Raw genomic sequence first — 115,343 nt, 5'->3', positions numbered from 1 at the left:
GCCCCTGGGTGGACCGGCACCTCCACCCGAGACTGATCGACGCGCTCGACGACAACGCGACGGAAAAGGTGGAGGTCTTCTACGACCAGGCCGAGGTCGGTGGCGCCAAGTGGCCGCAGACCCTGTGTTCGGCGCTCCGCAGCGCCAAGGTCCTGGTCGCGGTGTACTCCCCGAAGTACTTCATCCGCGAGTGGTGCATGGCGGAGTGGCATTCCATGGCCGAACGCGAGGAGGTCGCGGGCACCGGCGGCCGGGGCTTGATCTTCCCGGTGATCTACAGCGACTCGGACAGCTTCCCGGAGTACGCGACCCAGCGGTGGATGTCCGACATGCGGAAGTGGCGTCAGCCGGACATCCAGTTCCAGGACAGCCTGGCCTACTTGGACTTCCGCGAAGCGGTGGACGCCCTGGCGGTGACGCTGCTCAACGGCATCGGGCTGTCCCCCGCCTGGCAGGAGTGGCCGGTGCGCCAGCCCGGCCCCGGTGTGCTGCCGACGATGAAGGTGCCGAGGTACTGATGCCCGGGACCGTGTTCACCTTCTACTCCTACAAGGGCGGCGTCGGCCGCAGCTTCGCCCTGGCCAACATCGCCGTCCTGTTGGCGCGGTGGGGCTTCCGCGTGTTGTGCGTGGACTGGGACCTGGAAGCGCCCGGGCTGCACGACTACTTCGAACCCCTGATCACCACACCGCCCACCGGTGGCGTGGTCGACCTGGTCGACGACTTCCGGACCGGCGCGGTCGTCGACCGCAGCGTCCAGGTGATCGGATCGCTGGACCTGCTCGCCGCGGGCGGTGACGATCCGAACTACGAGAGCAGGGTGCAGGCCATCGACTGGGGCCTGCTCTACGACGAGGGGTTCGGCGAGTACCTCGAGAAGTGCCGGGAACAGTGGATCGCGCGCTACGACTACGTGTTGCTCGACAGCCGGACCGGCGTGTCCGATGTCGGCAGCATCTGCACCGCTCAGCTCCCCGACCGGCTGGTGCTGCTGTTCACCGCCAACGCGCAGAGCATCCGCGGCGCCGTCAACGTCGTCGGATTGGCTGACGCGGCGCGTGAGCGGCTGCCGCTGGACCGCCCCCGGTTGACCGTCATCCCCGTGCTGTCGCGCTTCGACAGCCGCGACGAGTACGCGCAATCGGAGTACTGGCGCGGTGTGTGCCTGGACAAGACCAAGGGCCTGTACCACAACTGGCTCGAAGCCCGGGTCTCGGTCGCAGCGATGTCGCGCCACCTGACCATCCCGTACGTGTCCTATTGGGCGCTCGGCGAGCAGTTGGCGGTGGAGCAGGAAAAGACCCCGTCCACCGACCAGATCAGTTTCGCGCTGGAGACCGTGGCGGCCCTGATCGCGCACGACCTGGACCACACCCCGCTGCTCGCGGAGAACCGCGACGCCTTCGTCGCCGTGGTGCGCGACCGCAAACAGGAGTTCAGCCACGACATCCGGGTGAGCAGCTCGCACGTCGCCCGGCACGTGGCCAAGAGGTTGATCACCGAGTTGCGGTCCCTGGGGTTCGCGGCGGAGTGGTCCTCCTCCGGCGACCGGGACCTGCTGGCCCGTGCAGGCGACAGCGCACGGCACCTGTGCCTGGTCGTCGACCGCCAGCTGACCAGGTGGCAGGAAGCGGAGACGGAGCTGTTCCTCTACCGCACGGTCGGGCAAGACCGCCGCGTCGTCCCGATCCTCACCGAGGGCACGAGGGCCGGCGACCTGCCGGGGTTCGTGGCCAACCTGAGGCACCTGCGGATCGGTGCGTCGCTGAGCGCGGCGGCGGTCGCTCGCGCGCTGGCCGACCAGCTGCGCGGTGCCGTGGCCATCGTCGACAACGCACCGGAACTGGCGGAACTGCTCGAACAGGCCAAGCGGGCCAGGTTGAGCGCGCCGCGCTGGGAGTTGGTGGACGAACTGGTCCGCGAGCTGGTCACCGCCGCGGGTGCCGGGGACGGCGGCCGCACCCAGGAACTGGCCGCCGTGCTCGCCACGGCGATCGAGACACCGGCGGGCAGCAAGCACGACGTCCGGGAACCGGTGCCACCGCACACGGTGGAAGCCATCGAGTGGGGCATCGGGGCGTTGGCCGCCCGCGTGGTGAACCACGTTGAGAACAGCCACTAGGAGGGAAACCAATGTCAGAGCGCTTGGGGCACAAGGAAACCGCGGTACTACTGGTTCTGATGACCTTGGCGAGGCCGGTGTCCAACCCGGAGTTGAAGGACATCGTCGGGTACCCGCTCGACGGAAAGGAGCGCAGGCGGCTCAACGAGTTGGGCTTAGTGGACAGCGCCTTGGCGCCCAAGCGGTTCTTCGTCCACGAACTCACTGACAGCGGCTGGAAGTGGGCAGCTGACGAACTCGCCGCAGGCACCCCGCCTCCGCCTGCGGCCCGCAGCACGTTCGTCCCGGCCTTCTACCTCTTCATGGGGGCGGTGGACCGCTATTTGCGCCGGGAGAACGTCAGCCTGGGTGAGGTCTTCACGTCGGACGTCGAGTTGACACCCGAACAGATAGAGCAGCGGGTCCGGGCAGGCTACCTGAAGCTGGTGCGCGCGCCCGGCGGTTGGGTCAGCCTCGTCGACCTGCGGGCGGCGTTGGGTGCGGTGAACCGGGCGGACGTCGACTCGGTGCTCAAGGAGATGAGCCGGACCCAGCAGGCCAACCTGGTGCCGGAGTCCAACCGCAAGGCCCTCACCGACCGCCACCACGAGGCGGCGATCCGGGTCGGTGGCGAGGACAACCACCTGATCTCGATCGAGGCGTCATGATCGAGGGGCTCGCCGCGCTCGCCACCCTGCGGTTCGACTGGGCGGACACCCCCGACCACGTGTGGCGCGACTCCCCGTACCACGTGGACGGACCGCACGCCGACGTCGCCAGGGCGATCGACGGCGCCATCCGCGACGCCACCGCCAGCGCCGGGCCCAGCCCGATCGGACTGGTCCTGCAGGGGCAGAAGGGCGTCGGCAAGACGCACCTGCTCGGCACGGTCCGGCGCCAGACGCACGCGGCCAAGGGGTACTTCTTCCTCGACAACGTCTCCGCGGGCGACGCGTTCTGGGAGAACGCGGTCGAAGCGCTGCGGTTCGGGTTGTCGCAGGCCGACGAGTCCGGTGAGACGCAGTTGCACCGCTTCCTGCGCCAGGTGTGCGAACTGGGGGTGGTCGACCCGGCCTCGGCCAAAGTGATCCTGCGCGGCCACGGCCTGACCCGCAAGGACGTCGACGCGTTCGCCGCTGGGGTGCGCGCGCTCGACCGGCAGGTGGCCACGGAGTGCTCCGACGTCGCGCGGGCCCTGGTGCTCTACGCCGCCGAGCCGGACGCGATCAACGACATCGCCGAGGACTACCTGGACGGGGCCGAGGAATCCGAGCCGGGGGAGCGGCGTGCGTGGGGCATCCGGCGGCCCGCCAAGTCCCCACTGGCCGTCGTGCGCGACCTCACCCGGCTGCTCGCGATCACCGGTCCCGTGGTCATCTGCGTCGACCAGCTCGACACCCTGATCGCGCGCACCGAGAAGCTGACCGAGGCCGCCGACCACACCGGTGACGTCCTGCTCGCCCAGATCGCCGACGGGCTGATGCGGCTGCGCGAGGTGACCCGCAGGACCGTCACGGTGCTGGCGTGCCTGCCCGGCACCTGGACCCAGATCGCCACCAAAGCGGCCGACACCGTGCCCGACCGGTTCCGCGAGCTGCGAGTCCTGGGCCGCATCGTCGACGGCCGCATCGGACGCGACCTCGTGGCCAAGCGATTGGGCGTGGCCTACCAGGCGATGGGGTTCACCCCGCCGTACCCGACCTGGCCGGTCGCCGAGTCGACCTTCGCGGAGGGCTGGGAGCAGATCACCCCGCGCGAGCTTCTCAAGCGCATCGGCGCCCACATCGAGCTCTGCGTGCGCACCAACGAGGTCCGCGAGCTCACTTCCCTGCACGACGACGCGCCGAAGCCGGTGGCCGCGGTGCGCCCGGCGCCGAAGCTGGACCGGTTCGCCGAGCTGGACGCGGTGTTCGACGAGATCAAGGCCGAGATCGACCCGGAAGCGCTGTTCGACCACACGGTCGAGGACGAACTGGTGCCCCGACTGCTCTCCGCCGCTCTCCGCGCCTGGCTGACCGAGGTCGGCGACGACAACATGGCGTGGAACCGCCCCCGGGTCGGCAAGGGCAACGAGCTGCACGCCTGGCTCACCCGCACCCTCGACGAGGCCACCGACCTGCAGGAGCACTGGGGGTTCCGGGCGATCAACCACCCGCACCCGATCTCGGTGTTGCACCGCTTCCGCAAGGCCAAGACCGCCATGGGGCTGCGGCAGGGCGCCGACAACCGCCACCTCATCCTCATCCGCAACGACGTGTGGTCCAAGGGGCCGAAGACCAAGGCCGAGCTCGGCGCGTTCGAGGCGGCGGGCGGTCGCCGGATGGCGCTGTCGACCGACGACGCGCGCACGTTCTGGGCGCTGGACAGGTTGTTGACCCAGAACGTCGCCGGGCTGCACGAGTGGCTGGTGGACCGCAGGCCCGCGAGCCGGTCCGACCTCCTGTCCGACATCCTCCCCCAGCTTGGGGAGGGTGAGGGGACGCATCCGCCGCCGGGGGAGGTGGGGGTTGGTGTTGTTGTGGGCACTGGAGAGCCGGTTCGGGTGGAGCTGGCGGCGTTGCGTAAGCATGCTGTGGTGTTTGCGGGGTCCGGGTCGGGTAAGACCGTCCTGTTGCGACGGATTGTGGAAGAGTGTGCGCTCCAGGGGGTTTCGGCCATTGTGCTGGATCCGAACAATGACTTGGCGCGGTTGGGGGATGCGTGGCCGGAGGCTCCTGAGGCATGGGGTGCGGGGGACGCCGAGTTGGCGCGGCGGTATCTGGATGGGACTGATGTTGTGGTGTGGACGCCTGGGCGGGCCAATGGGCGGCCGTTGGCGTTTCAGCCGTTGCCGGACTTCGGTGGGGTTCTGGATGACGAGGACGAGTTCGGTGCCGCGGTTGAGGTCGCGGTGGCCAGCCTCGCGCCGCAGGTTCGGTTGACCGGGAGCACGGTCAAGGCCAACAAGGGGTTGGCGGTGTTGCGGCAGGCCGTGATCCACCACGCGCGGACGGGGTCGCGGAGCCTGCCGGGGTTGATCGAGGTGCTCGCCGATCTGCCGGAGGGGGTCAGCACGCTCAACGACGGGCACAAGATCGCGGCAGACCTGGCCGAGGCGTTGAAGGCGGCGATGGTGAACGACCCGTTGTTCGCGGGCGCGGGCACCGGGATCGACCCCGGGGAACTCCTCACGCCGGCCGAGGGCAAGCTGGCGCGGGTGTCGGTGATCAGCTTCATCGGCCTGCCAGCCGACGAGCAGCGGCAGAACTTCGTCAACCAGCTGCAGATGGAACTCTTCGCCTGGGCCAAGCGCAACCCGGCAGGCGACCGTCCACTTGGGGCGCTTTTCGTGATGGACGAGGCGCAGACGATGGCGGCGTCGGGCTCGCTCACCGCGAGCACCCGCAGCACCATCGTGTTGGCCTCGCAGGCGCGCAAGTACGGACTTGGCCTGCTGTTCGCCACCCAGGCGCCGAAGGGGGTGCACAACCAGGTGGTGGGCAACGCCACCACCCAGTTCTTCGGCCGCCTCAACAGCCCGGCCCAGATCGCCGCCGCGAACGAGATGGCCCGGGCGAAGGGCAGCCAGCTCGCCGACATCGCCCTGCTGGAGCGCGCCCAGTTCTACGTCTCCAGCGAGGCTTTCGGCTTCCAGCAGGTCACCACCCCGCTCTGCCTCACCCACCACCCGGCCAGCCCCTTGCAGCCCGAAGAGGTCATCGACCGCGCCCGGCGCTGACCAATCAACCCAGTTCCAGAGTGGTCACGCCGTAGATTTGGGACAGGGCCAGCTCGGGCGCGGGGCCGGTGTACATGCGGGCAGCCTCGAAGGTCGGTGTGAGACCGGCTTCATGTACTAGGCGTACCGCGGCGGGGTTCGCGTCTGGGACGTCGATTGCGACTGGGGTGCCTGCTGCGACGGAGTTGAGGAGGGCGGCGGCTGTGTCGGGGGTGTCGGCGTAGAGGGGGCCGATTCGGCTGGGGCCTTGGGCGTCTCGGCGGACCGCTAGGCCGGTGATGGTGTTGTCGCGGAGGGCGACTCGGGTGGTTCGGTCGGGTAGGGAGAGCCAGGTGGACAGGAAGGCGTCGCGTGGTTCGGGGAAGAAGCGACGATCGTACTCGGCGATCTGGGTGAACGGGAGGGATCTGGCGTCGACGAGCCGCACCTGGGAGTCCACAGTGGATGGTGTGCCTTCGAAGCGGACGTTGTTCCAGGCCCGGATGAAGCCCGACTTGCGGTAGTTGGGTTGCTGCGCCACGACGCCGTCGAGGCCGATCAGGCGGCCGGAGAGGCGCTGCGTCGCCGCCCGCCAGAGCTGGATGCCGTAGCCCTGGCCGCGCACGGCGGGGCGGGCGATGTAGAAACCGATGAACCCGAAACCGTTTCCGTACCGGATCGCCGACACGCACGCCACCGGTTCGCCGTCCAACCTGCCGATCAGGAAGCCGCTCGGGTCGGCGGGGGCGAACGCCTGGGGATCGGACCGGCCGGGGTTCCAGCCCTCGTCGTGCGCCCACGTGCTCATCAGGCGGATCTCGTCGACGCTGGCCGCGGTGATCTCGAAGCTCATCGGCACCTCCGGGCGCCACCCTGGCACACGCGCGGGGTCGCGCACCCGGCCAGTGCCGCGGATACCCCTGATAGCGCGGGATCCGCCACCCTGGTGAGGTACCGGACCTCGACGTGCCCGCTCGGGCGGCGGGTGGCAGGGTGTCGCCCGGACGCTGGTGTCGCCCGGAGGTTGAGGAGGACCGGTGGAGCTCGATCCGGAGCGGCTCGTCGGGGCCGCCGACGCGGTGCGGGCGGTGTTCGACGGGTTGCCGATCATGCTCGCCGGGTTGGACGGTCCGGAGTTGGTGATCGTGGCCGCCAACGCCGCCTACCGGGCCGCGATGGGGCGCGAGGAGCTCATCGGGCTCACCCCGTGGGAGGCCTTCCCCGACATCGCCGGGCAGCAGACCATCGAGATGGTCTACCGGGTCTACCGGACCGGCCGCCCGGAGTCCGGGGTCGAGTGGCGGGTGCAGTTCGACCGGCACGCCACCGGTGAGGGGGTCGTGGAGGTCTACTTCGACTTCACCACCGCGCCCCGCCTCGACGCCGACGGCACCGTCGTCGGGGTCGTGCTGTTCGCCCAGGACGTGACCGCGCGGGTCCGGCAGCGGCAGGCCGCCGAGCGCAAGGCCGAGGAGGCCGAGCGCCGCTACGCCGAGGCGCGTGAGGTCATGACCGCGCTCCAGCGCCAACTGCTCCCCTCAGGGCTGCCGGTGCTGCCGTCGTTCCGGATCGCGGGCAGCTACCTGCTCGCCGACGCGGCCGACGCCGCGGGCGGGGACTGGTTCGAGGCCGTGCCGATGACCGGCGGTCGGGTCGGGCTGGTGGTCGGCGACGTCGTGGGGCACGGGGTGGCGGCGTCCGCGGCGATGGGGCGGCTGCGCGCCGTCCTGCGCGACCGGCTCGAGGAGACCGGCGACGTCCACGCCGCGGTGGCCGCCGTCGACCGGATGGCCCGCCGCGCCAGGGACACCCACGCGGCCACGGTGTGCGTCGTGGTCGTCGACCCGGACGGCGAGTTCGAGTACTGCACCGCCGGGCACCCGCCGCCGCTGGTGGCGGGCGGCGGGCAGGCCAGGTACCTGCCGCTCACCGGGGGCGGCCCCCTGGGCACCGGCTCCACCTACGCCGTGGCCACCGGCCTGCTCGACGCGGGCGACGTCCTGCTCCTCTACAGCGACGGGCTCGTCGAACGCCCCGGCCGCGAGCCCGCCGCGTCCTCGGTCGAGCTCGCCCAGGTGCTGGCCGACGCCGTGGCCGACTCCGGCTACCACACGCCCGGCCTGTCGGCGGTGGAACGCGCGACCACGCTGACCCTGGAGATGATGGTCCGCACCACGGGCCACGCCGACGACATCACCCTGCTCGCCGCCCAGCGCGTCGCACCGGTCGACCCGCTGCGCCTCAGCCTGCCCGGCGACCTGGAGGTCGTGCGGGCGGTGCGCCGCGCGCTCGGCGCCTGGCTGGCCGCCATCGGCGCGGGCGAGCAGGACGTGGTCGCCCTGCAGCACGCCGTGGTGGAACTGGTCACCAACGCCGTCGAGCACAGCAGACCCGACCGCGCCGACGGCACGATCACCCTCGACGCCGCCCTGGGCGCCGACGGCGTCCTGCGGGTCAGCGTCACCGACGACGGCCGGTGGCTGCGCCGGTGCAGCACCACCGACCAGGACTTCCAACTCGACCACGGCCTCGGCCTGGCCATGGCGGGCGGCCTGGCCGACGAACTGCACATCGCCAGGTCCGCACACGGCACCACCGCGACCGTCCGCCGCGAACTGCACCGCCCCGCGCGGCTGCTCACCACCGGGGTCACCGGCCGCGCTCCTGCCGCCGATCCGGACCTGCTGCTGGTGCTCGACCAGCCGCAGACCGACGACAACCGCGTGGCGCTCGATGGGCCGCTGGATGTGGCGACTTGCGCTCAGTTGAGCGCCGAGCTGGACCGGTTGACGCTCGGCGGGAGCCATGAGTTGACGCTTGATCTCACTGGCGTGACTCATCTTGCGAGCGTCGCTGTGGCGGTTCTGCACCGGGCGGTGGCGCGGGGGGAGCGGAACTGTGCGAGGTTGCGGTTGTATGCGCCTGCGGGGTCGGTGGCGGATCATGTGTTGACGTTGGTGTCGTTGGAGCATGATCGGGTGGGGGAGTGAGGGTGCTTGTTGTGGGCGCTGTGAGCGTTGTCCACAACGGCTTGCGTTGTCCACAGGCTGCTGCTTGGTGCTGCCGGATTGTCGGTGCTGCTCGGTAGGCTGTGTATCGGGGGCTCTTGTGGCGGATGATCTTGTGGGAGTTGGTTGTGGTGGGTGGTTGTCCACAACGTCTTCTGTTGTCCACAGGGGGTTGGTCGGTGCTGCCGTGGTGTCGGTGTGCGGCGGTAGGCTGTGTATTTGGGGGCTTTCGGTCAGGTTGATCTTGACGTAGGCCGGGGTTGGGGGTGCGGGGCAAGGGATTTCGGCTTCCGCCTTCGGCTCCGGGGTCGGCCTCGTCGCCTGGCGGCGACCTCGGCGAACCGGGATCGGACGCCTCGTCGCCTAGCGGCGACATCGGGCCCGATCCGCGGCAATGCGGAAAGCTCGATGGGGCGAACTTGTTTTGCGCGGGGCCCCTACAACACCCGACGCAGAACCGCAAAGCAGGGGCCCAAAAGCAGGCCCTGCCGCTGACGACGCTACGGGTGTTGTCCCCCCACGCAAAACAAGTCCGCCCCATCGAGCCGGCCTGGCACCAGCGAGTCCGACTGTCCAGGTGCTGGGTTGGCAGGTCAGACGAGGGCGGGCTGGGATGGCACCGCTGCTTCCGAGTGTCCAGGCGTTGAGCAGGTGGGCTGAGGCGGACCTGACGGAAGGCCAGTTGGCACCGGCGGGTCCGAGTGTCCAGGGGCTGGCACTGTGGGTTAGGGCGGACCTGGCGGGGGGCGGGTTGGCGCCGCTGGGTCCGAGTGTTCAAGGGCTGAGCAGGTGGGTTGGGGCGGACCTGACGGGGGCTGGGTTGGCACCGGCCGTTCCGAGTGTCCGGGGGCTGGCCAGGTGGGTTGGGGTGGCACCAGCTGTTCCGGATGTCCAGTGGTTGGGCAGGGGCTGGTGGGCGCCAGCGGCTGGGCTGGTGCTCGGGTTATGGGTGTCCGGTGGCTGGCGCTGGCTGGTTCCGGCTGAGAGGTAACCAGCTGGGGTCCACAGTGGACCAAGAAAGGTTAGTCCGCCGCCGGGGGTGTTGCGGGGAGGGTGAACTGGACGCGGGTGCCGGGGGTGTGGGTGGGGTCGATCCAGATCGAGCCGCCGTGGAATTCTATGATTTTGCGGCACATTGCCAGGCCGATGCCGGTGCCGGGGTAGGTGTCTTTGGCGTGTAGGCGTTGGAAGATGACGAAGACGCGGTCGGCGTATTGGGGTTCTATGCCGATTCCGTTGTCCGTCACCGAGAACAGCCAGTGGTCGCCGTCGCGGGTGGCGGTGATGGTGATGGTGGGTGGGGTTTCGCGGCGGAACTTCAGGCCGTTGCCGATGAGGTTCTGGAAGACCGAGGTGAGGAGGGGTGCTTCGCCGTGGATGGTGGGGAGGGGGGTGATGGTGACGGTGGCCTCGGCGGCGGTGATGGCTTCGGCGAGGTTGCGGGTGGCTTGTTCGGCCAGGGCGTTGGCTGGGTGGTCGGCGTGCTTGCCGGTGTGGCGGCCGACTCGGCTGAAGGAGAGGAGGTCGTTGATCAGCACCTGCATCCGGCGGGCACCGTCCACGGCGAACTCGATGTACTGGCGGGCCTTGTCGTCGAGTTGTTCGGCGTAGCGGCGTTCCAGGAGTTGGCAGAAGCTGGCGACCTTGCGCAGCGGCTCCTGCAGGTCGTGCGAGGCGACGTAGGCGAACTGCTCCAGTTCGGCGTTCGACCGCTCGAGGTCGCGGCCCGCCGCCTGGGCTCTGTCCAGTTCGGACACGATCCGGCGGCGCATGGTGTCGACGTCGGCGCTGAGGGAGACGACCTCGCGGGGGCCGCGGACGGTGACCTCGTGGTCGAAGTCGCCGTCGGCCACCTGGCGGACCTGGTTGGTGAGCCTGCCCAGCGGGCGGACGACGGATCTGGTCATCAGCCACACGCCGACCAGGACGACCACCAGCAACCCGCCGAGGGCCACCACGCAGGTCGCGGCCAGGCGGGCGGCGGCGGTGTTCAACGCCGCGCGGGCGGCACTGCGCTCGGTCTCCAGATGCGACTGCACGTCGGTCAAAGCCGCGCGCACCGCGTCGAACTCGGACTTGCCCGTGCTCACCGTCGGCGGCGGGGCGCCCGCGCGGACGGCGGAGATGACCGGCTCGGCGTACCTCGCCCGCCAGGCCGACATCGCCCGGTCCAACTCGGCGAGGTCGCCCGCCAGCCACGGCAGGCCCGTGGGGTCGATGGTCGACCGGATCCGCGCCGCGCGGTCGCGGCCACCGTCGTAAGGCGACAGGAAGTCGTCTAGACCGCTGAGGGCGTAGCCGCGCACGCCGGTCTCCTGGTCCACCAGCGCCATGCCCAGCTGCTGGGTGTTCACCACGGTCGGACCGACGGTGTCCAGCAAGTGCGTCCGCGCCGCGGTCAGGTCCGCGATCGCCCACGCCACGCTCACCATCGCGCCGATCAGGACCGCGATCACCACCGCGGCCGAGACCAACCACCAGCGGCGCAGGGACCAGCGGGCGGACGTGGGGCGGGGGAGTGCTCCAGTGCTCATCGACACGCGCGCTTTCGCTCCGCGGACGGTCCGGCGCGCCAAGACACCCGGGCCGTCCCGCAAGGTGGTGGCGGCTGTTCGCTCAACCGTCCGCTTGGCGAAAGATCCTAAACCGCGGGCCCCGCCTGCGACCTCACAGGCCCAGTTGGCGCCTGACCTGCGCGCGCTGCTCGGCGGGCATCTCCGCCAGCCAGTCGTCGCGACTGCCGACCAGCAGGTTGTAGCGGTTGTCGGCGGTCAGCAGGGACCCCACCCAGTTGCCCCGCTCGGAGTTCCAGAACTTGGTCTCGGTGACCGCGAGCTCGCGCAGGTTCGCGTTCGTCGGCGGCTTCGCCAGCACGTCCGCGACCTCCTTCTCGTAGTGGTCGCCGATCTTCGCCGAGGCGATCTCGCCCACCCACAGCTTCAGCGCGCGCACCGGCGGTAGCGCCACCGTGGCGACGCTGATCTCGTTCTTCGCCGAGATCCGCTCCAGCACCTCGATCGCCTTGCGGCGCTGCCGGTGCGAGTACGGCTGCCCGGTGTCGTTCACCGGCAGCACCGCGGTGTGCGTGGCGCCGCCGCCCCCGAACACCCTGGCGTGGGCGTCGTCGATCTCCTGGTAGTCGGCGGCCACCGCGCGCAGACCATCCTGCACGTCCATGTACGCCTTGGCGGTCTTGGTGATCGCCTCGCGCACGTCGTCGCTGGCGAGCGCGATCGCGCTCGCGAAGAACGCCCCGATCGCCCCGTAGGCGTTCCCGCCGACCGTGGCCTGCGCGATCCGCAGGGCGGAGTTCACCTCGGTGGAGATCGACGCCACCGTGTCGGCGTGCGCGCGCACCTCGCCCAGGTTGATGTCGAACCCGCTCATCCCGCTCCTCCGCGCTCCCCCAGTGACACCGGTACCCCTGATTCTGTCGCACCGCGCCCGCCAGGTCCGCCGAACCCGGCAAATCGCACCGGCTCACCCGAACGGCCCACGCCGGTGCGCCTGGACCCCCTCGACCCGGTCATCCGACCTGTGGGCCACTTTCGAACAGCACGCGCAGCGGGTTGGCTCTGATTCAACAATCCGCCATGGACAGTACTTTGACAGGCCGGGTGAATCCCCCGGGAAGTTGCCGCCGAGTTGCCCGCCGGTTAAGTCGGTTTCCCCATGTCACGCCCACCTCCGCATTCCCGGGCCCGCGCCGAACCCCTCATCGTCCTACGGCCCGCTTGAGAAAGTGCTGAGAATCCCCACCCGCGGGCGGCGCGCCCGGATACGCTGGCAATCAGTCAGGGGCGATGTCGCGTGTCCATTTGGACCCGTCGCCGCGGGCCGCGCTGTTCTCCCGGGGGTGGGTGCGCTGGTCCACCCTGGCCTGTTTCTGTCATGAGGGGGACGCATTGTCACGTTCGCATTGTCTATCCGCTTGCTGTTCCGCCGCGCACGTGGGCGCCCGGGCGTGCGGCAGCTGCCGCGACCGGCTCGCCCGCGGCCTGCTCCAGGTCGCGAGCGCGCACCGGGAGCTGCTGCGGGTGCTGGCCACCTCGCCGCGGCACGGGGAGCGGGTGCGCGGCGGCGCCCACCCGGGGCTCCCGTTCAACACCGAGGCCGCCGACCTGCGCGCCGAGCAGCTCGGCGTCCTCGCCGCCTGGGTCGACCTGGTCGCGGCCGAGCGCGGCACCCGCGCGCCTGCGCGGCTGGTCGAGGCCCAGGTCGGGTTCCTGATCGCGCACCTGGACTGGCTGATGGCGCACGCCGCGGGCGCCGACTTCGCCGAGGAGCTGCTCGGCCTGGTCGCGGCCACCCGCCCGCGGGCGGGCCAGGACGTGGCGACCGTGCCCATCGGCGGCTGCGTCGAGCCGGGCTGCCGCGGCCAGCTGCGCGCGGTGGCCCGCTCGGCGATCACCTGCACCCGCGATCCCGCGCACTCGTGGGCGCCGCGCCGCTGGCCGGAGCTGCGGCGAGCGCTGACCGGGGTCTGAGGCCGTGGCGGTGCCGCGCGGGCTGAGCGCGCACGACGTCGCGCAGATCTGGTCGGTGCCCCTGGCCAGGGTGTACCGGCTGGCCAACGCGCACCGGTGGCGGCGCTACCGGGAGGGGCGGCTCACCTTCTACCACCCCGACGACGTCGCCACGACCATGGACGCGGTCCAACCGGAAGAAACCGAATCGGGGGGTTGACATGCCGGGGCCAGTGCCCGAAGAATACTCCACGAAGTTGGAGTGGTGTGCCAACTGGTCTTCTTCCCCGAAATGCCTCGGTTCTTTCCCGAGCTGATCCCGGGTGTCCACGCTTTTCCCGCCGGGTAGTGCCGTACCGCATTCCCGCGCTGAATTCCCTTCTCCTCGGCTGGCACCCGTGTGCCCCGAGAACCCCATTTCCCGCGAAAGGCGGCGACCATGCAGATCGGGGCGACCGCGGTGGTCACCGGAGGATCGCGCGGAATCGGCCGCTCGGTCGCGATCCGGCTGGCGCGCGACGGTTATGACATCGCTTTCTGCTACCGCGCTGACACCGGGGCCGCCGAGGAGGTGGCCGCCGCGGTCCGCGCCGAGGGCCGCCGGGTGCACCACGCCCGCTGCGACGTCACCGACGAGGCCGCCGTCGTCGCGTTCCTGGCCGGTGCCAAGGCCGAGCTCGGCCCGCCGAGCGCCCTGGTCAACTCGGCCGGGATCGTGCGCGACAACCCGATGGCCCTGATGTCCACCGCGGACTGGCGGGCGGTGCTCGACACCAACCTCACCGGCGCGTTCACCGTGTCGCGCGCGGTGGTGTTCGAGCTGATGAAGCAGCGGCGCGGCGCGATCGTCAGCATCTCCTCGATCGCGGGCGTCTACGGCAACGCCACCCAGTCCAACTACGCCGCGGCCAAGGCTGGCGTGCACGGCATGAGCCGGGCCCTGGCCAAGGAGGTCGGCGGGCACGGCGTGCGGGTCAACGTGGTCGCGCCCGGGTTCATCGAGACCGACATGACCGCGGGCCTGCCCGAGCGGCGCCGCGCCGACACCCTCGGCCGGGTCCCGCTCGGCCGCTTCGGCACCCCCGACGACGTGGCCGACCTGGTCTCGTTCCTGCTCTCCGACCGGGCCGCCTACATCACCGGCCAGGTCATCCAGGTCGACGGCGGGCTGGTGCTGTGACGGCGAACCAGGCGAAGCCGCTGTCGGCGGTGGACCGCGTCGAGGGCACCACCGCGTACAAAGTGGTCTCCGCGCGGGACCCGTACCTGTCCGGGCACTACCCCGGGTGGCCCGTCTACCCGGGTGTGTTCACCGTCGAGACCGTCCTGCAGGCCGCGCGGCTCGTCCTCGCGCCCCAGCGGGTCGAGCTCGCCGCCGTCGTCTCACTAGGACTTACCGCCCCGCTGCACCCCGGTGACCGGCTCACCGCCCACCTCGACATCACCGGCGACCGGGTGCGCGCCAAGTGCGTCCGCGACGACGGCACCCCCGCCGCGCGGATGACCCTGGAACTGCGGGGTGCCGGTGCTCGAACTGCCTGACATCGCCCGCGTGCTGCCGCACCGGCACCCGATCCTGCTCGTCGACCGGGTCCGCCACCTCGACCCCGACCGCCGCATCGTCGCCGAAAAGGCGATCAGCGGCGCGGAACCCTGCTACGCCGGGATTGACGAGCACGCGGGCCCTGATGACCACGCCTACCCGGCGACCCTGCTGATCGAGTCGTTCGGTCAGGCGGGCGCGCTGCTGTGGCTGCACAGCGCGCGCCTGCGGGGACTCGACCTGCCGGGACTACCGCTGTTCGGCGCGGCCAGGGACGTGCGGTTCACCGGCTCCGCCTACCCGGGCGACGTCGTCGAGCACACCGTCGAACTGGCGGGCACGAAGGGCGACACCGCTTTCCTCACCGGCGAGACGCGGGTGCGCGGCACCGTGATCGTCACTTTCGGCTCGATGCTCGCCGTGGCCAGGGGGCGCCCTGCCGCGCCCGAGCGGAACCTGAACCACCGCGCGGCTGCCGTCCGTCGCCTGCCGCGCCGCTGATGTGCTCCCGCAGTACCCGACACCCCAGGAGGACCCGATGACCCAGATCACCGCCACCCTCGACGAGCTGCGCGAGATCGCCGCCGACGTCCTGGAGGTCGAACCGGAGGAGGTCTCCGACGACGGCCTGTTCGCCGAGGAGCACGACACCGACTCGTTGCGCGCCATCGAGCTGCTGGCCCGGGTGGAGAAGCGCTACAAGGTCGACATCCCGCAGCAGGAGCTGCCGAACATGGTCAGCCTGCGCGCCCTGCACGACGTCGTCGCCAAGTACGCGGTCCGGGGCTGAGCGTGCGCCGGGTCGCCATCACCGGCCTGGGCCCGGTGTCGAGCATCGGCGTCGGCGCGCGGGCGTTCGCCGCCGCGCTGCGGGCCGGGCGCAGCGGCATCAGCGAGATCAGCGCGTTCGACGCCACCGGGTTCCTGCACCGCCGGGCCGGGGAGGTCACCGGGTTCGCCCCCGGTGACCTGCTCGAGCGCCTCGACCCAGCCCGGTGGGGGCGCACCAGCCTGTTCGCCGCGGCGTCGGCGAGGTTGGCGGTGCGCGACAGCGGGATCGACCCGGATCGGTTGACGGGGACGGCATCCGGCTCGGTGTTCGGCACGACCGGTGGCGAGTCCCGGGTGGTGGAGCTGCTGACCGAACAGGTGGTCGCCGCTGGGTTCCCCGCGTTGAACCCGGCCGAGGTCGCGGCCGTGCCCGCCGAGCGCATCAGCGCCGCGGTCAACGCCGAGCTCGGGCTGACGGGGGAGTGCCTGACGCTGTCCACCGCCTGCTCGGCGAGCAACTACGCGCTCGGCCACGCCTACGACCTGGTCGCCTGCGGGGAGCAGGACCACGTGGTGGCGGGCGGCGCCGACTCGGTCGCCCGCTGGGTGCACGCGGGCTTCTCCCGCCTCGGCGCGGTCACCGGCCTCGCCTGCGCACCTTTCGACCGCGACCGCTCCGGCATCCTCACCGGCGAGGGCGGCGCGGCCCTGTTCGTCGAGTCGCTGGACTCGGCGCGGGCCAGGGGCGCGCGGATCTACGCCGAGGTCCTCGGCTACGGCCTCAACTGCGACGCCGAGCACATGGTCGCGCCCAACGCCGAGAGCATCGCGGAGTGCATGCGGCTGGCCCACCGCAACGCCGGGATCAGCGCGTCCGATGTGGACTACATCTGCGCGCACGGGACGGGGACACCGGCCAACGACCTGGTGGAGGCCCGCGCGGTACACGCCGTGTTCGGCGCCGAGCCACCGCCGATCAGCTCCATCAAGTCGATGTTGGGGCACACGATGGGGGCGGCGAGCGGGTTCGGCGCGATCGCCGCGGTGCTGGGCATCGCCGAGGGTTTCATACCGCCGACGATCAACTTCCAGGAACCGGATCCAGCGCTGGGCGGTATTGATCCGGTGCCGAACGTGGCTCGGGCTGCGCGGTTGGACGTGGTGCAGAACAACGGGTTCGCCTTCGGCGGGAACAACGCGATCGCGGTCCTGGGGAGGGTCGCATGATCGCGACTGCGGAGCGTGGCCGAGGGGGCGGTGTGTCTCAGGTGGACTGTTCGCGCCAGGGTGAGGTGCTGGCCCACGAGCTGGGAGTGATCTCGGTGTTCGGTGGGAATGCGCGGCTGGTCAGCTCGGTCGGGTCGGTCCTGGACCGTACCGCGAGGGCGGCGAGCGGGTTCGGCGCGATCGCCGCGGTGCTGGGCATTGCCGGTGGGTTCATGCTGCGGCGGAACAACTTCCAAGAGCCCGATCCGGCGCTGGGCGGCATTGACCCGGTGCCGAACGTGGCTCGGGCTGCGCGGTTGGACGTGGTGCAGAACAACGGGCTCGCCTTTGGCGGGAACAACGCGATCGCGGTCCTGGGGAGGGTCGCATGATCGCGATTACCGGGGTGGGGGTGGTCGCGGGGGGTGGTGCGGTTGAGGTCGGGGGGATGTTCGACGAGGAGTTGCCGGGGCCGGTGGCGCATGTCATCCGGGATTTCGATGTGCGGGCGCAGCTGGGGCGGAAGGGGACCAGCGGTTATGACCGGACCACGGCGTTGGCTGTGGTTGGGTGTGGGCGCGCGTTGGAGTCGATCGGGTCTGCTGTGGATGGTCATGACCGGGCGCGGTTCGGTGTGGTGCTCGGCACGACCGCCGGTGGAGTTCGGGCTACCAGTGACTTCAGCCGGGCGACGATCGTGGAGGATCGGCCTTATCACGTGAACCCGGTGCTGTTCCCGGCTGCGGTGATGAACTCGGCCGCGGGGCACAGCGCGATCCGCTACGGGCTCAAAGGGGTCAACGCGACCATCGCGGCCGGGCAGTTGGCCGGGGTGCGGACCTTGCGCTACACCGGCATGACCCTGGCCAGGGGGTACGCCGACGCCGTGCTGGTTGGTGCGGCCGAGGAGTTCAGCCCGCACACCGCCTGGGCGGATCACCTCCGCTACGGCGGGCGGGGCGTGCTCCCGGGCGAAGGCGCGGTCGTGTTCGTCGCAGAACGGGCCGCGGATGTTCGGGCGGCGGGGCGGGTGCCGCTGGCGGAGGTGCTCGCGACCGCGGTGAGCACCTCGGGGGATCTCAGCGAGGTCCTTCGGCGGGCGCTCGCCAAAGCCGAGGTAAAGCCAAGCGAGGTCTGGGCTGTCGCTACCGGTGAGCGGGGCATTCCCGAGCGGGACCACGGGGAGGTCACCGCGGTGGCCGAGGTCTTCGGGGACGTGGAGCGGATCCGGGTCAAGGAGACGGTGGGGGAGTGCCACGCGGCTTCCGGGGCGTTCCAGGTGGCAGCACTGCTGGAGCGGTCCGCGATTGATTCCGATGTGGACGGTCGGCCGAGCGTGGTGACCGGGACGACGTCCGATGGTGCGGTGGGTGCTGTGGTGCTGAGGGGGTGGCGGCGTGCGGATCGTGGTGACGGGGTATGACATGGTCACTGGTCTGGGGGATCTGCGGTCGACCACCGCGGGGTTGTTCGCGGGCCGGACAGCGTTGGGGCCCCTGCGGTTCCACGACAAGACCGGTGTGACCCACGGCTACCAGATCCCCGACGAGGATCCTGAGCCGTCGCTGCGTGCTTCGCGGTGGCTGACCCGGTGCGTCGCGGGAGCGGCCGCCGCTGGGCTGCCGCCGGATGTGCGACGGGTCCATGTCGTGGTCGGCACCGGGTTGCGCGAGCTGCGCGCGGTCGAGCGGTGGGCCGTCGACGGCGCCGCGCTCGATCCGGCGGACCTGCACTTCGGCCGCGCCGTGCGGCGCGCACTGCCCACTGTGGAGGGTGTGCACACCGTCGCCAACGCCTGCTCGGCCTCCGGGCACGCGCTCGCGGTCGGCGCGGACATGCTGGTCACCGGTGAGGCCGACGCCGTGGTGGTCGCGGGCGCGGACGCCATGACCGACAGCATGTTGGCGATGATCGCCCGGATCTCGGACGACCCCACCACCGCCCTGCGGCCGTTCGACCGCGACCGCACCGGCGTCCTGCTCGGCGAGGGAGCCGCGGCGGTGGTGTTGAGACCCGACGCGCCGGACGCCCGTGCTCACCTGCTGTCCACCAGCCTCACCTGCGACGCCTTCCACGAGACCGGCCCGCACCTCCCCGGGATCGTCAACGCCATGCGCGACGCCCACACCCGGGCCGGGATCACCGCTGAGGACATCGACCTCGTCGTCGCGCACGGCACCGGAACCGCGCTCAACGACCCGACTGAGGCTGCTGCGCTCACCCAGGTTCTCGGCGATCGCCCATCGGTCACCGCGTTGAAGGGCGCCCTCGGCCACACGTCAGGAGCTGCCGCGCTGATGAACCTCATCGTGGCCATCGAGTCGATGCACGCCGGTCGGGTGCCCGCGGTCGCCGGGCTTATCAACTCCATCCCCGAAGCCGCCGGACTGCGCCTGGTGCGCGGTGAACCGGAGGCGGGTCGGTTCGAGTTGGCCCAGGTGAACGCCTTCGGGTTCGGCGGCGTGAACGCGGTATCGGTGGTGGGTCTGCCATGACCGCCTCGATCATCGGCCACGCACTGCACGTTCCCAGCGAGGGAGACTGTTCACCAGAGCAGGCACACACCTTGTTGGGACGCAAAGGTTTGCTTGGCAAGGATCCCGCCACGAGACTCGCTCTCTGCGCGGTCCACCGAGCGCTGGGGCTACCACTGGGCAAGCCGACCTTGCCGTTGCCCGGAGCTGTCACCACCGGTGTGGTCGTCAGTTCCAACCTGGGCAACATCGACACCGTGCGCTCGGCCGCTGCCCTCGTCCGGGCTGGGGAACGGCGGTCCATCAGCCCGATGGACATCCCCAACGCGTCTAGCAACGTCATCGCAGGGGCCATCGCGATCCGGTTCGGCTTCACCGGCCCCAACCTCACCCTCTGCTCCGGCCGCACCTCAGGGATCGACGCGCTTCGCCACGGATCACGCCTCATCGCGGCCGATCGCGCGGATCGAGTTGTGGTCGTGGGCGTTGAGCCTGATTGCGACTTGGTAGAGACCACAGCTGTCGCCGCCTGCGTGGTGCTTTCCCGCGAGCCTGGTGCCTTGGCGCTGGACCTGGGGACGACTCCTGCGGCGCTGACCCTGGAGGATGACCCGCTGGGGGAGATTTACGGCGCGCTGGGGGTTGTCCAGGCCGTTCGTGCAGCTGAGTGGTTGTCCGCGGGCAGCGGGCCTGATGCGCTGTTGACCTGCGGTGATAACGAGGACGGATACGCCTCGATCCGGGTGGTGGCGCGATGAGCGTCGGCGTTCGGTTGCTTGGCGGTGACGGACCGGTCGTGGTCGCCGCGCACGGGGTGGAGGACCGGTGGGACAGTTGGCGCGCGGTCGCCGAGCGGTTCCCGGGCCGGTTCTACGCGCTCGACCTGCCGTGGCGGGCGGGCAACGACTACCGCTGGACTTCCGACGGCGACGCCGGGGCGTGGTTGCGCCGGGCGCTGGACGAGGTTCCGGAGCCGGTGGAGGTCCTGATTGGACATTCATTCGGTGCCAACGCGGTCCTGCAGCACTTGGCTGAGGTAGCGGCCGTTCCCGCGCTGTTGCTCGTCCCGTTCTACCCGACCGCGGCGGAGCCGTACGAGCGCGCGTACGCCGACTTCCGCGCGATCATGGCCGAGGGCTTGCGACTGCGGTTGGGATCGCGGGTGGTCGAGGACGAGCTCGTCGACGCCATGGTCGACCAGACCGCACGACGGGCGGGCGAGCACGGTCTCGGTGCGCTGTTCGACCAGTTCCGCCGCACCGCGAAGTTGCCGCTCGCCGAGGTGCGCACCCCGACCATGGTGCTGACCTGCTCGGGAGACCGGGCGCTGCCGCCCGACCGGGCTCATGCCTTGGCCGCCGCGATGCTCGCGGCCGAGGTCCGCCTGGTGCCGGGCGGGACGCACTTCCAGCACCTCGACCGCCCCGAGCGGGTGGCCGCCGCGTTGACCGAGTTCACCGACCGCGAAGGGAGCGATGCCGCGTGACCACCGGAGTCCAGACGCCGACGAGCACCGTGGGCCGACCGCGCTACGAGGGTGCGAACATCCGCACCTGGATCGGGTTCAAGCACTTCGGCTACCTGCTGGAGGAGGCCGTCCTCGACCACTTCCGCGGCTTGGGCCTCGGCCCGGCCGCGCTGTTCCACCGGCACGGGGTGGGCTTGGAGTTCGTCGAGACCTCGATCCAGCTCCCGGCGACCCTCGACGTCGACGACGTCGTCACCACCGTGCTGACCCCGGTGGACGGTGTGGGGCCCGCGCTGCGGTTCACCGCCAAGATGACCGTGGACCGGGGCGGCCGCACGGAGACCGTCCTCACCGGACGAATCGCTGTCGTCCTGACTTCCGCGGGCGTCGCGGGTGATCCGCTGCCCATGGGATTGGATCGCCATCTCGTGTCCGCTGTGGACTCGCTCGGCAAGCAAGAGGGGGTTGCGGAGCTCCCCCTGTCCGACAATGCTTTTCTCTGGAGTTGGCGGATCCCGTACTACGACTGCCACCTGTCTGATCGGCTGCAACACGGGGGCTACATCAAGGCTGTCGAAGAGGGTATCGACCGCTTCCTCGCCGACCGGGGCATCTCGATCCGCACCATGCTCGACACCCGGGGCTGGATCCCGGTCGTGTCCCGCTCCCGGATCAAGGTCTTCGCCGCCGCGTACATGGAGGAGACCGTCCACACCGTGCTCACCGTGCGCGACATCGTCCGCGATGTCCTGTACACCGCCGACCTCGACTTCTACGTCCGCCGCGGCGACCGCCTCATCCGCACCGCCACGGCCACGATCCTGCACGGCTACGCCATCAGCCGCGGCGAGCGGGCGGGTGCGCTGGCCGAGTTCGACGCCGTCACCCGGGCCGCCTTGCTCGGGGGTTCGCGGTGAGGACCAAACGCCCCCGGGTGTTCTTCGCGCTGAACAGCCCGTACAGCTGGATGGCGGTGCGGGACCTGCTCGCGCGGGTGCCGGATGTGGTGCACCGGGCCGACTTCATCCCGTTCTGGGAGCCGGACAAGACGACCGAGGCCGCCCTGCACGCCCGCGGCGCCGAGATCATCTACGTCCCGATGAGCAAGGCCAAACACCTCTACCTGCTCGCCGACACCAAGCGCCTGGCCCAGGAACGCGGCTACCCCCTGGTCTGGCCGGTGGACGTCGACCCGTGGTGGGAACTGCCCAACCTGGCCTGGCTGCACGCCCGTCGCGCGGGCCAGGCGTGGCCGTTCTACCTGGCGCTCACCGAGGCCCGCTGGGAGCGCGGCGAGAACATCTGCGACCCGCAGGTTGTCCGTGCCGCCGCCCTTGCCTGTGACATGAACCCGGACACCGTCCTCGATGCCCCCAGCGACCCTTCCCTGCGCGCCGAGGGAGTGGACATGCTCACCGCCGCTTATGAAGACGACATCTTCGGCGTCCCGTATTTCCGTCTGGGTCGCCACCGCTACTGGGGCCTCGACCGCCTCGAGCACTTCATCGCCGCGCTCAGCGGCCCGGATACCGCTGCTCCATCCACTAAGGACATACCGGCGCCGGTGCTCGCGGCGACCGGCGCGTTCGACCGCGACACGGCCGGGGGCTGCGGATGATCATCGCCGAGAAGTTGGTGAAGACCTATGGCGAGGTCAGGGCGGTCGACGGGCTCGACCTGCTTGTGCCGCAAGGGACTGTCTTCGGGCTGCTGGGTCCCAATGGGGCGGGCAAGACGACGTCTGTGCGGATGTTGGCCTCGTTGTGCGCACCGGATTCGGGGCGGGCGGTCGTGGCCGGGATCGACGTCGTGCGCAAGCCCAGGGAAGTGCGGAAGGTCATGGGGTTGGCCGGGCAGTACTCGGCGGTCGACGACAACCTCACCGGCAGACAGAACCTGGACATGATCGGTCGCCTGCACCACCTGGGAGCCGCGGCCGCGCGGACCAGGGCGGAGGAGTTGCTGCGGCGGTTCGACCTGGTCGACGCGGCGGACAGGCAAGCCAGGGGGTACTCCGGGGGGATGCGCAGGCGCCTGGACCTCGCGGGGGCCTTGGTGGGGCGGCCGCGGGTGCTGTTCCTGGACGAGCCGACCACCGGGCTCGATCCGCGGAGCAGGCAGCAGCTGTGGGACGTGGTGCAGGACCTCGCCGACACCGGCACGACCGTCCTGCTGACCACCCAATACCTCGAGGAAGCCGACCGCCTCGCCGCCGAGATCGCGGTCGTCGACGGCGGGCGGATCATCGCGCAGGGCAGCCCCGAGCGGCTCAAGGCGGACGTGGGCGGGGGCAGGCTTGAGGTGACCCTGCGCGAACAGGCACACCTGGCGGTCGCGATAGAAGTCCTCGGCAGCCTTGCCGGAGTCCGGCCGCGGCCGCATCCGGAGTTGACCAGGGTCGACGTGCCCACTGATGACGGGGAGCTGTTGGTCGCCGCCGTGCGGGCCCTCGACGCGGCCGGGGTGCGGGTGGTCGACATCGCCCTGCGCAGGCCGACCCTCGACGACGTGTTCCTCGCGCTCACCGGGCGCGCGGCCGAGCGGGGGGCGGCATGAGCGTCGCGCACGCCCTGCGGTGGGGTGTCTCCGATACCCACACCATGGTCCGCCGTTATGTCATCGGGTTGACGAAAACCCCGGAAGTCCTTTTCTTCACCACCGTCCAACCGGTATTGTTCGTGTTGCTGTTCGCCGGGGTTTTCGGTGGTTCCATCGACGCGCCCGGCGGGAACTACGCCGAATATCTGATGCCCGGTGTTTTCGTGCAGACGGCGGCGTTCGCGATCGCGGTCACCGGGTCGGCGGTGGCGCTGGACGTGCGGCGCGGGGTGGTCGACCGCTTCCGCTCGCTGCCCATGGCCCCCACCGCCGTGCTCGCCGGGCGGGCGGTGGCCGACCTGCTGCTCACCACCGTCTCCCTCGCCGTGCTCAGCGGCTTCGGACTGCTCGTCGGCTGGCAGCCGCACGCGGGCTTCCCGCAGGTCATCGCCGCCTACCTGGTGCTGCTGGCGTTCGCCTTCGCGGTCACCTGGCTCGGCGTCTACGTGGGCCTGGTGGTGCGTGCGCCGGAGGTCGCCTCGCAGGCCAGCTTGTTCACCGTCATCCCGCTCGTCTTCCTGTCCAACCTCTACGTGCCCATCGACACGCTGCCCGGCTGGGTGCGCCCGCTGGCCGCCTGGAACCCGGTGAGCGCGTTGGTGAGCACCGTGCGCGACCTGTTCGGCAATTCCGACCGGCATATCGCGGAATCCTTTCCCGGCCGGTACCCGGAACTGGTAGCGTTGATCTCGATCGGATTGTTGCTGGCGGTCTTCGTACCGCTTTCAGTGGCCAAGTTCCACCGCGCCGACCGTTGACCGGTCCGGAACCGAAATAGCTTGAGGGAGGTAAAGAATGCTGGACGAGTACTGGGCGTACACCTTCGCCGACCGGGTCTTCTACGACACCCCCGCGCGCCTCGCCCTCGGTGAGCGCTTCGCCGCCGCGGACCGCGCGGTCCCGTCCGGCTGGCGGCGGCGCGAGCGCGACGTGTGGGTCGTGCTCGACCCCGACGCGACCGCGCTTCCCCACCAGGGCTGGAAAGTCCACGTCTCGGCGACCCCGGACGACGGCGAGCGGGTCCTGGACACCGTCTGGGACTTCTGCCTCCGCCACCGGATCTCCTTCAAGTTCCTACCCACCCCGCGGCTGCTGCGGCTCATCAACGGCAAGTACGCCAACCGGGCCGCCAGCGGCAAGTTCGTCGCGATCTACCCCACCACCGAAGCCGAGCTGCACACCGTCCTCACCGGACTTGACGCCGAACTCGCGGGCACTCCCCACGCCAGGGTCCTCAGCGACCTGCGTTGGAAGGATGGCCCCCTGCACGTTCGCTACGGCGGCTTCACCCGCATGCTCCTCACCAACGCCGCGGGCAACCGCGTCCCCGCACTGCTGGACCCCGACGGAACCCTGGTGCCCGATCGGCGCACCCCCGTCTTCCACACCCCGCCGTGGGTCCCGGTGCCGGACTTCCTCGCCCGCGCAGAAAGCCGTTCCGACTTCCCGTACCGAGTGGACAGTGCTCTGCACTTCTCCAACGCGGGCGGCGTCTACCGGGCGACCCGACTCGCCGACGGCGCCGAGGTCGTGCTCAAGGAAGCCCGTCCCCATGCCGGTCTCGACCGCGCGGGCCGCGACGCGGTGACCCGGCTGAACCACGAGTACGCGGTGCTGCGCGCACTCGACGGCATCACCGGGGTGCCCCGCGCGCACGACCTGGTCACCGCGGGCGGCCACAGCTTCCTCGTCATGGACCCGGCCCCCGGCGAGGTCATCTGGACCTGGGTCGCCCGCAACCACCCGCTCGTCACCGCCGACCCGACCGCCGATGACCTCGCCGCGTTCACCGACCGCGCCCAAGCCCTCGGCGACCGCCTCGCCGCCCTGCTCGACGAGATCCACGCCCGCGGCGTCGTCTACGGCGACCTGCACCCGGGCAACGTCCTGATCACCGAGGACGAGCGGATCTCGCTGGTCGACTTCGAGGTCGCGGGCTCGGCGACCGACCCGGACTTCGAACCGGCACTCGGCGCGTCCGGGTTCCGCACCGCACGCCTGGGCAGGCGCGGCACCGACCTGGACCGCTCCGCACTCGCGGCACTGAGGCTGTGGCTGTTCCAAGCGCAGGACCGCATCTGGGAGCTCGACCCGGCGAAGGTCGACGCCGCCATCACCGAGGTCGCCCGCCGCTACCCGCTGCGCCCCGGCCTGGCCGAGCAGTGGCGCCGCGATCTGGCCCCGGACGCCGGGTCCTCCGTGAGCGCGCTCGCCGCCGACGGCAAACCGCTGGAGGTCGACCTCGCGACCGCGGACCTCGACGCGGCCTGCCGTTCCATCGCCGCCGCCATCACCGCCTCGGCCACCCCGGATCGCACGGACCGCCTGTTCCCCGGCGACATCGCGGCGTTCCGGTCAGCGGGCGCGGACTTCGCGCACGGGGCGGCGGGCGTGCTCTGGGCCCGCTCGATCACCGGCGTCGGCAACGACCCGGCTCACCTCGATTGGTTGCTGCGCGCGGTATCCGACCCGGTCGCGCTACCGCCCGGGTTCTGCACCGGACTGCACGGCATCGCCTACGTCTTGGCCCACCTCGGGCGCGACGACGACGCCGTGCGACTCGTCGAGACCGCCGCACCGATGGTCACGGCCGTCCAAGCACCCACCCTCTACCAAGGGCTCGCGGGGATCGCATTGAACCTGCTGCGGCTCTCGCACCTGGACCCGCGCTGGGCCGACGAGGCCGAGCTGATCGGGAAACGGCTGCTCGACACGCGACCACCGACCCAGGCAGGGCTCTGCCACGGCTGGTCCGGCACGGCGCTGGCGTTGCTGCGGCTGTACGAGCACACCGGCGCCGACCACTGGCTCGACGCCGCGGTGGCCGCACTGCACCGGGACCTGGACACCTGTGTGATCCGGCCCGACGGCACCATGCTCGCCGGTGAGCGCACCGGCCGCGCCCTGCCCTACCTCGCCTCCGGCACCGCGGGGGTGGGCCTGGTCGCCGCAGAAGTGCTGCGGCACCGCGCCGACGAGCGCATCACGGCGAGCATGCCCGCGATCATGGCGGTCTTCCGCCCCGAGTTCGTCGTCGAGAGCAACCTGTTCGAAGGTCGCGCCGGACTGCTGGCCACCGCCGCCAGGCTCCGCGCGCCACGGCGGGCGGTCGACACGCACGTGCGCAACCTCGGCTGGGACGCCCTGTCCTACCGCGGGCACCTCGCTTTCCCCGGCAGACGCCAGTTCCGGCTGTCCATGGACCTCGCCACCGGCGGTGCGGGCGTGCTGCTCGCGCTGGCCACCGCGCGCGACCCGGACCTGGCCTTCCTGCCCTTCCTGACCACCGCGCCGGACCCGGCGCGGGCCACCACCGAGACCGGGGAGGAGGTGAGCTGAACATGGAGATCGTGGACCTGCAGGGTGTCGAGGTCGCCGAGGTCGAGTCGGACCTGGTGACCGCCAGCTTCGCCAGCGACCACTGCTGAGCCGTCCCGCGACCGCGTGGTCGCAGGCGGTGACCGGGGTCGGGGTGCGAGTCGCTGCTATCGACTCGCACCCCGGCTCTGCCTAGCGTCGCGCCACGCACCGGTCGCCGTCCAGTCGAACCCGGCAGTCCCACCCTGTGGCCCCCGTGAGGAGGACCGTGTCCGGCACCCTCGTGACACTGCGGCAGATCACCGAGCCCGACTTCGACCTGCTGGTCGGCTGGCTCGACGGCACCGCGGGCGTCTACGCCAACGGCGGCTCGCCGCTGTGCACCCCGGCTGAGCTGCGCGAGCAGGTCCGCGCGTCCGGCCACACCTACCTGATGGTCGTCGACCCGGACGGCGTCGCCGTCGGCGCGGTCAGCTGGCGGACCCTGAGCTACCTCGGCAACTACAACCTCGGCCTGGTCATCGGCGACCCCGCCGCCTGGTCGCGCGGTTATGGCGCTGCCGCGTGGGGCGCCGCGCTCAAGCACCTGTTCCACAGCCTCAACGCCCACCGGGTCGAGGTCACCACCGGCACCTACAACCGCGAGACGATGAAGATCATCGCCCGCGGCCTGCTCACCGTGGAGGGCGTCCTGCGCGACTACGCCTTCGTCGACGGCGAGTACCACGACATGGTCGTCTGCTCCCTGCTCCGCGAGGAGTACGACGCCCTCCTCGCCCGGGGCACCTTCGGCGGCGACGCCCCGGCGCTCTCGGCCGAGGACAAGTCCCGAGCCCTGCGCACCCTGCTCGACTACTTCGACAAGACCGGCAACACCCACCTCGCCGACCTCGCGGGCCGCCGACTGCGGGAACAGTCCCGCCACGCCAGGCAGAACGGCCACCTGCCGGTCGAGGCGGCGGGGTCGTGAGCGGGCGGCCGACGACGGATCGTCCGCACTCGCCGGGGGCAGGCGTGTCATCACCCTGCTTGCGGTTCGGGACCGCGGTCATCGTGCGGCCAACCGGGCCGGTGGCTCGGGGCTCGGTCGGCGACCGAGCAGGCCGCTCGCTGCTCGTCGGTGCTGGTTTGTTCCGTGCCGCCTTGACGCCGATCCGCGGTCGGTTGCCCCTTCGGCGTTCGTTCTCGTTGGCCGGGTGGGGCCGTGGCCGCCGGGGGGTGGGGGTGTGACCGGTCGACCCGCGAATGTTCCCGAGGACCTGCCGCTCGCACGTGGGCACCTGCTGCTGGTCGGTACCGGGTCGTTCAGCGTCACCCTGTTGCCGACCTGGGCGTTGTTGCTGCGGCGGTGGTACGGGACCACGGTCCGGGCGTGTTTGACCTGGTCAGCGACCCGCCTGGTGGCGCCGGACGCACTGGCCGCCGCGACCAGGTCGCCGGTCGCCGGGCCGGGGTTCGGGACCGGGGCGGGGACCGTCGAGCACCAGGAACTGGCGTTGTGGGCCGACCTGGTCGTGGTGGCACCGGCGACGGCCGCGTTCGTCGGGAAGTGTGCCCATGGGATCTCGGACAGCCTGGCCCTGAGCGTGGTGACCAGCACGACCGCGCCGGTGGTCATCGCGCCCGCGTTCGCCGAGGCCGCATCGGGCAAGCCGTCGGTGCGGCGCAATGTGGCCCTGCTCGCCGAGGACGGCTACACCGTCGTCGGCCCCCGGGACGGGACCTCGGTCCACACCGACCAGGTCGGTCCCGGCGCGATGGCCGACCTGGGTGCCATCCTCCGAGCCGCCCGCGACCTGCTGTGACCTATCTGCGCTGGCCAGACCTGCACGGCGACCGCATCGTCTTCGTTGCCGGGGCTGCCCTGTGGACGGCACCCGTGACCGGTGGTCTTGCGTCCCTGCTGGTGCGCGGTGAGGTGTCGACCCCCAGGTTCTCCCCGGACGGAGCGCTGGTCGCCTACGCCGACCCCGAGGTGTCCACCATCCGCCTGTCTTCCGACGGTGTGCCTGCCCGGCGCCTGACTTCTGACGGGGTGCCCGCTGAGGTGGCTGGGTGGGTCGGTGGGCGAATTGTCTACGCGAGTAGTGCTCGGCAGCCGGTGCCGGTCGCGCGGCTGCACACCGTTGACCTCGAAGGGGTGGTCGAGCCGTACGGGTCGATGCGCGCGGGCGCGGTGGCGTTCGGGCCGGGGCTCGTGGCGGTGCGCACCGGACTCGGCGATCAAGCCCGCCGCAAGCGCTACCGCGGAGGCGCTGCCGGGGCCCTCTGGGTGTCCGACGGCGGCCGGTTCCGTCGGCTGGATCTGCCGCCGGGGGTTGATGCTCCTTGCTGGGTGGGGGAGCGGCTGTACTTCCTGTCCGACCACGAGGGCGTCGGTCAGGTCTGTTCGTGCGCACCCGATGGCTCAGATCTCACCGTGCACACCTCCGGCGAGTACTACGCGCGGGCACTCGCGGGTGACGGGCAGCGCTTGGTGTTCCAGCGCGCCGGGGCGATCTTCCTGCTGGATCCCGCGACCCACGACGAGTGGGAGGCTCCGGTTGCGGTGCCGGAGGAAAGCATTGCGGACGTTGAGGTTCCGGCTGCGGGAAACCTGGGCTCACTGGACATCAGCCCCGACGGGAGCAGACTCGCGATCACGGTGCGGGGCCGCGCGGTGAGCGTCGACGTCGAGAGCGGCGCTGCCCGCGAACACGGCGACCCGGACGTGCGGCACCGGCTGGTGTCCTGGTTGGACAGTCAGCGCCTGCTCGGTGTCGCGAGTGCGGGCCGCGAACACGAGCGGTTGGTCGTCTTCGGCGACGGTCCGGTACCGCACGGCGACCTCGGTGTGATCACCGAATTGGCCGTGCACCCCAACGGAACACGCGTAGCGCTCGCCACCGGCCGCCAAGAGCTGCTCCTGGTTGAACTGTCCGATGCGACCGTGACACTGTTGGCGCGCAACAACTTCGACCCGGTTCGGGATCTGACCTGGTCGCCGGACGGGGTTTGGCTCGCCTGCTCGTTCCCGGAATCCCCGCACACTGCGTCGATCTGGCTGTTCGACCGCCATGGCCACACCCGTCAAGCAAGGGTGCCCCTGGGTGTGGACCGCTCACCGTCCTTCAGCGACGACCGGACACTGCACTTCACCGGGCCAGGCGAGTTCACCAGTCAGATCGGCCCCGCCGGGGAGATCGCGGTGCGTGCGGTGTCCACGTGGTTCGCGATGGACCTCGATTCCGGCCAGGTCAAAGCAATGCGCGCGGGGGAGTGCCGCCAAGTCCTGGCGACTACCGACGGGGTCGTCACCCGAGCGGCCGATGGATCGCTGTCGACCGACCCGCCGACCCGCGCCGACGCGGTGCTCGTGTCAGCGGACCGGACCACGGTGGTGTGCCTCGACCGCGGCGCGTTGCGGATCGCCGGGCGGCCCCTGGACCTGGCCGACATCCGGGTCGAGATCTCCCCGCGAGCCCAGTGGCGGCAGATGTTCGGCGAGGCGTGGCGACTGCAGCGCGAACACGTGTGGGACACGGCCCGGGTCGGCGCGGCCTGGGACACGGCCTGGGAGCGGTACGCGCCGCTGGTGGAGCGCGTCCGGACCCGCGCCGAGCTCTCCGACCTGCTCGCCGAACTGCACGGGGAGCTCTCCGCCTCGCACACCGACGAGCGACCACCCCGGCGCGGTCCCGTGCCCGACCGCGGGCCTTGGCACACCGCGTGGGTGACCGCGAACCGGCGGCGGGTGCACGGGGTCAGCGGCGGTCGGATCGGTTACCTGCACCTGCCTGACCTGGGCAAACGCGGCTTCACCCGGTTCCGCGAGGCCATGGTGACCGAGGGCGGGTTGGCCGGGCTCGTCGTGGACGTGCGGGGCAACGAGGGCGGGCACGCGTCGTGGCAGGTCCTCGACGAGTTGTCCCGCCGTCAGCGCGGCTCCCGCGTCTCCCGGTACGGCCGAGCACGGGCGTGGCCGGCACCCGCGCCGGAAGCGCTGGTAGTCGTCGCCGACGAGTACACCGGTTCGGACGGGGAGCTGTTCTGCGCGGCGTTCCGGGCGGCGGGCCTCGGTCCGATCGTCGGGGCGCGCACCTGGGGCGGCGCGGTCGGCGTCCGGCCCCGGCACAGCCTGGTCGACGGCGCGGTGACCACCCAACCCGAGTTCGCCTTCGAGGTCGGCGAGCCCATCGAGGGCCGGGGTGTGTCCCCGGACGTGGCCGTCGACGCCCAGCCGCACGGCCCCGGGTGCCTCGACCCGCAACTCGACAGCGCGGTGGCCCTGCTGCTGGCGCGCCTGCGGCTGCTGCCCCGTTCCGGTGACCCGGTGTGCCGGTCCTGCTACCGTGGATCGCGTTGGGGGACTTCCGAGGGGGAAATCGGATGAGCGGCGATGCCGTGTTCGATGGCGTGTCCAGCGGTGATCTGTCCGGCGGCGCTCCGGTGGATCGCGGGCGGTGGGCGGGGTACGCGACCGCGGCGTGCGCGTTCCTGTTCGCGCTGACCAGCTTCTACTGGGGTTTCGGTGGCACGTTCGCGCTCGACACCGTCGGCCGCGAGGCGCTGGAACGCGTCCAGGCGGGTGACCCGGTCATCTACTTCGCGGTGTGGTTCGCCGGGATCGTCAAGACCGCGGGCGGGTTCGTGGCGTTGGCGTTGGTGCAGCCGTGGGGCCGCCGCCTGTTCCGGCACTGGATGTTGCTGCTGGCGGGCTGGGGCGGCGCCGCGGTCCTGATCGTCTACGGCGGTGTGCAGATCGGCATCCAGCTGATGGTCCGCGCCGGGGTCCTCGTCCCGCCAGGCGGCATGGACTGGCGCGGCTTCTACGGCCACCTCTACATCTGGGACCCGTGGTTCATCGTCTGGGGTGTGCTCATGGCGATCACCGCTGGCTACTACACCCGCAACGCCCGCCGCCGCCGTCTGTCCACAGTGAACTGAAAGCGGACCGGGCCCGCCGAGCGCGGGGTGCGCGCTCGACGGGCCCGGGGTGCCCGGTGCTCGTCAGCTTGTGGTGACGGCCACCGTGTCCACGAGGAAGTCGGTCTGCAGGTTGCTGTCCTCGGTGCCGTAGAACCGCAACGTGATCGTCTTCCCCTTGTAGGCGGAGAGGTCGACCGTCTGCAGCGCGTAGCCGGAGTTGGCGTTGGCGTTGCTGTAGGTCTTCAGGTTGGTGGTGGTGGAGCCGCTGATCGCCTGGACCCGCAGGTAGTCGTAGGCGGTGCTGCCCGACTCGGCGGTGGCGACCCGCAGGTAGAAGGTCAGGGTCGCGGCGTTGGCCGTGGCCGGGATGGTGATGTTCTGGCTCACCGTGTCGGTGTTGACCTGGCCGTTGCCGCCCAGCCACGCGTAGTAGCTACCGGCCTGGGCCTTGTAGTAGGTCCAGTTGCCGACCGAGCCGCCGGTGACGGTCCAGCCGGTGGAGCCGCTCTCGAAGCCGCCGTTGGTGATCAGGCTGGTGCCCGGGTTCGGGGTGGTGGTCGTCGTTGGCGGCGTGGTGGTCGTCGGCGGGGTGGTGGTGCCCGGCGGCGTCGTCCCGTTGCTGCGGTAGTCGATGGTGTGGGTGTAGATCAGGTTCATCGTCGTGGTCGAGGTGTCCAGGCCCTTGGTCGGCCGGTCGGTCACCACGAACTCCTTGAAGCTGCTGGAGGTGTTGCCCACCATCAGCCCGAAGGTCCCCAGTGGACCGCTGTCCACCCGGCGCCACAGGTCGATCAGGGCACCCGCGACGCGGCCCTCGACCTTGTCGCCGTCCTGCATGTTGGTGCGGCCCGCGGTCTGGTTGGGGTTGTACCAGTTGGTCTGCATGAGGTCGATCCAGCTGCCGTCGGCCCAGTAGTAGCGGCCGTCACCCATCACGTAGCCCGCGACGGCGTTGGCGAAGCCCTCGGTCCACGCGCAGTTGCTGCCGGTGACCAGGTGCAGGTAGTGCGGCGACGGGCAGTCGCTCGCGGCCCACCAGCCGCCGTAGAGCATGTCCATCAGGAAGTGGCCGGACTCGTGCAGCACGGTGTGCTCGGAGTCGGGGTCGGCGTCGGTCAGCGCGATGTAGCGGCTGGCGACGGCCACGCCGTTCTGGAAGTAGGTGCCGTCGGTGCTGCCCGGCTGCCAGTGGATGACGATCTTGCGGCAGTTGCTGGTCTCCCGGCTGGTCCAGCAGGTGCTGCTGCCGTGCGCGGCCCACAGCTTGTTGACCGTGTCGAAGGCGTGCCAGGCGCGCATGTTCGTCGAGGTCGGCGTGCTGGTGCCGAACGCGGCGTCGGTGCCGCTGGCGACGTTGGTCTTCGCCGAGGTGGCCAGCGTGTAGAGCGCGGTGCCCGCGTTGTTGGTCACCTTCCACATGGTCGAGTCCGTCGCGAACTCCACCCACACCTGGTACTGGGTCGTGGTCGAGTTGAAGCAGACCGAGTACGCGCCGTCGCTGCCGGTGGCGCCGGTGGCCACGTATTGGGCGGTCGACGACGAGGTCGCCTTGGCCGCCACCTGGACCTTGACGGTGCGGGCGGGCAGGTAGGTGCCCGCCTGGTTGGCGTACTGCAGCGCGCCGGTGGCGCAGATCTGGCCGGGCGCGGCGGCCGCGGCGATGCGCGCCCCGGGCGCCTGCTTGGTCACCGCGAGCGCGCCGGTGGAGCTGATGCCCGCCTTCGAGGCGCCCTTCTGCTCGGCGACGGTGAGCGTGGCCGAGCCGTGCGCGGAGCGCTCCGCGGCCGGGCTGTCCACACTGGTCACGTCGGCCTGGATGTTGACCGGTCCCGCCGCGAGCGCGGTGACCTTGAACGAGACCGCGCGGCCCGAGCGCGACAGCGCGAACTGCTGGTCGGCGACCTGGTCGAGGCCGACGGTGCGGGCGGCGGACAGGCCGCTGGAGCCGGGGTCCAGGCGCAGCGTGTCGGGGACCTTCACCGCGAGCCGCGCGGTGGCGATGTCCACCTCGGACCGGACCTGGACGGTCACCGTGGCTGACTCGCCGACGGCGGGCAGGCGGTCGAGCGAGACGTCGGCGGCGACGCAGCTCGGCGCCTTCTCCGACTTGGCGTCGGGGGTGCTCAGCGAGCACGTCGACGCGGCCGCGGTCGGGGTGGGGTTGGCCGCGGTGGCTGGACCGGTCACCGCGAAAATGGTTCCGGCCACGACCGCGGCGGAAAGGGACAGGGAAAGCGTGAGGGGAATTCTCCCCAATGTGCGCTGCATACGGGGTGCCTTTCGGACGACTGAACCGCCGTCACTCGCAGGGTGACGCCCGATAGAATGACCGCCGCTGCGGTAAGTAAGCAATCTTGTTGGTGTAACTCCCCGACGGGACGCGAATACTGTGAACTCCGGTCGGTCGGCTCGGGTTCACCAACGGTTAAACTGTGAAGAACTCGCCTCACCAGCTCCAGCGGGTCCCGAACACCCCCGGCGCCAGGTTGAACCCCACCTGGCTGCTGGCCCCGGAGGGGCCCACCGCCAGCGGCTCGACCACCTCCGGCGCGCTCAGCGAGCTCTGCCGGAACCCGTGGCAGTGCGCCGGGCGCGCGCCCTCGAACTGGATCTGCTGGCTGTACTCGGCCACCGGGGCCAGGAACTGCCGGTAGTAGAACTCCACCGGCGGCCCCGGCGCCGCGGCCATCTCGTACTCCACGACCGCGTGCTCGCCCTCGCGCAGCGCCCGGTCCAGCACGAGTTCGGCGACCATCAACCCGGTCTCGTCCACCCGCACCCGGCCGCGGCGGCAGAACCGCACGTCGACCAGGGCGGGCGGGAAGTCCGGGGTGTCGGCCTGGTAGCGCACCAGGCAGCGGGTGACCCTGCCGCGCTCACCGCGCACCACCAGCCGCGACCGGGCGCCGCGCTCGGCGTGGTCGTCGCCGACGGTGAACACGTCGTGCACCGACACCAGGCAGGACTCGCCCTCGTCCGGGTCGTCGAACTCCGCGGCCATCGGCAGCTCGCTGGGCCTGCGCAACCACCGCCCGCGCGGTTTGGGCGGGCCGAGCAGGGTGATCAGCGAGGTCGCTGGCAGGCCGAGCAGCGACTCCAGCGCTTGCACCGCGCGCAGCGACTCCTCGCGCTCGGGGCGCCTGCGGTCGCGCCGCCAGTAGCTCAACGTCGCCACGCTGACGTCGACGCCCTGCTCGGCGAGGTGGTAGCGGACCCGGTCGAGGGTCAACCCGCGCGCGGTGATCGCGGCGTCGAGCGCCTGGGCGAAGGTGCCGCCGCGGGGCACCCGGCTCGGGTCGCGCCCCAACTCCGGTGTGCGGACCGGTCGCGCCATCGACTGCCTCCATGAGGTCCGGCCACGGATGGGTGCGCTGTGCGGCGCCGGTCCGCGCGGGTTACCACTATCGGACGCCACGACCCCGGTGTCCAGCACTGAGCGTGTACAACAACAACCGCTGTTTTCCACCGGTCGCCCCCAGCCACGCCCGATCACAGCGGGTTGCCGACCAGGGCGAAATGGCCCTATTGTCGTAGGTTCCGTACCTCGATCGCGATTCAGTGCGCAATAGTGGCGTAATAGAATAAGTACCCTGATAAATTGACGACCCACGCCGGGGAAATAAGTACGGGTGTCCCCGGCGTGGCCCACCCGGCCGTACGGGCTACCGCAGGCGGGCTGGGAGCGCTACCGGGCGGGTGAGACCACGGTCGAGCCGTCCCGATCCAGCCCGCGACCGCGCCCCGGGTTGACCCGCCGCAACCCGACCCGGCAGGCGCCGACCTCGACCGGCGGTCGGCGCGCTAGCGTGCCGATCGGGATGCCGCAGATCTCCGCCGACGAGTTGACCTCATCGCCACCGGTGCGGTGATCGGCCACCGCGGTGGCGGGATGCGGTCGGTCCGGTTGCGGCCGGTGTTCGGCGGCGGCGACGGCACTCTGTGAATCCACAGTTGGCCTCAAGCATTAAGCGCCGCCGGTGATCCCTGTTATGCGCGGGTGCCGGTCGGCGTATTGACTCGGCGGGCCGGGTACGGCTGGCTGGTGGTCCCTGCACAAGTAGAGGAGCACCGCATGCGGTCCCTGCCCCGTGTCGTGCTCGTCGCCGCGGTTGTCGTCGGTGGTGGTGTCCCTTTGGCCACCACCGCGGCGAACGCGCGCGAGAGCACCACGGCCATGCTCGAGGAACGTGTTTACGTCGAGACGAGTGTGGACACCGACAACAACGGGCGGCTCGACCGAGTCGCCATCGACATCTCACGACCCGCGGGTAGTACTCGGGTGCCGGTCGTGTTCGAGCACAGCCCTTACGTCAAGGGCTTGAACACGGCGCCGAACTACAACCCCAACGTCGACCGGCTGCCCCAAGAGGGGCTGTTCGGCCTGACCGCCGCCGGGGGAGTCGACGCGCTGCGCCCCGCGCCCGACCTGCCGGACTGGTACGACGACTACTTCGTGCCCCGCGGCTACGCCGTGGTCATGGGGCACAGCATCGGCACCGGCGACTCCGACGGCTGCCCGACCACCGGTGACCGCAACGAGACCCTCGGCGCCACCGCGGTCATCGACTGGCTCAACGGCCGCGCCAAGGGCTACAACGCCTCGGGCTCGGAGGTCCAGGCGAGCTGGAGCACCGGCAACGTCGGCATGATCGGCATCTCCTACAACGGCACCCTGCCCAACGCCGTCGCCGCGTCCGGGGTGGCGGGCCTCAAGGCCATCGTCCCGATCGCCGCGATCTCCCGCTGGTACGACTACTACCGCGCCAACGGCCTGGTCGTCGCGCCGGGCGGCTACCAGGGCGAGGACGCCGACGTGCTCGCGAAGGCCGTCGTGGGCAACGCTTCGCGCTGCTCGGGGCAGCTCGCGAACCTCACCCGCGACCAGGACCGGGTCAGCGGCGACGCCACCGCGTTCTGGCAGCAGCGCGACTACCTGCGCGACGCCAACAAGGTCACCGCGGGCGTGTTCGTCATGCACGGGCAGGCCGACTGGAACGTCAAGGGCCAGCAGTACGCCCAGTGGTGGGAAGCCCTCAAGGCCAACAACGTCCCGCGCAAGATCTGGCTGCACCGCGGCGGTCACGGCGCCCCGTCGCGCACGGACTACCAGGCGACGGTGCTCAAGTGGTTCGACTACCACCTCAAGGGCATCGACAACGGGATCATGACCGAGCCCAAGGCCGAGGTGCAGTTCCCCGACGGCACCTGGCAGCGCTTCGCCGACTGGCCGGACCCGGCCGCCCGCGACGCCGTGTTCCGCTTCGGCGCGACCTCGGCCACCGCGCCGGGAACGTTGACGCTCAACGGAACCGGCGGTGAGGTGAAGCAGACATTCGTCGACAATGGACGGACGACGAACGCCACTTCGCTCGTCGCGAGCCCGGACAGCGCCAACGGCAGCAGGCTCGTCTACCGCAGTGAGGCGCTGCCCAGCCAGGTCAAGCTGTCCGGCACGCCGCGGGTGACCCTGCGGATGGCGGTCGAGAACCGCAAGGACGCCAACGTGACCGCGCTGCTGGTCGACTACGGCGGCAGCACACCGGTGATCGTCACCCGGGGTTGGATCGACCCGCAGAACCGAGCGGGCTCGACTTCCGGGCAAGCCGTGGTGCAGGGGCAGGAGTACGACCTCACGTTCGCCCTGCAGCCCAAGGACCACGTGTTCGCCGCCGGTCGCCGCATCGGGCTGGTCGTGATCTCCACCGACTACGACTACACGCTGCGGCCCACCGCGGGCACCCAGCTGCGGTTGGCCCCCGGGCAGAGCTCGGTGACCATCCCGTTGACCGGTGTTTCCCAGCCCAACGGCGACTTCTCCGTCTCGGTCAACCCCGCGTCGGGCACCGGTGTCCCGGGGCAGACGATCACCACCACGGTCAGCACCGCGACCACGTCGGGCAGCCCGCAGCCGCTCACCCTCACGGCGACCGGGCTCCCGACGGGTGCCACGGCCACCTTCACCCCGGCCACGGTGACCTCCGGTGCCCAGTCGACCCTGTCGATCGCGCTGGCCCAGAACACCCAGCCGGGCAACCACGCGATCACCATCCGCGCCCAGGGCACCAGCACGGCCAAGACCGCCGGCTACACGCTGCAGGTCCCGGTGGTGGACAACGGGTGCCTCAACCGCAACGACACCAGGGTGCCGATCCCGGACAACGCCACGGTGGAGAGCTCGGTGCGGATCTCCGGTTGCCCGCAAGCGCCGTCGGCCACCAGCAAGGTGGACGTCGACATCGAACACACCTACCAGGGCGACCTCGTCGTCACCCTCGTCGCCCCGGACGGCACCCCGTACGTGCTGCACAACCGGACCGGCGGCTCGGCGGACAACATCGTGCGGACCTACACGGTGAACCTGTCGGCCGAACCGGCTGAGGGGCTGTGGAAGTTGCGGGTGCAGGACGCCGCGACCAACGACGTCGGCGCCATCCGCGCCTGGGCACTGAACATGCGCTGACCGCGCGCCTGAGACTTTCGAGGAGACAAGGTGAAACCCATCAGAGTGGTACTCGCGGGCGCGGTGACAACGCTGCTCGCCATCTCGGTCACGGCGGGCATCGCGAACTCCGTGCCCGCGGCCGTGCAGGCGCCCGCGTTCGTCGCGGCCGCCCCGGAGATCCCGGTCGAGAACGTCATGGCCCACCTCAACCAGTTGCAGACCATCGCCACCAACAACGGCGGCAACCGCGCGCACGGCAGGCCCGGCTTCCGCGCGTCGGCCGACTACGTCAAGGGCAAGCTCGACGCGGCGGGCTTCACGACGACGTTGCAGCCCTTCACCCACAACGGCGCCACGGGGTGGAACGTCATCGCCGAGTGGCCGCACGGCGACGCGACCAAGGTCGTCATGGCCGGTGCGCACCTCGACAGCGTCACCGCGGGGCCCGGGATCAACGACAACGGGTCGGGCACCGCGGCGGTGCTGGAGGTCGCGCTCGCGGTGTCGCGGGCGAACCTGCGACCGGAGAAGCGGCTGCGCTTCGGTTGGTGGGGCGCGGAAGAACTGGGCCTGATCGGCTCGAAGTACTACGCGGACAACCTCGCCGCCACCGAGCGCAGCAAGATCACCGCGTACCTCAACTTCGACATGGTCGGCCAGAAGGACGTCACCACCTGGGGCGTCTACAACCACAATGCCACCATCTCGAACCACTTCAAGGAGTACTTCCAGGCCAAGGGGATCCCGACCACCCCGATCACCTGGAACGGCAGCTCCGACCACTCCTCGTTCACCAAGTACAACATCACCGTCGGCGGCATCGGCTCCGGCACCGACCCCTGCTACCACGCCGCGTGCGACACGATCAGCAACGTCGGTTCGCGCACCATGGGCCACAGCACCAATGCAATCGCGCACACCGTGTGGAAGCTCGCGGGCGTCTCCGACACCCCGGTGAACGACTTCGCGGTCTCGGTCTCGCCCACCTCCGGTGACGGGATGCCCGGCAACACCCTGACCACCACGGTCACCACCGCGACGATCGCGGGCCAGAGCCAGCAGGTCGCCCTGTCCGCCGCGGGCTTGCCCGCCAACGCCACGGCGACCTTCACCCCGCAGACGGTCACCTCGGGCCAGCAGTCGACCCTGACGATCGCCCTGTCCGCGGCGGCCCCGGTGGGCTCGTACTCGGTGGTGGTCACCGGGACCGGCACCAGCGGCACCCGCACCGCGACGTACACCCTCACCATCCGCAACGACGCCCCGGTCGGCTGCCGCGCGACCAACGGCGCGGACGTGGCGATCCCGGACAACGCGACCGTGGAGAGCCGCATCACGCTCACCAACTGCCCCGGCCAGGGCGGCGCGAACAGCGCGGTCGCGGTCGCGATCCAGCACACCTACCAGGGTGATCTCGTCGTCACCCTGGTAGCCCCGGACGGAACCCCGTACGTACTGCACAACCGCACCGGAGGCAGCGCCGACAACATCAACAAGACCTACCCCCTCGACCTCCGCTCCGAGACCGCCAACGGCACCTGGATCCTCCGAGTCCGCGACGCCGCCACCAACGACGTGGGCAAGATCGACTCCTGGACCCTCGACCTCCAGGCCCCGGTCCGCTAACCCCACACCGCCCGGGGTGGCCCTTCCGGCCACCCCGGGCCCCACTCCCGCCCGCCTACCACGCAGGCCTCCGCGAGCCCGCTCTGGCCAGATCTCGGCAGGCCGAGAGACTGCTGCTCCTCGTAGAGAGCACTGCCCACACTGGAGAGCGGTGCTCTCTGTCGTGAGCGGTGCTCTCGGTGCGTCCGCGATTCCTGTCCAGCCTCGTGTCGCGGGCGAGCGTCGCTCGCCACTGGGAGAAGCGTGCTCCTGTGGAGAGCGTGCTCTCTTGCCTGGAGCTCCCGCTGGTCTTCCTGTCCTCCGGGCCCGCGGGGGCGATCTTGTTGCGCTGCCGCGTCCGGGGTTCGGTTGCGGTTGCCGCTTTCGGTTGGAGGGCGCTGTCCGCAATGGAGAGCACCGCTCTCGTCTGGTTGCGCCGTGATGGAGAGCGCTGCTCTCGAGCGTGGCGGGGCTGGCGTCTCGGTCGGGGGTTAGCTGGCGCGCATGATCTTGTGTCCCAGCGCCGGGGATACCCGCATGATCGTGTTGAGCAGGCCCGTCTTCCCGATGTAGGCGATCGGCGCGCCCCGGCGGATGCTGTTGAGGACGGCGGTCGCCGCCGCGGTCGCGGTGATCTTGTTGGTGCCCCTGCCGCGGGTCATGTCGGTGTCGACCAGGGGGAACACGGCGTCGATCACCTTCACGTGGGGCGCGTCGGCCTCGCACTGGTAGCGCAGGGCTCTGGTGAACGTCCGCACCGCCGCCTTCGTCGCGCAGTAAACCGGTGCCGACGCCTTGGGCGCGAGCGCCAGGCCCGTCGTGATGTTGACGATCGCCGCCGAGTCCCGCTCGCTCAGCCACGGCAGCAACCCCGTCGACAGCGTGACCACCGCCTCCAGGTTGATCGCGATCTCCTGCCGCGCCGCCGCCCTGGCGTGAGTCACGTCGTCCCGCAGGTATTCCACCGGCGTCTGCACCCCAGCGTTGTTGATCACCACCGACAGCTCCGGGTGCCACCGCACCACCGCCGCCACGAACCCCGCCGTCGCCACCGGGTCCGCCAGGTCGACCACGTACCCCGACACCCGCGACCCGTGCTCCGCCACCACCGCGTCCAGCGCCGCCGCGTCCCGGCCCACCGCCACAACCCGCGCCCCCAACCCCACCAACTGCCGGGTCAACTCCAGCCCGACCCCCCGCGCCCCACCCGTCACCAACACCGTCCGCCCAGCCAGTTCCATCCCCATCTCCTCCACTCTCACGGCACCACCACCTCCGGGCATGCCTCGATTTCCCCTACCTACAACCGAATCGTCCACAACCCCACCACTCACCGACCGCATTCCGTCAGCCCCACCGCCACTTCCGGCGTGCCCCGATTTCTCTGCCCCACAGTCGAGTTGTCCATGGCCCGCCTCTCGCCGGGCGTATTCCGTCAGCCCTGCCGCCACGACGCGCTCCCCGGCTCCGCCGGTTGCCGGGCTAGTTGCAGCCCGACCCCGAGGGCCGCGTCTATCCCGGTCTCCTTCGGACTCATCACTACTTCCGGTGGGCCCGACCCCCAGCTGAGTTGTCCACAGCCCGCCACTCGGCGGGCGTGTTCCGCCGGCCTTCGCCGGTAAGCTGTGTATCGGGGGCTGCTCAGCGCGGTTTGATCTTGTGTGAGGCCCCGAACGCCCCTCGATACGCTGAGGGCGTCATGGCGGTCCGCCGTGTGAAGTCGCGGGTGAAGTGGGGTTGGTCGGTGTATCCGCACGCGAACCCGATCGTGCTCAGTGAATGCGCCCCGCCCAGCAACAATCCCGCCGCGGCCTCGGTTCGCGCTGTGCCCAGCATGTCCTGGAAGCCGCCCGCCTCCCGCAGTCGCCGTTGCAGGCCGCGCCGCGAGGTCCCCAGCCGTCCGGCCAGCTCGTCCACCGTCCACCGCCGGGCGAGGTCGGCGCCGAGCAGTCCGCGTGCGGCAGCCACCACGTCCTGTTCGCCGAGTATCACCGGATCCGGCGCCGCCGTTGAAGTCCACGTCACGTGCCACCGCGCGGATCCGGACTCCGGTAGCGGGGCGACGAACTCCCCGGAGACGCACACCTCCACCTCACCGGCGGTCACCCCAACGCCCCGGACCCCGATCAGTCCGAGCAGTGCCACCAGCACCCCGAGCACCACCGCGTCCTCAGCCGGTTCCGGCGGCGACCCCGGCGGCCCGACGTGCGTCAGGTCCAGTTCGTCGACACCACGGCCGGCTACCTCGACCCGGTGCCGCGAGTGGGTGAACCGCTCCAACCGGCGCCACCGCTCGACCAGGTCCGCCGGGGAGTCCGTCCGCGACAGCGCCGAGACCGCGGGGTCCGCGGCCAGTTCCGGTAGCACGGCGCCGACCCGCAGCAACGGCAGCAGCCCGTGCTCGCGGGCGATCCCCGCCAAGTACCGGCGCTTCGCCGACAGCGGGAGCAGTGCGCCGCGGGCCGGGGGAGCGGTGGTCTCGATCCCGGCGACGGCGAGGCCGCGGCGCACCACGCCGACCAACCGCGCGCTGGCGAACTCGTCCACGGGGCCCTCCCTCCGACTCGACTGAGGCAAGGGTAGGTCCGGTCGGGTGCGTGGTCTTGAACGATCGCGCCACCCCGGGCGGGGGAACTTCGCACCCCCGGCGACCGGCATACGGTTGACAGCCGACCGGGATGAATAGGTGGTTCCGGATCAATTCTGTCAAAGTAAGTACCGCTTCTACAATTTATAAGTGTCCGGTACGGATTGATCACCCTCTGTCGCCATCAGCACTATTTGCGGGTGTCCCCCTGCACGGCCCGGTGTCCCGCCGGGCCGGTCGACAATCCGCGCACCCTGTCCCGGCGCGGAGGAAAGCGATGGCACATGAAGGTGTTCAAAGCGGTAGTCGCCCTGGCCGCGGTCGCCGCGGCGCTCGCGATCGCCCCGTCCGCCTCGGCCAAGCCCGCCCCGCCCGAGGAGCCCGGTGGCAGCGTCCAGATCATCGGCGGCGGCACGTACAACCAGAACGCGCCGTGGGCGGCTCGGCTGTTCCTCAACGGAACGCAGAACTGCACCGCGACGCTGATCGCCCCCCGCTACGTCCTCACCGCCCGGCACTGCGTCGGCGGGTCCCTGTCCTTCCGCATCGGCAGCCTCGACCAGACCACCGGCGGCACCATCGCCTACGGGTCGCAGACCACCACCCACTCCGCGGCCGACCTGGCGATCGTGCGCTTGGACCGCGCGGTCAACAACACCCCGTCGCCGCTGGGCACCACCGCCGACGTCGCGGTCAACCAGTACGTCTCGGTGCTGGGCTGGGGCGCCACCTGCACCAACCAGGCCGAGATCAACTGCCAGTCGCGCTACCTCAAGGTCGCCACGGTCCGGGTCGCCACGGTCAACGACCGCGACTACTTCGGCGGCGTGGGCGTCGGTGCCTACTGGTACAACGGCATCACCGCGGGCGGTGACTCCGGTGGCCCCATGTTCGCCAGTGGCCGCCAGGTCGGGGTCGCCTCGACCAGCAACCGCTCGGACTACACGACCTACACCAACATCACCCGCTACCGTTCCTGGATCCAGTCCGTCGCGGGTGTCTGATGTGGACTGATCACTGAGGTGAACCGCGGGGCGGGGGGCGAACCGGCCCCCCGCCCCACGGTGATGGGAGAGCCATGACCGGCCACGAACCGCACACCCAACTCATCGGCCGCGAGCACGAACTCGGCTTGCTGCAACTGCTCGTGCGCCGCAGGCCCGCGCTGGTGCAGGTGGAGGGCGAGGCGGGCGTCGGCAAGAGCAGACTGGTCCGCGAGCTGGTGGCCACGATGGACACCGACTCCCCGGTCGTGCTCATCGGGTACTGCCAGCAGTTGCGCGAGCCGTTCGTCCTCGGCGCGGTGCTGGAGGCGCTGCGCCACGCGCGCGAGCGGTTGGCCCGCTGCGGCGAGCTGAGCCCGGTGACCTCGGTGCTGCGCACGGTGATCCCGGAGCTGGCCGACGTGCTGCCGCGCCCGCAGACCGCCACCGCCGACCCCGCCTTCGACCGGCACCTGCTGTTCCGGGCGATCCGCGAGGTGCTGGCCGCGCTCGGCCCCGCGCTGCTGGTGGTCGAGGACCTGCACTGGGCCGACGACGGGACCCTGCAGCTGCTGCGCTTCCTGATGGCCGACCCGCCCCCGGAGCTCGCGGTCGCGGTGACCTACCGGCGCGAGGACGTCTCCGGTGACATGCCGCTGGGCACCGCGTACCGGCCGGGTTCCGGGGTCAGCGCGGAGCTGGTGCGGCTGCGGCCGTTAGGCCCCGCCCAGGTCCGGATGCTGGCCGCGGCGATCCTGCGCACCGACGCGGTGAGCGCCGCGTTCGCCGCCGAGCTGCACGAGCAGACCGCCGGGTTGCCGTTCGTGCTGGAGGAGGTGCTGCGCGCGCTGCGCGGCCGGGCCCTCGCCGAGGGCACCGACGTCACCGAGATCACCGCCCGACGGCTCTCGGACCAGGGCGAGGTGCCGGTGCTGCTGCGCGAGTCGGTCGCCGAGCGGCTGGCCGCGCTGTCCCCGGACGCGAGCAGGCTGGTCCGCGCCGCCGCGGTGTTCGCCATCCCCGCCGGGGTGGACCTGCTGGGGCAGGTCGCCCGGCTCACCGGCGACCGGTTGCGCGCCGCGGTCGAGGAGTCCGCCGCCTGCTCGATCCTGCACGACCAGGGCGACGGCACCTGCGCCTTCCGGCACACCCTCGCCCGCCAGGCCGTCTACAGCACGATCAGCGCGATGGAGCGCCGCGAGCTGCACGCCAGGGCCGTGCGCCTGCTCAGCGCGCTCGACCCGCTGCCGCTGGTGCAGCTCGCCGAGCACAGCAGGTTGGCCAACCGCCGCGCCGACTGGCTGCGCTACGGCGAGGCCGCCGCCGACCAGGCCCTCGCCGTCTCCGACGCGACCACCGCGACCCCGCTGCTGCGCCGCCTGCTCGCCGAACCGGCCCTGACCGGCGCCGACGTCGACCGCCTCGGCGTGAAGCTCGGCGAGGCGTCGCTCATCGGCGTCGACATCCGCGGCTCGGCCCTGCTGCTCAAGCGGCTGCTGGTCGACCGCAGGCTCTCGGCGTCGGCGCGCGGGGAGGTCCGCATGCAGTTGGGGATACTGCTGTCGCGGCAGAACGACTCGCTCGCCGAGGGCCGCGCCCAGCTGGAACTGGCCGTCGACGAGCTCTCCGGGCGCGAGGACCTGGCGGCCAAGTGCATGAGCGCGCTGGCCCAGCCGTTCACCGGGGACACCCCGCTGACCCTGGTCACCCCGTGGATGCGCAAGGCCGACGCGATCGCGGCGCACTGCGCGGACCCGGAGTCGCGGATCTGGCTGATGGCCAACGTGGTCGGGTCGATGGTGGCCATCGGCGACCCGGAGCTGCGCGACCGGCTGGAGACGCTGCCGACGGTCGCCAAGACGCTGGGGGAGCAGCGCCAGATCGCCCGCGCGCACAGCAACCTCGGCGACTCGCTGACCATCATCGGCCGCTTCGACACCGCGCGCCACCACCTGCGGTTCGGCACCCGCGCCGCCGAGGAGAGCGGGGCGCTGTACGTGCTCAGCACCGCGCGCAGCACCGCCATCCGCCTCGACTGGTTCACCGGTGCCTGGGACGGGCTGGCCGCGCGGGCCGAGTCGTTGCTGGTCGAGTACCGCGAACTGGTCGCCGTGGCCACCGAGCTGAACCTCGTGCTCGGCCTCCTCGCCCTGACCCGGGGCGAATGGGCCGCGGCCGCGACGCACCTGACCGACACCGGCATCCGCACCCCCCGCAACGCCATCACCCCCGTCGCCCTCGGTGGCAGCGCGGGCCTGATCCGCCTCGCGCTGCGCGACGACGACCCGGTGCTCGCCGTCGTCGAAGCCGACGCGGGCATGGCCCTGTTGCGCCGCAAGGACGTCTGGGCTTGGGCGGGGGAGTTGGCCCCGGCCGCCGTTGACGCTTACCTCGCCGCGGACCGCGTGCACGACGCTGAGGACGTCGTCCGGTGGCTGGCCGAAGGGCTCACCGGCGTTGTCGCGCCTCTTGCCGCTGCCGCGCTGCACACTTGCCGTGGCGCTGTTGCCGATTACCTGGGGAGGCCGGGCACTGAGCACCACGTTGCGGCTGCCCGCGCGTATGAGGATCTATCGGCCCCTTACCTTGCCGCGGTCGCATGGGAACGAGCCGAGGCCCACCGACTTCCCGCCGGTGACACTGCCGCTAGCGAGGCGTACAGCCGCTGCGCTGAACGCTATGAAGACCTGGGTGCGAGCCATGACGCTGCCCGGTGCAGGCACCTCTTACGCACCCTCGGTATCGCTACCCCATCCCGGCAGGGCCGCCGTGGCTACGGCAACACGCTCTCACCTCGTGAGCGCGAGGTAGCCCACCTCTTGGCGGCGGGCCACACGAACAACCAGATCGCGGAGATCCTCTTCCTGTCCCCCCGCACCGTCGAACAACACGCCGCCCGAGTCCTCCGCAAGCTCAAGGTCGTTTCCCGCCGCGACCTCAGGGTGTCTGACCTGCAGTAGTGACCCTTACTGGTTGCGGAACTGATCCAGCACCCGCCGCTCCCGCTTCGTCGGCCGCCCCGCCCCGCGCTCCCGCTTGGCCACCGGAACCACCACCTCCGGCGGCGGCTTCGGCGTGCGGTCGATCAAGCAGGTGGCCGCCACCCCAGCCCCCACCCGCTTCCGGATCGTCTGCGTGACCTCGACGACCCGCGTGGTCCCCGCCACCCGGATCCGCACCTCATCCCCGGGCACCACCACGGTCGACGGCTTGGCGGGCCGATCATTGACCCGAACGTGCCCACCCCGACAACTGGCGGCCCCCTCCGGCCGGGTCTTCACCAGCCGAACCGCCCACAACCAGCAGTCAATCCGAACCGATTCCACCCAACCATCATGCCGGCCCCGCGCCCACCTGCCGGTTTCCCGCTCGCACGGAGGCAGCCGAGGGCTCCGCGCGGATCGTGGACGAGACCTGCGGAGTCTGCACCGCGTCCCAGCCCACGGCTGCTCTCCGCGCCGATCTCGAAGTCCCTTGTGGACCTCTACATCCCGCGCGGTAGCGCCACCCGCAATGCCGTCGGGCCGCCGACCGGGCTGGTGAGGTCCGTTCGACCGTCGAAGGCGTCGGCTCGGCGGCGGATGCCGGTGAGGCCGGTGCCCAGGCTCTCGTCCGCGCCGCCGTGGCCGTTGTCGGTGATCTCGATGTGCACGGTGTCCGCGGTCGCGTGCAGTGCGATGGTCACGGTCGTGGCCCCGGAATGCTTGGTGGCGTTGGTCAGCGCCTCCGCGATGATGAAGTACGCGGCAGCCTCAACAGCAGCCGGTTGACGGCCTATAGGCGACATCGCAAGGACACACGGGATGGGGCAGCGGGCGGCTAGAGCGGTCACTGCACCGTCAAGGCCGCGGTCGGAGAGGATCGGCGGGTAGATGCTGCGCACGACGTCGCGGAGTTCGGTCAGGGCGGAGAGGGCGGTGTCCTGGGCCTTCTCGACCATGGCGAAGGCGGCGTCGAGGTCGCGGGTGCGGAGTTGGCCGACGATGCCCAGTTGCATGATGACCGCGGCGATGCGTGCCTGGGTGCCGTCATGCAGGTCGCGTTCGATGCGGCGGAGTTCGACACCGTGCGCGTCCAGCGCGGCGGCTCGGGAGGCGGTCAGCTCGGCGACCTGGTCGGACAGGGCGACGCCCTTGGCGGGGCGGAGCAGGAGGTGGCCGAAGTTGGCCTGCCAGCGCGCCGCGGGCGGCAGCACGATGAGCGCGACGACGATGCAGCCGAGCGAGATGCCCAGGCAGAGCCACGCGATGCCCCACGACGTGACCGCGATGCCGAACGAGGTCACGACCACCTCCGGCACCCACCACCAGTAGGCCATGAGCAGCGCCTCGTTGATTGACTCCGAAGCCAAGCCCAGGGCGACCAGGCCGAGTGCCAACCCCGTGATGCTGTGCCACACGACCCAGGCGAGGTCGCGGCGGGTAGCGGGGTCGAACGCTAGGGTCCGCAACTGGGTGCGCAGCGACCCCGACAGCGGTTGATAGGGCTCGCGGATGACCAGGTCCAGCTCGCGCCCGATCCTTCGCCGTTCCAGGTTGGCCAGCCTGCGGACCATGCGCAGGGCCTCGGGGACGGCAGGTAGGCCTAGGCCGAAGATGAGGCACATGATGGTCACCACCAAGAGGCCGCTGACCGCGATCAGCGCCAGCACCGCGGTGAGTCCGCCGAGCAGCAGGTAGCGCAACGCGGGCCAGCCCCGAGCGAACACTGCGTCGAGGCGGCCGAACGTGGACGTGGCGCTCATACCGCCGATTGTGCGGTAGTGCTGCCTGCAGCAGTCAGGCGGTAGTGCAGGCACCACCATCGATTCGCCTGCTCACGGGATCGAGCTATAGGCGCAGGCGAAGCAGACTTTTCCCAGATCAGACCACTGGGCGAAGGACATGGGGATGCAGGCGCTGACGATGGAGGCCGTACGCAAGGTGTACGGCAAGGGGGACGGCGCGGTCACCGCGTTGGACGGTGTCACGGTAGGACTACCCAAGGGCAGCTTCACCGCCGTGATGGGGCCGTCAGGGTCCGGTAAGAGCACCTTCCTGCACTGCGCGGCCGGGCTGGATAGGCCGACGACGGGGCGCGTAATGCTCGGCGACACCGACCTAGCGCGTCTTGGCGAGAACGAGCTGACCCGGCTGCGACGCGGCAGGATCGGGTTCGTCTTCCAGGCGTACAACCTGCTGCCCTCGCTCACGGTGGTGCAGAACATCACGCTCCCCCTGCGACTGGCCGGTGAGCAGGCAGACCGGGCATGGCTGCGGCAGGTAGTGGACCAGGTGGGCATCGCCAACCGGTTGGGTCACCGGCCTGCTGAGCTCTCTGGCGGTCAGCAGCAGCGGGTAGCGATTGCCCGCGCACTCGTGTCCCGGCCGGAGGTGCTGCTGGCTGATGAGCCCACCGGTGCTCTGGACACTCGCACGGGCAGGCAGGTGCTAGAGCTGCTGCGCACCCTGGTCGACACCTTGGGCCAGACCGTGCTGATGGTGACCCACGACCCAGTTGCCGCCTCTTACTCCCACCGAGCCCTGTTCCTCGCGGACGGTCGGCTGGCAGGCTCGCTTGAGCGGCCGACTGCCGCCGCGGTCGCCGAGCGCATGACGCACCTCGGGGAGTGGTGAGCCGTGCTGAGTCTCTCGTTGCAGACGATCAGGACCCGGCTGAGCGGGTTCGTGGGCGCGTTCCTGGCCGTGTTGTGCGGGACCGCGCTGGTCGGCGCCTGCGGGGTGCTGATCGAGTCCGGCATCCGCGCCGGGGTGCCCACGCAGCGCTACGCGGCCGCGGCGGCCGTTGTGGGCGCCAACCAGTCGGTGCGGCCCGAGGGGGTCCAGGCGATGGGGGCGCTGCCCGCGGCGGAACAGGCGACGGTCGACGCCGGGTTGGCCGGGCGGATCGCGGCGGTGCCGGGGGTGCGCGCGGCGGTCGGCGAGGTGGACTTCCCCGCCACGCTGGTCACCGAGGCCGGTCCGGTGCTGGCGGGCACGCGCGGGCACAACTGGGCCGCGGCCGTGCTCGGGCCGTTCCCGCTCACCGCGGGTGGCGCCCCGACCGGGTCCGACCAGGTCGTGCTGGACGCGAACCTGGCGGGGCGGGCCGGGGTGACGCCCGGGCAGCGGGTGCGGGTGGAGACGCCGCTGGGCACCCGGGAGTACCAGGTGAGCGGCATCGCGGCGGCGGACGGGCTGACCCGGCAGTCGGCGCTGTGGTTCGCCGAGGAGCAGGCGAGCGCGTTGTTCGGCAGGCCGGGGCGGGTGCACGCGATCGGGGTGCTCGGCGACGCCGCGGGGGTCGAGCGGGCGCTGGCCGGGGCCGGTCTGGAGGTGGCGACGGGCAACGACCGGGGCACGGTCGAGTTCGCCGACGTCAGCCAGGCGCGGGCGATCCTCACCGCGCTGGCGGCCTCCTTCGGGGGCGTGGTCGTGCTGGTCATGGTGTTCGTGGTGAGCAGCACCCTCGCGCTGTCGGTGGCGCAACGGCGCCGGGAGTTCGCCCTGCTGCGGGCCATCGCGGCGACGCCGAGGCAGATCCGGTCGCTGATCGGCGCCGAGACTCTGCTGGTGACCGGAGTCGCTGGCCTGCTCGGCGCGGTCGGTGGGATCCCGGTCGCGTGGCTGCTGCGCGACGCCTTCGCCCGGATCGGCATCATCCCCGCGGACTTCGAGCTCGCGCTCGGGCCGTTCCCGCTGGTGGGGGCCCTGCTGCTGGGGGTGGGCGCGGCCAGGCTCGCCGCGTACACCGCCGGGCGCGGACCGTCGCGGATCTCGCCGGTCGAGGCGCTGGGTGAGGCCTCGGTGCAGCGGCGCGAGCTGGGCCGGGTGCGGACCGCGGTCGGGGTGGTCGCGCTGGTCGCGGGCGTGGTCGGGTCGACCCTGCCGCTGTTCCTGCACGGCCCGATCGTGGCCGGGCTCAGCGTGCTGTCCGCGCTGGTGATCGTGATCGGCGTGGGCGCGCTCGGGCCGCGGGTGGTCGGTGCGGCGATCCGCCTGCTCGCCGGTCCGCTCGGCCGGGTCTCGCGGGTCGGCGGCTACCTGGCGGCGGCCAACAGCCGCGCCAACACCCGGCGGCTGGCCGCGGCGATCACCCCGCTCATGCTCGCGGTCGGCTTCGCGGTCGCCCAGTTCTTCAGCCAGACCACGCACACTGCGGCCGTGCAGCGGCAGACCGAGCTGAGCACCGTCGCGGACTACGTCATCACCAGCCAGGCCGGTGGCCTGCCGCCCGCCGCCGCGCACGCGGTGCGACAAATCCCCGGCGTTGCGGCCGCGACCCCTATGGTGCGCACCCAGGTGTTCACCACGACAAAGATGGGCGAGGACCTGGAACTTCACCAGGGAGCCGCCCTCGGTGTGGACGGCGACCAGGTGCGCGGCACCGTTGACCTCGGTTCGGTGACCGGAGACATCACCGCACTGACCGGCGACACCATTGCGCTGAGCAAGGCACAGGCGAGCTGGATGGACAAGAACCTGGGCGACCCCGTCCCGCTCCACCTCGGCGACGGCAGCTCGACCGAGTTGCGCTTGGTCGCGACCTACACCCACGACCTCGCGTTCGGCGACTTCCTGCTCCCCGCCGCGACCGCCCGCGCGCACAGCACCGACCAGGTCGACAGCTCCATCCTGGTCAGGCTGGCGCCCACCGCGGACAACGTTGCGGTCACTCAGGCACTGCAGGGCCTCAGCACGCAGTTCCCCAGCCTCGTTGTCGGCGACCGCACCGCGATGAAGGCGGCAGGCACAGCGGTGCAACAACAACAGTTCTGGGTCAACGTTGTCGCGTTCGGTGTCGTCCTCGGCTACATCGTCATCTCGGTCGCCAACACCCTGGTGATGACCACGGCGCAACGGGTCCGCGAGTTCGCCCTCCTCCGCCTCATCGGCGGCACCAGACGGCAGGTCAAGCGCATGATGCGCACCGAGGCGCTGATGGTCGGCGGCATCGCGGTCGTGGTCGGCAGCCTCATCCCGCTGCTGCCGCTGACCTTCCTCGGCCTCGGCCTCACCGGCGACCCGGTGCCCTCCGGTCCGGTGCTGGTGTACCTCGGCATCATCGGCTCCGCCGTGCTGCTCGGCCTGCTCGCGATCACCGTCCCCACCCGGCTCAGCCTGCGCAACCGACCGATCGACGCCATCGGCCTGCGCGACTGAGCGCGCACCACCTGAGGAGAGTCCCTTGTTCACCAACAGGTTCGTCGCGGTCGCGCTCACCGCAGGCCTCGGGGTGGTCGCCGCGACCAGCCCGGGCCGCACACCGGACCGCTCACCGGTCACCCGGGCCCTGGACGACCTGATCAAGGCCGACGGGGTGCCCGGCGCGCAGGCCGTGATCACCGAACGGGGCCGCAGCCACGAGATCACCCGCGGCGTGGGCGACCTGCGCACCGGCGGTCCCTTCCCGCACCAAGCCCAGATCCGCATCGGCAGCAACACCAAGGCTTTCGTCGCAACGGTCATGCTCCAACTGGTAGCCGAGGGCAGAATTGTGCTGGACGCCCCCGCCGAGCACTACCTCCCCGGCGTCCTCCACGCGGTGACGATCCGGCAGCTGCTCCAGCACACGAGCGGGTTGGTGGACTACCTGGATCTGTTGGATCTCTACGACAACCGTTGGAGCGCAACAACTCCACGCCAACAAGTGGACGCCGCGATGACCCTGCGGCCGCATTTCGCGCCAGGTACCGACTGGGCGTACTCGAACACGAACTACGCACTGGCCGGGATGGTCATCGAGCAGGTCACGGGCCGCTCGGTTGGCGATGAGATCACGCGCAGGCTGATCGTGCCGCTTGGCCTTGGCGCGACGTACTTCCCTCGGCCGTCCGAGACGGGGATCCGCGGTCGGCATCCCCGCGGGTATCAGGAGGTTGACGGTGTGCTGGTCGACTACACCGACCAGAACACGACGATGGCTGGGGCAGCCGGGGCGATGGTGAGCACCGGCGCGGATCTGAACCGGTTCTACATAGCGCTGCTGGGCGGGCGGGTGTTGCCTGATACCCAACTCACGGAGATGAAGCGGACAGTGCCTGCCGCGGCGTTGCCGAATGCCGAGTACGGGTTGGGGTTGATGCGGATCATGTTGTCTTGCGGGAAGGAGATCTGGGGGCATGGCGGGTCGTTGCCGGGGTTCCGGACCCGCGGGGGTGTCACGGCGGAGGGGGTGGCGGTGAACGTGACGGTCAACGAGATGGTGGAGGTTGATCACACGATGGCGGCCGTGGAGGCGGCCGTGTGCTCGCGGTGACGCTCGGGTGTCAGGCGCGGTCGTGGAGCGTGATGTGGTAGCCGTCGGGGTCGGCGAGGGTGAAGGTCCGTCCGAAAGGGCCGTCGATCGGCGCGGAGACGATGGAGTGGCCGTCGGCGACTAGAGCATCGTGGATGGCCTGGACGTCCGTGGCGTGCAGCCAGATCGCGGCACCGATGCCGGGCCGGGCGGCGGACGCGAGATCGGTGCCGGGAACGATGTCGCGGAGCGCGAACGCGATCGGTTTCGTCTCGAAGACGACGGCGTGCGGAGGTCCTGCCGGGGAGCGGACAAGACCGAGGTACCGCTCGTAGAACGCCTGCGAAGCGCCGAGGTCGCGCGCTTGGAGTGAGATGAAGTCCGGTCCGGTGACGGGCATGGCGAGGTCCTTTCCACTGTGTCAGTCTTCTGACACGGCTCACTGTATGTCAGGATACTGACATGACGCAACGCGGAGCTGGTGTCGACCTGGACACGTCACTGGGCTACCTGCTGAAAGAGGCGTCCAGCGCCCTGCGTGCCGCCATGGACGAGGTCCTGCGGCCACTCGGGATGAGCGTGACGCACTACTCCTGCCTCGAGCTGCTGGCCCAACGCCCGGGCTTGTCGAACTCCGAACTCGCTCGAGGCGCTTTCGTGACCCGGCAGACGATGAACGTTCTGCTCCAGGCGCTGGAGCGGGAGGGACAGGTGAGCAGGCCCGCGGAGGCGTCGGTCGGGAAGGTCTTACCCGCGCGGCTCACGCCCCTCGGCAGGCGAAAGCTGGAGAAGGCTACGGCGGCGGTTCGTGCAGTTGAGGTCAGGATGCTGGCGGGGATGAGTGAGGCTGAGCGGGCGGATGCGTTTCGGATCTTGCGAAGCATGATCCGTTCCCTGCACGACGATTGAGTGCGGCGGCTTGCCTCCACCTTCGGCTCCGGGGTCGGCCTCGTTGCCTGGCGGCGACCTCGGCGACCCGGGATCGGACGCCTCGTTGCCTGGCGGCAACCTCGGCCACCGGATCGGACGGCCTCGTCGCCTAGCGGCGACCTCGGCGCCCGATCCGCGACTTTTCGAGCTTTGCTCGATGCGGTGGACCTGTTTTGTGCGGGGCCCCTACGACACCCGTGGCAGGACCGCACAGCAGGGGCCGAAAAGCATGGCCCTGTCCGCTACCGACGCTACGGCTGCCGTCCCCCCACACAAAACAGGTCCACCCATCGAGCACCTGGCACCAGCGAGTCCGACTGTCCAGGCGCTGGGAAGGTGGGCTGGGGCGGACCTGACGGCAGCCGGGATGGCACCGCAGGGTCCGAGTGTCCAGGGGCTGGGCTGGCAAGGTCGACGAGGGCGGGCTGGGGTGGCACCGGATCTTCCTAGCGTCCAGTGGTCGGCTAGGTGGGTTGGGCGGACCTGACGGGCGCTGAGTTGGCACCGCTGGGTCCGAGGATCCAGGGGCCAGGTTTGGGTGGACTGGCGGGTGGTTGTCCACAACGTATTCTGTTGTCCACAGGCCTCGATGGCTGCCCCGGTTCTGTCGGGCTTCCTCGTTAGGCTGTATATCGGGGGCTCTTGCGGCAGATGATCTTGCGGGGCGAGCAGAACCCAGCGACTTCCGGTGCGTCCAGGGGTCGGCTGGGGCGGACCTGACGGAAGTCCAGCTGGCACCGCTGGGTTCGAGTGTCCAATGGTCGGCCAAGTGGGCTGGGGTGGATTCGGCGGCAGCTGGGGTGGTACCGCCGGGTTCGGGTGTCCGGTGGCTGGCCGGGTGGGGTGGTCTTGGCGGGTGCTGGGTGGCGCCTTGGCTTCTGAGTGTCCCGGGGGCTGGGTGGGCTGGCGGTTGTCCACAACGTGCTCTGGTGTCCACAGCCCTCGATCGCTGGCCCGGTTTTGTCGGGCTTCCTCGTTAGGCTGTGTATCGGGGGCTCTTGTGGCAGATGATCTTGTGTTGGGCGGGTTGGAGCCAGCGAGTTCCGGGTGTCCAGGTGCTGGGTAGGTGCGCTGGGGCGGATCTGACGGCAGCCGGGCTGGCACCGCTGGGTCCGGGTGTCCAGGGGCTGGCCGGGTTGGGGCGGTCCTGGCGGGGGTTGGGGTGGCGCCGGCGGCTTCTGAGTGTCCAGGGTCCGGGTTTGGGTGGGTCAGCTCGCTGGGTTGGGTGGCGCTGGCAGGTTTGTGGGTCCTGGGGTTGGGTTCGCGGGTGGTTGTCCACAACGTGGTTTGTTGTCCACAGGCCGCAATTGCTGGCCCGGTTCTGTCGGACCCTCTCGTTAGGCTGTATGTCGGGGGCTCTTGTGGCAGATGATCTTGCGTGGGGTGGGTAGGAGCCAGCTAGTTCCGGGTGTCCAGGGGCCGACTCAGGTGGGGGCGGGGTGGTGCCGGAGTTTTCTGCAGTCGGGTGACCGGGGTGGGTTCAGCGGGTGGTGAAGCACACTAGGGTGTTGCCGTCGTTGGCGAGGAGGGTCCAGTAGGGGCGTGTGTCTCTGGCGTTCAGCATGCAGTGTCTGGGGTTGGCGCCAGCCGGGGCTTTGTAGGCGCCCGAGATGATGAGTACTTGGTTGTAGGGGTTGGGTGCAGTGGTCGCTCGGCAGTCCACGGCGGTGGATGAGCCGATGGCCTTGACGGTGTCGCCGACCTGTTCGGCCAGGACGCAGTAGTTCTTTGTCCATACCCGGTTGAGGCACAGGGTTGTGGTGTTGCCGGTGATCCTTGAGTAGTACGACCACACGTCCTGTCCGACGCCGTTGGGGCAGGACGTGGCGCCGGTTTGTGTGACCAGGAAGACTCCTGCCCGGTCGCTTTCGCAGGAGATGGCGGCGGGGAGGGTGGACACGCTCCATTCGCGGCCGTCTCGGTATAGGGGCAAGCAGGTTCCGGCGGGGATCGCCTGTAGTTCCTCTTCTGTTGTGTCGGTGGGCTTCGGTGGTGTCGTAGTAGGCACCGCGGCCGGTGCGCCGAGGTCGATCTCGGGTACTGGTAGCTCCACTGCCGCGCCGCCGTCTACTTCGGCGGAGGGGTGTGATGCGGAGCGGTGGGGTGTTGATGAGTCGTGGTGGTCGGTATGCCCGCGGCGGGCGCAGCTCACCAGGAGTAGGGGGAGTAGCAGCCACAGCAGTCGGGTCCTCATCTTTCTCCCCTTTGGTCGCGGTTGAGCAAGGCGCGGGTCTTGGCGAGGAAGGTCTCCGCCATGCGCACGTGGTCGGCGAACGCGGCGGGTTCAGACGAGCCCAGCTTGCGGTAGATGGTGAGCGCCCGGGTCGCGTCACTCTCGGCTTGTGCCAAGTCCGTGGTCAACAGGATTCGCACCGCGGTGTGGCCCAGCAACGCTCCGGCCAACTCGAGCGGGGAGATCTCCTCGCTCACGGCGACCGCGCGTTGTGCGTGTTCCAACGCGGGCTCGCGGTGCCCGGTCAACGCCAGCCGCGTGGCGTGGGTGGTGAAGGCTCTCACCACCCGGTGGAGCTCGCCGGAACGGTTGATGCCCACCAATTCCTCGGCGAGCTCGACGTTTCGTTGAGATACCGGGATAGCCTCGTGCACGCGCCCCAGCAGTGTCAGATCGCTTGCGTGGCGGTCGGCTGCGGCCAACAGGAGGGGCAGGTAGGCGTCGTGGTTCGCCTCGACCAAAGACTCGGCCAGGTCGAAGGCGCGCCGTGACAGGGCCAGCGCCTCTTCTCGGCGTCCGAGTTCGCCGAGTCGCTCACCGTGGATCCCGAGCGCGATGATGAGCTCGGGCAGGTGGGTGGCGCGATCAGCGTCGACCAGCTCCGTGAGGTGGTCCACCGCGAGTCCTGAGTAGACCAGTGCTTCCGCCAAACGCCGCAGTTCCGCCAGCCTGCGCGCATGGCTGAGCACGGACACGGCCAGCCCGGGGAGATGGGCAGCACGGTCTTGCCTGACGAGCTCCTCGCGAAGGTGGACAGCGCGGAGCGAGAACCGCGCTGCTTCTTCATGCTGTGAGAGAGTGGCGAGGCGAGCCGCGTGGTTGCTCATCACCCGGACAGCCTCGGGTAGCCAGGTGTTGTCGGTGGCCGCCAGCTCGCCGTAGTAGTCGACAGAGCGACGGGAGGTCGTGGCAGCCTCCTGGTTCCGCCCTGCTTGAGCCAGCCGGATCGCGTGATTTCCCAGTTGTATTGCGATGATCGGAAGATGAGTCGCACGATCCGCCGCGAGCAGTTCCTCGACTAGCGGCGCAGCCAGCAGCGACTGTTCGAGGGCTTCATGGTGTCGTCCGGCGGCGGCGAGTCTGCTGCTGTAGTAGCCGTGCAGGGACACGCGTACCGCCGGGTCCTGCGCTTGGTCGAGCAAGAGCGGTGCGAGGACGTCCGTGATCGCGGCCGCTCCCACGTCGAGGTCTATGTGGTGGTCCAGCGGCAACTCCTTGTCAACCTGCTGGAGGACTTCGAAAGGCAGGTCCGGAATCGAGGCCAACGCGACGAGTGCGGCATTGCCTGCCTCGACCGCGAGGTGCGGGTCGTGGCGCAGCAACGGGTACAGCGTCTTCTCACCGATGTGCGGCCATCGTTCCGCCGCTGCGGCGAGGAAAGTCATGGCTCGGCTCACGATGGTCGTGCGCAGGCCGGTGGATTCGCGCAGGAGAGAGGCAGGGACGTCGAGCGTCCACGGGTCGGGGTCGTAGGCGCTGATGTCGTGCCCGGGGGTCAGCAAGGCGAGGAAGTCCTCGGCTAGTCGGTCGGGGTAGAGGGGTTCCAGCACCAACGAACGGTCGGTCGGCGGATAGCAGAAACGGTGGTCCAATAGGAGTTCCTGCGGGTGGCCAGGCAAGTCGAGTTCCCGCACCGCCGAGGCCCCGGTCTTGTGGCTGACCGCGCCGGTCAGCACGGCCGTGAAGACGGCTTTGGCCATGACCGCGGGTCGGGTGGTGTAGTCCTGACCCTGGCCCCCGGCGTCGAACAACCGTTGCCACGCCTGGTATTCGCGGTCGAGCAGATAGGCGGACAGCTCGTGCGGCGTGGTCGGCGCTCGCGTGCCCCTGTGCTGGGCGTCGACAGCGACGAGGGCGGCCATCTGCACGGTCAGGGCCAGTCCGAAGTCGGGGTGGGTCAACGGAACCGTTGCGGGCACCGTGTCGAGGTCGTACAGGTCCGGCGCGCTGAACCGGTCGAGCGCGGCCGCGAACATCGCCTGGCGCTCGTCCCGCAGCGGTGGCAGCAGCAGGTCGCCGGCCCAGGTCCGCTGCTCCGCCAGGGCCGCTCGCATGGCGGCGAACCACCGCACCGTGCGCCCGATCAGCAGGATCCGGGTGGGTCCGGCCCGGTTGAGCGCGGGCTCGGCCAGCAGTGCGGCCAGTTCGTCGTGCGCCCAGCGGTCCGCGTAGTCGACGATCAGCATCGCGCCCGCGCCGACCGGTTCGTCCTTTTCGGACACTCGCCGCACCGCGCCACCGTCCAACCGCGCCTGCGAGACCCGCCACCGCTCTGCGTTGGGCAATCGCGGATCACGCGACCGTTCGGCGAACTCGGCTGCGAGCCGGGACTTCCCCTGCCCGCCTGGCGCGTGCAACAACAGGACGGAGCGGTTGGCGTCCCGGGCATCGCGCCAGTCCGCCAGCTGGGCCAATTCCGTTTGCCTGCCGAGGAAACCCACGACCTGGGCTCGGGCGTCCAGCAAGCGGCTCGGTTGCGCCATCAGCCATGCGTTCCCGGGACTGCTGGGACGCGGGAACTCCTCGAGCCCGTACCCGCGCCGCCCGTAGTGGTTGTGCACGGTGGCGGTCGAGTACGGCCCGGCGGCACCCGCGGCGCCGGGCTCGATGTATTGCCGATAGCTGTCTTCAACCACAGTGACCCCCGGTCAGGAGCCCGGCGCGTGGTTGTGGTTGACGACCACGCTCGCCCCTGGTCCCTGCGCGCCCCCACCGCCGCCCGAGATGTGCTGGTGGTACGTGGTGGCGGTGGTCTCGTTGCCGGAGGCGTTCAGGTTTTGCCGCGGCCCAGTGGTGTCAGCCTGCCGGTGGTCGTCAGGTGAGGGATGTCCGGGCAGGTGGTGGTCGGGCAGAGTGATCCACGCTGTCTCGCGGACCTCCTTCACCGCGATCTCCGCCGCGCGGAAGTCGGCGGTGTCGAGCACCGCGGAGTGCCGCACGACCTCGTCGAACACCGTGCCGGACACGATCATGGCGAGCACCCCGGGTGAACCGGCGAGCGCCTCCTTCAGCGGCGGCGCGTCGAGCAGCCGGAACGCCGTGGTCAGCGACGTCGAGGTCATCCCGTGCCGATCGGTGGCGACCTCACCCGCGTGCACCGCCAGCCGCAGTCGGAAGCGCGCCGCCTCGTGGCTGGTGTTGTTGTGGCGGCGCACCCCGCGCACCAACGCCTCGGGCACCAACTCCACGAGCGGCGCTTTCGGGAACTCAGGCGGCACCAACACGACAACGCCGTCCCCGCGATCTTCGTGGTAGCACGACTCCCACGGGATCCCGGCGAACCGCAGCGCCTCGGCCACCACCGCGTACAACCCTTCCCTGGCCCCGATCTGGTGCGGCAGCGTCCGAGACGGTGAGCCGAATCCCGCTATGTCAACGACAACCATCGTGCGGTGCACCGCGTGCCCGCTCAGTTCCACCATGGCGACCTCCCCGACCGGCCCCGGCACGCCGGGTCTTCCCGTTGTACCGGTACGCGGTCGCGGGATGTGCGCGATCCGGCACCGAAGTCGCCCGTTCGGCTGCACCCCGCCACCCGTCCGGTCCTCGCGTGTCCAGCTTTCGTCATGCAAGTCCGGGTCGCCCCGGTGCGGTGCGGTCAATAGGATGTGTCCTTGTGCGAATCGACAGCGCGGCCGTCCTCCACGAGGTCCTGACCTGGCGAATGGTCGGGACCCGGTGGCGCGCCGTGGCCGCTGCGCTCGACGAGCTCGCGGCCGCGGTGGCCGACGACGACGTCGAGGAGGTCCGGAGGGTGCTGCATGAGCTGGACATGGCGGCCCCGACGCGGGTCCTGCGGATCGAGGACGCGCTGGCGGTCGGTGTTCCGGAGGCCGTCCGGGAACGGGTCAACCAGTTGGTCCACACCCTCGACGCCGAGCGACCGACCCCCGAGCGCGAGGAACCACCCGCCCCGCGGTGAGGCTCTGGTCGTCCACCTGTACGCGACCGACCGGGCGTGGTTGCTCGATGTCTGGCGGGCGTGCGGTGCGGAACTCGCCATGACCGACGCGGTTCCCGGTGTCGCGATCGAGCCGGACTGGGCCGCCGACGGGGTGCTCGCCGCCAGGACCCGCCCCGGTTCCGGGATCCACCAAGCGGTGCTGCGCCGCGAGCACGACGTGTTCTGCCTGTCGGTCGTGGTGGAACCCGATCCCGCGGACGGCTTGCTCTGGGCCGACCTCGACGCTCAGTGGTCCGCCGTGATGGCGCCACCGACACCGGGGGTGCTGGGCGTGGCGCGGCTGTTCCTCGCGTGCCTGCCCGAACCCGGTGCGCCGCCGTCGGGTGTCCCCGCCGATCCCAGCGCCCCGGCCACCTGGCCAGACCGGGGAATCACCGTGCCGCAAGGGTTTGCGGTGTGGGAGGCGTCCGCTCCCGACGAGTCCCGCGCGCAGCGGCGGCTGGTGGTGCTCGCGGGGGAGGAGCAGGACGCGGAGTTGAGCTCCTGGGCCTGGATCGGCGCGGGCCTGGCGCTGCCGCCGCTGGCCAAGTACCTGCTGCACGCGGCGAAGCTGCGCTACCAGGTGCGGGTGTGGCAGGCCGCGCCGGACTCGCGGGACCTGCGCGCCGAGGCCGACTCGACCATCCGCACCCTGCTGGCCGCGGTGCGGCCGGGACGCGACCCCGCCCACGGCGAACTCCTCGACGCCGCGCGGCGATTGACCTCTTTGCAGGCACGCGAACTCGGCTTGATCGACCGGTCCACCCGCCTGCGCGAGATGGGCCGGACGGTGGACATCGCGACCGCCAATCTCGCCGCCTTCGCCGGTGACCCCCACCTCGGCGGCCTGTTCGAGGACGACCGCGGCCTCGCCGAGTGGTTCGCGGGCCAACTCGACGACGACGCGACCTACCTCGAAGCGGCCCTGCAGCGGTGCGCGCACGTGAGCGCGTTGGTGGACCAGATCCTGCAGCGCGCCAGGCAACGGCGGCAGGAGAGCGTGAACCTGGCGCTGACCGGGGTCGTGGGCGCGATCCTGATGAGCCTCGCCGCGATCCAGTCACTGCAGTACACGGTGCCGTTGTCCGCGCACGCCAAACCGGCCGTCATCGCCGTGCTGGGCTCCCTGGCCTTGCTGGCTTCCCTGGTGGTCTTGCGGGTCGTCGTGCCAGACCGGCGGTGGTCACTCGTGCCGGTGCACCTCGGCTGCGGGGTCGTCGCCGCGATGGCGGCGTGGATCGTGTTTCCCGAGTGGACGGTGTTGTTCAGCGGCGCTGCCTTCGTCGCGGGCACCGCGGTGGCGGCCGTACTCGGCCGCCGGGCCTATCGTCCGAAGTAGACGAACCCGGCCCAGTGGAACGGCTGGGAGTACCGCTCGGTCCCGCGCATCCACCGCTGCGCCAACCGCAGGGCCTCCGCCGGTGGCTCACCCGCCCGCCAGTGCTCGTAGAACCGCTCCACCAACACCGCGGTGCTCAGGTCGCTGACCGGCCACAGCGCGCCGATCACGCCCGTCGCGCCCGCTGACAGCAGCATCGCGGGGAACCCGACGGCCTCCTGCGCGAGGTCCATACCGGGGAACGCCGAGTCGCACGCGGACAGCACGGCCAACCGCAGGTGCGCCAGCCGTCTGCGGGTGAGGTCCCGCACGGCCAGGCGGGAGCCCCCGGCCAGGACCAGCGAACTGTTCATCGGATCGGCTTGCAGCGAGCCGTGGCAGGACAGGTGCAGCACGTCGTGCTCGGGCAGCAGTCGGAAGACCTCGTCGGGGGTCGCCTCGGCTCCCAGCAGCAACCGCGACCCCGCCGTCGCGGCCGCCACCCGCAGTTCCCGCTCCGACCACGGCAACCCGGCACCCACCGGGTCCCCGACGGCGAGCACGGTCCTCGGCGCGGACTCGTCCGGCTCCTCGGCCAGCACCCGGGCGGTCGGGGCGTAGGTGATCAAGCAGGTGTCCGACCAGTACCGCCGTTCGCCGTCCACGGCGGTCCACGCGGCGTGCCACGGCGCGAACGTGAGGATCCCCACCGGGATCAGGGTCAAGGAGTCCACTCCGGACAGGTGCGCGACGAGCTCGGACACCACCTCGTCCCACAGCCAGCCGGTCACCCGGTCCAGTTCCTCGACGTACTCGCGCACGTTGGCGTCGCGGTTGCTCTCGGCGTTCATGTACGGCTGCAGCCGCTCGTGGAAAGCGCTTTCGGTGAGCGCGGACAGCTCAATGACCTGGACGCGGTCCGCGGTCACGATGAACGCGAACCCGCCGACGTCGACGGTGATCAGGTAGACGATCGGGCGCGGCGACGCCTTCGCGAACACCTCGTCACCTCCCGGCCGTTCCAGGAACCCCGCCAGGCCGGGGAGTCGCCGCACCTCGTCGCGCAGCGCCGCCAGTTCGCCCCGCAGTGCGTGCATCGCCGTGGCCGCGGCCGGTCCGACCTCCGGCGATCCGGCCAGGGTGGCCTGCAGCTGCGCCGACCTCTCCTGGCAGGCGAGCCAGGCCCGGTGCGACTCCGGATCGACCTCGGCCAGCAACGCCAGATCGGCGGCGTCCCAGTCCATCACGTCGGTCAACCACAGGCACCGCGCCTGCTCCAGCACCGTGACGGCCGCGCCACCGTCCCCGGCCTTCCCGCAGGCGTATGCCATGTACCAGGCGTAGTTGCGGATCTGCTCGGCCACGTTGCGGCGGCCCTCGGCGGTGTGCTGGTCCCGGTACCACTGGTCCATCAGCGGCAACGCGTACCCGTGCGCCTCCGCCGACTCGGCCCACGCCCCGCGCTTGCGGGCCCACCGCGCCCACGCCTCGGCGCAGCGCCAGCCCGCCTCGGTGGCCCCGGCCGCCGCGGCGGTCGCGCAGAGGTCTCGGTACAGGGTGATCGCCCGGTCGCGGTCGGCGGCCGACCCGGACCGGTCGTACCTGGCGGCGAGCGCGGCAGCACGGTTCTGGTCGCGCACGATGCCGAACCACCCCGGCGCCACCGTGTCCCCGCCGGTCTCGTCGTAGAGCGTGACCGAGCGGTCGAGGTCGTCGGGGTCGCCGCTCTCGCGGTGCCGTTGCAGCAGGCAGGTCGCCAGGCTCACCACGTGTCCCGCCCGGACCGGGCTGCTCTTGGGCTCCACCGCCAAGAGGTCCTCCAGCAACCGGATCGCCTCATCGATGTCCGCGGCGTCGCGGTGCAGGCTGTGCCGTTGCGCCAGCGACAGCGCGAGGTTGTTGCTCGCCCGGTACTGGATGGAGGGCCCGCCTGCGCCGGACTCGACCAGCTCGCGCAGCACGGTGACCGACTCCTGCAGCGCCGCCTCGTCGTCGGCGGTGTCGTGCAGCTGGCGCAGGGTGTTGCCCAGCGACATCACCCGCACCGGCCACGACGGGTGCGACCCCGCGGTGACCGCGACGCTGCGCCGGTGCAGGTCGGCCGACCCGCGCAAGAACGCCAGCACGCCGGTGAACAGGTAGCTCTCCAGCAGCGCCAGCCCGAGGTTGTGCTGGACCCGGGGCAGCTCGTCGGGGTACCGCTCGGCGGCGACCTCGACCGCGGCGGTGAGCCGGTCGCGCGACTCGGCCAGGTCGTCGGGGTCGCCGGTGAGCCGGAAGCGGTCCTTGAGCGAGGTGCCCAGGCCCCCGGTCGCCGCCAGCCACTCGGGGGACGCTGGTTCGCTCAGCTCGACCAGCTCCCGGCAGGTGGCGGCCTTGCGGTCCAGGTCGGCGGGCTCGCCCCAGTCGGAGTACCGGTCGTCCAGGCAGGTCGCCAGGTTGAGCATGGCCCGCGCCCGGGACAGGTCGTCGGTGTACCCGGCTGCCGCCTGCTCGAAGCAGCCGATCGCGCGGTCGATGTCCGCCCGGTGTTCCGCGCGTTGGTAGCGGCGGCGGTGGGCGATGCCGATGCCGATGCGGACGTCGGCGAGCGAGTCCGGGTCCAGGACCGAGACCATGTCCGGCTCGACGAGCGCGTGCAGCCGCAGGAGCGCGTCGAGCCGGTCGCCGCCGCCCGCCAGCGCTCGCGGCCACACCAGGTCGATGAACTCGACGGCGTCGGGCGGGAACCCCAGGTGCGGGAAGGCGACCTCGAAGTCCACCTCGGCGGCCGCGGCGGCGGGCCCGACTTCGGCGCACCGCAGGAGCAGCGCGCGGATGTCGCGCAACCGGCCGCCGACGGTGTCGTTGTTGATCGGCAGCATCCCGTCGATCACCGCCAGGGTCGCCGCCAACCCCGGGCCCTGGTGCAGCTCGGTGTGCACCAGCAGGAACCGGGTGAGCTCCACCCGCCCCCGGTCGTCGATCAGCCGCAGCACCACGGCGGTCCGCGCGTCCGGCGCCGCGGGGACCACGACCGTCGTCGCCCGGTCGAGCCGGGCGCCCGCGTGCGCCAAACCGCGGGCCGCCGCGGGCTGGGTCCGCTCCGCCCGCGCGGTCAGCCGCCGGACCGCGCCGCGCACCTGGGGGGTGACCAACCAGGTGCTGGTCTCCAGGTAGCTGTGCAGCCGCGCCCAGGTCGGCGCGGCGACCACCGTGTCGAGCTCGGCGAGCAGGTGCTCGACGAGTTCGTCGTCGGTGTACCCGATCCGCTCGTCGCCCGTGCTCGCCATCGCCAGAGCATCCCACCGCGTGACCGCCGGTGGTGCTGCGCCGACCCGATCCGACCCACCGGGTGACAGCCGGATCCGCGGCGACACCCCCACTACATGTGGGGTCCCAGAAGCCCTGGGACATCCATGTATTGTGCCGACTAGCTGGTTCGGCCGCTCAGCCAGAGCGGTCGTCGCAAGAGGGAACCCGGTGTGATTCCGGGACTGCCCCGCAGCGGTGAACGGGAACGAAAGCCGTCAACGAAGCACTGGACGCCCGCGTCTGGGAAGCGACGGCCGGTAGGCGCCTTGAGCCAAGGCACGCCCGTGAGTCCGAAGACCTGCCAGCACCCCGCCCGCGGCCGTGGGCGGGGGTCCGCGGCCCCGAGGGAGGGCGTGAGGACGTGGCGGTCGCGCGCGCCCGTTCCTCCTCGCCCCCGGGGCCCAGGCTCGCGAGGAGACAGCTGTGACGACCGTCGACACGGTCACGACGATGCGGGTGCGCAAACGCGACGGGGCGCTCGAGCCCGTCGACGTCGACAAGATCGTGCGCGCCGTGCGGCGCTGCGCCGAGGGGCTCAGCGAGATCGACCCGCTGCGGGTCGCCACCAAGACGATCAGCGGCCTCTACGACGGCGCCACCACCGCCGAGCTGGACCGGCTGTCCATCCAGACCGCCGCCGAACTCGTCGCCGAGGAACCCGAGTACTCCCGGCTCGCCGCCGGGCTGCTCAGCGCCTACATCGACAAGGAGGTCCGCGGCCAGGGCGTGCACTCGTTCAGCCAGAGCATCGCCCTCGGGCACGCCGAGGGCCTGATCGGCGACGCCACCGCCCGGCTGGTCGCGGCCAACGCGCGCAAGCTCGACGACGCGGTCGACCCCACCGCCTACCGGCGGTTCGAGTACTTCGGCCTGCGCACCGTCTACGACCGCTACCTGTTGCGCCACCCGGTCCGCCGCGATGTCGTCGAACTGCCGCAGTACTGGCTGCTGCGGGTCGCCTGCGGCCTGTCGCACACCGCGGCCGAGGCGATCGACTTCTACCGGCTGATGTCCTCGCTGGCGTACCTGCCCAGCTCGCCGACGCTGTTCAACTCCGGCACCGTGCACACCCAGATGTCCTCCTGCTACCTGCTGGACTCCCCGCGCGACGAGCTGGAGTCGATCTACGAGCGGTACGCCCAGATCGCCCGGCTGTCGAAGTTCGCGGGCGGCATCGGCGTGCAGTGGTCGCGGGTCCGCTCGCGCGGCGCGCTGATCCGCGGCACCAACGGGCACTCCAACGGGATCGTGCCGTGGCTGCGCACCCTGGACGCCTCGGTCGCGGCGGTCAACCAGGGCGGGCGGCGCAAGGGCGCGGCGTGCGTGTACCTGGAGACCTGGCACCCCGACATCGAGGAGTTCCTGGAGCTGCGCGACAACACCGGCGAGGACGCCAGGCGCACGCACAACCTCAACCTGGCCAACTGGATCCCCGACGAGTTCATGCGCCGGGTCGAGGCGGACACCGACTGGTCGCTGTTCGACCCCGACGAACTGCCCGAGCTGGTCGACCTGTGGGGCGAGGCGTTCGACCGCGCCTACCGGGCCGCCGAGGACGCGGGCCGCGCGGTGCGCACGGTCAAGGCGCGCGAGCTCTACGGCAAGATGATCCGCACGCTGGCGCAGACCGGCAACGGGTGGATGACCTTCAAGGACACCGCGAACCGGACCTGCAACCAGACCGCCGAACCGGGCAACGTCGTGCACCTGTCCAACCTGTGCACCGAGATCCTGCAGGTCACCAGCGACGACGAGACCGCGGTGTGCAACCTCGGCTCGGTCAACCTCGGCGCGCACGTGCTCGGCGACGGGATGGACTGGGAGCGGCTGCGCTCGACGGTGCGCACCGCGGTCGTCTTCCTCGACCGGGTGATCGACATCAACTACTACCCGACCGAGCAGGCCGGGCGCGGCAACCCGCGCTGGCGCCCGGTCGGCCTCGGTGTCATGGGCCTGCAGGACGTGTTCTTCAAGCTCCGCCTGGCTTTCGACTCGGAGGCCGCGCGGGAGCTCTCCACCCGCATCGCGGAGGAGATCTACCTCACCGCGCTGGAGACCTCCGCCGGGCTGGCCGCCGCCGCTGGCGCGCACCCGGCGTACCCGCAGACCCGCTCGGCCCGCGGCCAGTTGCAGCCGGACCTGTGGGGTGTCACGCCGACGCAGACCGAGCGGTGGGCCGCGGTGCGCGAGCGCGTCGCCGAGCACGGCCTGCGCAACTCGCTGCTGGTGGCGATCGCGCCCACCGCGACCATCGCCTCCATCGCGGGCTGCTTCGAGTGCATCGAGCCGCAGGTGTCGAACACCTTCAAGCGCGAAACGTTGTCCGGGGAGTTCCTGCAGATCAACTCCTACCTGGTGCGCGAGCTGAAGTCGCGTGGCATGTGGACAGAGCAGGTCCGGGCCCGGCTCAAGCGCGACGAGGGTTCCGTGCAGGGGCTCACCGAACTGCCCGCCGAGGTGCGCGAGCTGTTCCGCACCGCGTGGGAACTGCCGCAGAAGGCGCTGATCGACCTGGCCGCCGCGCGCGGCCCGTACATCGACCAGAGCCAGTCGCTGAACCTGTTCGTGGCGGCGCCGACGATCGGCAAGCTGTCCTCGATGTACCGCTACGCCTGGCAAACCGGGCTCAAGACCACCTACTACCTGCGCTCCCGCCCGGCGACGCGCATCCAGCAGGCGACCGTCCCGACGGCCGCGGTGCCCTCGGCCGAGGCCATCGCCTGCTCCCTGGAGAACCCCGAGTCCTGCGAGGCATGCCAGTGACCACGCTAGAGAAGACCGCCCGCAAGCTCGCCCTGCTCGACCCCGGCATGGACCTGACGCTGCGGCCCATGCGGTACCCGTTGTTCTATGACCGCTTCCGCGACGCCATCAAGAACACCTGGACCGTCGAGGAGGTCGACCTGCACTCCGACCTCGCCGACCTCGCCAAGCTCTCCGCGGCCGAACGGCATCTGGTCAACCGGCTGGTCGCGTTCTTCGCCACCGGTGACACGATCGTCGCCAACAACCTGGTGCTCAACCTGTACCAGCACGTGAACGCCCCGGAGGCCCGGCTCTACCTGTCGCGGCAGCTGTTCGAGGAGGCCGTGCACGTCCAGTTCTACCTGACCCTGCTCGACACCTACCTGCCCGACGAGAACGACCGCGTCGAGGCCTTCGCCGCCGTGGAGACCATCCCGTCGATCCGGGCCAAGGCCGAGTTCTGCTACAAGTGGATCGACTCGATCTCGGCACTGTCCCGGTTGGACACCCGCGAAGACCGCCGCGGCTTCCTGCTCAACCTGATCTGCTTCGCCGCCTGCATCGAGGGCTTGTTCTTCTACGGCGCCTTCGCCTACGTGTACTTCCTGCGCTCCCGTGGCCTGCTCAACGGCCTGGCCTCCGGCACCAACTGGGTCTTCCGCGACGAGTCGATGCACATGGCCTTCGCCTTCGACGTGGTCGACACCGTCCGCCGCGAGGAACCGGACCTGTTCGACGACGAGCTGCACGACCAGGTCCGCCAGATGATGCGCGAGGCGGTCGACGCGGAGACCCAGTTCGCCGAGGACCTGCTGGACCAGGGCGTGGCGGGCATGTCCGTGGCCGACATGCGCTCGTACCTGGAACACGTGGCCGACCGCAGGCTGCAGGTCCTGGGCCTGGAACCCATCTACGGCAGCAAGAACCCCTTCGCCTTCATGGAACTCCAAGACGTCCAAGAACTCTCGAACTTCTTCGAACGCCGCGTCTCGGCCTACCAGGTAGCGGTTTCCGGCACCGTCACCTTCGACGAGGACTTCTGAGCCGACCGACCCGCGACACCCGCCGGGGTGCCGCGGGTCGGGCCGGGTGCGCCGCTCGGTGGATTGCCCATCGAACCGGCCCCCGTCGAGGATGATCACATGAAGCGGATGGGGATCATCACGGGCTTGGTCGTCGTCGCGATGTCGACCATGGCCCCCACGGCGTCGGCGGCCTGGGAATGGGTCGGCCCGTTCAGCCAGCAGTCCACCTGCGAGCAGACCCGCGAGGAGTTCCTGGAATACCACCCGGCGAAGCTCTGCGAGTACCGACTCCTCCCCGGCGGCCCTGGCGGCACCTCCGGCTGGTACTTCCGCGCCTGGTACGCCTAGTCCTCGTTGCGCCGGGCGGGCGCGCGCGCAAGAGGCCGGGTCAGTCCCACCACCGCCGCGCCCGCCAGCGCGAACACCCCGCCCAGGGTGAGCCAGCCGAGGGTGCCCGCGGTGACGCACAGGGCCATGGCGCTGGGCCCGACGATGTCCTGGCCGACCACGCCGAGGTTGAACACGCCGAGGTAGACGCTGCGGCGGGCAGGCGGGGCGAGGTCGTAGGAGATCTCCCACGCGCCAGCCGAGTGCAGGAGTTCGCCGAGGGTGTGGGTGGCCACGGCGAGCACGAGGGCCGTGATCGCCAGCCACAGCGCGGGGGTGGCGCTGACCGCCAAGCAGGCGCAGGTGGCGGCGAGCGCGAGGCCAGACCCCAGGCAGCAGTTGGCCGCGTGCCGCAAGCTGCGCACCCGGCTGGCCACGACCGGCTGGAACAGCACGGCCAGCACCATGTTGCCGGAGATCAGCAGCGGTACGTACGCCCCGTCCACCGCCGTGTGCGTGGTGACCCACAGCGGGAGACCGACCGAGAGCACCGTCAGGTACATCGCCAGCACCCCGTTGACGGCGGCGAGCAGCAGGTAACGCCGGTCCCGCAACACCGCGGTCCTGGACACCCGCCCGCGCTCCGGTTGTCCACATCGGACGATCGGGACCAGCCACACCAACACCGCCGCCGCCGCGAAGGAGGCGCTGTTGCCCAGCGGGACCACCTGGTCCCAGCCGAGCGCGAGCGCCCCCGTCGCGGTCAGCGCGCCGACGGTGAACCCGACGTTGCGGACCGCCCGCACCACACCCATCACCACGACCCGGTCGCCCGCCGGGGCGACCGACCCGATCGCGCTCTGCAGCACCGGCGAGGCCACCCGGTCGGCGATACCGGTGAGCACCGCGACCGCCAGGTAGCCGCCGAAACCCGTGACGAACGGGTACGCGCAGAACCACAGCGCGCGCCACGCGTGCAACACCCCCAGCAGCCGGACCGGGGGGTACCGGTCGCCGAGCGCGCTGATCGGGACCGAGCACACCAGACCGCAGACCGCCGCGACGCTCAGCCCGAGCAGGACCTCGCCCGAGCTGAGCCCGGTGTGGGTGAGCAGGTACACCACGAACGCCGACCGGAACAGGCCCGTCCCGACCGCGTCCACCAGCGCGGCCCGCACGAGCCGACCGGTCGCGCCGCGGTCGGTCAGCGCCCGTCGGACGCCGGGGCGGGTGGTGGTCGTGGTCATGGTCGCTCCAAGTCGGGGGCGGTTCACCCGCCCCGGTCGGCGTTGTGGTCTCAGATCGCGGCGGCGCGCGACATCGCGGCCAGTTCGAGCACCGAGGTGGACGCGATCAGCTCACCGCAGCCGGTTTCCACCAGGCTCCGCGCGGTCTCCGGGTCCTTGCGCACCTCGCCGCAGACGAACACCGGCGTCCCGTGCTCGGCGGCCACGCGCCGGATCTGCGCGACCACCGAGCGGTTGACCGCGCTGAACGGGTCGACCGCGAGCTCGGGGTGGTTGCGGTCCACCCCGTTGATCAGCGCGAACAGGTCGGAGGTACCGATGCCGATGAACGCGGGCCTGCGCTCGGCGAGCAGGTCCGACAGCGCGTAGACCATCGCGGGCACCTCCAGCGTGATGCCCAGCCCGATCCGGTCCAGGACACCCGCGTCGGCGAACATCGCCGACACCACGTCGAACTCCGCCACCGTGGACACGAACGGCACGCTGACCTGGAACTCGGTGTCGGGGAACCGGGTCACCACGTGCTCGATCGCGCGGACCTCGACCGCCCACCTGCCCGGCGCGCGCGGCCCGCGCACCCCCAGTTCGGGGTTGTCCTCGACCGGCACCTCGACCCCGAGCTCGCGCAGCTCGGCCGAGGTCGGGTCGGAGAGCACGACCCGGATCCGCCGCCAGCCGTGCTCGGCCAGCGCCACCAGGGTCGCGCTCAGGTGCGCCTCGACCGCCGCCGGGTCGCCGTAGGCCGACCTGTCCCCGGCCAGCAGCTCGAACAGGCAGAACTTGAGCCGGAAGTAGCCGATGTCGGTGACGTTCCACGACCGGTACAGCTCGACGTTGGCACGGGTCATCGTGGAGCAGATGGCGGTCACCGGCACCGACAGGGCGCCGAGGTCGACGATGCCCTCGGCGTCGACCTGCAGCCGGTCGCCGTCGGCGATGCGCGCCAGCGGCTCGTGGCAGGTGACCAGCGCGACCCGGCCCTCCTGCAGCATCTTGCGCGCGTGGTCGGCGATCCGGCTGGATCCGACGACCACCCCGCGCACCCGGGGATCGCGCAACGCCGCCCCGGTGATGTGGAAGGTGAGCTCGGGTGCCACCAGGACGATGGGGCCGTCGTGGTCGGCGGGCGCCGTGCCGTGGAACGCCGTCGCGGCGAACGGCAGGTCGGGTCGGACGACGGTCTTGGCGGCGATCGTGGCCGACCCGCTGATCGGGTCGGTGCGCTCGGGCGTGGCCAGTGTCATGTCAGTGTCCCCTCGTCGGTGCTCACAGCAGCGTCACCGGGCCCCGGCCGAGCAGCCGGGCGCCCGCGTCGAGCACCGCGCCGCAGTAGCCGGTGGTGTTGTGCACGAAGGACTGGGTGATCACCTCGACGATCCCCGACCCGGGGAAGGGATCGCGGGTGACCAGCAGGTGTTGTGGGGTGGTGAGCACGGTCGCGGCGGCCGGGCTGAGCGAGAACGCGCGCGACCCGATGGCGACGTCGGTGGTGCCGATGACCCCGGGCAGCGCCGCCGCGGCGGCGAGCATGCCAGCCCGCACCGTCTCGTGGTCCAGCGGCGCGCGCACGAAGAACCGGCACACCTGGTACCCCGGCGGCTGGGTGAGCACCCGCAGCGACACCGTGTTCACCGACGACACCGGCGCCAGGCGCGCCATGGACGCGCTCAGCTGCGAGTGCCCCGGCCGCAGGTTGTCCCTGGCGTCCTCGGCGCGCGCCCCGACACCGGCGGTCCCGAACCGGCTGGACGCGGTGTCGGGGTGCACGATCTCCACCTCGACGCGCACCAGCCCGAGGTCGTCGACCCCGGCGAGCACCGCGGCCTCGAGCAGCCCGCGCAGCGGGACCGCCCAGCCGACGCACTGGCAACTGCCCAGCGCGTACACGCCCCCCTCCGGGTCGAACGGCCGCGGCACCCGCCCGATGCGCGAGAGGTCTGCCCCGGCGAGCGGCGCGTAGAACCCCGGCAGCCCGGCGTTCTCGGCCACCCCCACGACGTGCTTGGCGACCTGGCGGAACCGCCCCATCAGCGCGGCGTCGCGCACGTGCACGCGGGTGGTCGCCACGATCGCCAGGCCGAACCGGCCCAGCGCCAGCACTTCCGGGTCCTCCGCGTCGAGGAAGTGCACCCGCACCAGCCTGCCGTCGACCAGCAGCGCCTGTTCGCCCTCGACCGGTTCCACCCGGCCGAGCATCGCGGGATCTGCCAGCAGCATCCGCGCGACCAGTTGGCCGAGCGCGGTGACCCCGGGGCCCGGGCGGACGGCGTGGGTGACCACGTCGCCGATCAGGAAGCCGTCGCGGTCGGGGTCGTTGCGGGCGATGAGGTTGCTGCCGATGTCGGCGCCGAACCCGAGCAGCAGCGCGCGCTCAGCCACGGCCAGCACCCCCGGCGAAGGCCAGACCGAGGTCCGCACCCGCGTCGAGCAGCGTGCGCACCTGCCCGGCCGCCGTGCGGGTGGTCGTGGCGCGGGCGGTCCAGTCGACCGCGTGCGCCATCCTGGCGCGCAGGGTCGGCTCGTCGTCGGCGCGCAGGATGAGCCAGCCGCCGTGGTCGCGGTTGGCCTGGCGCAGGTCGGGCATCGTGGCACCGGGCAGGGTCGCGGTGTGCGCCGCCACGGCACCGGGCAGGGCCAACAGTTCGTCCACCCCGGGCGCGGACTCGACGTACCCGGGGACCACGGGTAGCGCTGTCTTGCCGAAGATCCCCGGCTGCGGGGTCGGTGGCGGCGCGGTCGGGGCCCCGAGCACCGCGTCCACCGCCAACCCGACGAGGTCGACGCCGAACTTGTTGGCCACCAGCTCGATCGCGGCCCCGCCACCCGGCCGGGCCGCGCACTCGCCGAAGGACACGGTTCCCGCGCTGTGGAACAGTTCCATGTGGAAAACGCCGTCGCGCAGGCCGAGGGCGGCCAGCGCGGGGCGCGTGGTGGCCAGGGCCAAGGCGTACCGGTCGGCGTGCGCGTCGGGGTCGAACACGTACTTCTGCGGCAGTCCGCCGCCGGTCACGGCCAGGGGAGGGGCCACGTACCGGCCGACCGAGGCGAACCGGAGCACACCGTCGCCCACGACGCCGTCGACGAACCACTCCTCGTCGAAGGAGACCAGGTCCTCCAGCACGAACTGGCCGGTGACCCCGTCGGCGAGCAGCGCGGCGGCCGTCTCGCGCACGGCCGGGGCGCCGGTGACCAACCGGGTCGCCTGGCAGGCCACCCCGCTGGTCGGTTTCAGCACACCGCCGGTGAAGCCGGGCAGGTCCAGGTGCGCGAACTCGGCCAACCCGGCCACGGCGCGCACGGTCGCGGTCGGTATCCCTGCGGCGCGGACCCGCTGTTTCTGGACGACCTTGTCCCGGCACGCGACGGCCGTGTCGACCGGCAGAGCGGCGACCCCGAGCGCGGCACCGAGCAGCGCGGCCGCGACGACGCCGGTTTCCTTGGCCGAGAGCACGCACCCGATGTCCGTCAGCGGCACGCCCGCGCGGGCGAGCGCACCGAGGAGCTCATCGGCGTTGGCGTGGTCGGCCACCTCGACGAGGGTTTCGCCCGGGAGGGCGGGATCGGTGCCGGTGGCACAGGTGATGGGGCGCAGGCCGCGGTGTGCGGCGGCCGCGCGCAGGTGGGGGTGCGGGCCGAGCAGCAGTGCTCGGCCCAAGTGGACAGACATGCTGGAGTCCCTTGTGTGGTGGGGGTTTCAGGCGGCTTCGCGCAGGGCGTGGCGCAGGACGCCGAAACCGAGGTCGAGGTCGGTCGTGGTCGCCACCAGCGGGACCAGGACGCGGATGACGTTGCCGTGCGCACCGCAGCTCTTGACCAGCAGGCCCGCCCCGCGCGCCGCCTCGACCACCGCGGCGGTCGCCTTCGGCGCGGGTTCGCGGGTGTCGCGGTCGGTCACCAGCTCGATGGCCTGCATCGCGCCGAGCCCGCGCACCTCGCCGATCAGCGGGATCTCGGCGGCGAGCGCGTCGAGCCGCGACCGCAGGTCCGCGCCGAGGTCGGCGGCCGCGCGCTGGAACACCGGGTCGAGCACCTGCTCGAGGGTGACCCCGGCCGCCGCGCAGGACAACGGGTTGCCCCCCATCGTCCCGCTGGCGATGCCGCCCGGCGGTACCGCGTCCACCAGTTCCGCCCGCCCGGTGACCCCGGCCAGTGGCAGCCCGCCGCCGAGGGACTTGCCCCACGCGATGAGGTCGGGGACGGCGCCGGGAACGTGGGCGCAGGCCGCGGGCGGGCCGGTGCGGCACATCCCGGACTGGATCTCGTCGAACACCAGCGCGATGCCGTGCTCGGTGCAGATCTCCCGCAACCCCACCAAGAACTCCGGTGGCGCGGGGAGGAAGCCGCCCTCGCCCTGCACCGGCTCGAACACGACAGCGGCGACGTCGGCCGGGTCCACCTCCCGCGCCAGCAGCGCGCGCACCGAGGCCAGGGCGTCCTCGGCGCTCACCCCGCGGTACGGGTAGGGGGCCATCGCGCGGTGGATGTCCGGCACGGGGAAGGCGCCCGGCCGGTCGGTCAGCGCGGCGGTGAGCAGGGTTCGGCCGTGGAAAGCGCGGTCGAACGCGATGACCGCGCTTCGCCCGGTCGCCACCCGCGCGATTCGCACGGCGTTCTCCACGGCTTCCGCGCCCGATCCCACCAGCAGGGCTTTGTACGGCCCTTCGCCGGGGTGGCAGGCCACCAGCCGCTTGCACACCTGCGAATAGCCGTCGTATTGTGCGGCCGAATAGCCTACGTGTAGGTGTGCTTCGAGTTGTTGCCGTATGGCGGCCACGACGGCGGGCGGGGTGTGCCCGCCGTTGAGCGCGCCGACGCCACCGGCGAAGTCGATGTACTCGTTGCCGTCGACATCGCGGATGCGCGCACCTTCGGCACTGGCCACGACCAGCGGGGATGTTTGCACGGCAGCCGCGACGTACCTTCTGCGCTCAGCATCCGAATCGGCTGAAAAAGGGCGCGCACGTGTACTATTGTGAAAAGTGAACAAAGCTGAACCCCCAAGGTTTCGCTGTGACTCACGAGCAAGCATAGGTGGCTGCTCGACCAAGATCACCTGGGTTCTTGGATGCTGAGACATAGCCAACAAACCCGATCGCGCACCCGACCGGTCTATTGCTCGAAAGCGCGCGGCTGCGATACCCGGCCGGTTTCACCGGCAGGTTGAAGCGGCTGGCATGAATGGTCCTTACCAATTTGTCGTAAGCCTGAAATGTCTGTCCACAAAGGAGGTGACTATTCGCGACCGCTGTCTCCGATGTGGACATCGATCACGCCGGAGGCCGCGCCCGCCACCAGGTCGATGCGGTGCGGCCGCTGGGCCGGGGGCAGGGTCGTCCACCAGTGCAGGGCCGCCGCCGTGGCCGAGGCGGTGGTGGTGGAGGTGGCCGCGATGGCCGGGCCCACGCGCGGCCAGGCCCGGGTGGTGCCGTCCGCGCCGGCGGCGGTGACCAGCCGGGCGGCCGGGTACCTGGTGAGCAGGTCCCGCGCGTGGGTGCTGCCGCCTGCCGCGATGGTGGTCCAGACGACCGCGGCCGCTTCCAGGAGGGCGATGTCGGTGCTGGTGTCGGCGGCGCTGAGCCAGCCGGGGGACCAGCGGCCGGTGGTCCGCGCGATCGCCAGCCGTGCGCGGCCCCCGTCCAGGTGGGCGTGGGTGACCGTCGTCCGGTAGTGCGACGGGTCGGGGAGCTCCAGGCGCGGGCGGGGGACCGGGGTGACCGCGGGCGGCGCCCCGGCGAGCCCCATGACCTCGTAGAGCACCTGGTCCACCGTCGTCGGCCCCGGGTGGAAGATGGCTTCGGTGACCGACCGGGGCGCAGGCGCGGGCAGGTCGGTGGGGACCCCGTCGGGGGAGAGCCGGGGCAGGGCCGACAGCAGGTCCGCCAGCGGCGAGTGCGGGACGACCTCGGGACCGCCGTCGGCGGCGAGCAGCACGGGACGGCCCGCGGCCGCGGCGTAGGCGGTCACCGAACCGTGGTCGGAGACGACGACGTCGGCGGCGAGCAGCCCGGGGCGCCAGTCCTGCGCCGGGGGGATCAGCACCAGGCCCGCCTCGACCGCGGGCCGCAACCACGCGCGGACCTGCAGCGGGCCGTGGCGTTGCCAGATGTTGGGGTGCAGGGTCATGGCCACCCGGTACTCGTCGACGGGCAGGGTGGTCACCAGTTCCTCGGCCAGTCCCGGGTTCGTGCCCAGCAGCGAGTGCCTGCCCCAGGTCGAGCACAGCAGCACCACCCGCCTGCCCTCGGCGTCGAAGCGGCGGCGGTGGTGCGGGCGGTGCGGCTCACTGGCGGTGATCCGGTCCAGGCACGGGTCGGTCGCCACCACCGCGTGCCCGGCCAGGCGCGGGTCGACCGACCTCAGCGCCGTGATCTGGCGCTCGTGCGCCACGACCACGGCGCGCGGCAGGACCCGGCCGCCCGCGACCAGGGCCGACGCGCGCAACCCGGAGATGGCCGCGGGATCGCTGGTGGAGCGGCGGTGGTAGCCCGCCCCGTGCGGCATGAGGACCACGGGGGCGGCGAACCGGCGCAGGTCGCTGTTGTCGCTGGCGGCGACGGCCAGGTCGAACTCGTCGCGGCCCGCCCGCGCCCACGGCACGACCAGCGCCCCCGAGTCGACCAGCCGCTCGGTGAGCCCCGCGGAGAACACCGACCCGGTGTCGACGGTGAACACCACCTCGACCCGGGGATCACCGACCACCGCGCCGAGCGCGTCCTGCAACCGCAGCAGCGCCGCGGGTGTCCGCACCACCACCAACACCCTGCGCTGCGGCGCGATGGTGTCCCACCGCCCCGCTCGTGCCGGTGTGCCCACCGTCCCCCGCGATCTCCGCCCCGAACCCCCGCAGCGGGCACCGTAGCAAGGCGCCGCGCGGGGTGGGCCCGTGCAGTACCGTGCTGCACACGGATCATCACGGGGGGCCGAGTGGGTACCGACGGAGCGCACAACGTGCAGGCCGGTGTCGCGGCGCAGGTGGTGCAGGCCCGCGACATCGGAACCGTCACCTTCTTGCCGCCACAGACCCCGCCGTCGATTCCCGCGCTCGTGCCGCCCGGCCCGGCCGCTTTCGTCGACCGCGTCGAGCACCTCGCCGCCGTCCGCTCGCTGATCGGGGCCGAGCCGACGCCGGGGCGGCCTGTGGTGGTCGCCGTCCGGGGCATGCCGGGTGTGGGCAAGACCGCGCTGGTGCGGCAGGTGGCCACCGTGCTGGCCGCGGACTTCCCCGACGGCGCGCTGCACGCCTCCTTCGGCGTCGGCGGCGAGTCGCCGTCGGAGGCGCTTGGCAGGCTGCTCAAGGCATTGGGCGTGCCCGACGCGTCGGTGCCGACCGACTTCCGGCGCCGACGCGACCTCTACCGCTCGCTCACCGCGCGGACCCGGCTCATCACCGTGCTCGACGACGTCACCGACGCGGGACAGGTCGAGGCGCTGCTGCCCAACTCGGCCGCGGGTCTTGTCCTGGTCGCGAGCAACACGGCCCTGGAGGACCTGCACGCCGACGGCGCGGTGCCGCTCGTGGTGGAGCCGCTGGAGATCCACGACGCGCTCGACCTGCTGCGCCGGGTCTGCGCCGACGGGCGGGTCGACCGCGACGCCGGGGCGGCCGCCGAGTTGGTCGACCTGTGCGGGCGGTTGCCGCTGGCCATCAGGGCGGCGGGCGCGCGGCTGGCCGTGCGCCCCCGGTGGGCGCTCGCGCGCCTGGTCGGGGAACTGCGCGGCGCCGACGCCGACCGCGTGCTCGACCGGGTCAACACCGTGTTCGACACCGTCTACGCCGACCTGCCGCCACGCGCGGGCGCGGTCTACCGCGCGCTCGGCTTGCTGGTGGGCCGGGACTTCTGCGTCGAGGTGGTGGCCGCGGTCGTCGGCGAACCGGTCGCCGAGGTGCGCGAGCTGCTCGACCAGCTCGCCGCGGCCGCGCTGGTCGAGGAGCGCGCCGACGACCGCTACGCCGTGCACCGCTTGGTCCGGGCGCACGCGCTGCGGGTCGCCGACGAGCACACCACCGAGGGCGACCGCGAGCACCTGCTGCTGCGCGCCGTCGACTGGTGGCTCTTCGGTGCCACCGCCGCCGATGTCGCCGCCACCGGCCGCCAGCGCCTGCGCGTGGCCGACCCCGACCGCCTCCTCGGCGGCGTCGAACTCACGATGAGCCCCCACGCCGCGCTGGCCTGGTTCGACCGCGAGCACACCAACATCGCGGCCGCTATGCGGGCGTGCGCCGAGAAGGGGTGGCACGCGCTCGTGTGGCAGCTGTTCGAGGCCACCTTCGCCTACTACGACGCCCGCAGGCCCCTCGCGTCGTGGGTCGAGACCGGCACGCTCGCCGTCGAATCGTCCGTTGTGGACGGTGATGTCGCCGCCCAGGCCCGGTGTCGGTGCCTGCTCGCCAAGGCGTACCAGGAGTTGGAGCGCTACGACCTCGCCGCGTCCGAATTGGACAGAGCCCGAGCCCTTCCGGTCGGCGACCGCCTCCGCGCCTCCACCTACGACTTCACCGGCAACCTCGCCCTGCGCACCGGGGATTTCAAGGACGCGCTGCACTGGTTCACCATGGCCCGCGACATCAATGTCCAACTCGGTCGTGCTCGCGGCACCGCCATGCAAACCCTGTTCGTCGGCCGAGCCCTCGCTGGTCTCGGTCGCACCACCGGAGCCCTCACCACCTTCGCCGAAGCCGCCCACCTGGCCCGCGAGGCCAAAGCCCACAGCGTCGTGGCCAAAGCCCTCCTGACCACCGCGGCGGTCCACTCCACGGCCCGCGACCACACCGAAGCCGATCACTACCTCGCCGACGCCGAGCAGATCGCCCACCAACTCGACAACACCGCGCTGCTGGCCGAGATCCACCTCCTCCGAGCCGCCACGGCCACCACCCGAGACGACCACGCCGCCGCCGAAGCCCACCGCCAGGCTGCGGCGGCCGTCTACGAGCGGATGGGCAGCCCCAAGGCCGCGCGTCTGCTAGCGGGTGGCTAGTGGCGCGACCCAGAACGTCGACCATGTCTCGACCCGCCCACGACGCGCCTGGCGGCGTTGCCGGAAACGCCCAAGTACACCCGGTACGAGGACGTTCCGGCGTCTTGCCAGCCACGCCGATACACGGCCAACGCCCTGAGTCGAGCCAGTAGGTCGTTCTTGCCCCGGTTTCCCGGTCCACGCGTCGGACTCGTTGTCCGCTAGGAGATCCGTCGAGCTTCGCCGGGTGTGACGGGTTCGCCCACGGTCACCCCGTGCAGCACCTGGGCCAAGACCTCCGCCCCACGCACCACCCGCGGCCCCGGCCGGTTGAAGTACGCTGGACCGTCGAGCACCCACACCTCACCGGACCGCACGGCAGGCAGGTCCGCCCAGCCCTCGAGACCGGTCAACGCCCCCAATTCCGCCACCGTCCGCCCAGGCGCCAACCCGCACGGCAGCAACAGGACCACGTCCGGACACGCCTCGACCACGGTTGTCCACGCCACCGGCGACGTGTGCTCGCCCGCCGACGCCAGCAGTGGTGCGCCACCCGCCACCGCGACCTGCTCCGGCACCCAGTGCCCGGCTGGCCACACCGGGTCAAGCCACTCGATCGCCACCACCCGAGGACGCGCTCGCCCAGCGACGGCCGCCTCGACCGCCGCCCAGCGCTCCCACAGCCCGGCGACCCGCTCCTGGACGTCCCCGACACCCAACAGGTCGCCGACAAGACTGACGCAGTCCAGCACCTGCGCCATGGTGCGCGGCTCAAGGCTCACCACCCGCGGCCCAACATCCATGACCCGCACCGCATCGGCGACCCTGCGGTAAGACACCGCGCACACATCACACAAGTCCTGCGTCAACACCAGATCCGGCGCCAACTCAGCGAGCCGCTCCACATCCAACGTGTACAGCGACGACCCCTCATGCCCCTCAACCACCGCCGAGATCTCCCGGCTGGACAACCGCCCAGGATCCACCCCGGTCGCGGTGACCACCGGAACCTCCGCCACCGCCGCAGGCCAGTCGCACTCGTGCGTCCGCCCGACCAGGTCACCCGCCCGGCCAAGAACCGCGACGATATCGGTCGCGGCGGGCAACAACGACACGATCCGCATGGGGGCAGGGTAAAGACGTCCGGGCCCACCGAAGTCGGCGGGCCCGGACGCGGGGTCGATCCGATCAGACGTCGAAGCGGTCGAGGTTGGTTACCTTGGTCCAGGCCGCGATGAAGTCCTGGGTGAACTTCTCGGCGGCGTCGGCGGAGGCGTAGACCTCGGCGACGGCGCGGAGTTCGGAGTTGGAGCCGAAGAGCAGGTCGACCCGGGAGCCGGTCCACTTGACCTCGCCGGTGGCGCGGTCGCGGGCCTCGAAGGTCTCCGCGTCCGAAGAGGTCGGCTTCCACTCCGTGGCCATGTCGAGCAGGTTCACGAAGAAGTCGTTGCTCAGCGTGCCGGGGCGGTCGGTGAGCACCCCGGTGGCGGACTGGCGGTGGTTGGCGCCCAGCACGCGCAGGCCGCCCACCAGGACCGTCAGCTCCGGCGCGCTCAGCGTGAGCAGGTTCGCCCGGTCCACCAGCAGGTACTCCGCCGGGAGGCGGTGGCCCTTGCCCAGGTAGTTGCGGAAGCCGTCAGCGGTCGGCTCGAGGGCCTCGAACGACTCGGCGTCGGTCTGCTCGGCGGTGGCGTCGGTGCGGCCCGGGGTGAACGGGACGGCAACGCCGCCCGCGGCCTGCTCGATCGCGGCGTTGCCGCCGAGGACGATCAGGTCGGCGAGGGAGACCTTCTTGCCACCGGTCTGCGCGGAGTTGAAGCGCTCCCGCACGCCCTCCAGGGTGCGCAGCACACCGGCCAGCGCGTCGGGCTCGTTGACCTCCCAGCCGCGCTGCGGCTCGAGGCGGATGCGGGCACCGTTGGCGCCGCCGCGCTTGTCGCTGCCGCGGTAGGTCGACGCGGAGGCCCACGCCGTGCTGACCAGCTGCGCGACCGTGAGGCCCGAGTCGAGGATCTCGCGCTTGAGGGCCGCGATGTCCTCGGCGTCGACCAGCTCGTGGTCCACGACCGGCAGGCGGTCCTGCCAGATCAGCTCCTCCTGCGGCACCTGCGCGCCCAGGTAGCGCTGGATCGGGCCCATGTCGCGGTGGGTCAGCTTGAACCAGGCGCGGGCGAACGCGTCGGCGAACTGGTCCGGGTTCTCCAGGAAGCGGCGCGAGATCGGCTCGTAGATCGGGTCGAAGCGCAGCGACAGGTCCGTGGTCAGCATTGTCGGCGGGCGGGTGAGCTCGCCGGACTCCGGGTCGGGCACGGTGTTGGCGCCCGCGCCGTCCTTGGGCTGCCACTGGTGCGCGCCCGCCGGGCTCTTGGTGAGCTCCCACTCGTAGGCGAACAGGTTCTCGAAGAAGCTGTTGCTCCAGCGGGTCGGCGTCGCGGTCCAGGTGACCTCCAGGCCACTGGTGATCGCGTCGCGGCCCTTGCCGGAGCCGAAGCTGTTGCGCCAGCCGAAGCCCTGCTCCTCCAGCGCCGCGCCCTCGGGCTCCGCGCCGACGTGCTGGTCGGGGTCGGCCGCGCCGTGCGCCTTGCCGAAGGTGTGGCCACCGGCGATGAGCGCGACGGTCTCCTCGTCGTTCATCGCCATCCGGCCGAAGGTGTCGCGGATGTCGCGCGCGGCGGCCAGCGGGTCCGGGTTGCCGTTGGGGCCCTCGGGGTTGACGTAGATCAGTCCCATTTGGACCGCCGCGAGCGGGTTCTCCAGGTCGCGGTTGCCCGAGTAGCGCTCGTCACCGAGCCAGGTGCGCTCGGGACCCCAGTAGACGTCCTGGTCGGGCTCCCACACGTCGGCGCGGCCACCGGCGAAGCCGAAGGTGGTGAAGCCCATCGTCTCCAGCGCGCGGTTGCCGGTGAAGATCATCAGGTCCGCCCAGGAGACCTTGCGGCCCCACTTCTGCTTGACCGGCCACAGCAGGCGGCGCGCCTTGTCCAGGTTGCCGTTGTCCGGCCAGCTGTTGAGCGGGGCGAAGCGCTGCATGCCAGCGCCAGCGCCACCGCGGCCGTCCTGCACGCGGTAGGTGCCCGCGCTGTGCCAGGCCATCCGGATCATGAAGGGCCCGTAGTGGCCGAAGTCGGCGGGCCACCAGTCCTGCGAGGTGGTGAGCACCGCGTCCACGTCGGCCGCGAGCTCGTCGAGGTCGACGGTCAGGAACTCGGCGGCGTAGTCGAACTCGCCGCCGAACGGGTCGGCGACCGCGGAGTGCTTGCGCAGGATGGCCAGGTTCAGCTGGTTGGGCCACCAGGTGTGGTTGGTGCCGCCCTCGGTCGGGTGGTTGAACCGCCCCGCGGACACCGGGCAACCGCCGGCGCCCTCCTCGTTCATGTCACCAACGCGGGCGTTCGGGCTTTCGGACACGCGATTCCTCTCAGGACGGGAAGGTGGATCAGGTGTTCAGGACGCAGGTGGGGCACAGGCCGCGGTAGACGACCTCGGCCTCGTCGATGGTGAAGCCGTGCGCGTCCGACGCGGTCAGGCACGGGGCGAACCCGACGGCGCAGTCGACGTCGGCGATGGCACCGCAGGAGCGGCAGACGACGTGGTGGTGGTTGTCGCCGACCCGCGCCTCGTAGCGCGCGACCGAGCCGGGCGGCTCGATGCGCCGCAGCAGCCCGGCCGTGGTCAGCGCCCGCAGCACGTCGTACACGGCCTGGTGCGACACCGCGCCGAGCTCCCCGCGGACGACCCCGATGATCGAGTCGGTGTCGGCGTGCGGGTGCCCGTGCACCGCGGACAACACGGCCAGTCGGGGGCCGGTCACCCGCAGTGACGCCGCGCGCAGCATCTGCCGGAAGTCGGTGGCCGTGGGCACCCGCCGAGTCTCACGCATGTTCTGGAATCAGTCAAGTTAACAGCAGTGGTCGCCACCCGGTCGTGGCCCCTGCGTCCATGATCCACATCTGCCCATCCTGCCCGACGACGAGGCCGGTCCCCGCGCGGGAACCGGCCTCGTCGTCGGGCGGGGTGGTTACTCGAACGACCACCACTGCTGCGGCTGGAAGTTCTTGGTCCACAGCTGCGCCTTCGCGCCGTTGCCACTGTGCGTCACGTCCCGGTCGACGACGATGGTCCTGCCGTAGGAGAAGCGTCCGTTGTAGAGGGCGCTGTCCTCGGTGAACCGGTACCACTTCTGCTGGTCGGTGCCGTTGCAGTCCCACAGCTGCAGCTTGGTCCCGTTGGCGCCGCCGCCGTTGAGGTCGGCGTCGAGGCATGCCGAGAACTTCTTGTTGACCAAACGGGGGTTGTCCCAGTCGAGAAGCCATTTCTGTTGGTCGGTGCCGTTGCAGTCCCACAACTGGACCTTGGAGCCGTTGGCGCCGCCCCCGTTGAGGTCGGCGTCGAGGCACTGGCCCCCGTTGCCGTACTCGCTGCGGATCTGGACCCACTGCGCCGAGGCGACCGACACCGGGTTCACCGGTCGACGCGCGGGTGGGGCCGCCGCGGCGGCCGGGGCGATCGCCAGCAGCGACAGCACCGCCGCGGCTGAGGCCAGGGTGGTTCTCAGGGATTTCCGCATGGGTGACTCCCGTCGTCATCGGCCGCGCGGAGCGGGACGCCCCCAAGCGCCCGCTCACCCCGGCGGCCCTTTCCCCAGAGGGTCGGCGGGCTCGCTCGACCCGATTCGACCGTAAGCGGGAAAATCATCGTGGGTCAACGTCCAACGCGCATTTCCGCCGGTTTCCTGAGCGCCGCCCATCCGTGCGTTCGCGGTCGAGGTGGGGCCGCTCCCCGGCGCCTGCCCCACCCCGACCGAGGTGCTACAGCGCTTCGATCACCCACCACTGCTGCGGCTGGAAGTTCTTGACCCACAACTGCGCCCGGGCGCCGTTGCCCGGCTGGTTGGCGTCCCGGTCGACCACGGTGTTGTCGTTGTTGCTGAACCGGATGTTGTAGAGGGCCACATCGCCGCCGCCGCGCCGGTACCAGGACTGCTGAGTGGAACCGTTGCAGTCCCACAGTTGCAGCTTCGTGCCGTTGGCGCCGCCGCCGTTGAGGTCGGCGTCCAAGCACCTGCCGAACCTGCCGTTCACGAGCCGGTAAGAATCGCTGTAGGTGAGCCAAGCTTGCTGGCTGCTGCCGTTGCACGTCCACACCTGCACGCGGGTGCCGTTGCCACCCGCGTTGGCGTCGGCGTCGAGGCACTGGTCCTTGTTGCCGTACAGACTGCGGATGCGCACCCACGCGCTCGCCGCTGGTGCCGAGGTCGACTTGCCGGACGCGAGCGTGGCCCCGACCGGGAGGCGCTCGGCCGACCCGGTCGTCGGGGATGCGCTGCCGGGGGTCGTCGTGAGCAGTGGCAGCGCGACCGCCGCGATGGCGACAGCGAGCTTCAGCCTTTTCCGCATGCATTCTCCAGTAAGTGTGGTTGTTGCCGAGAAAAGTGATTCGTGCTCGATTCTTCGAAGATTCGACGGATCGCTCGGCAGTCACGAGCGTAGGCGGAGAAATGTGCGACCAACAATACTCCGGCTGGGCGGTGAGGCGGACTCTGATGGCGGAGTCTATAGGGCTCCGGTCAATCTTTAAGACCAGCTGTGGTCCGTTTGGTACTCGCCGAGAATGGGTGTCGATGCTTCTCGGTGGGTGTCCGCCGCGAGAGTTTGGGCTTGTTGGGGAACTGTCCGCTCGGGTGCGCGTGTGGCGAGCCGCCTGGTGGACAACGTCGAGGGCGCGCCCGCGCCTGTCGGTCGCCTGCGCGGCGGGCGGTTGGCCGCTGCGGCACCGGGCCGGTCGCGGTTGCCCGCCACAATTGTGAACAGTTAATCAGGCGCCCAGCAGCGTGGCGGACTCGCTGCCGCCGACATCCGGACCGTCAGCCCGCCGTTTCCGGGGGAGAATGCTGTGAATACTGGGAAACAGATCAGGGGTTCGTCGCGTACGTGGTGCTGTAGCGGTACGTAGTGCTATCCGTAGAAGGCGCTCGAAGGGCCTCTACCTGCGGAGATGCGATTTGCGTGAAACGTCTTGCTTCTCCCGGGGAATACCTCGTACGGTTTGCGCGGAGTCGGCCGTCCCCCTGTGTTCGACTCCGCTCCCTGCGAAGTGAGGAATTCGGCAACCCATGAGGAAAACAACGTTGAAGGTGGTCGCGGGTGCGGCCGTCGTCTCAGGAATGGTCGCGTACTTCGTGACGCCCGCGTTCTCGGCCGAGCAGGCCGCCCAGCCAGCGGCGATCGTGAACGCGAGCTCGGCCGACGCGGTGCCCGGGCGCTACATCGTGGTGTTCAAGAACCAGGGCCAGGGCGCCCAGGCGACCGGGTCGACCGCCTCGGCGGTGGCCGGGCAGTACGGCGGCACCGTCCGGCACACCTACGGCGCCGTGCTCGACGGCTACTCCGCGGCGATGTCGGCCGAGCAGGCGGCGAAGGTCGCGGCCGACCCGCGGGTCGGCTACGTGCAGCAGGTGACCCGCTACACCGTCGCCGACACCCAGAACAACCCGCCGAACTGGGGCGACGACCGGATCGACCAGCGCGACCTGCCGCTCAACAGCGCCTACACGTACCCGACCAACCCCGGCCAGGGCGCGCGCGTGTACGTGATGGACTCGGGCATCAACGCCAGCCACACCGACTTCACCGGGCGCATCGCCCAGGGCGTGGACATCGTCGACAACGACTCCACCCCGCAGGACTGCCACGGCCACGGCACGCACGTCGCGGGCACCGCCGCCGGCACCACGTACGGCGTGGCGAAGAAGGCGACCATCGTGGCCGTCCGGGTGCTGGACTGCTCCGGCAGCGCCACCGACGACGACCTGCTCGCCGGCATCAACTGGGTCAAGACCAACGCCGTCAAGCCCGCGGTGGTCAACTACAGCATCGGTTGCCGCTCGCGCTGCACCAACCAGACCCTGGACAACGCGGTCAAGTCGCTGATCGACAGCGGCGTCCAGTGGGTCCAGGCGGCGGGCAACTCCAACGACGACGCCTGTTACTACAGCCCGCAGCGCTACGGCGCCGCGATCACCGTCGGCAACAGCACCAAGACCGACACCCGCCGCAGTGACAGCAACTACGGCTCCTGCCTGGACATCTGGGCGCCGGGCGACAACATCGTGTCCGCGTCCTACAGCAGCAACACCGGCAGCGCCACCATGTCCGGCACCTCGATGGCCTCCCCGCACGTCGCGGGCGCCGCGGCGGTGTACCTGGCGAAGAACACCTCGGCCACCCCGGCGCAGGTGCGCGACGCCCTGGTCACCAACGGCTCCACCGGCAAGCTGACCGGCATCAACACCGGCTCGCCGAACGTGCTGCTGTACACCGGTTTCCTCAACACCGACACCCCCGGCTCGGTCACCGTGGCCAACCCGGGCAACAAGACCGCCACCGTCGGCCAGGCGTTCACCCTGGACAACTCGGCCACCGGCGGCACCGCGCCGTACACCTGGACCGCGACCGGGCTGCCCGCTGGCCTGTCCATCGCCGCCTCGACCGGCCGCATCTCCGGCACCCCGACCGCCGCGGCCACCGCGAACGTCACCGTGACCGCCACCGACGCGGCCAACAAGTCCGGCTCGGCGAGCTTCACCATCACGGTCTCCACCACCGGCGGTTGCGGCCCGGTCACCAACGACACCGACGTCGCGATCCGCGACAACGCCACCGTGGAGAGCCCGGTCACCGTCTCCGGCTGCACCGGCAACGCCTCCGCCACGGCCTCCGTCGCGGTGAACATCGCCCACACCTACATCGGTGACCTCGTCGTCACCCTCGTCGCCCCCGACGGCAGCACCTACGTCCTGCACAACCGCGCGGGCGGCTCCGCCGACAACATCAACAAGACCTACACCGTCAACCTGTCCTCCGAGGCCAAGAACGGCACCTGGAAGCTCCGCGTCGCCGACGCTTACGTCAACGACACGGGCAAGATCGACACCTGGACCCTGACGGTCTGATGACCTGACGTGCGGCGCCCGGCGGGACTCCCGCCGGGCGCTTCACCGCGTCCTGGCGGCCACTCAGTCCTCGTCGTCCTCGTCTTCATCGTCGTTGTCCGGTGGTGGGCATTCGTCGTCGGTGTTCGGGTTCAGCGTCCAGGTGGCGGTGAGGTCGGCGCAGGTGATGGTCATGGTGGAGCGTGCCTGGAAGGCGAGTTCGTGAGTGCAACCGTGCGGGTGGGACAGGACCTCGTCGAGCTTGAGGTCATCCAGCCGCAAACTGCCCGGCCACCGGTAGCTCTCCCGGTCCGGATCGTGCGGCACGTCGACCGTGATCGAGATGATGTCGTGGTAGCGCAGGTAGAGGCCGTCGTCGTGCTTGAACCTGTTGGGGATGAGCCAGAGCGAGGCCCCGGTCTTGCCGTAGCCGGTCTCGAAGACTGACAGCCGGTTGAACTCCAGGTCGTGCACGCACCGGAGCCCGAAGAAGTTGTAGTGCTCCGGATCCGTTGCGAACGCCCGCGCTCCCTCCGGCAACGCGGGCGCGATCTCCCCAAGCTCGGCGAGGTAGGCAATGGCCGACATCTCCGGGTAGAGCTCTACGTATCGCATTGGCCGCTCACTCGTCCTCGCCGTTGTCCGGTGGTGGGCATTCGTCGTCGGTGTGTGGGTTCAGTGTCCAGGTTGCCGTGAGGTCGGCACAGGTGATGACCACAGTGGACTCTTCCTGGAACCCGAGTTCGTGAGTGCAACCGTGCGGGTGGGGGAGGACCTCGTCGAGTTTGAGGTCGTACATCCGAGGTGTGATCGGCCAGAGGGTGCCGAACACCTCCGGGTCGTTCGGTGTGTCCACGGTGATCGAGACGATGTCGTGGTAGCGCAGGTAGAGGCCGTCGTCGTGCTTGAACGGGTTGGGGGTGAGCCAGAGCGACGCACCGCTCTTGCCGTAGCCGGTTTCGAAGACGGTGAGGCGGGTGAACCTCAGGTCGTGCACGCACCGGAGCGCGTGGAAGTTGTAGTGGTCGGGATCGGTGGCGAACGCCCGCGCACCGCGCGGCAATGTCGGGGTGACCTCCGGTAGCGCCTCAAGGTAGGCGCTGATCGTCATTTCGGGGTATAGCCCGATGTACCGCATCACCGGCCACCTCCTCGCCACCGAGGCTAGCCCGTTCGGTGGAGTGCCGCTTAGTCCTCGTCTTCATCGCCGTTGTCAGCGGGTGGGCATTCGTCGTCGGTGTGTGGGTTCAGTGTCCAGGTGGCGGTGAGGTCGGCGCAGGTGATTGTCACTGTGGACTCTGCCTGGAAGGCGAGTTCGTGGGTGCAGCCGTGGGGGTGGGGGAGGATCTCGTCGAGCTTGAGGTCGTGCAGGCGCGGGGTGATCGGCCAGATCTTCCGTAGTTTGGGGTCCCGAGGTGTGTCCACCTCGACAGCGATGATGTCGTGGTAGCGCAGGTAGAGGCCGTCGTCGTGCTTGAACGGGTTGGGGGCAAGCCAGAGCGACGCCCCGCTTTTGCCGTAACCGGTTTCGAAGACCGCCAGTCGGGTGAACTTCAGGTCTGACACGCACCGAATGCTGGAGAAGTCGTAGTGGTCGGGATCGGTGGCGAACGCCCGCGCGTCTTCGGGTAGGGCGGGGGCGATCTCCCCCAGAGCCGCGAGGTAGGCCCCCGGCGCCATCTCCGGTCGGACTTCGACGTACCGCATGGGCGGAGGGCCTCTCGTGTCGCCTGCTACCAGATGGGGCGCGGTGGTGGGACTTCGTCACCCACCATTGTCCTGATGAGACGGGTGATCGCCTTTCGGAGGTTGTGCGGTGCCGGGTCGTCCAGGTCGGTGGCGAGGCTTCCAGTCGGAGCTGGGTGGTGCCCGCGGTGGCCAGGTGGTGGCCTTCTCGGCGAGCGCGATCAGGGGGCGGCGGGTGAGGTAGTCCTTCGCCTCCAAGACGCCGAGCCCCTCGCCTCTGTGGAACTCTCACGCGATGCAACGGCTGTTGGAAACCTGAAGTCGTCCGGATTGACTACGTCCACAGTAGAATCTGTTCACCCTTATGCTCCTTGTCTCGTACCGATTTTCATGCGTCCGGCGATCGGCGGCTCGCCGCTAGGGCTATCTGGCGCAACGGGGCGCGGGGGCGGCTGTCGAATTGCCGCTAGTTAAGCCTTTGGATGTATTCCCCTTGGCCGCCCCGGTCTGGTTGAGTCCTGGACTGTTGTACTCACTGGGGCTCGTTGATTTCACTGGGGCGTGAAATGGTCGAACGGCTGTCGTATGACGCTGTCCACTTCCGGCGCGGTAGATCGGTGTTCGCACCGCTGCTGGTGTTGATTTTGATCTTGTCCGGGCTCACCGCGGTGGCGCCACCCGAGGCCGCCTCGGCGCCGTCGCGGCTGCCCAAGGTGGCACCGGGCAAGGTGGTCCCGCACACCGTCCACGTGCCGCCGCCGCGGGCGGCCACCGCGCCGACCGACACCGGTCCACGCGCGGCGACCGCCTGGCCATCGGCCGGGTCCGCTGAGGTGCTCCTGGGTACCGACCGGCAGGCCGGGGCCGCCGAACGGGGCAACGCCGCCGAACGCGCGGCCAGGGTCCCCGCGGTGCGCCGAGCCGGGGCGCTGCCCGTCACGATCGCGTCGGGTGCCGCTGAGCGGGTGCGGGTTGAGGTGGCCGACCAGGCCGTCGCCCGCCGCGCCGGGGTGCGCGGTGTGCTCGTCGGCGTGCGCTCCGCGGGCGCCATCGACTCGGCCACGGTGTCGGTCGACTACTCGGCCTTCCGGTACGCCGGTGGCGCCGACCTGGGCAGCAGGTTGACCCTGGTTCACCTGCCCGAATGCGCGTTGACCACTCCGGACGTGCCCACCTGCCAGGTGCAGACCCCGCTCGCCGCGCGCAACGACTCCGCGGCCCAGACGGTGTCCGCCGCCGTCCCGGTGCGCGGCACGACGGTCCTGGCCGCCACCGCGAGCGGCTCGGGCGCGAACGGCGACTTCACCGCGAGCTCGCTCGCTCCGGCCGCCGCTTGGGGCGTCTCCGGCAACTCCGGGGCTTTCACCTGGAACTACCCGGTCGAGCTGCCGCCGACCGGGGCGGGACCGGGCGCGCAGCCCACGGTCGAGCTGTCCTACAACTCCGCCACCGTGGACGGGCGGACCTGGGCGACCAACAACCAGAGCTCGTGGATCGGCCAGGGCTGGGAGTACGCACCCGGCTACGTCGAGCGCACCTACCGGCAGTGCGCCGAGGACACGGCCCTGCCGCAGGCGCAGCAGACCGGTGACCTGTGCTGGGCGGGTCAGGTCGTCTCGATGAACCTCAACGGCCGGTCCACCTCGCTGGTGCGCAACGACGCCGACGGGACGTGGCGCTCGGCCAAGGACGACGGCACCCGGGTCGAGCTGTTGACCGGTGTCAGCAACGGTGCCCGCAACGGCGAGCACTGGCGGATCACCACCACCGACGGCACGCAGTACTACTTCGGCCGCAACGACGGCCCCGGGCGCTCCACACAGGACACCACGAACTCCACCTGGACCACCCGCGTCTACGGTCCGCGCTCAGGTGACCCCTGCTACAACGCGAGCGGTTTCGCGCAGTCGCACTGCGCCCAGGCGTGGCGCTGGAACCTCGACTACGTCGAGGACACCCACGGCAACGCCGCCCTCTACTACTACACGCCGGAGAGCAACCACTACGGCGCCAACAACGGCACCACCGGTATCGGCTACACCCGTGGCGGCACGCTCGCCCGCATCGACTACGGCCTGCGCAAGACCGCCGGGTCCGTCTACGGCGCGGTGGCCCCCGCCCAGGTCGTGTTCGACGTCGCCGAGCGGTGCACCCCCGCCGGCGCCATCACCTGCGCCCCGGCGCAGTTCACCGCGGCCAACGCCGCGTCGTGGCCGGACACCCCGCAGGACCAGCAGTGCCTCTCCGGCGCGACCTGCAACGTCCACTCGCCGACGTTCTGGTCCACCAAGCGGTTGACCACCATCACCACCAAGTACAACACCGGCTCCGGCCCGGTCCGGGTCGAGTCGCACGCGCTGACCCAGACGTTCCCGTCGATCGGCGACCCGGAGCTGCGGCTGGACCAGATCGTGCGCACCGCCTACGACGCCGCGGGCACGGGCACCTCGGTGCCGCCGGTGACCTTCGCCAGCCAGCTGCTGGACAACCGGGTCAACGGCTACAACAACCAGTCCGCCATGGCGCACTGGCGGTTGACCACCATCGGCACCGGCACCGGTGGCCGCGTCCAGGTGTCCTACCTGCCGACCGAGTGCACCTCGACCACGGTCCCGACCGACCTGGCCAACAACACCAAGCGCTGCTTCCCGGTCTACTGGACGCTGCCGCTCAACCAGAACCCCACCCTGGACTTCTTCCACATCCACCCGGTCAGCCGGGTCGAGGTCCAGGACGCCAACGGGGTCTCGCCGACCGGTCGCACCGACTACACCTACGTGGGCACCCCCGCCTGGCACTTCGACGACAACGAACTCGTCAAGCCCGCCAACCGCACCTACGGCCAATTCCGCGGCTACGCCCAGGTCGAGACCCGCACCGGCAACCCGGGCAACCTCACCGACGGTGTCGCCGACCAGCAAACCCTCACCAAGACCAGCTACCTGCGCGGCATGCACGGCGACACCCTGCCCGGCAACCAGCAGCGCACGGTCTCGACCACCAACTCCCTCGGTGAGTCCATAGTGGACGACAACCTCTTCGCCGGTGGTGAACTGGAGACCCAGACCTACCTCGGCTCCGGTGGTGCTCGACTCACCTCGACCCTCACCGACCGGGTCAAGCTCGCCACCACCGCCACCCGAGCCCGCACCGGGCTCCCGGCGGTCACGGCCGACCTGACCGCGGTGAGCCGGACCCGCACCATCACCGACCTGGCCGCGGGCGGCACCCGGACCACGTCCTCCATCCACCGCTACGACAGCGTGGGCCGCAAGGTGTCGACCACCGACACCGCGACCGGGCTGCCGGACGAGTGCACCACCTCCTCGTACGCGGACAACACGACCTCGTGGATCCGCGACCGGGTGGCCGAGATCCAGCACTCCACGGCGACCTGCCCCACGACCGGCCCGGCCACCGCGCCGAGCCCCGTGATCGGCGCCCAGCGCGTCTACTACGACGGGCAGACCACGCTCGGGGCGCTCTCCGGCCCGGGTGACTCCACCCGGGTCGACAAGGCGACCGCCAACAGCGCTGGAACGCTCACCTTCGCCACGACGAGCACCGCGTCGTTCGACGCGTCCGGCCGGATCGTGTCCGAAAAGGACGCGCTCAACCGGGAGACGACGACCGCGTACACCCCGGCCGACGGGGGGATCGTCGCGCAGATCGCCACCACCAACCCGAAGAGCCAGGTCGCCACCGTCCACTTCGAGCCGAGCAGGGGCAAGAAGGCGCGGTCGATCGATGTCGGCGGTCGGGCGACGGACGCCGTCTACGACAGCTTCGGGCGCCTGACCGCCGTCTGGAACCCCGGCCGCGTCAAGGCCAACGGCGACGCCGCCAGCGCCACCTACGCCTACCTGGTGCGTGACGACGGCCCGCTGGCGGTGACCACGAAGACCCTTGTCGACTACGGCACGGGAACCAACTACGTCACCTCGGTCACCCTCTACGACGGGCTCGGCAGGGCCAGGCAGAGCCAGGCCGACGATGTCAGCAACCCCGCCGCGGTCACCAACCGGGTCGTGTCCGAGACGTTCTACGACTCGCACGGGTGGTCCGTCGAATCGCACAACCGCTACCTCACCACCGGCGCGCCGGGAACGACCCTGGTAACCGTTCCGGACGCCTCGGTCGACGACCGGACCACGACCGGCTTCGACGGCAGCGGTCGTGCGGTGAACTCGGTGTCGCACCAGGGTTTGACCGCGAAGGCGACCACCACCGTCTACGGCGGTGACCGGGTGACCACCATCGCGCCCACCGGCGGCGTCACCAAGGCCGTGCTCACCGATGCCCGCGGTCGCAACGCGGAGATCCGCGAGTACACCAGCGCGCCGACGGTGACCGGCAATGTGGTCAGCGGTGGCACCAGCCGGAACTCGACCTTCGAGTACACGGCGCTGGACAAGCCGCTGCGCACCACCGACGCGGCGGGCACCAAGTGGGAGTACGAGTACGACTTCCTCGGCAGGCAGACCGGCGTCATCGACCCGGACGCGGGCCACACAACGCTGAACCTCGACGCGGCCGGGCAGATCACCTCGAGCACCGACGGCCGGGGCCAGGTGCTCAGCTTCGACTACGACGTCCTCGGGCGGCGCACCGCGCAGTACAGCGGCGTCGGCGTCGGCCGGACGACCTTGGCGTCGTGGGTGTTCGACACGGCGACCGCGGGTGTGGGCAAGCTGCACTCCTCGACCCGCTACACCGGGTCCGGCAACTACCAGATCGGTGTGTCCGGGTACAACGCGGTTGGTCTGCCGACCAACAACGTCGTGTCCGTCCCCGCGGCCGAAACCGGGCTCAACGGGTACCACACCACGACCTACTCTTACACGACCACCGGCCAGATGAGCGGCATGACCCTGCCGACCAATGGCGGCCTGCCCGGTGAGGCCCTCTCGTTCGTGGTCGACAAGTATGGCAACCAGACCGAGACCCGCAGCGGGGTCTGGGACTACGTCTCCGGCTCGACGTACACCGCGGCGGGCGAGGCGGCGCAGTACCAGCTCAGCTCGGGCAACAACGCCGGGACGCTGACGTTCGAACGCGATCCGCGCACGCACCTGGTCAACCACACCAACCTGTCCGTGCAGGCCGCGACACCGCTGGTGGACGACCTGCGCTACACCCACGACCCGGCGGGCAACGTCACCAAGATCGTCAACGCCCGACCGGCCAACACCCGGACCCAGTGCTTCGGCTACGACTCCCTCAACCGGCTCACCAACGCCTGGACCGCCACCGACGACTGCGCGGCCCAGCCCAGCGGTGCCACCGTCGGCGGTCCTGACCCGTACTGGACGTCGTGGGCGTTCAACACCACCGGACTGCGCACCGGCCAGACCAAGCACGGCATCGGGCAGGCCGACACGACGACGAGCTACACCTACCCGGCAGCCACGGCCGCCCGCCCGCACGCGGCGACCTCGACCTCGACGACCGGACCCGGTGGTAGCAGTGCCACCGGCTACGCCCACGACAACGCGGGCAACACGACCACGCGCACCGTGGCGGGCGGCTCGCACACGCTGACCTGGAACGAGGACAGCAGGCTGGCCCAGGTCCAGTCCCCGGCGGGGACGACCGCGTACGTCTACGACGCCGACGGCAAGCAGTTGGTCCGCCGCGAGCCCGGCAAGGTCACGCTCTACCTGCCCGGCCAGGAGTGGACCCGTGACACCGCCACCGGCACCATCACCGGCACCCGCTACTACACCCACAACGGCGCCGTCGTCGCCCGCCGGGTCGGCGGTGCCTCACCCGCGTACCTGTCCTCCGACCAGCACGGCACGACCCAGGTCTCCGTCTCGGCCGTCGGGTTCGCGGTCACCCGCCGCGAGGTCGACCCGTACGGCAACCAGATCGGCGCTGTCCAAGGTGGACCGTGGGCGGACAACCACGGGTTCCTGAACATGCCGACCAACGCCGCCACCGGCCTGGTCGACATCGGGGCCCGCAACTACGACCCGGAACTGGGCCACTTCATCTCCGTCGACCCGGTGTTCAACCCGGCGGATCCAGGTTCCTGGTCTGGCTACACCTACGCCAACGGCAACCCCACCACCCATTCCGACCCGTCGGGCCTCTTCTGCGACGGCTGCGGGACCAACACCGCGGCGGGGAGCACCGTCGGGTGCGCCCTGTCCACGGGCAAGGTGTGCAAGTCCGAGGCGGAGGAGAAGGCGGACTGGCAGCGGGAGCTGGCGGGCCGCAAGAAGAGCAGGCTCGAGGAGATCGAGCGGACCTACCACGTCCCGGACGAGAAGACGATGAAGATCACCTGGAATCCCACGATCAACTGGCTGCCTGGGTTCAACAGGGACCTCACCCGGTCGGAGAAGGACATGATAACCAACCTGTCCCCCCGCAAGCAGGCGATCTTCTTCGCGATCTACGAGGACGCCATCACCATGGGGCGGAGTTGGTACGGCGGCAAGGGCGACGTGGACGGTGTCTCGGACGCCTACCGGCACGCCTACTGGACCGGGTACCTGACCTTGGAGTTCGGTGCTGACTGGGCGTTGGAGTACACCACCGCCCACGAGCGGGCACCCGACCCGGACAGCGAGATGCCGGAGGCGATGGACCTGCACAACAACGCGGTTGGCGCCAAGATCGCTCGGGACAACCCGGGGATCCGCCGCGACCAGCTCCGGGAACTGGTCGACCAGTCGATCCGCTCCGGGAACATGGTCGTCATCAACGACAAGGGCCGCTTGGAGTACACCGGGGAGACCTCGGCCCCCGAACCGAGCAGGCCGTACCCCGGGTTGTACGGCGGTGAGTACGATGGCAACTGACTCACTGGAGATCGAGGGGGACGTCAATGCGCGGACTCGGTGGTCGTTTTCTCCTCCTGGCCGCCATCGCGCTGACCCTGTTCGCGAGCACGGCGTGCGGCGCCTCCGCGCTGGAGGTCAAGGAGGACGCTGCGGTGGACCGCGAGTTCCAGCGGATCAGCCGCGACCGGACCTCGGCGCCGCTGTCGGGGATCGTCGCGTCCCGGTGGGACTCGGTGCACGTGTTCGCGACCGAGGCGGCCGACCGCGACGAGGTGGAGGCCGCGGTCGGTCGTGACGTCGACATGCCGGACACCTTCTTCCAGGACGGGACCCTGATGGTGTTCATGTCCGGCGAGGAGGCGGTCACCGCCGTGGTGGTGTGGGGTTTCGTCCTCGACCCCGGTCACTACGGTCGGACCGCGACCGTGCGCAAGACGGCGGATGACTACCGGCTGCGGATCGTCGAAGGCAAGTAGCCCGTGGCCGCCATCTGGTTCCGCTCCTGGGACTAGTGGCGCGACTCAGAACGTCGACCATGTCTCGACCCGCCCACGACGCGCCTGGCGGCGTTGCCGGAACCGCCCAAGTACACCCAGTACGAGGACGTTCCGGCGCCTTGCCAGCCACGCCGTGGACCCGCCGATACACGGCCAACGTTCTGAGTCGAGCCACTAGATGGCGGCCACGGTGTCGTCGGTGAGGGTCTTGGCCACGTCGTGGCGGGAGACCAGGTGGAGTTTGCGCAGGACGTTGGCGACGTGTTGTTCGACTGTGCGGCGGGAGAGGAAGAGCACGTCGGCGATGTCCTGGTTGGTGCGGTGCTGGGCCAAGAGCCGGACGACGTCGCGTTCTCGGGGGGAGAGTTGGTTGCCGTAGCTGCGGTGGCCCCGGCGCAGGTGCGGGATGGCGCCGTTGTCGCGCAGTAGTTGGCGGCAGCGGTTGGCGTCCAGGGTGGCGCCGAGGTGGTCCAGGTAGTCGACCAGGGTGAGCAGGTCGGCGTTCGCGTTCGACGACGGGAGCCCGCAGCGGGCGGCGGACTCCGCGTGCCGGGTGGCGCTGTGGCGGGGGCTGGCGCGCCGGGCGCGGGAGTACCAGGTGGCAGCCGCCTTCCGGTCCCCTTCGACCTCGGCCACCATGCCCCGGCACTCATCGGCCACTGTGGACGGCAGGTTCATCGACGCTGTGTGCCGCAGGAACTCGGTGGTCAGGTCGCGGGCTTGATCCGAGAGGCCCTCGCGGCAGTAGGCGGCGACGACGGCTGGGACCAGTTCGCCTGACCACGCCCAGTTTCCCTTGTCCCGCAGCAGCCTCAAGCCGTGTGAGACCGCCTCGTCAACCTCATCGGGTCGATCGCGGTGCGACCACATGCGGATCGCCGCGGCGTGCGCGGCCAGGGCCACGGGCGTGCTCGCGTCCTCCTGGATCTCGGCCAGGTTCCGCTCCGCCGCGACCCAGTCGCCCGTGGCCAGCGCCAGCCACGCCAGCACCAAGAACCCCTCGGCGGTGCCCGACGCGGCCGCTCGCCCAGCCAACCCCGTCCACTGTCCACTATGGAAGTCCAGCACTAGCTCGATCGCGCTCCCGGGGCGGCAATGGCCGCGCGCCAACTCGTGGTGCCCGGTCCACGCGGCCGCCTCGGCGACCTCCGGGCTGGGCCCGGGGAGCATCGCGATCATGTCCCACGCCACCGGGTCGGCGGTGTGCAGGCGGTTGGCCGCGACGGCGGGCAGCAGCGGTGCGCGCAGGTCCGGGAACGCGGCCAGCACCCGCTCGGTCTGGTCCATCCACACCGCGTTCTCCGCCACCGGCCGCCGCCCCAGCGTCGGTGTGGCCAGCACGACCATGCCCCTGGCCGCCGACCCTTCCGGCAACCGCGCCACCGCCCGCTCGACCTCCGCGACCCCCTCGGCGTGACCCCCGCGCACCAGCAGCAGACCCCGCCCGAGCCGCACCTCCGCCCGGGCCACGTCCGTCAGCCGCGCGTCGTCGACCAGCCGCGTCAACACCGGTAGTCCATCCGCGCCGATCTCCCGCGCGTACCGGATCGCCAACCGGCACAGGTCTTGCGCGGGCAACGCGGGCTCACCCAGCGGGCCCGCCAACACCTCGACGGTCCCCACCGCTTCCGCGTGGTCGACCCAGTCGCCCAGCCGCCCCGCCAACCGCGCGTGTTCGGCCAGCACCGCCGCGGCCGTTCCCGGGACCCCGCGCAGCGCCCGCAGCGCGCGCCGGTGCAGTTCCACCCGCTCGGGCCCGGTCAGCTCGTCGTGCAGGACCCGCTGGAACACCCCGTTCGCCACCCGGAACGCGTCCGGCCCGTGCTCGGCCAGCACCCCCGAGCGCAACGCCGCCACCACCGCGTCCCGCCCGCCGGACACCCCGCCCACCCGCGCCAGCACCTGCGCCGACGTCGCGATACCCACCACCGCGGCCGCCACGGCGACCGCCCGTGCTTGTGGCCCCGCTTCAGCGAGTCGGGACGCGACGTCCGCGCCCGCCGCCGCGGGGACCGACACCCCACCGCGCAGTGCGGCCGCCACCAGGTACGGCACGCCGCCGGTGTGCGCCAACAAGTCGTCGACGTCCTCCTCGGCGACCGCCGCCAGCAGGTCCTCCCGGGTCAACGGCCCGAGGTCGACCCGTGTCCCCGGCGCGCTGAAGGGTCCCGGCCGGTACGTGAGCACCACGGCGACCAGATCCGCGGCGGTGCTGGTCAGGAACCGCAGTAGGGCAACGGTGTCCGCGTCCGCCCAGTGCGCGTCCTCGACCACCAGGACCACCGGTGTCAGTGCCGCGAGCAACTCCCGCACGGCGCGGAACACGAGGTGCCGGTCAGCGGGTGTGCCAACGCATTCCGGCACCGGCGGCAGCAGTTCGGCGACCTCCGGGAGCAACGAGCGCAACACCCCGACGATCGGGTTCACCGGTGCGGCGCCGAGCCCGGTCACCGCCGCGCGCAGCCCGTCGACCACCGGCCCGAACGGGAACGCCCCCACCGACGGCGGTTGGCAGACCCCGCGCACCACCCGCCGCCCGCGCAGCGCCGGGTCGGCCAGGACCTCGTCGACGAACCGGGTCTTGCCGTACCCCGCCCCGCCGACCACGTGCAGCGTGGCCCGGGTACCGCCCAGGGTCTCGACCGCGGCCGCGACCTCGGCCCGTCGACCCAACAGCACACCGTTCACCGCATTCCCCTTCCGCGATTCTCGTGCGAAAAGAGCCTACGTAGGTAGCGCGACAACGGTCCGCGTGGCGATTAAATGGGTATCTCCACTTAATGGCGTGCGGATTGGTCGAGGTGCGCGTTCGGGGAAGGTGGGTGCCGGTGGTCGCCCGTTCCACACCCTGCTCGCGACCACTCGCCACAGGCGGCTTCGCCCCTGGGCGCGGTGAATGGAGTTTCCATGAATTACAGGCATTTGACGCGGCTCATCGCCGTGACGGGCGTGGTGGCGGGCGCGGCGCTCGCCGTCGCGGTCGCCCCCGCGCTCGCCGCACCGGCCGAGGGGCCGATCCGCAGCGCCGGTGTCCCCGGCTCCGTCGCTGGCAGCTACATCGTGGTGCTCAAGGACGTCGTGGGCGCCCAGTCGGTCAACACCGTGTCCGCGGACTTGACGGCCCAGTACGGCGGCCAGCGCAAGCTGACCTACTCCGCCGCGCTGAGCGGGTTCTCGGTGTCGATGTCCGAGCAGCAGGCCCGCAGGTTGGCCGCCGACCCGAAGGTGGCCTACGTCGAGCAGGACGGCACCGCGCACGGCTTCGGCGAGCAGCCGAACCCGACCTGGGGCCTGGACCGCATCGACCAGCGCAACCTGCCCGCGGACAGCAAGTACGCCTACCCCAACGACGGCGAGGGCGCGACCGTCTACGTCGTGGACACCGGCGTCTACCGCGGCCACTCCGACTTCGGCGGCCGCGTCACCTCCGGGCGCGACTTCATCGACAACGACGCCGACGCCTCCGACTGCCACGGCCACGGCACGCACGTCGCGGGCACCGTCGGCAGCGCCACCTACGGCGTGGCGAAGAAGGTCAAGATCGTCGCCGTCCGGGTGCTCGACTGCCAGAGCTCGGGCCAGTGGTCGCAGATCATCGGCGGCTTCGACTGGGTCGCGGCCAACGCGGGCGCCAACTCGGTGATGACCGCCAGCCTCGGCGGCAGCTCGAACTCCTCGGTCGACGACGCGGTGGCCAAGGTCGTGCAGAAGGGCATCACCTCGACCATCGCCGCGGGCAACAACAACGGCGACGCCTGCCAGACCAGCCCCGCCCGCACCCCCAGCGCGATCACCGTCGGCGCCTCGGACAACGCCGACAAGCGCTCGCTGTGGACCAACGGCCAGGGCTCGAACTACGGCAGCTGCGTGGACCTGTTCGCCCCCGGCACCAACATCCTCTCGACGCTGCAGAACGGCTCGTCCGGGACGATGTCGGGCACCTCGATGGCCACCCCGCACGTCGCGGGCGCCGCGGCGCTGTACCTGACCGCCAAGCCGGGCAGCACCCCGTCGCAGGTCACCCAGGCGCTGCTCGCGGCGACCACGCCGGACAAGATCAGCGACCCGAAGGGCTCGCCGAACAAGCTGCTCTACGTCAAGGAACTCGGCGGCACCCCGCCCAACCCGGGCACCTGCAACCCGCAGACCAGCTCCGGCGCCGTCGCCATCCCCGACGCCGGGTCCGCGGACTCCCCGGTGACCATGGCCAACTGCACCGGCAACGCCTCGGCGTCCACCACGGTCAAGGTCGACATCGACCACGCGTTCACCGCTGACCTGGCCATCGACCTCGTCGGCCCGTCCGGCGCCGTCTTCAACCTGCGCCCCTCCGGCGGCCTCGGCGACAGCGCGGGCATCCACACCACCTACACCGTCAACGCCTCCGGCCAGGCGAAGAACGGGACCTGGAAGCTGCGGGTCACCGACGTCTACCGCTTCGACACCGGCTCCATCACCTCGTGGACGTTGACCCCGTGACCGCCCCTGAGCAGGAGAAGACGATGTTGAGGTCCAAGCGCTCCGTGCGCATCGGCGCCGTGGCGGTGGGTGTCGCGGTCAGCGCGCTCGCGGTCGTCGCGGTCGCCAGCGCCGCCCCGGCCAACGCCAAGGCGGCCAACTTCGAGGGCGACACCCCGGTGCCCGCCCCCGACGCCACCGCCCAGATCTACAAGGGCGTCGACGCCACCCTGTCGGACTACCCGCCGGTCATCGGCGCGCTGCGCGAGGGCGGCTCGCGGCCCAAGGGCCAGTCGTGCACCGGCTCGGTCGTCGGCAAGCGCAGCATCCTCGTCGCGGCGCACTGCTACGACCTGGCGGGCACCAAGACGTTCCTCTACGGGCTCGACGACCTGGCCGTGGGCACCGGCACCACGCTGACGGCCAAGTCGTACGAGAAGCACCCGAAGTACGTCAACTTCGACCAGGGCTACGACGTCGCCGTCGTGACCACCAACGAGGACATCCCGCTCTCGCCGGACAAGTGGGCCAAGTTCGCCACCTCCGCCGACGCGGGCAACGTGTGGAAGGTCGGCGACTCGGCGCTGAGCATCGGCTACGGCAAGAAGACCCACGACGACAGCCCGGCCGACGTCTCGCTGGACAAGCAGAACTTCCCGATCGTCAACGGCGACTCGGTCTGCCAGGGCGTCGGCGCCGGGTTCAAGTCCGCGTACATGATCTGCGCGGGCTACCCCGACGGCCGCTCGACGATCCTGCCCGGCGACAGCGGCGGCCCGCTGGTGGTCAACGGCAAGCTCGTCGGCGTCGCGTCGTGGAGCCGCTCGGACTTCAAGTGGTACGGGATCTGGGCCCGCCTGGACAACGAGATGGGCGACTGGGTCAAGGAGAAGGTCGGCTCGACCACCCCGCCGACCACCGAGTTCGGCGTCGCGGTGAACCCCTCCTCGGTGCGGGTCAACGCGGGCTCCAGCGGGTCGGTCGCGGTCAACACGACCGCCGGGTCGACGCCGGAGGACGTGGCGCTGTCGGTGACCGGCCAGCCCTCCGGGGTCGAGGCGGTGTTCCAGCCGGGGTCGATCAAGACGGGCGAGGGCGCGAAGCTGTCGCTTAGCGTCGCTTCCGGCACCCCGGACGGGACGCACACGCTGACCGTCACCGGTAAGACGGCTTCGGGCACTAAGCAGGCCAACCTGACCCTCACCATCGGCCAAGGCGGCCCCGGCGGCGAGTTCGGCCTCGGTGTCAGCCCTGCCGCGCTCAAGGTCGACCCGGGCAAGTCCGCGTCGACGAACATCACGAGCACGGTCGGCGGCGGCGGTTCGGTGAACGTGGCCCTGTCCGCCAGCGGCCTGCCCTCGGGCGCCGAGGCGGTCTTCCAGCCCACGTCCATCACCTCGGGCCAGACCGGCAAGCTGACGGTCACCACCACCGCCAGCACCCCGAAGGGCGAGTACCGGGTCACCATCACCGGCACCTCGGGCTCGGTGAGCAAGCAAACCACCCTCACCCTGACCGTCGGCGACGGCGGCCAGGAACCCCCCACCGGTGGCCTCACGGTGACCCTGTCCCCGTCCTCGGGCACAGTGGCCAAGGGCGGCGCCGCCTTCCCGCAGATCCGCGTCACCGGCGGCACCGGCCAGGTAACCCTCTCCACCAGCGGTGTCCCCTCGGGCGTCACCGCGCAATTGGTCCCCGCGACCATCAGCGGTGGCCAGACCTCGATGCTGTTCCTGACCGCCTCCTTCTCCGCGGCCCCAGGGACCTACACCATCAAGGTCACAGCCACCGGCGGCGGCAAGACGGGCAGTGCGAACTACACGCTGACCGTGCGGTAACGCCGTGAGGTGATCGCGTTCGACGGGCCGGGTGGGAGGCTGCAGGACCTCCCGCCCGGCCCTGCTGCGTGCTCGGGTGCGGCAGGCCTTGGGGTCGGCCTCGTCGCCTGGCGGCGAGCTCGGCGTGCCGGAGCGGACGCCTCGTTGCCTGGCGGCAACATCGGGCCCGATCCGCGGCAATGCGGTCGGCTCGATGGGGCCAACTTGTTTTGCGCGGGGCCCCTACAACACCCGTGGCAGAACCGCACAGCAGGGGCCGAAAAGCATGGCCCTGCTGCGAGGCGACGCTACGGGTGTTGTCCCCCCACGCAAAACAAGTCCGCCCCATCGAGCAGTTGGCACCAGCGACTCCGACTGTCCAGGTGGGTTGGCAGGGCTGACGAGGGCGGGCTGGGATGGCACCGGCCGTTCCGAGTGTCCAGGCGCTGAGTGGGTGGGTTGGGGCGGACCTGACGGGACTGGAGGTAGCACCTCGGCTCCTAACGTCCAGGGTCCGGGCTTGGGCGGGGTGTCGGGTGGTTGTCCACAACGTGTTCTGTTGTCCACAGGCCGTGATCGCTGCCCCGGTTCTGTCGGGATCCGTCAATAGGCTGTATATCGGGGGCTCTTGCGGCAGATGATCTTGCACGGGACGAGTCGGAAGCCTCCCTGCCAACTGCTCGATGGGGCGGACTTCCTTTGCGCGGGGGGACGACACCCGTAGCGTTTCCTCGCGGCAGGGCCAGTCTTTTCGGCCCCTGCTTTGCGGACCTGCCACGGGTGTTGTAGGGGCCCCGCGCAAAGGAAGTCCGCCCCATCGAGCCCACCGGACCACCCCGCTCGGGCCGCGAGGTTGCCGCCAGGCAACGAGCAGGCCCTTCAACGGCGAAGCCGAACCCCGAGACCGATTTGTCCCCCGGACCCACGCAGCCACAGCGGTGCTACTGACCTGCCTCAAACGCCGCTCGTGAGCTGAGGCCCAGTTTCCGCATCGCCTTGGCTACGTGGTGTTCCACTGTGCGCGGCGACAGGTACAGCTCCTGTGCGATCTGGCGGTTCGTCCGCCCCGCCGCCACCAGGTCCACCACCTCTCGCTCCCGTGGTGACAGGTCGTCCCCGTAGCCCTTCCGCCCGCGAGGCGTTCCCCGGCGGAAGCGGCGGGCGATCTGGCGGCAGCGGGCTTCGTCGCGGGTGGCTCCCAGGTCGGCGAAGCCTGTGGTCGCTGTTGTGAGGTGGCGGGTGGCCGTGGCTGTGTCGCCGAGTTCTAGGGCGCAGCGGGCGGCGGCTTCGAGGGCTGATGCGGCGGCGTGGGGGTGGGGGAGGGTTGTGTAGTGCTCGCCCGCGGCCGCGTAGTGGGTTACGGCTTCTTCCTGGCAACCCCGGGCGGCCGCCAGGACTCCGCGGGCCAGTTCGGCTCCGGCTGTGGCCAGTGGTGCGTCCCGACCCTCGATGCCCGCCACGTACTCCGCCACCAGGTCCGCCGCCTCCGCGATACGGCCGCTGCGGACCAGGGCTCGGGTCGCCCACGGTGTCAGTTCCGCTGCCCAGACCCAGTTTCCCTTGTTGCGGACCTCGCCGACTGCCCGCTCCGCGCCCACCGCCGCGGCCGCGACGTCGCCCCGGGCCAGCGCGATCGACAGCCTGCCGGTGGCGACCGCCAGGGACACCGGGGCGTTCTCCGGGGCGGCGAGCAGCGCGTCGTCCAGGTGGCGGGAGGCGCGGTCGCGGTCGTCGCGGGCGATGGCGAGCCAGGCCAGGGCGAGGTGGGCGTCGGCGGCGAGGTAGCCCATGTCGCCCGCCTGGTCGATCAGGGCGGCCGCGGCGGTGGGGAGGCCGTCCCAGCGGCCCGCGGCGACGTCCAGGCGCAGGCCGGTGCCGGTGGCCAGCATGGACAGGAACGGCACGTCCGCGTCGGCGAGCAAGGAGCCGCCGGTGCGCAGGTACTCCCGCGCCGCCCCGTAGTGGCCGAGCCAGGCCGCCGCGTCCGCCAGGTTGTTGTACGCCCGGCTCAGCTGCCGCCGCACCCGGGAGGACCGGGCCGACTCGGGCAACGCCGCCGCGGCCGACCACATGCGCGGGTCGCCGAGCTGGGCCAGCGCGGTCACCTCGTTGGCCCGCACCGACGCCACCAGTTCCTGGTCGCGGACACCGTCGAGGACCCGCACCGCCTCGTCGAGCCAGCGCAGGTGGAACTCGACCGGGCGGGTGCCGAAGCTGGGGATCGATAGCGCCGCCATGCCCCTGGCGGCCAGCGGCGGGCGGTCGCGCAGGTCGTGGATGGCGATCTCGATCTCGTTCTGGCCCAGCTCCATCCGACCGGCCTGGTTCATCAGCAGCCTGCCCAGGTTCAACCGCACCTCCCCGCGCGCGGCCCGCACGAGCGACCCGTCGCGCAGCAGCGCCCCCAGCCGCTCGACTGTGCTGCTGTTGGCGATCGCGTTGAGCGCGACCCGGCTCAGCCGCACCGCGAGGGTGTTGCGGGCGCGGGCGGGCAGCGCGTCGTCGACGAGCGCGTCCTCCAGCAGTTGCAGCGCCAACGCGGTGTCGCCGACCTCGGTGGCCTGGTCGACCGCGGCGAGGGTCTTGCGCACCCAGTCGGTGAGCTCGCCCGCGCGCCGGTGGTGGTGCGCGAGGCGGACCACCGGCGGGTCCGCGGCGGCGGCCAGCATCAGCGCGGCCCTGGCGTGCAGGCGGCTGCGCTGCGGACCGGGGACGCAGATGTAGGCGGCCTGCCGGGCCAGCGGGTGCCGCAGCGCGTAGCGGCCGGTGTCGGTCTCGTGCAGCACCGCGGCGGCCAACGCCCTGGTCAGCGCGGTGCCCACGCGGCGGGCGGGCAGGCCTGCGACGGTGCCGATCTCCTGCTCGGTGGCGGGCATGTCGAGCACCGCGGCGGCGTGCACCACGGCGGCGACGGTGGGCCCGAGCCGGGCGAGCCGGTCGGACATGGTGTCGCGCAGCAGGTCCGGGATGTCGACCAGGTCGAGCACGGTGGGCCGCGGCGCGTCGCCGGTCTCGCGGACCTCGCGCAGCACCTCCTCGATCACGAACGGGATCCCGGCGGTGCGGTGGTGCAGCGCGAGCGCGAAGTCCTCGGGGACCTCGGTGCCCAGCAGGTCCGCGGCGAGCGCGGCGACCGGCCCCGGCTCCAGCGGGCGCAGCCGCAGCAGCGAGTTGCGCGCGTCGGCCAGCAGCCGGTAGCCGGACCCGGGCAGCGCCGCGCCCTCCTCCTTGCGGTAGCTGAACACCGCGGACAGCTCCGGCGGCGGGGGACTGGTCAGGAACCGCAGCAGGTCCTGGGTGCCCTCGTCGGCCCAGTGCAGGTCCTCCAGCACGAGCAGGGTCGGGCCGTAGGCGGCGAGCAGCTCGCGGACCGCGCGGAACACCCGGTGCCGCTCGATGGCGATGTCACCGCGGTCGAGCTCCGGGGGCAGCAGGTCGGCCAGCTCCGGCAGCAGCGGCCGCAGCGCGCCGGTGACCGGCGGCAACCGGTCGGCGACCCCCGCCAGCAGGTGACCGGTCTCGCGCAGGACGTCGACCACCGGGCCGTAGGGCAGCGGGGTCCGCATCGGCTGGCAGGCGCCGACGAGCACCGTGCGGGCCGCCACCTGCGGCAGCCGCAGCAGCTCGCGGACCAACCGGGTCTTGCCCACGCCCGCCTCGCCCTCCAGCAGCGCGACCGCGGGCGGGCGGCGCACGCAGCCTGCCAGCTCCGCGAGCTCGGTCGCGCGGCCGACGAACAACGAGGTCGGCAGCCGAACCGGGGGCAACGGGGTCACCAGCGCACGGTACTCGGCGACCGGTTCCCCGGCGAAGCGCCGCCATTGCCACTTCCGACGGCCATTGCCATTTCCGGACTTTGAATAGGGGTACCCATCAATCCGCTCATCAGTTCTCCACCGGGCACCCGGGCCGCATTGTGGTGTCGCGGCGGTGCGTCCCTTTCCCTGCCCCTTTTCACCGCGCGCGAAGGAGTTCACCAATGTTGAGTCGGAAAGCAGGCCTCGCCGCGCTCGCGGCTGGCGTCGTCTGCGCCGGGGTGGTCATCGCCATCCCGGCCGGTGCCGCGCCCGCGGTCGGCACCGTCGTGCAGGCCAAGGAGCACTACACCGGTCAGTACATCGTCGCCCTGCGCGACGCGTCCGCCTCCGGCGCCGCGGTCGAGGCCAGCGCCCAGTCGCTGACCTCGAAGTACGGCGGCACGGTCGCCTCGCTCTACAAGCTCACCGCGCGCGGCTACTCGGTGCACGGCATGACCGAGGAGCAGGCCAAGCGGTTGGCCGCCGACCCGGCCGTGCGCACCGTCTACCAGGACGGCAAGATGCGCGGCGCCGACGTGCAGACCAACCCGACGTGGGGTCTGGACCGGGTCGACCAGAAGGACACCACCCTCGACCGCAAGTACGAGTACAACGCCACCGGCGAGGGCGTCACCGTCTACAGCGTCGACAGCGGCGTGCGGATCTCCCACCAGGACTTCGAGGGCCGCGCCAAGTCCGGCTACGACTTCCTGGACAAGGACAACGACGCCTCCGACTGCAACGGGCACGGCACGCACACCTCGGGCACCGCGGTCAGCAAGACCTACGGCGTGGCCAAGAAGGCGAAGCTGGTCGCGCTGCGGGTGCTGGGCTGCGACAACAACGGCCCGGACTCGCTGCTGTCGGACGCGGTCGAGTGGATCACCGCCAACGGCGTGAAGCCCGCCGTGGTCAACATCAGCATCGGCCAGTTCGAGACCGGCATCGGCGACGAGCAGATCCAGGCGTCCATCCGCGCGGGCTTCGTCTACGCGGTGGCCGCGGGCAACAACAACGCCGCCAGCGCGTGCAACTACAGCCCGGCCCGCGTCCCGGAGGCGATCACCGTCGCCTCCATCGACCAGGGCGACCGCCGGTCCAGCTTCTCCAACATCGGTAGCTGCGTGGACATCTTCGCGCCGGGTGCCAACATCACCTCGCTGTCCTACAGCAGCGACACCGGTACCGCGGGCAACTCCGGTACCTCCATGGCCACCCCGCACGTCGCGGGCGCTGCCGCGCTGTACCTGCAGGGCCACCCGAACGCCAGCCCCGCTGACGTCGCCAACGCGCTGATCTCGATGTCCACCCCCAACAAGGTCACCGACGCGGGCAGCGGCTCACCGAACAAGCTGCTCTACACCAAGGAGATCACCGCCACCCCCGGCCCCGGCCCGGACCCCACCTGCGCCAAGCAGACCAACGGCGACGACGTGGCCGTCCCCGACGCGGGCGCCGCCGCCACCAGCTCCATCACCATCAGCGGCTGCACCGGCAACGCCTCCAGCACGGCCGCCGTCGAGGTGGCCATCACCCACCCCTACCGCGGCGACCTCGCCGTAGAACTCATCGCCCCCGACGGCACCGCCTACCGCCTCAAGGAATCCTCCGCAGGCGACCCCGCCGCCGACGTCCGAGCCACCTACACCGCCAACCTCTCCAGCGAAGCCAAGAACGGCACCTGGCGCCTGAGCGTCCGAGACGTCTACCGCTTCGACAGCGGCACCATCGACACCTGGTCCCTCACCGTCTAACCCACCGGGTAGCCGCACGGCGGGCCTCACCGATTTCCGCGGGTGAGGCCCGCCGCTGGCGTTTCGTGAGCGCGATACCCTGATATCCATGGCGGAAGGTGTTGGGGGAGTGGGGAATCAGGGTTCCGTGCCCGAGCGGCACATCCGGTTCGAGCGGCTCCGGAACTTTCGCGACCTGGGCGGCTACGTCACCGCGGACGGTGGAGCTGTTCGCTGGCAGGCGGTCTACCGGGCCGACACGTTGGGGAAGTTGCGGGGTGAGGACTGGAGCCGGTTCCTCGAGCTGGGGATCCGCTCCGTCGTCGACCTGCGCTATCCCTGGGAGGTCGAGCGCGACGGGGCGGTGCCTGAGGTTGAGCGGTTCGACTACGTCAACCTCAGCATCGAGCACCGCCCTTACGACCAAGCCGCCACCAGCCCCGACATCGACCCCTGGCGCTACCTAGCCGACCGCGCAGCTGAGGTCACCGAGGACGGTGCCACCGAGATCCGCAGCGCCATCGAGCACGTCGCCGACGCGCGTGGGCCGGTTGTCTTTCACTGCACCTCGGGCAAGGACCGCACGGGTCTCATAGCCGCCTTCCTCCTCACCCTCCTCGACGTCACCCAGGACCAAGTCCTCGACGACTTCGCGCTCACCGAACTCGCGACCGACCGCCTGTTGGCCGACTGGCGCACCGCGCATCCCGACAAGATCATGCGCTGGCCCTACTACGGCCGGGCGCCCGCGAAGGTCATGGAACTCGTCCTCGCCGACCTCACCACCCGCTACGGCTCGCCCCGCGCCTACCTGACCAACCGCGTCGGCATCACCGAGGACACCGTTGCCCGCCTTCGCGACCGCCTGCTGGTGCAACTCCCGGGCGAGCCGCGGCTACGGTAGGTCACCGGTCGTGGCCCGCGTGGGGTGTCGCCGGTACGGCGAATGCCGCGTCGAGCTGCCGCGCAGTCGTCGTTGAAAGTTGTACCGCCATCGGGCACAATGCCGGGGTGGGCGCGGTGGTGCACACTCTCCGTGGTCATCCGGTCCGGAAAATCGCGCTGGTCCCATTCCGCAACCTGGCCTAAATTAGGTTAGGCAACCCTTAGCGGAATGGTGGACTATGACTGCGGTGGACGAGGGTTTCGCGGCTCGGCTGCGGACCGGCACCCGGGCCGAGCACGAGCGGGCCGAGCGGTCCGCGTTCGTCGAAGCCCTGCTGGGCGGCGCGCTCGGGCGCGAAGCGTACGCCGGGCTGCTGGCGCAGAGCTACCTCTTCTACGGGGTCCTCGAGGACGCGACCGAGTCGTGGCGCGGTGACCCGGTCGTCGGCGGGTTCGTGATCGACGGGTTGGCCAGGCGGGCCGCGCTCGAGCAGGACCTGGCGTACCTGATCGGCGCGCACTGGCGCGATGAGGTCCGCGCGCTGCCCGCCACTCAGTCCTATGTGGACCGCCTCACCGAGGTGTGCTTCACCGACCGCGGCGCCTTCGTCGCGCACCACTACACCCGCTACCTCGGCGACCTCTCCGGCGGCCAGGTCATCCGGCGCCGGATGCAGGAGACCTACGGGCTCGCCGACGACGGCGTCCGCTTCTACGTTTTCGACCAGGTCGCCAAGCCCAAGCCGTTCCGCGACCACTACCGGGGCCTGCTCGACGGGGCGCCGTGGCGGGCGGGGGAGCGGGAGGCGCTGGTCCAGGAGGCCAATGTGGCCTTCCGGCTCAACCGCGCCGTGTTCGACGATCTAGCCACTGTGTACTGCTGATAGTCGTTGTCCGACAAGGGGTCCACTCGACGGACCCCTGCTTCGGGCTACCTGGACCTCCTCTGTGGACAGTGTGTCGGCCGTCGCCCTTGTCAAGCGCCGAACCGTGTAGTTAGGTTAGCCTTACCTAATTATGACCGGGCTCGGGGTCGCGCGGTCCGACGCAGGAGGAACAGCACATGGCAAGACCACTCGCGGCCAAGGCGGTCGCCGTGGGGGTGGCGGCGGTGCTCGCCGCCACCGGCCTCGGCGCCACGCCCGCGGCGGCGGCGACCGCGACCGTCACCGACGCCACGTTCGTCTGGGGCCTGAGCGGCTACGCCCAGGTCGGCGTCTTCGGCCCGTGGAACCTGAAGGACGCGACCGGCAACGCCACCCTGCTCCAGGGTTCGGTCTCCGGCGGTTCCCAGACCCAGTACGCCGTCGCGCCCGTCCCGGCGACGTCGATGCCGGTGTCGTCCCCGCAGAAGACGCCCAACGCGGTCAAGTTCACCGCGGGCACCGGCACGGTCGACCCGGCCACCGGCGCGGGCCAGCTGTCGTTCACCGGCAGCTACACCGTCAACGCCTACCCGGCGCAGTTCAACGCCCCCAACGAGGTCTACAAGAACCCGGTCGTGACCGTGGCCGCCAACGGTTCCGGCTCGGTGTCGGTGGAGTTCAGCCTCGGCGCGGGCGTTGACGTCTCCGGCAACCCCACCCCGGCGCAGGACTTCGGGCGGCTCACGCTGCTCACCTACGACGCGGGCTCGCTCAGCGGCTTGACCGCCAACGGTTTCCGCGTCGCGCCGGACTACCAGGGCGTACAGGTCGACGTCACCGGCGGCACCGCGCAGACGCGCACCTGCGAGTCCGGCACCGGTTGGTGGGGCTCGTGGTCCCCGCAGTTCGTCAACACCGTGCCCGCCTCGATCCGCCCGCATTTCTACTCCACCGGCTGTGGCGGCAATCAAGACTACAAGGCGCCGCTGCCCTTCGACATCGGCTACACCGCCACCGCGGACCCGGAGCCCTCGGCCACGGAGCAGGACGTGCGCGTGACCGTGCCCGCGGTCGTCGAGCCCGGCGAGTTCGTCTGGACGATCGACGGCACCAACGGACTGGTCAACCTGGGCACCGCTACTGCGGCCGGTGACCACTACCTCGCCACCGGTTCGATCAACCCGGTCCGGGTGACCGACACCCGCGCGGGCGCCCCGACGTGGTCGGTCTCCGCGCAGGTCAGCGACTTCACCGCCGGTGCGACCTCGTTCGACGGCAAGTACCTCGGCTGGGCCCCCAAGGCCACCGAGAACACCGGCGGCGCCGTCGCCGGTGCGACCGTCGCCTCCGGCTTCGACGGCGGCCCCGGCCTCAAGCAGCCCGCGACGCTGGGCAGCGCGGCGCTCGACCACGCGTCCGGCTCGGTGCTGCTGGGCGCCGACCTCACGCTGAAGGTCCCGGCGAGCGTGGGTTCGGGGACCTACGACGCCACGCTCACCCTCACCGCCCTCAGCTGACCCCAGCTGATCCCCGGGTCGTGGGCGCCGCCGCCGCGAGGTGGCGCCCACGACCGCCCCCGCTCCGCCCTGACTGGGTCCCCACCCACCCGTGCTCGGACTGGAATCCCCCACCATGAACCGCATCCTCGCCGCCGTCGTCGCCGCGGTCCTGCTCGTCCTGGGTGTGCCCGCGGTGGCCGCGGCGCAGAACGTCACCTGGGGCGTGCGCCCCGCCGACTCGGCTATGGGCCAGAACCGGCCCAATTTCGCCTACTCCGTCGCGCCCGGCGCCGAGTTGGCCGACGCGCTGCTGGTGAGCAACCACGAGCAGCGCGCGCTGACTTTCGCCGTGTACGCCGCCGACGCCTTCACCACCTCCTCCGGCCAGCTCGACCTCAGGCCCGCTGGCGAGACCTCGACCGACGCGGGCGCCTGGGTGCGCTTCGACGCGCCGACCATCACCGTCCAAGCCGGACAGACGGTCGCGGTGCCGTTCACCGTCAGCGTTCCCGCGAGCGCGACCCCAGGTGACCACAGCGGCGGCGTGGTCACCTCGCTGCGCGTGGAGTCCGGGTCCGGTGTCACCGTCGACCGCCGCCTCGGTGCCCGGATGCACCTACGCGTCGCAGGCACCCTCACGCCGAAGGCTGAAGTCCAGGGCCTGCAAGTGGAGTACGACGGAACGCCGAACCCGGTGGGCAAGGGCACGGCCACCGTCAGCTACACCATCGCCAACACCGGCAACACCAGGCTGAGCGCGACCCACAGCGTGCGGATCGCGGGACTCTTCGGCTGGTTCGCCAGTGACGCGGCGGTCGAACCGCTGCCGGAGTTGCTGCCGGGGGAGCGGGTCACCCGCAAGCTGAGCATCGGGGCGTTACCTGCGGGCAGGGTCTCGGCCGATGTCACGGTGACCGCGTCGGTTCCCGGTGGCGCGCCGCTCCCGGCGGTGACCGGCACCGCGGGCGCGCTCGCGCTGCCCTGGGCGGCTGCGGTGTGCTTGCTACTCGTCGTGTGCTTGCTGCTCGCGTGGCGTGCCCGAGGAAAGGCGCGTGCCGCGGGGGAACAGCAGCGGATCAAGGCCGCTGTGGCTGCGGCGTTGCAGGAGCGTGAAGCCTGATGCGGGCGCTACTGCTCGTCGCGCTGATCGCGCTCGCGGGGTGCTCGGCCCCGCCCGGCCACGGGAATGCCGGGCCCACCAAGGCAGGCGAGCGCCCGCCGCTGTCCGCGGTGACTCCGGTGGCCGATCCCCGGACCCACTCGGGCCCGACCACGGCCCTGGTCGCGCAGGACGACGTCGTGCCCGTCGACACCCCGACACCCCAACTCCCGGTGACCCTCACCGACTTCCAAGACACCCGGGTCACCGTCACCGACGTCAGTCGCATCCTCGCGCTCGACGTCTCCGGCACCCTCGCCGCGACGGTGTTCGGCCTCGGCCTCGGCGACCGGGTGGTCGGCCGGGACATCTCGACGGGTTTCCCGGCCGCGCAACACCTCCCGCTGGTCACGGTCAACGGCCACCAGCTCAACGCCGAGGCGATCCTGCGCCTGCGGCCCACGGTCGTGCTGACCGACACCACGCTCGGCCCGTGGGACGCGGTCCTGCAGCTGCGCGACGCGGGTGTCGCCGTCGTCGTGCTCGACCCCAAGCGCGCCATGGAGACCAACGTCCCGATCGTGCACGCGGTCGCCAAAGCGCTGGGTGTCCCGGCTGCGGGCGAGTTGTTGGGCCGCCGCATGGAGAACGAGATCACCGACACCATCGCGCAGATCAAGCGGCTCGCTCCGACTGAGGAAGACCGCAAGCCGAGGGTGGTGTTCCTCTACATGCGTGGCCAAGCGGGTGTCTATTACCTGTTCGGCAAGGGGTCCGGTGCCGATTCCCTCATCCAGGCCCTCGGTGCGGTCGACGTCGCCACCGAGTCCGGGATCGACGGCATGCGCCCGATCAACCCTGAGGCGCTGGCCAAGTCGAAACCCGATGTGATCCTGATGATGACCAACGGCCTGCAGTCGGTCGGCGGGGTCGACGGGGCGCTGACCGTGCCCGGGGTGGCGCAAACCCCGGCGGCGCAACGCAGGCGCTTCATCGACATGGCCGACTCCGTCGTGCTCGGCTTCGGCCCGCGGACGGCGGCCGTCCTCGACGGCCTCGCCAGAGCGCTGTACGCGCCATGACCGCCGCAGCGATGGTCGGCGCGCCCGTGCGGGCGCGCGGGCGCACCAAGGTCGTGGCCCTCTTCGCCGTCCTGGTGACCGCGCTGGTCGTGGTGTCGGTGGTCTCCGCGGGCGCCGGGCAGTACGGGCTGCCGGTGTCGGACGTGGTGCGCGCGGTGTTCGGGCAACCGCTCGCCGACCCGTTCGCCGAGGGCGCGCTGTGGGCGGTGCGCTTCCCCCGCGTGGTGATGTCGTTGCTGGTCGGCGCCGTGCTCGGGGTGTGCGGAGCGCTCATGCAGGGCACCTTCGGCAACCCGCTCGCCGAGCCCGGCGTGGTCGGGGTCTCCTCGGGCGCCGCGGTTGGCGCGTGTCTGTCCATTGTGTTCGGTTGGACCTTCCTGGGTGCGTTCACCACCCCGGGTGCCGCGTTCGCCGCCGGGCTCATCACGACCTTCGCCGTGTACGCGCTGTCCCGGTCGAGCGGCAGGACCGGCACGGTCTCGATGATCCTGACCGGGGTGGCCGTCAACGCGGTCGCGGGTGCGTTCGTGGCACTGCTGATGTTCATCGGCGACCAGGCCGCGCGTGAGCAGATCGTGTTCTGGCAGTTGGGATCCGTGGCCGGTGCGCGATGGGCTTACGTGTGGGTCGCGGCGCCGCTCGTGGTGATCACCGCCATCGTCGCGCTCGTCGTGGCCCGGCGGCTCGACCTGCTCGCGCTGGGTGATCGGCAGGCTCGCCACCTCGGCGTCGACGTCGAGCGGTTGCGGCTGGTGGTGATCTGCGCGGTGGCCGTCGGGGTGTCCGCCGCGGTGTCCTACGCCGGGATCATCTCGTTCGTCGGCCTGGTCGTCCCGCACCTGGTGCGGATGGTCGTCGGGCCGGGACACCGGGTGCTGGTGCCCGCGAGTCTGCTCGGTGGCGCTGTGTTGTTGGCCGCCGCCGACCTGTTGGCCCGCACGGTGGTCACCTATGCGGACCTGCCGATCGGGATGGTCACCGCGTTGATCGGCGGGCCGTTCTTCTTCTGGCTGCTGCGCCGGAACCGGACCAAGGCGGGTGGTTGGGCGTGATCACCGCTGAGGAGCTCTCCGTGCGGCTCAGCGGCGCGCTGCTGGTCGACGGGGTGTCGCTGGAGCTGCGTGCGGGGGAGGTGCTGGTGCTCGTCGGCCCGAACGGCGCGGGCAAGTCGACCCTGCTGGCTGCCCTGGCCGGGGACCTTCCGCTCGCGGGCGGGCGGGCTTTGCTTGACGGCGTACCGGTCGAGCGGTGGCGCCCCCGGGAGGCGGCGCGGCGCAGAGCCGTTCTGCCGCAACACAACCCGGTGTCCTTCCCGTTCGACGTCCGGTCCGTGGTCGAGATGGGCCGCGCGCCGTGGCGCGACACCGATGACGATGACGATGACGAGATCGCTGTCGCCACTGCGCTGCGCGACACCGGTGTCGCGCACCTCGTCGATCGCGCGTACCCGACGTTGTCGGGCGGGGAGCAGGCGCGCGTCGCGCTCGCCCGCGTTCTCGCGCAACGCACCCCGGCCGTGCTGCTCGACGAACCAACTGCCGCGCTGGACGTCCGACACCAGGAACTGGTGCTGTCGTTGGCCCACCGACACGCGCGCAGCGGCGGTGGTGTCCTTGTTGTCCTGCACGACCTCGGGTTGGCCGCCGCGCACGCCGATCGCGTGGCGGTGCTGGACGGCGGCAAACTCGTCGCCGTTGGTCCACCTGCCGAGGTGTGCACCGCCGATCTGCTCAGTGCCGTCTACCGGCACCCTGTTGAGGTCTTCCCGCACCCGCGCACTGGCGTTCCCGTTGTGCTGCCCGTGCGCGATCGAGAGGAGGAAGAGTGCCTTCCGTAGTCAGGTTTGTCGGGGTCAAGTGGGTCGGGGTCAGGGCGGTCGGGGTGGCCGTTGCCGCGCTCGTCGCGGGCGCGTTGCTACCGGGTACGGCGGCAGCAGCGGCTCGGGTGAGCCTGTCAGTGTCCACAGCGGACCCCGACTACGCGACGCCGGTCGAGGTCCACGGGACCGGGTTCCAGTCTGTCGCCAAGGCCCACGGCGGGATCTACGTGCTCTTCGGCTGGATCGCTGACGGGTCGTGGCAGCCCAGCAAGGGCGGTGCCGCTGGGACCACGTACCGGTATGTGCAGGACAGCGAAGCCAAGGACAACAACGGGTACCAGCGGTTCGTTGCCTTTCCCGGCAGCGACACCGCCAACAGCGCCAACGGTGGCGTGGTGTCCGCCGACGGTTCGTGGAGCGCGCGGATGGTGATCCCCGGTGCCCGGTTCAAGGCCGTCGACCGCACGGGCAGCACTACCGAGGTCGACTGCACCAAGGTGACTTGCGGCATCATCACCATCGGCGCTCATGGTGTCGTCAACCCGACGAACGAGACGTTCACGCCGGTCCGCTTCGTCGCCCCCACCGGCAGTCAGCCGCCTGCGACTCAACCGGCGCCTCCAACCGCGGCGCCGACCGGCAACCCCGCCCCTCCTACCGCCGCGCCGCTGCCCGTGCGCGCCGCCACGGTGTCGGCGGCCTCTGGTGCGGTCGCGGCCGGAGGAACGGTTTCCGTTACTGGGTCAGGGTTCTCGGCTGATGAGCAAGTGAATGTGGTGCTGAAATCGGATCCGCTGTTCCTGGCCCCGGCGCGAGCGGATGCCGCCGGAGCGGTCTCGTACACCGCGGTGATCCCTGCCGATGTGCCCGCTGGTGCCCACACCTTGGAGTTCACCGGCTCGAAGTCAGGCGCGGTTGGCTCCGTCCCGCTGACGGTGTCCCCGGCCGCCCCCGCCGCCACGGCGCCGGTTCA

At 70.9% G+C, this 115,343-nt stretch carries 85 protein-coding genes and 1 riboswitch (2 of these 86 running past the window's edge); of the genes, 54 read left to right on the top strand and 31 right to left on the bottom strand.

The genetic code is table 11. The annotated features are described in order from the left end of the window. The 4 genes in view from LV75_RS09385 to LV75_RS09370 are tightly spaced (at most 11 nt apart) and all read left to right on the top strand, a layout consistent with a single transcriptional unit that may run on beyond the window. A protein-coding gene (locus LV75_RS09385; protein WP_253886416.1) for a toll/interleukin-1 receptor domain-containing protein crosses the window boundary here: on the top strand, window positions 1-518 show its 3' portion. Its footprint begins 52 nt before the window's first position; the window shows 518 of its 570 coding nt (coding positions 53-570); its start codon lies off the left edge, out of view; it ends in the stop codon at window positions 516-518. After that, window positions 518-2,122, top strand: coding sequence for a KGGVGR-motif variant AAA ATPase (locus tag LV75_RS09380; RefSeq protein ID WP_253886415.1), 1,605 nt, complete (start codon window positions 518-520; stop codon window positions 2,120-2,122). Before LV75_RS09385 ends, LV75_RS09380 begins: the two co-directional genes overlap by 1 nt. 11 nt (window positions 2,123-2,133) lie before the next feature. Beyond that, a complete protein-coding gene (locus tag LV75_RS09375) occupies window positions 2,134-2,769 on the top strand; it encodes a hypothetical protein (protein ID WP_253886414.1) in 636 nt (211 codons plus the stop codon). Continuing rightward, entirely contained in the window at window positions 2,766-5,819 is a 3,054-nt protein-coding gene (locus tag LV75_RS09370) for a helicase HerA domain-containing protein (protein ID WP_253886413.1), read from the top strand. The genes LV75_RS09375 and LV75_RS09370 overlap by 4 nt, the downstream gene beginning before the upstream one ends. Before the next feature lie 4 nt (window positions 5,820-5,823). On the opposite strand, the gene LV75_RS09365 is transcribed toward LV75_RS09370, so the two are convergent. Continuing rightward, window positions 5,824-6,651 carry a GNAT family N-acetyltransferase gene (locus LV75_RS09365; RefSeq protein ID WP_253886412.1) on the bottom strand — a complete coding sequence of 276 codons (828 nt, stop codon included), beginning with the start codon at window positions 6,649-6,651 and terminating at the stop codon, window positions 5,824-5,826. 184 nt (window positions 6,652-6,835) lie between these two features. On the opposite strand from LV75_RS09365, the gene LV75_RS09360 reads away from it, so the two are divergent. Next, window positions 6,836-8,788 (top strand): SpoIIE family protein phosphatase, encoded by a 1,953-nt coding sequence (locus LV75_RS09360; RefSeq protein WP_253886411.1) that lies wholly within the window; start codon window positions 6,836-6,838, stop codon window positions 8,786-8,788. A gap of 1,040 nt (window positions 8,789-9,828) precedes the next feature. On the opposite strand, the gene LV75_RS09355 is transcribed toward LV75_RS09360, so the two are convergent. Continuing rightward, a complete protein-coding gene (locus LV75_RS09355; RefSeq protein WP_253886410.1) occupies window positions 9,829-11,340 on the bottom strand; it encodes a sensor histidine kinase in 1,512 nt (503 codons plus the stop codon). A 133-nt stretch (window positions 11,341-11,473) separates the two neighbouring features. Further along, window positions 11,474-12,193: a type VII secretion target gene (locus tag LV75_RS09350; protein ID WP_253886409.1), complete on the bottom strand. Its 720-nt coding sequence runs from the start codon at window positions 12,191-12,193 to the stop codon at window positions 11,474-11,476. A gap of 563 nt (window positions 12,194-12,756) precedes the next feature. On the opposite strand from LV75_RS09350, the gene LV75_RS09345 reads away from it, so the two are divergent. The 21 genes from LV75_RS09345 (at window position 12,757) to LV75_RS09245 (ending at window position 31,576) form a co-directional block, all read left to right on the top strand. Continuing rightward, the gene (locus LV75_RS09345) at window positions 12,757-13,293 is read left to right on the top strand and encodes a hypothetical protein (protein WP_253886408.1); all 537 of its coding nucleotides are present in this window, start codon (window positions 12,757-12,759) and stop codon (window positions 13,291-13,293) included. 4 nt (window positions 13,294-13,297) lie between these two features. Continuing rightward, window positions 13,298-13,492: a hypothetical protein gene (locus LV75_RS09340; RefSeq protein WP_253886407.1), complete on the top strand. Its 195-nt coding sequence runs from the start codon at window positions 13,298-13,300 to the stop codon at window positions 13,490-13,492. Window positions 13,493-13,711: 219 nt separating this feature from the next. Continuing rightward, the gene (gene fabG, locus LV75_RS09335; RefSeq protein WP_253886406.1) at window positions 13,712-14,452 is read left to right on the top strand and encodes a 3-oxoacyl-ACP reductase FabG; all 741 of its coding nucleotides are present in this window, start codon (window positions 13,712-13,714) and stop codon (window positions 14,450-14,452) included. Continuing rightward, the gene (locus LV75_RS09330) at window positions 14,449-14,814 is read left to right on the top strand and encodes an ApeI family dehydratase (protein ID WP_253886405.1); all 366 of its coding nucleotides are present in this window, start codon (window positions 14,449-14,451) and stop codon (window positions 14,812-14,814) included. Before fabG ends, LV75_RS09330 begins: the two co-directional genes overlap by 4 nt. Then, window positions 14,798-15,316 carry a 3-hydroxyacyl-ACP dehydratase FabZ family protein gene (locus LV75_RS09325; RefSeq protein ID WP_253886404.1) on the top strand — a complete coding sequence of 173 codons (519 nt, stop codon included), beginning with the start codon at window positions 14,798-14,800 and terminating at the stop codon, window positions 15,314-15,316. The genes LV75_RS09330 and LV75_RS09325 overlap by 17 nt, the downstream gene beginning before the upstream one ends. Window positions 15,317-15,353: 37 nt before the next feature. Next, window positions 15,354-15,605: an acyl carrier protein gene (locus tag LV75_RS09320; protein ID WP_253886403.1), complete on the top strand. Its 252-nt coding sequence runs from the start codon at window positions 15,354-15,356 to the stop codon at window positions 15,603-15,605. Between the two features lie 2 nt (window positions 15,606-15,607). Further along, window positions 15,608-16,813, top strand: coding sequence for a beta-ketoacyl-[acyl-carrier-protein] synthase family protein (locus LV75_RS09315; RefSeq protein WP_253886402.1), 1,206 nt, complete (start codon window positions 15,608-15,610; stop codon window positions 16,811-16,813). A gap of 32 nt (window positions 16,814-16,845) precedes the next feature. After that, window positions 16,846-17,184, top strand: a complete 339-nt coding sequence (locus LV75_RS09310; protein ID WP_253886401.1) for a hypothetical protein — start codon at window positions 16,846-16,848, stop codon at window positions 17,182-17,184. Beyond that, on the top strand, window positions 17,181-18,215 hold the full coding sequence (locus tag LV75_RS09305; protein ID WP_253886400.1) for a beta-ketoacyl synthase N-terminal-like domain-containing protein: 1,035 nt from the start codon (window positions 17,181-17,183) through the stop codon (window positions 18,213-18,215). The genes LV75_RS09310 and LV75_RS09305 overlap by 4 nt, the downstream gene beginning before the upstream one ends. Further along, window positions 18,190-19,287: a beta-ketoacyl-[acyl-carrier-protein] synthase family protein gene (locus LV75_RS09300; protein WP_253886399.1), complete on the top strand. Its 1,098-nt coding sequence runs from the start codon at window positions 18,190-18,192 to the stop codon at window positions 19,285-19,287. The genes LV75_RS09305 and LV75_RS09300 overlap by 26 nt, the downstream gene beginning before the upstream one ends. Further along, window positions 19,284-20,024 carry a beta-ketoacyl synthase N-terminal-like domain-containing protein gene (locus LV75_RS09295; RefSeq protein ID WP_253886398.1) on the top strand — a complete coding sequence of 247 codons (741 nt, stop codon included), beginning with the start codon at window positions 19,284-19,286 and terminating at the stop codon, window positions 20,022-20,024. Before LV75_RS09300 ends, LV75_RS09295 begins: the two co-directional genes overlap by 4 nt. Further along, window positions 20,021-20,752, top strand: a complete 732-nt coding sequence (locus LV75_RS09290; protein WP_253886397.1) for an alpha/beta fold hydrolase — start codon at window positions 20,021-20,023, stop codon at window positions 20,750-20,752. Before LV75_RS09295 ends, LV75_RS09290 begins: the two co-directional genes overlap by 4 nt. Beyond that, a complete protein-coding gene (locus tag LV75_RS09285) occupies window positions 20,749-21,651 on the top strand; it encodes an acyl-CoA thioesterase family protein (protein WP_253886396.1) in 903 nt (300 codons plus the stop codon). Before LV75_RS09290 ends, LV75_RS09285 begins: the two co-directional genes overlap by 4 nt. After that, a complete protein-coding gene (locus LV75_RS09280) occupies window positions 21,648-22,352 on the top strand; it encodes a 2-hydroxychromene-2-carboxylate isomerase (RefSeq protein WP_253886395.1) in 705 nt (234 codons plus the stop codon). The genes LV75_RS09285 and LV75_RS09280 overlap by 4 nt, the downstream gene beginning before the upstream one ends. Then, entirely contained in the window at window positions 22,349-23,290 is a 942-nt protein-coding gene (locus LV75_RS09275) for an ATP-binding cassette domain-containing protein (protein ID WP_253886394.1), read from the top strand. The genes LV75_RS09280 and LV75_RS09275 overlap by 4 nt, the downstream gene beginning before the upstream one ends. Then, the gene (locus LV75_RS09270; RefSeq protein WP_253886393.1) at window positions 23,287-24,090 is read left to right on the top strand and encodes an ABC transporter permease; all 804 of its coding nucleotides are present in this window, start codon (window positions 23,287-23,289) and stop codon (window positions 24,088-24,090) included. The genes LV75_RS09275 and LV75_RS09270 overlap by 4 nt, the downstream gene beginning before the upstream one ends. Before the next feature lie 37 nt (window positions 24,091-24,127). Continuing rightward, entirely contained in the window at window positions 24,128-26,671 is a 2,544-nt protein-coding gene (lanKC, locus tag LV75_RS09265) for a class III lanthionine synthetase LanKC (RefSeq protein ID WP_253886392.1), read from the top strand. Between the two features lie 247 nt (window positions 26,672-26,918). Then, a complete protein-coding gene (locus LV75_RS09260; RefSeq protein ID WP_253886391.1) occupies window positions 26,919-27,620 on the top strand; it encodes a GNAT family N-acetyltransferase in 702 nt (233 codons plus the stop codon). Between the two features lie 256 nt (window positions 27,621-27,876). Further along, complete coding sequence (locus tag LV75_RS09255; RefSeq protein ID WP_253886390.1) at window positions 27,877-28,455, top strand: flavoprotein; 579 nt, start codon at window positions 27,877-27,879, stop codon at window positions 28,453-28,455. Next, entirely contained in the window at window positions 28,452-31,022 is a 2,571-nt protein-coding gene (locus tag LV75_RS09250) for a S41 family peptidase (protein WP_253886389.1), read from the top strand. Before LV75_RS09255 ends, LV75_RS09250 begins: the two co-directional genes overlap by 4 nt. Beyond that, window positions 31,019-31,576: a DUF3995 domain-containing protein gene (locus tag LV75_RS09245; RefSeq protein WP_253886388.1), complete on the top strand. Its 558-nt coding sequence runs from the start codon at window positions 31,019-31,021 to the stop codon at window positions 31,574-31,576. The genes LV75_RS09250 and LV75_RS09245 overlap by 4 nt, the downstream gene beginning before the upstream one ends. Window positions 31,577-31,639: 63 nt before the next feature. Here the strand turns inward: LV75_RS09245 and LV75_RS09240 are convergent, their stop codons facing one another. The 3 genes from LV75_RS09240 to LV75_RS09230 all read right to left on the bottom strand — a co-directional run bounded on the left by LV75_RS09240 (window position 31,640) and on the right by LV75_RS09230 (window position 35,507). Further along, a complete protein-coding gene (locus tag LV75_RS09240) occupies window positions 31,640-33,745 on the bottom strand; it encodes a carbohydrate binding domain-containing protein (RefSeq protein ID WP_253886387.1) in 2,106 nt (701 codons plus the stop codon). A 259-nt stretch (window positions 33,746-34,004) separates the two neighbouring features. Further along, complete coding sequence (locus tag LV75_RS09235; RefSeq protein WP_253886386.1) at window positions 34,005-34,892, bottom strand: XRE family transcriptional regulator; 888 nt, start codon at window positions 34,890-34,892, stop codon at window positions 34,005-34,007. Between the two features lie 351 nt (window positions 34,893-35,243). Then, window positions 35,244-35,507 (bottom strand): hypothetical protein, encoded by a 264-nt coding sequence (locus tag LV75_RS09230; protein ID WP_253886385.1) that lies wholly within the window; start codon window positions 35,505-35,507, stop codon window positions 35,244-35,246. A 123-nt stretch (window positions 35,508-35,630) separates the two neighbouring features. Between LV75_RS09230 and LV75_RS09225 the strand changes: the two genes are divergently transcribed. Both LV75_RS09225 and LV75_RS09220 read left to right on the top strand, forming a co-directional pair. Continuing rightward, entirely contained in the window at window positions 35,631-38,018 is a 2,388-nt protein-coding gene (locus LV75_RS09225) for a Xaa-Pro dipeptidyl-peptidase (protein ID WP_253886384.1), read from the top strand. Between the two features lie 30 nt (window positions 38,019-38,048). After that, window positions 38,049-39,626 carry a M20/M25/M40 family metallo-hydrolase gene (locus tag LV75_RS09220; RefSeq protein ID WP_253886383.1) on the top strand — a complete coding sequence of 526 codons (1,578 nt, stop codon included), beginning with the start codon at window positions 38,049-38,051 and terminating at the stop codon, window positions 39,624-39,626. 470 nt (window positions 39,627-40,096) lie between these two features. Here LV75_RS09220 and LV75_RS09215 read toward each other — a convergent pair whose 3' ends face one another. After that, window positions 40,097-40,867, bottom strand: coding sequence for an SDR family NAD(P)-dependent oxidoreductase (locus tag LV75_RS09215; protein ID WP_253886382.1), 771 nt, complete (start codon window positions 40,865-40,867; stop codon window positions 40,097-40,099). 379 nt (window positions 40,868-41,246) lie between these two features. Further along, a complete protein-coding gene (locus LV75_RS09210) occupies window positions 41,247-42,152 on the bottom strand; it encodes a helix-turn-helix transcriptional regulator (RefSeq protein WP_253886381.1) in 906 nt (301 codons plus the stop codon). A gap of 324 nt (window positions 42,153-42,476) precedes the next feature. Here LV75_RS09210 and LV75_RS09205 point away from each other — a divergent pair, with 324 nt between their 5' ends. Both LV75_RS09205 and LV75_RS09200 read left to right on the top strand, forming a co-directional pair. Next, complete coding sequence (locus LV75_RS09205) at window positions 42,477-43,196, top strand: S1 family peptidase (protein ID WP_253886380.1); 720 nt, start codon at window positions 42,477-42,479, stop codon at window positions 43,194-43,196. Between the two features lie 74 nt (window positions 43,197-43,270). Beyond that, window positions 43,271-46,135 (top strand): ATP-binding protein, encoded by a 2,865-nt coding sequence (locus LV75_RS09200; RefSeq protein ID WP_253886379.1) that lies wholly within the window; start codon window positions 43,271-43,273, stop codon window positions 46,133-46,135. Between the two features lie 6 nt (window positions 46,136-46,141). Here the strand turns inward: LV75_RS09200 and LV75_RS09195 are convergent, their stop codons facing one another. Continuing rightward, window positions 46,142-46,501, bottom strand: a complete 360-nt coding sequence (locus LV75_RS09195) for an RNA-binding S4 domain-containing protein (protein ID WP_253886378.1) — start codon at window positions 46,499-46,501, stop codon at window positions 46,142-46,144. Window positions 46,502-46,659: 158 nt separating this feature from the next. Then, the gene (locus tag LV75_RS09190) at window positions 46,660-47,919 is read right to left on the bottom strand and encodes a sensor histidine kinase (protein WP_253886377.1); all 1,260 of its coding nucleotides are present in this window, start codon (window positions 47,917-47,919) and stop codon (window positions 46,660-46,662) included. A 145-nt stretch (window positions 47,920-48,064) separates the two neighbouring features. On the opposite strand from LV75_RS09190, the gene LV75_RS09185 reads away from it, so the two are divergent. From LV75_RS09185 to LV75_RS09175, 3 genes are read left to right on the top strand one after another with little or no spacing between them, the layout of a single operon-like run. Continuing rightward, window positions 48,065-48,790, top strand: a complete 726-nt coding sequence (locus LV75_RS09185) for an ABC transporter ATP-binding protein (protein WP_253886376.1) — start codon at window positions 48,065-48,067, stop codon at window positions 48,788-48,790. Between the two features lie 3 nt (window positions 48,791-48,793). Beyond that, window positions 48,794-51,316: an FtsX-like permease family protein gene (locus tag LV75_RS09180; protein ID WP_253886375.1), complete on the top strand. Its 2,523-nt coding sequence runs from the start codon at window positions 48,794-48,796 to the stop codon at window positions 51,314-51,316. Between the two features lie 25 nt (window positions 51,317-51,341). Next, on the top strand, window positions 51,342-52,412 hold the full coding sequence (locus LV75_RS09175) for a serine hydrolase domain-containing protein (protein ID WP_253886374.1): 1,071 nt from the start codon (window positions 51,342-51,344) through the stop codon (window positions 52,410-52,412). Between the two features lie 10 nt (window positions 52,413-52,422). On the opposite strand, the gene LV75_RS09170 is transcribed toward LV75_RS09175, so the two are convergent. Further along, entirely contained in the window at window positions 52,423-52,791 is a 369-nt protein-coding gene (locus tag LV75_RS09170; RefSeq protein ID WP_253886373.1) for a VOC family protein, read from the bottom strand. A 62-nt stretch (window positions 52,792-52,853) separates the two neighbouring features. Between LV75_RS09170 and LV75_RS09165 the strand changes: the two genes are divergently transcribed. After that, a complete protein-coding gene (locus tag LV75_RS09165; protein WP_253886372.1) occupies window positions 52,854-53,300 on the top strand; it encodes a MarR family winged helix-turn-helix transcriptional regulator in 447 nt (148 codons plus the stop codon). A 1,501-nt stretch (window positions 53,301-54,801) separates the two neighbouring features. On the opposite strand, the gene LV75_RS09160 is transcribed toward LV75_RS09165, so the two are convergent. Genes LV75_RS09160 through LV75_RS09150 form a run of 3 tightly spaced genes read right to left on the bottom strand, consistent with a single transcriptional unit; the run spans window position 54,802 to window position 58,976 of the window. Continuing rightward, window positions 54,802-55,515 (bottom strand): hypothetical protein, encoded by a 714-nt coding sequence (locus tag LV75_RS09160; protein ID WP_253886371.1) that lies wholly within the window; start codon window positions 55,513-55,515, stop codon window positions 54,802-54,804. Then, a complete protein-coding gene (locus LV75_RS09155) occupies window positions 55,512-58,190 on the bottom strand; it encodes an ATP-binding protein (protein WP_253886370.1) in 2,679 nt (892 codons plus the stop codon). The genes LV75_RS09160 and LV75_RS09155 overlap by 4 nt, the downstream gene beginning before the upstream one ends. A 12-nt stretch (window positions 58,191-58,202) precedes the next feature. Next, window positions 58,203-58,976, bottom strand: coding sequence for a hypothetical protein (locus LV75_RS09150; RefSeq protein WP_253886369.1), 774 nt, complete (start codon window positions 58,974-58,976; stop codon window positions 58,203-58,205). Between the two features lie 194 nt (window positions 58,977-59,170). On the opposite strand from LV75_RS09150, the gene LV75_RS35430 reads away from it, so the two are divergent. After that, the gene (locus tag LV75_RS35430; protein ID WP_253886368.1) at window positions 59,171-59,476 is read left to right on the top strand and encodes a CATRA system-associated protein; all 306 of its coding nucleotides are present in this window, start codon (window positions 59,171-59,173) and stop codon (window positions 59,474-59,476) included. Beyond that, a complete protein-coding gene (locus tag LV75_RS09140) occupies window positions 59,376-60,836 on the top strand; it encodes a CATRA conflict system CASPASE/TPR repeat-associated protein (protein ID WP_253886367.1) in 1,461 nt (486 codons plus the stop codon). Before LV75_RS35430 ends, LV75_RS09140 begins: the two co-directional genes overlap by 101 nt. Here LV75_RS09140 and LV75_RS09135 read toward each other — a convergent pair. Further along, entirely contained in the window at window positions 60,821-64,087 is a 3,267-nt protein-coding gene (locus LV75_RS09135; protein ID WP_253886366.1) for a CHAT domain-containing protein, read from the bottom strand. The genes LV75_RS09140 and LV75_RS09135 overlap by 16 nt on opposite strands. Window positions 64,088-64,215: 128 nt before the next feature. Continuing rightward, a riboswitch (cobalamin riboswitch) is annotated at window positions 64,216-64,429 on the top strand. Between the two features lie 103 nt (window positions 64,430-64,532). Between LV75_RS09135 and LV75_RS09130 the strand changes: the two genes are divergently transcribed. From LV75_RS09130 to LV75_RS09120, 3 genes are all read left to right on the top strand, one after another. Then, window positions 64,533-66,872 (top strand): ribonucleoside-diphosphate reductase subunit alpha, encoded by a 2,340-nt coding sequence (locus LV75_RS09130; RefSeq protein WP_253886365.1) that lies wholly within the window; start codon window positions 64,533-64,535, stop codon window positions 66,870-66,872. Next, the gene (locus tag LV75_RS09125; protein WP_253886364.1) at window positions 66,869-67,897 is read left to right on the top strand and encodes a ribonucleotide-diphosphate reductase subunit beta; all 1,029 of its coding nucleotides are present in this window, start codon (window positions 66,869-66,871) and stop codon (window positions 67,895-67,897) included. The genes LV75_RS09130 and LV75_RS09125 overlap by 4 nt, the downstream gene beginning before the upstream one ends. A 99-nt stretch (window positions 67,898-67,996) precedes the next feature. Beyond that, window positions 67,997-68,227 carry a hypothetical protein gene (locus LV75_RS09120; RefSeq protein ID WP_253886363.1) on the top strand — a complete coding sequence of 77 codons (231 nt, stop codon included), beginning with the start codon at window positions 67,997-67,999 and terminating at the stop codon, window positions 68,225-68,227. On the opposite strand, the gene LV75_RS09115 is transcribed toward LV75_RS09120, so the two are convergent. The 6 genes from LV75_RS09115 to LV75_RS09090 all read right to left on the bottom strand — a co-directional run bounded on the left by LV75_RS09115 (window position 68,224) and on the right by LV75_RS09090 (window position 76,203). Beyond that, the gene (locus tag LV75_RS09115; protein ID WP_253886362.1) at window positions 68,224-69,453 is read right to left on the bottom strand and encodes an MFS transporter; all 1,230 of its coding nucleotides are present in this window, start codon (window positions 69,451-69,453) and stop codon (window positions 68,224-68,226) included. The genes LV75_RS09120 and LV75_RS09115 overlap by 4 nt on opposite strands. Before the next feature lie 50 nt (window positions 69,454-69,503). Then, a complete protein-coding gene (locus LV75_RS09110) occupies window positions 69,504-70,697 on the bottom strand; it encodes a putative PEP-binding protein (RefSeq protein ID WP_253886361.1) in 1,194 nt (397 codons plus the stop codon). Window positions 70,698-70,719: 22 nt separating this feature from the next. Further along, window positions 70,720-71,832 (bottom strand): hypothetical protein, encoded by a 1,113-nt coding sequence (locus LV75_RS09105; RefSeq protein WP_253886360.1) that lies wholly within the window; start codon window positions 71,830-71,832, stop codon window positions 70,720-70,722. Beyond that, window positions 71,825-73,120, bottom strand: coding sequence for a hypothetical protein (locus LV75_RS09100; protein ID WP_253886359.1), 1,296 nt, complete (start codon window positions 73,118-73,120; stop codon window positions 71,825-71,827). The genes LV75_RS09105 and LV75_RS09100 overlap by 8 nt, the downstream gene beginning before the upstream one ends. A 27-nt stretch (window positions 73,121-73,147) precedes the next feature. Continuing rightward, a complete protein-coding gene (locus tag LV75_RS09095) occupies window positions 73,148-74,356 on the bottom strand; it encodes an aspartate aminotransferase family protein (protein WP_253886358.1) in 1,209 nt (402 codons plus the stop codon). 329 nt (window positions 74,357-74,685) lie between these two features. Beyond that, complete coding sequence (locus tag LV75_RS09090) at window positions 74,686-76,203, bottom strand: hypothetical protein (protein WP_253886357.1); 1,518 nt, start codon at window positions 76,201-76,203, stop codon at window positions 74,686-74,688. 174 nt (window positions 76,204-76,377) lie between these two features. On the opposite strand from LV75_RS09090, the gene LV75_RS09085 reads away from it, so the two are divergent. Beyond that, window positions 76,378-78,432, top strand: coding sequence for an NB-ARC domain-containing protein (locus LV75_RS09085; protein WP_253886356.1), 2,055 nt, complete (start codon window positions 76,378-76,380; stop codon window positions 78,430-78,432). 200 nt (window positions 78,433-78,632) lie between these two features. On the opposite strand, the gene LV75_RS09080 is transcribed toward LV75_RS09085, so the two are convergent. The 5 genes from LV75_RS09080 to LV75_RS09060 all read right to left on the bottom strand — a co-directional run bounded on the left by LV75_RS09080 (window position 78,633) and on the right by LV75_RS09060 (window position 83,807). Beyond that, window positions 78,633-79,535 carry a cobalamin-binding protein gene (locus LV75_RS09080; protein WP_253886355.1) on the bottom strand — a complete coding sequence of 301 codons (903 nt, stop codon included), beginning with the start codon at window positions 79,533-79,535 and terminating at the stop codon, window positions 78,633-78,635. 64 nt (window positions 79,536-79,599) lie between these two features. Then, window positions 79,600-81,819, bottom strand: a complete 2,220-nt coding sequence (gene katG / locus LV75_RS09075) for a catalase/peroxidase HPI (protein ID WP_253886354.1) — start codon at window positions 81,817-81,819, stop codon at window positions 79,600-79,602. A 28-nt stretch (window positions 81,820-81,847) separates the two neighbouring features. Then, complete coding sequence (locus LV75_RS09070; protein WP_301318859.1) at window positions 81,848-82,291, bottom strand: Fur family transcriptional regulator; 444 nt, start codon at window positions 82,289-82,291, stop codon at window positions 81,848-81,850. A 138-nt stretch (window positions 82,292-82,429) separates the two neighbouring features. After that, window positions 82,430-82,978 (bottom strand): RICIN domain-containing protein, encoded by a 549-nt coding sequence (locus LV75_RS09065; protein WP_253886353.1) that lies wholly within the window; start codon window positions 82,976-82,978, stop codon window positions 82,430-82,432. A 241-nt stretch (window positions 82,979-83,219) separates the two neighbouring features. Then, window positions 83,220-83,807 carry an RICIN domain-containing protein gene (locus LV75_RS09060; protein WP_253886352.1) on the bottom strand — a complete coding sequence of 196 codons (588 nt, stop codon included), beginning with the start codon at window positions 83,805-83,807 and terminating at the stop codon, window positions 83,220-83,222. A 716-nt stretch (window positions 83,808-84,523) separates the two neighbouring features. On the opposite strand from LV75_RS09060, the gene LV75_RS09055 reads away from it, so the two are divergent. After that, a complete protein-coding gene (locus LV75_RS09055) occupies window positions 84,524-86,362 on the top strand; it encodes a S8 family peptidase (RefSeq protein WP_253886351.1) in 1,839 nt (612 codons plus the stop codon). 63 nt (window positions 86,363-86,425) lie between these two features. Here the strand turns inward: LV75_RS09055 and LV75_RS09050 are convergent, their stop codons facing one another. From LV75_RS09050 to LV75_RS09040, 3 genes are read right to left on the bottom strand one after another with little or no spacing between them, the layout of a single operon-like run. Continuing rightward, on the bottom strand, window positions 86,426-86,956 hold the full coding sequence (locus LV75_RS09050) for a hypothetical protein (RefSeq protein ID WP_253886350.1): 531 nt from the start codon (window positions 86,954-86,956) through the stop codon (window positions 86,426-86,428). Window positions 86,957-86,963: 7 nt separating this feature from the next. Continuing rightward, window positions 86,964-87,479, bottom strand: a complete 516-nt coding sequence (locus tag LV75_RS09045) for a hypothetical protein (protein WP_253886349.1) — start codon at window positions 87,477-87,479, stop codon at window positions 86,964-86,966. Window positions 87,480-87,529: 50 nt separating this feature from the next. Continuing rightward, entirely contained in the window at window positions 87,530-88,048 is a 519-nt protein-coding gene (locus tag LV75_RS09040) for a hypothetical protein (RefSeq protein WP_253886348.1), read from the bottom strand. A 596-nt stretch (window positions 88,049-88,644) separates the two neighbouring features. Here LV75_RS09040 and LV75_RS35425 point away from each other — a divergent pair. After that, a complete protein-coding gene (locus tag LV75_RS35425) occupies window positions 88,645-94,836 on the top strand; it encodes a DUF6973 domain-containing protein (protein ID WP_308210903.1) in 6,192 nt (2,063 codons plus the stop codon). A 26-nt stretch (window positions 94,837-94,862) separates the two neighbouring features. Further along, window positions 94,863-95,294: a hypothetical protein gene (locus tag LV75_RS09025; RefSeq protein WP_253886347.1), complete on the top strand. Its 432-nt coding sequence runs from the start codon at window positions 94,863-94,865 to the stop codon at window positions 95,292-95,294. A 195-nt stretch (window positions 95,295-95,489) separates the two neighbouring features. Here the strand turns inward: LV75_RS09025 and LV75_RS09020 are convergent, their stop codons facing one another. Then, window positions 95,490-98,003 (bottom strand): AAA family ATPase, encoded by a 2,514-nt coding sequence (locus tag LV75_RS09020; protein ID WP_253886346.1) that lies wholly within the window; start codon window positions 98,001-98,003, stop codon window positions 95,490-95,492. Window positions 98,004-98,222: 219 nt separating this feature from the next. On the opposite strand from LV75_RS09020, the gene LV75_RS09015 reads away from it, so the two are divergent. Next, the gene (locus LV75_RS09015; RefSeq protein ID WP_253886345.1) at window positions 98,223-99,794 is read left to right on the top strand and encodes a S8 family peptidase; all 1,572 of its coding nucleotides are present in this window, start codon (window positions 98,223-98,225) and stop codon (window positions 99,792-99,794) included. Then, the gene (locus LV75_RS09010) at window positions 99,791-101,611 is read left to right on the top strand and encodes a trypsin-like serine protease (RefSeq protein WP_253886344.1); all 1,821 of its coding nucleotides are present in this window, start codon (window positions 99,791-99,793) and stop codon (window positions 101,609-101,611) included. Before LV75_RS09015 ends, LV75_RS09010 begins: the two co-directional genes overlap by 4 nt. Window positions 101,612-102,531: 920 nt before the next feature. On the opposite strand, the gene LV75_RS09005 is transcribed toward LV75_RS09010, so the two are convergent. Further along, the gene (locus tag LV75_RS09005) at window positions 102,532-105,366 is read right to left on the bottom strand and encodes an ATP-binding protein (RefSeq protein WP_253886343.1); all 2,835 of its coding nucleotides are present in this window, start codon (window positions 105,364-105,366) and stop codon (window positions 102,532-102,534) included. 203 nt (window positions 105,367-105,569) lie between these two features. On the opposite strand from LV75_RS09005, the gene LV75_RS09000 reads away from it, so the two are divergent. The 9 genes from LV75_RS09000 to LV75_RS08960 all read left to right on the top strand — a co-directional run. Next, window positions 105,570-107,141 carry a S8 family serine peptidase gene (locus tag LV75_RS09000; protein ID WP_253886342.1) on the top strand — a complete coding sequence of 524 codons (1,572 nt, stop codon included), beginning with the start codon at window positions 105,570-105,572 and terminating at the stop codon, window positions 107,139-107,141. Between the two features lie 88 nt (window positions 107,142-107,229). Continuing rightward, window positions 107,230-108,024, top strand: a complete 795-nt coding sequence (locus LV75_RS08995; RefSeq protein WP_253886341.1) for a tyrosine-protein phosphatase — start codon at window positions 107,230-107,232, stop codon at window positions 108,022-108,024. A gap of 220 nt (window positions 108,025-108,244) precedes the next feature. Continuing rightward, entirely contained in the window at window positions 108,245-108,889 is a 645-nt protein-coding gene (locus LV75_RS08990; RefSeq protein ID WP_253886340.1) for a biliverdin-producing heme oxygenase, read from the top strand. Between the two features lie 179 nt (window positions 108,890-109,068). Beyond that, a complete protein-coding gene (locus tag LV75_RS08985; RefSeq protein ID WP_253886339.1) occupies window positions 109,069-110,388 on the top strand; it encodes a hypothetical protein in 1,320 nt (439 codons plus the stop codon). Window positions 110,389-110,503: 115 nt separating this feature from the next. Beyond that, window positions 110,504-111,490 carry a WxL protein peptidoglycan domain-containing protein gene (locus tag LV75_RS08980; protein WP_253886338.1) on the top strand — a complete coding sequence of 329 codons (987 nt, stop codon included), beginning with the start codon at window positions 110,504-110,506 and terminating at the stop codon, window positions 111,488-111,490. Then, entirely contained in the window at window positions 111,490-112,551 is a 1,062-nt protein-coding gene (locus LV75_RS08975) for a heme/hemin ABC transporter substrate-binding protein (protein ID WP_253886337.1), read from the top strand. The genes LV75_RS08980 and LV75_RS08975 overlap by 1 nt, the downstream gene beginning before the upstream one ends. Beyond that, on the top strand, window positions 112,548-113,603 hold the full coding sequence (locus LV75_RS08970; protein WP_253886336.1) for a FecCD family ABC transporter permease: 1,056 nt from the start codon (window positions 112,548-112,550) through the stop codon (window positions 113,601-113,603). Before LV75_RS08975 ends, LV75_RS08970 begins: the two co-directional genes overlap by 4 nt. Further along, complete coding sequence (locus tag LV75_RS08965) at window positions 113,600-114,388, top strand: heme ABC transporter ATP-binding protein (protein ID WP_253886335.1); 789 nt, start codon at window positions 113,600-113,602, stop codon at window positions 114,386-114,388. Before LV75_RS08970 ends, LV75_RS08965 begins: the two co-directional genes overlap by 4 nt. Beyond that, window positions 114,376-115,343, top strand: the 5' portion of a protein-coding gene (locus tag LV75_RS08960; RefSeq protein ID WP_253886334.1) for a hypothetical protein. Its footprint extends 118 nt past the window's final position; 968 of the gene's 1,086 nt are visible here — the first part of the coding sequence; the start codon lies at window positions 114,376-114,378; its stop codon lies beyond the right edge, outside the window. The genes LV75_RS08965 and LV75_RS08960 overlap by 13 nt, the downstream gene beginning before the upstream one ends.

Source organism: Actinokineospora diospyrosa, assembly GCF_024171925.1.
Taxonomy (GTDB): domain Bacteria; phylum Actinomycetota; class Actinomycetes; order Mycobacteriales; family Pseudonocardiaceae; genus Actinokineospora; species Actinokineospora diospyrosa.
Note: the sequence above shows the minus strand (reverse complement) of the source record. Positions and strands in the feature narration are given on the sequence as shown.

What these genes read in the sequence shown, in the direction of transcription:
- LV75_RS09380 (WP_253886415.1), top strand. Translation starts at nt 518, where the DNA reads ATGCCCGGGACCGTGTTCACCTTCTACTCCTACAAGGGCGGCGTCGGC.
- LV75_RS09375 (WP_253886414.1), top strand. Translation starts at nt 2,134, where the DNA reads ATGTCAGAGCGCTTGGGGCACAAGGAAACCGCGGTACTACTGGTTCTG.
- LV75_RS09370 (WP_253886413.1), top strand. Translation starts at nt 2,766, where the DNA reads ATGATCGAGGGGCTCGCCGCGCTCGCCACCCTGCGGTTCGACTGGGCG.
- LV75_RS09365 (WP_253886412.1), bottom strand. Translation starts at nt 6,651, where the DNA reads ATGAGCTTCGAGATCACCGCGGCCAGCGTCGACGAGATCCGCCTGATG.
- LV75_RS09355 (WP_253886410.1), bottom strand. Translation starts at nt 11,340, where the DNA reads ATGAGCACTGGAGCACTCCCCCGCCCCACGTCCGCCCGCTGGTCCCTG.
- LV75_RS09350 (WP_253886409.1), bottom strand. Translation starts at nt 12,193, where the DNA reads ATGAGCGGGTTCGACATCAACCTGGGCGAGGTGCGCGCGCACGCCGAC.
- fabG (WP_253886406.1), top strand. Translation starts at nt 13,712, where the DNA reads ATGCAGATCGGGGCGACCGCGGTGGTCACCGGAGGATCGCGCGGAATC.
- LV75_RS09320 (WP_253886403.1), top strand. Translation starts at nt 15,354, where the DNA reads ATGACCCAGATCACCGCCACCCTCGACGAGCTGCGCGAGATCGCCGCC.
- LV75_RS09305 (WP_253886400.1), top strand. Translation starts at nt 17,181, where the DNA reads ATGATCGCGATTACCGGGGTGGGGGTGGTCGCGGGGGGTGGTGCGGTT.
- LV75_RS09295 (WP_253886398.1), top strand. Translation starts at nt 19,284, where the DNA reads ATGACCGCCTCGATCATCGGCCACGCACTGCACGTTCCCAGCGAGGGA.
- LV75_RS09290 (WP_253886397.1), top strand. Translation starts at nt 20,021, where the DNA reads ATGAGCGTCGGCGTTCGGTTGCTTGGCGGTGACGGACCGGTCGTGGTC.
- LV75_RS09275 (WP_253886394.1), top strand. Translation starts at nt 22,349, where the DNA reads ATGATCATCGCCGAGAAGTTGGTGAAGACCTATGGCGAGGTCAGGGCG.
- LV75_RS09270 (WP_253886393.1), top strand. Translation starts at nt 23,287, where the DNA reads ATGAGCGTCGCGCACGCCCTGCGGTGGGGTGTCTCCGATACCCACACC.
- lanKC (WP_253886392.1), top strand. Translation starts at nt 24,128, where the DNA reads ATGCTGGACGAGTACTGGGCGTACACCTTCGCCGACCGGGTCTTCTAC.
- LV75_RS09245 (WP_253886388.1), top strand. Translation starts at nt 31,019, where the DNA reads ATGAGCGGCGATGCCGTGTTCGATGGCGTGTCCAGCGGTGATCTGTCC.
- LV75_RS09235 (WP_253886386.1), bottom strand. Translation starts at nt 34,892, where the DNA reads ATGGCGCGACCGGTCCGCACACCGGAGTTGGGGCGCGACCCGAGCCGG.
- LV75_RS09225 (WP_253886384.1), top strand. Translation starts at nt 35,631, where the DNA reads ATGCGGTCCCTGCCCCGTGTCGTGCTCGTCGCCGCGGTTGTCGTCGGT.
- LV75_RS09205 (WP_253886380.1), top strand. Translation starts at nt 42,477, where the DNA reads ATGAAGGTGTTCAAAGCGGTAGTCGCCCTGGCCGCGGTCGCCGCGGCG.
- LV75_RS09200 (WP_253886379.1), top strand. Translation starts at nt 43,271, where the DNA reads ATGACCGGCCACGAACCGCACACCCAACTCATCGGCCGCGAGCACGAA.
- LV75_RS09190 (WP_253886377.1), bottom strand. Translation starts at nt 47,919, where the DNA reads ATGAGCGCCACGTCCACGTTCGGCCGCCTCGACGCAGTGTTCGCTCGG.
- LV75_RS09185 (WP_253886376.1), top strand. Translation starts at nt 48,065, where the DNA reads ATGCAGGCGCTGACGATGGAGGCCGTACGCAAGGTGTACGGCAAGGGG.
- LV75_RS09170 (WP_253886373.1), bottom strand. Translation starts at nt 52,791, where the DNA reads ATGCCCGTCACCGGACCGGACTTCATCTCACTCCAAGCGCGCGACCTC.
- LV75_RS09165 (WP_253886372.1), top strand. Translation starts at nt 52,854, where the DNA reads ATGACGCAACGCGGAGCTGGTGTCGACCTGGACACGTCACTGGGCTAC.
- LV75_RS09160 (WP_253886371.1), bottom strand. Translation starts at nt 55,515, where the DNA reads ATGAGGACCCGACTGCTGTGGCTGCTACTCCCCCTACTCCTGGTGAGC.
- LV75_RS09150 (WP_253886369.1), bottom strand. Translation starts at nt 58,976, where the DNA reads ATGGTGGAACTGAGCGGGCACGCGGTGCACCGCACGATGGTTGTCGTT.
- LV75_RS09135 (WP_253886366.1), bottom strand. Translation starts at nt 64,087, where the DNA reads ATGGCGAGCACGGGCGACGAGCGGATCGGGTACACCGACGACGAACTC.
- LV75_RS09120 (WP_253886363.1), top strand. Translation starts at nt 67,997, where the DNA reads ATGAAGCGGATGGGGATCATCACGGGCTTGGTCGTCGTCGCGATGTCG.
- LV75_RS09115 (WP_253886362.1), bottom strand. Translation starts at nt 69,453, where the DNA reads ATGACCACGACCACCACCCGCCCCGGCGTCCGACGGGCGCTGACCGAC.
- LV75_RS09110 (WP_253886361.1), bottom strand. Translation starts at nt 70,697, where the DNA reads ATGACACTGGCCACGCCCGAGCGCACCGACCCGATCAGCGGGTCGGCC.
- LV75_RS09100 (WP_253886359.1), bottom strand. Translation starts at nt 73,120, where the DNA reads ATGTCTGTCCACTTGGGCCGAGCACTGCTGCTCGGCCCGCACCCCCAC.
- LV75_RS09080 (WP_253886355.1), bottom strand. Translation starts at nt 79,535, where the DNA reads ATGCGGATCGTGTCGTTGTTGCCCGCCGCGACCGATATCGTCGCGGTT.
- LV75_RS09070 (WP_301318859.1), bottom strand. Translation starts at nt 82,291, where the DNA reads ATGCGTGAGACTCGGCGGGTGCCCACGGCCACCGACTTCCGGCAGATG.
- LV75_RS09065 (WP_253886353.1), bottom strand. Translation starts at nt 82,978, where the DNA reads ATGCGGAAATCCCTGAGAACCACCCTGGCCTCAGCCGCGGCGGTGCTG.
- LV75_RS09060 (WP_253886352.1), bottom strand. Translation starts at nt 83,807, where the DNA reads ATGCGGAAAAGGCTGAAGCTCGCTGTCGCCATCGCGGCGGTCGCGCTG.
- LV75_RS09055 (WP_253886351.1), top strand. Translation starts at nt 84,524, where the DNA reads ATGAGGAAAACAACGTTGAAGGTGGTCGCGGGTGCGGCCGTCGTCTCA.
- LV75_RS09050 (WP_253886350.1), bottom strand. Translation starts at nt 86,956, where the DNA reads ATGCGATACGTAGAGCTCTACCCGGAGATGTCGGCCATTGCCTACCTC.
- LV75_RS09045 (WP_253886349.1), bottom strand. Translation starts at nt 87,479, where the DNA reads ATGCGGTACATCGGGCTATACCCCGAAATGACGATCAGCGCCTACCTT.
- LV75_RS09040 (WP_253886348.1), bottom strand. Translation starts at nt 88,048, where the DNA reads ATGCGGTACGTCGAAGTCCGACCGGAGATGGCGCCGGGGGCCTACCTC.
- LV75_RS09025 (WP_253886347.1), top strand. Translation starts at nt 94,863, where the DNA reads ATGCGCGGACTCGGTGGTCGTTTTCTCCTCCTGGCCGCCATCGCGCTG.
- LV75_RS09015 (WP_253886345.1), top strand. Translation starts at nt 98,223, where the DNA reads ATGAATTACAGGCATTTGACGCGGCTCATCGCCGTGACGGGCGTGGTG.
- LV75_RS09000 (WP_253886342.1), top strand. Translation starts at nt 105,570, where the DNA reads ATGTTGAGTCGGAAAGCAGGCCTCGCCGCGCTCGCGGCTGGCGTCGTC.
- LV75_RS08995 (WP_253886341.1), top strand. Translation starts at nt 107,230, where the DNA reads ATGGCGGAAGGTGTTGGGGGAGTGGGGAATCAGGGTTCCGTGCCCGAG.
- LV75_RS08990 (WP_253886340.1), top strand. Translation starts at nt 108,245, where the DNA reads ATGACTGCGGTGGACGAGGGTTTCGCGGCTCGGCTGCGGACCGGCACC.
- LV75_RS08985 (WP_253886339.1), top strand. Translation starts at nt 109,069, where the DNA reads ATGGCAAGACCACTCGCGGCCAAGGCGGTCGCCGTGGGGGTGGCGGCG.
- LV75_RS08980 (WP_253886338.1), top strand. Translation starts at nt 110,504, where the DNA reads ATGAACCGCATCCTCGCCGCCGTCGTCGCCGCGGTCCTGCTCGTCCTG.
- LV75_RS08975 (WP_253886337.1), top strand. Translation starts at nt 111,490, where the DNA reads ATGCGGGCGCTACTGCTCGTCGCGCTGATCGCGCTCGCGGGGTGCTCG.
- LV75_RS08970 (WP_253886336.1), top strand. Translation starts at nt 112,548, where the DNA reads ATGACCGCCGCAGCGATGGTCGGCGCGCCCGTGCGGGCGCGCGGGCGC.